The 115343-nt window shown below is 27.3% G+C and carries 109 protein-coding genes and 1 other annotated feature (1 of these 110 running past the window's edge); of the genes, 71 read left to right on the top strand and 38 right to left on the bottom strand.

All coding sequences use genetic code 11. The annotated features are described in order from the left end of the window. The 8 genes from IC214_RS14450 to IC214_RS14415 form a co-directional block, all read left to right on the top strand. A protein-coding gene (locus IC214_RS14450; RefSeq protein ID WP_227434277.1) for a putative phage tail protein crosses the window boundary here: on the top strand, positions 1-480 show its 3' portion. Its footprint begins 138 nt before the window's first position; the window shows 480 of its 618 coding nt (coding positions 139-618); its start codon lies beyond the left edge, outside the window; its stop codon occupies positions 478-480. A gap of 1 nt (position 481) precedes the next feature. Next, entirely contained in the window at positions 482-1261 is a 780-nt protein-coding gene (locus tag IC214_RS14445; protein WP_227866767.1) for a phage tail protein, read from the top strand. Positions 1262-1283: 22 nt separating this feature from the next. Continuing rightward, entirely contained in the window at positions 1284-3113 is a 1830-nt protein-coding gene (locus tag IC214_RS14440; RefSeq protein WP_227823682.1) for a hypothetical protein, read from the top strand. Between the two features lie 14 nt (positions 3114-3127). Beyond that, the gene (locus tag IC214_RS14435) at positions 3128-3421 is read left to right on the top strand and encodes a hypothetical protein (protein ID WP_227866766.1); all 294 of its coding nucleotides are present in this window, start codon (positions 3128-3130) and stop codon (positions 3419-3421) included. Beyond that, positions 3421-3603, top strand: a complete 183-nt coding sequence (locus IC214_RS14430; protein ID WP_227823684.1) for a hypothetical protein — start codon at positions 3421-3423, stop codon at positions 3601-3603. Before IC214_RS14435 ends, IC214_RS14430 begins: the two co-directional genes overlap by 1 nt. Positions 3604-4353: 750 nt before the next feature. Further along, positions 4354-4584, top strand: coding sequence for a hemolysin XhlA family protein (locus IC214_RS14425; protein WP_227823685.1), 231 nt, complete (start codon positions 4354-4356; stop codon positions 4582-4584). A gap of 14 nt (positions 4585-4598) precedes the next feature. Further along, on the top strand, positions 4599-4856 hold the full coding sequence (locus IC214_RS14420) for a phage holin family protein (protein WP_227823686.1): 258 nt from the start codon (positions 4599-4601) through the stop codon (positions 4854-4856). 255 nt (positions 4857-5111) lie between these two features. Further along, positions 5112-5486, top strand: coding sequence for an N-acetylmuramoyl-L-alanine amidase (locus IC214_RS14415; RefSeq protein WP_227866765.1), 375 nt, complete (start codon positions 5112-5114; stop codon positions 5484-5486). Between the two features lie 318 nt (positions 5487-5804). Here IC214_RS14415 and IC214_RS14410 read toward each other — a convergent pair whose 3' ends face one another. Continuing rightward, a complete protein-coding gene (locus IC214_RS14410; protein WP_227434279.1) occupies positions 5805-6260 on the bottom strand; it encodes a hypothetical protein in 456 nt (151 codons plus the stop codon). Positions 6261-6495: 235 nt separating this feature from the next. After that, positions 6496-6906 (bottom strand): helix-turn-helix domain-containing protein, encoded by a 411-nt coding sequence (locus tag IC214_RS14405; protein ID WP_227836130.1) that lies wholly within the window; start codon positions 6904-6906, stop codon positions 6496-6498. A gap of 298 nt (positions 6907-7204) precedes the next feature. On the opposite strand from IC214_RS14405, the gene IC214_RS14400 reads away from it, so the two are divergent. Continuing rightward, on the top strand, positions 7205-7414 hold the full coding sequence (locus tag IC214_RS14400; RefSeq protein ID WP_227434281.1) for a helix-turn-helix transcriptional regulator: 210 nt from the start codon (positions 7205-7207) through the stop codon (positions 7412-7414). Between the two features lie 37 nt (positions 7415-7451). Next, positions 7452-7661 (top strand): hypothetical protein, encoded by a 210-nt coding sequence (locus IC214_RS14395; RefSeq protein ID WP_227434282.1) that lies wholly within the window; start codon positions 7452-7454, stop codon positions 7659-7661. Between the two features lie 231 nt (positions 7662-7892). Here the strand turns inward: IC214_RS14395 and IC214_RS14390 are convergent, their stop codons facing one another. The 3 genes from IC214_RS14390 to IC214_RS14380 all read right to left on the bottom strand — a co-directional run bounded on the left by IC214_RS14390 (position 7893) and on the right by IC214_RS14380 (position 11787). Then, positions 7893-8300 carry a helix-turn-helix domain-containing protein gene (locus IC214_RS14390; RefSeq protein WP_227866764.1) on the bottom strand — a complete coding sequence of 136 codons (408 nt, stop codon included), beginning with the start codon at positions 8298-8300 and terminating at the stop codon, positions 7893-7895. Positions 8301-8732: 432 nt separating this feature from the next. Next, complete coding sequence (locus IC214_RS14385) at positions 8733-11240, bottom strand: MFS transporter (protein ID WP_227866806.1); 2508 nt, start codon at positions 11238-11240, stop codon at positions 8733-8735. A gap of 4 nt (positions 11241-11244) precedes the next feature. After that, positions 11245-11787 carry a TetR/AcrR family transcriptional regulator gene (locus tag IC214_RS14380; RefSeq protein WP_227434285.1) on the bottom strand — a complete coding sequence of 181 codons (543 nt, stop codon included), beginning with the start codon at positions 11785-11787 and terminating at the stop codon, positions 11245-11247. 260 nt (positions 11788-12047) lie between these two features. On the opposite strand from IC214_RS14380, the gene glpK reads away from it, so the two are divergent. Continuing rightward, positions 12048-13562, top strand: coding sequence for a glycerol kinase GlpK (gene glpK, locus IC214_RS14375; RefSeq protein WP_227866763.1), 1515 nt, complete (start codon positions 12048-12050; stop codon positions 13560-13562). 113 nt (positions 13563-13675) lie between these two features. On the opposite strand, the gene IC214_RS14370 is transcribed toward glpK, so the two are convergent. Further along, entirely contained in the window at positions 13676-14305 is a 630-nt protein-coding gene (locus IC214_RS14370; protein WP_227434287.1) for a TrkA C-terminal domain-containing protein, read from the bottom strand. A gap of 585 nt (positions 14306-14890) precedes the next feature. Between IC214_RS14370 and IC214_RS14365 the strand changes: the two genes are divergently transcribed. The 4 genes from IC214_RS14365 to IC214_RS14350 are packed head-to-tail and all read left to right on the top strand — an operon-like array spanning position 14891 to position 18662. Further along, positions 14891-15682 carry a LamB/YcsF family protein gene (locus IC214_RS14365; RefSeq protein WP_227434288.1) on the top strand — a complete coding sequence of 264 codons (792 nt, stop codon included), beginning with the start codon at positions 14891-14893 and terminating at the stop codon, positions 15680-15682. 28 nt (positions 15683-15710) lie between these two features. Then, complete coding sequence (locus IC214_RS14360) at positions 15711-16931, top strand: NRAMP family divalent metal transporter (protein WP_227434289.1); 1221 nt, start codon at positions 15711-15713, stop codon at positions 16929-16931. Positions 16932-16950: 19 nt separating this feature from the next. Then, entirely contained in the window at positions 16951-17646 is a 696-nt protein-coding gene (pxpB, locus tag IC214_RS14355; RefSeq protein WP_227831190.1) for a 5-oxoprolinase subunit PxpB, read from the top strand. Positions 17647-17675: 29 nt separating this feature from the next. Continuing rightward, positions 17676-18662 (top strand): biotin-dependent carboxyltransferase family protein, encoded by a 987-nt coding sequence (locus tag IC214_RS14350; protein WP_227831189.1) that lies wholly within the window; start codon positions 17676-17678, stop codon positions 18660-18662. A 202-nt stretch (positions 18663-18864) separates the two neighbouring features. Here IC214_RS14350 and IC214_RS14345 read toward each other — a convergent pair whose 3' ends face one another. Further along, entirely contained in the window at positions 18865-19431 is a 567-nt protein-coding gene (locus tag IC214_RS14345; protein WP_227866762.1) for an XRE family transcriptional regulator, read from the bottom strand. Positions 19432-19772: 341 nt separating this feature from the next. Here IC214_RS14345 and IC214_RS14340 point away from each other — a divergent pair, with 341 nt between their 5' ends. The 3 genes from IC214_RS14340 to IC214_RS14330 are packed head-to-tail and all read left to right on the top strand — an operon-like array spanning position 19773 to position 24130. Then, the gene (locus IC214_RS14340) at positions 19773-20840 is read left to right on the top strand and encodes a mandelate racemase/muconate lactonizing enzyme family protein (RefSeq protein ID WP_227434293.1); all 1068 of its coding nucleotides are present in this window, start codon (positions 19773-19775) and stop codon (positions 20838-20840) included. A gap of 19 nt (positions 20841-20859) precedes the next feature. Beyond that, the gene (locus IC214_RS14335) at positions 20860-22020 is read left to right on the top strand and encodes a DUF819 domain-containing protein (RefSeq protein ID WP_227434294.1); all 1161 of its coding nucleotides are present in this window, start codon (positions 20860-20862) and stop codon (positions 22018-22020) included. 13 nt (positions 22021-22033) lie between these two features. After that, the gene (locus tag IC214_RS14330) at positions 22034-24130 is read left to right on the top strand and encodes a CocE/NonD family hydrolase (protein ID WP_227823691.1); all 2097 of its coding nucleotides are present in this window, start codon (positions 22034-22036) and stop codon (positions 24128-24130) included. A 96-nt stretch (positions 24131-24226) separates the two neighbouring features. Here the strand turns inward: IC214_RS14330 and IC214_RS14325 are convergent, their stop codons facing one another. After that, on the bottom strand, positions 24227-24571 hold the full coding sequence (locus IC214_RS14325; protein WP_227434296.1) for a RidA family protein: 345 nt from the start codon (positions 24569-24571) through the stop codon (positions 24227-24229). Positions 24572-24872: 301 nt separating this feature from the next. Between IC214_RS14325 and IC214_RS14320 the strand changes: the two genes are divergently transcribed. Next, the gene (locus tag IC214_RS14320; protein WP_227482274.1) at positions 24873-25772 is read left to right on the top strand and encodes a DMT family transporter; all 900 of its coding nucleotides are present in this window, start codon (positions 24873-24875) and stop codon (positions 25770-25772) included. A gap of 186 nt (positions 25773-25958) precedes the next feature. Continuing rightward, positions 25959-27245 (top strand): Gfo/Idh/MocA family protein, encoded by a 1287-nt coding sequence (locus IC214_RS14315; RefSeq protein WP_227866761.1) that lies wholly within the window; start codon positions 25959-25961, stop codon positions 27243-27245. A 78-nt stretch (positions 27246-27323) separates the two neighbouring features. On the opposite strand, the gene IC214_RS14310 is transcribed toward IC214_RS14315, so the two are convergent. The 4 genes from IC214_RS14310 to IC214_RS14295 form a co-directional block, all read right to left on the bottom strand. Then, positions 27324-27767, bottom strand: a complete 444-nt coding sequence (locus IC214_RS14310; protein WP_227434299.1) for a regulatory YrvL family protein — start codon at positions 27765-27767, stop codon at positions 27324-27326. A 22-nt stretch (positions 27768-27789) separates the two neighbouring features. Beyond that, a complete protein-coding gene (locus tag IC214_RS14305; protein WP_227434300.1) occupies positions 27790-28584 on the bottom strand; it encodes a M55 family metallopeptidase in 795 nt (264 codons plus the stop codon). A 617-nt stretch (positions 28585-29201) separates the two neighbouring features. Then, a complete protein-coding gene (locus IC214_RS14300) occupies positions 29202-29678 on the bottom strand; it encodes an SAM-dependent methyltransferase (protein ID WP_227482276.1) in 477 nt (158 codons plus the stop codon). Positions 29679-29775: 97 nt separating this feature from the next. Then, complete coding sequence (locus IC214_RS14295) at positions 29776-30945, bottom strand: M20 family metallopeptidase (RefSeq protein WP_227866760.1); 1170 nt, start codon at positions 30943-30945, stop codon at positions 29776-29778. A 173-nt stretch (positions 30946-31118) separates the two neighbouring features. Between IC214_RS14295 and IC214_RS14290 the strand changes: the two genes are divergently transcribed. Then, the gene (locus IC214_RS14290; protein ID WP_227434303.1) at positions 31119-31982 is read left to right on the top strand and encodes a S66 peptidase family protein; all 864 of its coding nucleotides are present in this window, start codon (positions 31119-31121) and stop codon (positions 31980-31982) included. A 70-nt stretch (positions 31983-32052) separates the two neighbouring features. Then, positions 32053-32646, top strand: coding sequence for a DUF3867 domain-containing protein (locus IC214_RS14285; protein ID WP_227434304.1), 594 nt, complete (start codon positions 32053-32055; stop codon positions 32644-32646). A gap of 222 nt (positions 32647-32868) precedes the next feature. Here the strand turns inward: IC214_RS14285 and IC214_RS14280 are convergent, their stop codons facing one another. Both IC214_RS14280 and IC214_RS14275 read right to left on the bottom strand, forming a co-directional pair. Then, positions 32869-33507 carry an isochorismatase family cysteine hydrolase gene (locus IC214_RS14280; RefSeq protein ID WP_227866759.1) on the bottom strand — a complete coding sequence of 213 codons (639 nt, stop codon included), beginning with the start codon at positions 33505-33507 and terminating at the stop codon, positions 32869-32871. A 79-nt stretch (positions 33508-33586) separates the two neighbouring features. After that, positions 33587-34318, bottom strand: coding sequence for a glycerophosphodiester phosphodiesterase (locus IC214_RS14275; protein ID WP_227434306.1), 732 nt, complete (start codon positions 34316-34318; stop codon positions 33587-33589). Positions 34319-34654: 336 nt separating this feature from the next. Between IC214_RS14275 and IC214_RS14270 the strand changes: the two genes are divergently transcribed. The 3 genes from IC214_RS14270 (at position 34655) to IC214_RS14260 (ending at position 39523) form a co-directional block, all read left to right on the top strand. Next, entirely contained in the window at positions 34655-36844 is a 2190-nt protein-coding gene (locus tag IC214_RS14270; RefSeq protein ID WP_227866758.1) for an amino acid adenylation domain-containing protein, read from the top strand. Between the two features lie 410 nt (positions 36845-37254). Beyond that, complete coding sequence (locus IC214_RS14265; protein WP_227434308.1) at positions 37255-39183, top strand: OPT family oligopeptide transporter; 1929 nt, start codon at positions 37255-37257, stop codon at positions 39181-39183. Beyond that, positions 39170-39523 (top strand): PqqD family protein, encoded by a 354-nt coding sequence (locus tag IC214_RS14260; RefSeq protein WP_227823697.1) that lies wholly within the window; start codon positions 39170-39172, stop codon positions 39521-39523. Before IC214_RS14265 ends, IC214_RS14260 begins: the two co-directional genes overlap by 14 nt. Positions 39524-39669: 146 nt before the next feature. On the opposite strand, the gene IC214_RS14255 is transcribed toward IC214_RS14260, so the two are convergent. The 4 genes from IC214_RS14255 to IC214_RS14240 all read right to left on the bottom strand — a co-directional run bounded on the left by IC214_RS14255 (position 39670) and on the right by IC214_RS14240 (position 44850). Continuing rightward, positions 39670-41589, bottom strand: a complete 1920-nt coding sequence (locus IC214_RS14255) for an ABC-F family ATP-binding cassette domain-containing protein (protein WP_227482282.1) — start codon at positions 41587-41589, stop codon at positions 39670-39672. A gap of 25 nt (positions 41590-41614) precedes the next feature. Next, positions 41615-42397, bottom strand: a complete 783-nt coding sequence (locus IC214_RS14250) for a M15 family metallopeptidase (protein WP_227866757.1) — start codon at positions 42395-42397, stop codon at positions 41615-41617. A gap of 81 nt (positions 42398-42478) precedes the next feature. Then, a complete protein-coding gene (locus IC214_RS14245) occupies positions 42479-43927 on the bottom strand; it encodes a PLP-dependent aminotransferase family protein (protein ID WP_227866756.1) in 1449 nt (482 codons plus the stop codon). A gap of 23 nt (positions 43928-43950) precedes the next feature. After that, positions 43951-44850 carry a D-alanine--D-alanine ligase gene (locus IC214_RS14240; protein WP_227866755.1) on the bottom strand — a complete coding sequence of 300 codons (900 nt, stop codon included), beginning with the start codon at positions 44848-44850 and terminating at the stop codon, positions 43951-43953. 259 nt (positions 44851-45109) lie between these two features. Here IC214_RS14240 and IC214_RS14235 point away from each other — a divergent pair, with 259 nt between their 5' ends. Both IC214_RS14235 and IC214_RS14230 read left to right on the top strand, forming a co-directional pair. Beyond that, on the top strand, positions 45110-46366 hold the full coding sequence (locus tag IC214_RS14235; protein WP_227831182.1) for a competence/damage-inducible protein A: 1257 nt from the start codon (positions 45110-45112) through the stop codon (positions 46364-46366). Between the two features lie 69 nt (positions 46367-46435). After that, positions 46436-47215, top strand: a complete 780-nt coding sequence (locus tag IC214_RS14230) for an HAD family hydrolase (protein ID WP_227434315.1) — start codon at positions 46436-46438, stop codon at positions 47213-47215. Between the two features lie 193 nt (positions 47216-47408). Here the strand turns inward: IC214_RS14230 and IC214_RS14225 are convergent, their stop codons facing one another. After that, complete coding sequence (locus IC214_RS14225) at positions 47409-47993, bottom strand: zinc dependent phospholipase C family protein (RefSeq protein ID WP_227482286.1); 585 nt, start codon at positions 47991-47993, stop codon at positions 47409-47411. A 199-nt stretch (positions 47994-48192) separates the two neighbouring features. Further along, positions 48193-49614: a sigma-54 interaction domain-containing protein gene (locus IC214_RS14220; RefSeq protein ID WP_227482287.1), complete on the bottom strand. Its 1422-nt coding sequence runs from the start codon at positions 49612-49614 to the stop codon at positions 48193-48195. A gap of 325 nt (positions 49615-49939) precedes the next feature. Between IC214_RS14220 and IC214_RS14215 the strand changes: the two genes are divergently transcribed. Further along, positions 49940-50884, top strand: coding sequence for a DMT family transporter (locus IC214_RS14215; RefSeq protein WP_227434318.1), 945 nt, complete (start codon positions 49940-49942; stop codon positions 50882-50884). Between the two features lie 153 nt (positions 50885-51037). Here IC214_RS14215 and IC214_RS14210 read toward each other — a convergent pair whose 3' ends face one another. Continuing rightward, positions 51038-51979 (bottom strand): TIGR01212 family radical SAM protein, encoded by a 942-nt coding sequence (locus IC214_RS14210; protein WP_227836117.1) that lies wholly within the window; start codon positions 51977-51979, stop codon positions 51038-51040. 118 nt (positions 51980-52097) lie between these two features. After that, entirely contained in the window at positions 52098-52646 is a 549-nt protein-coding gene (locus tag IC214_RS14205) for a DUF308 domain-containing protein (RefSeq protein ID WP_227434320.1), read from the bottom strand. Positions 52647-52798: 152 nt separating this feature from the next. Here IC214_RS14205 and IC214_RS14200 point away from each other — a divergent pair, with 152 nt between their 5' ends. Both IC214_RS14200 and IC214_RS14195 read left to right on the top strand, forming a co-directional pair. Next, on the top strand, positions 52799-53227 hold the full coding sequence (locus IC214_RS14200; protein ID WP_227434321.1) for a DMT family transporter: 429 nt from the start codon (positions 52799-52801) through the stop codon (positions 53225-53227). A gap of 90 nt (positions 53228-53317) precedes the next feature. Further along, the gene (locus IC214_RS14195; RefSeq protein ID WP_227434322.1) at positions 53318-53968 is read left to right on the top strand and encodes a diphthine--ammonia ligase; all 651 of its coding nucleotides are present in this window, start codon (positions 53318-53320) and stop codon (positions 53966-53968) included. 111 nt (positions 53969-54079) lie between these two features. Here IC214_RS14195 and IC214_RS14190 read toward each other — a convergent pair whose 3' ends face one another. Next, complete coding sequence (locus tag IC214_RS14190; RefSeq protein WP_227434323.1) at positions 54080-55435, bottom strand: MATE family efflux transporter; 1356 nt, start codon at positions 55433-55435, stop codon at positions 54080-54082. A gap of 948 nt (positions 55436-56383) precedes the next feature. On the opposite strand from IC214_RS14190, the gene IC214_RS14185 reads away from it, so the two are divergent. Next, positions 56384-56671, top strand: coding sequence for a hypothetical protein (locus tag IC214_RS14185; protein WP_227482289.1), 288 nt, complete (start codon positions 56384-56386; stop codon positions 56669-56671). Between the two features lie 701 nt (positions 56672-57372). On the opposite strand, the gene IC214_RS14180 is transcribed toward IC214_RS14185, so the two are convergent. Continuing rightward, complete coding sequence (locus IC214_RS14180) at positions 57373-57690, bottom strand: hypothetical protein (RefSeq protein WP_227482290.1); 318 nt, start codon at positions 57688-57690, stop codon at positions 57373-57375. Between the two features lie 28 nt (positions 57691-57718). Then, on the bottom strand, positions 57719-58705 hold the full coding sequence (locus IC214_RS14175) for a CPBP family intramembrane glutamic endopeptidase (RefSeq protein WP_227482291.1): 987 nt from the start codon (positions 58703-58705) through the stop codon (positions 57719-57721). A 196-nt stretch (positions 58706-58901) separates the two neighbouring features. Here IC214_RS14175 and IC214_RS14170 point away from each other — a divergent pair, with 196 nt between their 5' ends. After that, complete coding sequence (locus tag IC214_RS14170) at positions 58902-59072, top strand: hypothetical protein (RefSeq protein ID WP_227482292.1); 171 nt, start codon at positions 58902-58904, stop codon at positions 59070-59072. A 670-nt stretch (positions 59073-59742) separates the two neighbouring features. On the opposite strand, the gene IC214_RS14165 is transcribed toward IC214_RS14170, so the two are convergent. Together IC214_RS14165 and IC214_RS14160 are read right to left on the bottom strand one after the other, a co-directional pair. Beyond that, positions 59743-61476, bottom strand: coding sequence for a sensor domain-containing diguanylate cyclase (locus IC214_RS14165; protein WP_227823702.1), 1734 nt, complete (start codon positions 61474-61476; stop codon positions 59743-59745). A gap of 414 nt (positions 61477-61890) precedes the next feature. After that, positions 61891-64125 (bottom strand): EAL domain-containing protein, encoded by a 2235-nt coding sequence (locus tag IC214_RS14160; protein ID WP_227866754.1) that lies wholly within the window; start codon positions 64123-64125, stop codon positions 61891-61893. A gap of 414 nt (positions 64126-64539) precedes the next feature. Between IC214_RS14160 and IC214_RS14155 the strand changes: the two genes are divergently transcribed. Both IC214_RS14155 and IC214_RS14150 read left to right on the top strand, forming a co-directional pair. Continuing rightward, on the top strand, positions 64540-65349 hold the full coding sequence (locus IC214_RS14155; protein ID WP_227432767.1) for a MerR family transcriptional regulator: 810 nt from the start codon (positions 64540-64542) through the stop codon (positions 65347-65349). Positions 65350-65789: 440 nt separating this feature from the next. Further along, positions 65790-66473, top strand: a complete 684-nt coding sequence (locus IC214_RS14150) for a hypothetical protein (protein WP_227482295.1) — start codon at positions 65790-65792, stop codon at positions 66471-66473. A gap of 43 nt (positions 66474-66516) precedes the next feature. On the opposite strand, the gene IC214_RS14145 is transcribed toward IC214_RS14150, so the two are convergent. From IC214_RS14145 to IC214_RS14135, 3 genes are all read right to left on the bottom strand, one after another. Beyond that, the gene (locus IC214_RS14145; protein WP_227432770.1) at positions 66517-67191 is read right to left on the bottom strand and encodes an MgtC/SapB family protein; all 675 of its coding nucleotides are present in this window, start codon (positions 67189-67191) and stop codon (positions 66517-66519) included. A 220-nt stretch (positions 67192-67411) separates the two neighbouring features. Continuing rightward, positions 67412-67966 carry a cysteine hydrolase family protein gene (locus tag IC214_RS14140; RefSeq protein ID WP_227836038.1) on the bottom strand — a complete coding sequence of 185 codons (555 nt, stop codon included), beginning with the start codon at positions 67964-67966 and terminating at the stop codon, positions 67412-67414. A gap of 78 nt (positions 67967-68044) precedes the next feature. Continuing rightward, a complete protein-coding gene (locus tag IC214_RS14135) occupies positions 68045-68323 on the bottom strand; it encodes a winged helix-turn-helix transcriptional regulator (RefSeq protein WP_413926667.1) in 279 nt (92 codons plus the stop codon). A 312-nt stretch (positions 68324-68635) separates the two neighbouring features. On the opposite strand from IC214_RS14135, the gene IC214_RS20900 reads away from it, so the two are divergent. Both IC214_RS20900 and IC214_RS14130 read left to right on the top strand, forming a co-directional pair. After that, complete coding sequence (locus IC214_RS20900) at positions 68636-68770, top strand: hypothetical protein (RefSeq protein WP_255287760.1); 135 nt, start codon at positions 68636-68638, stop codon at positions 68768-68770. 195 nt (positions 68771-68965) lie between these two features. Beyond that, positions 68966-69751, top strand: coding sequence for a GNAT family N-acetyltransferase (locus IC214_RS14130; protein ID WP_227836039.1), 786 nt, complete (start codon positions 68966-68968; stop codon positions 69749-69751). A 93-nt stretch (positions 69752-69844) separates the two neighbouring features. Here the strand turns inward: IC214_RS14130 and pdaA are convergent, their stop codons facing one another. Next, on the bottom strand, positions 69845-70669 hold the full coding sequence (pdaA, locus tag IC214_RS14125) for a delta-lactam-biosynthetic de-N-acetylase (RefSeq protein WP_227866753.1): 825 nt from the start codon (positions 70667-70669) through the stop codon (positions 69845-69847). Positions 70670-70893: 224 nt separating this feature from the next. On the opposite strand from pdaA, the gene IC214_RS14120 reads away from it, so the two are divergent. Together IC214_RS14120 and IC214_RS14115 are read left to right on the top strand one after the other, a co-directional pair. Beyond that, on the top strand, positions 70894-74004 hold the full coding sequence (locus IC214_RS14120) for a helicase C-terminal domain-containing protein (protein ID WP_227831173.1): 3111 nt from the start codon (positions 70894-70896) through the stop codon (positions 74002-74004). 24 nt (positions 74005-74028) lie between these two features. Beyond that, positions 74029-74628 (top strand): viroplasmin family protein, encoded by a 600-nt coding sequence (locus tag IC214_RS14115; RefSeq protein WP_227432776.1) that lies wholly within the window; start codon positions 74029-74031, stop codon positions 74626-74628. Between the two features lie 184 nt (positions 74629-74812). Here IC214_RS14115 and IC214_RS14110 read toward each other — a convergent pair whose 3' ends face one another. Then, positions 74813-76936 carry a peroxiredoxin gene (locus IC214_RS14110; protein ID WP_227432778.1) on the bottom strand — a complete coding sequence of 708 codons (2124 nt, stop codon included), beginning with the start codon at positions 76934-76936 and terminating at the stop codon, positions 74813-74815. A 264-nt stretch (positions 76937-77200) separates the two neighbouring features. Here IC214_RS14110 and IC214_RS14105 point away from each other — a divergent pair, with 264 nt between their 5' ends. The 26 genes from IC214_RS14105 (at position 77201) to IC214_RS13980 (ending at position 101445) form a co-directional block, all read left to right on the top strand. Beyond that, positions 77201-77449, top strand: coding sequence for a hypothetical protein (locus IC214_RS14105; protein ID WP_255612780.1), 249 nt, complete (start codon positions 77201-77203; stop codon positions 77447-77449). 164 nt (positions 77450-77613) lie between these two features. Then, entirely contained in the window at positions 77614-79005 is a 1392-nt protein-coding gene (locus tag IC214_RS14100) for a UbiD family decarboxylase (protein WP_227831171.1), read from the top strand. A 123-nt stretch (positions 79006-79128) separates the two neighbouring features. Continuing rightward, positions 79129-80598: a VanW family protein gene (locus tag IC214_RS14095; protein WP_227432783.1), complete on the top strand. Its 1470-nt coding sequence runs from the start codon at positions 79129-79131 to the stop codon at positions 80596-80598. A 64-nt stretch (positions 80599-80662) separates the two neighbouring features. Beyond that, complete coding sequence (locus IC214_RS14090; protein WP_227432784.1) at positions 80663-81256, top strand: GAF domain-containing protein; 594 nt, start codon at positions 80663-80665, stop codon at positions 81254-81256. 181 nt (positions 81257-81437) lie between these two features. Continuing rightward, complete coding sequence (locus IC214_RS14085) at positions 81438-82787, top strand: tetratricopeptide repeat protein (protein WP_255613196.1); 1350 nt, start codon at positions 81438-81440, stop codon at positions 82785-82787. A gap of 180 nt (positions 82788-82967) precedes the next feature. Next, entirely contained in the window at positions 82968-83339 is a 372-nt protein-coding gene (locus tag IC214_RS14080) for a CidA/LrgA family protein (RefSeq protein WP_227831170.1), read from the top strand. After that, positions 83332-84021 (top strand): LrgB family protein, encoded by a 690-nt coding sequence (locus tag IC214_RS14075; RefSeq protein ID WP_227432787.1) that lies wholly within the window; start codon positions 83332-83334, stop codon positions 84019-84021. Before IC214_RS14080 ends, IC214_RS14075 begins: the two co-directional genes overlap by 8 nt. A 511-nt stretch (positions 84022-84532) precedes the next feature. Next, positions 84533-85399 (top strand): YitT family protein, encoded by an 867-nt coding sequence (locus tag IC214_RS14070; RefSeq protein ID WP_227432788.1) that lies wholly within the window; start codon positions 84533-84535, stop codon positions 85397-85399. 245 nt (positions 85400-85644) lie between these two features. After that, complete coding sequence (locus IC214_RS14065) at positions 85645-86454, top strand: MORN repeat-containing protein (protein ID WP_227432790.1); 810 nt, start codon at positions 85645-85647, stop codon at positions 86452-86454. 159 nt (positions 86455-86613) lie between these two features. Beyond that, entirely contained in the window at positions 86614-87678 is a 1065-nt protein-coding gene (locus IC214_RS14060) for a CAP domain-containing protein (RefSeq protein WP_227432791.1), read from the top strand. A 27-nt stretch (positions 87679-87705) separates the two neighbouring features. After that, on the top strand, positions 87706-88425 hold the full coding sequence (locus IC214_RS14055; protein ID WP_227851656.1) for a polysaccharide deacetylase family protein: 720 nt from the start codon (positions 87706-87708) through the stop codon (positions 88423-88425). 24 nt (positions 88426-88449) lie between these two features. Further along, complete coding sequence (locus IC214_RS14050; RefSeq protein WP_227432795.1) at positions 88450-89034, top strand: anthranilate synthase component II; 585 nt, start codon at positions 88450-88452, stop codon at positions 89032-89034. A 1-nt stretch (position 89035) separates the two neighbouring features. Then, a complete protein-coding gene (pabB, locus tag IC214_RS14045; RefSeq protein ID WP_227432797.1) occupies positions 89036-90385 on the top strand; it encodes an aminodeoxychorismate synthase component I in 1350 nt (449 codons plus the stop codon). After that, positions 90375-91115: an aminotransferase class IV gene (locus tag IC214_RS14040; protein WP_227432799.1), complete on the top strand. Its 741-nt coding sequence runs from the start codon at positions 90375-90377 to the stop codon at positions 91113-91115. Before pabB ends, IC214_RS14040 begins: the two co-directional genes overlap by 11 nt. A 36-nt stretch (positions 91116-91151) precedes the next feature. Further along, positions 91152-91853, top strand: coding sequence for a hypothetical protein (locus tag IC214_RS14035; protein ID WP_227432800.1), 702 nt, complete (start codon positions 91152-91154; stop codon positions 91851-91853). 25 nt (positions 91854-91878) lie between these two features. Next, positions 91879-92451, top strand: coding sequence for a GTP cyclohydrolase I FolE (folE, locus tag IC214_RS14030; protein ID WP_003429416.1), 573 nt, complete (start codon positions 91879-91881; stop codon positions 92449-92451). A 66-nt stretch (positions 92452-92517) separates the two neighbouring features. Next, positions 92518-93309, top strand: coding sequence for a dihydropteroate synthase (folP, locus tag IC214_RS14025; protein WP_227831166.1), 792 nt, complete (start codon positions 92518-92520; stop codon positions 93307-93309). Between the two features lie 10 nt (positions 93310-93319). Next, positions 93320-93685, top strand: a complete 366-nt coding sequence (folB, locus tag IC214_RS14020) for a dihydroneopterin aldolase (protein ID WP_227432804.1) — start codon at positions 93320-93322, stop codon at positions 93683-93685. Next, the gene (gene folK / locus IC214_RS14015; protein ID WP_227432806.1) at positions 93678-94184 is read left to right on the top strand and encodes a 2-amino-4-hydroxy-6-hydroxymethyldihydropteridine diphosphokinase; all 507 of its coding nucleotides are present in this window, start codon (positions 93678-93680) and stop codon (positions 94182-94184) included. The genes folB and folK overlap by 8 nt, the downstream gene beginning before the upstream one ends. Then, positions 94165-94950: a 3-deoxy-7-phosphoheptulonate synthase gene (aroF, locus tag IC214_RS14010; RefSeq protein WP_227432807.1), complete on the top strand. Its 786-nt coding sequence runs from the start codon at positions 94165-94167 to the stop codon at positions 94948-94950. Before folK ends, aroF begins: the two co-directional genes overlap by 20 nt. Positions 94951-95177: 227 nt before the next feature. Further along, positions 95178-97004, top strand: coding sequence for a DNA primase (gene dnaG / locus IC214_RS14005; protein ID WP_413926666.1), 1827 nt, complete (start codon positions 95178-95180; stop codon positions 97002-97004). Between the two features lie 17 nt (positions 97005-97021). Continuing rightward, positions 97022-98188: an RNA polymerase sigma factor RpoD gene (gene rpoD / locus IC214_RS14000; protein ID WP_227432810.1), complete on the top strand. Its 1167-nt coding sequence runs from the start codon at positions 97022-97024 to the stop codon at positions 98186-98188. A gap of 148 nt (positions 98189-98336) precedes the next feature. After that, positions 98337-99026 carry a class I SAM-dependent methyltransferase gene (locus IC214_RS13995; RefSeq protein ID WP_227866752.1) on the top strand — a complete coding sequence of 230 codons (690 nt, stop codon included), beginning with the start codon at positions 98337-98339 and terminating at the stop codon, positions 99024-99026. Positions 99027-99039: 13 nt separating this feature from the next. Beyond that, positions 99040-100137, top strand: coding sequence for a Nif3-like dinuclear metal center hexameric protein (locus tag IC214_RS13990; RefSeq protein ID WP_227831164.1), 1098 nt, complete (start codon positions 99040-99042; stop codon positions 100135-100137). A gap of 62 nt (positions 100138-100199) precedes the next feature. After that, complete coding sequence (locus tag IC214_RS13985) at positions 100200-100781, top strand: flavodoxin family protein (protein ID WP_227432814.1); 582 nt, start codon at positions 100200-100202, stop codon at positions 100779-100781. A 142-nt stretch (positions 100782-100923) separates the two neighbouring features. Then, the gene (locus tag IC214_RS13980; protein ID WP_227432815.1) at positions 100924-101445 is read left to right on the top strand and encodes a GNAT family N-acetyltransferase; all 522 of its coding nucleotides are present in this window, start codon (positions 100924-100926) and stop codon (positions 101443-101445) included. A 342-nt stretch (positions 101446-101787) separates the two neighbouring features. On the opposite strand, the gene IC214_RS13975 is transcribed toward IC214_RS13980, so the two are convergent. From IC214_RS13975 to IC214_RS13965, 3 genes are all read right to left on the bottom strand, one after another. Beyond that, on the bottom strand, positions 101788-102390 hold the full coding sequence (locus tag IC214_RS13975) for a TetR/AcrR family transcriptional regulator (protein WP_227866751.1): 603 nt from the start codon (positions 102388-102390) through the stop codon (positions 101788-101790). A gap of 244 nt (positions 102391-102634) precedes the next feature. Then, positions 102635-103354: a hypothetical protein gene (locus IC214_RS13970; protein WP_227432818.1), complete on the bottom strand. Its 720-nt coding sequence runs from the start codon at positions 103352-103354 to the stop codon at positions 102635-102637. Positions 103355-103652: 298 nt separating this feature from the next. Continuing rightward, positions 103653-104120, bottom strand: coding sequence for a pyridoxamine 5'-phosphate oxidase family protein (locus IC214_RS13965; protein WP_227482310.1), 468 nt, complete (start codon positions 104118-104120; stop codon positions 103653-103655). A gap of 146 nt (positions 104121-104266) precedes the next feature. Next, positions 104267-104533 (top strand) — a binding site (T-box leader). A 170-nt stretch (positions 104534-104703) separates the two neighbouring features. On the opposite strand from IC214_RS13965, the gene IC214_RS13960 reads away from it, so the two are divergent. Then, on the top strand, positions 104704-105255 hold the full coding sequence (locus IC214_RS13960; RefSeq protein WP_227866750.1) for a tryptophan transporter: 552 nt from the start codon (positions 104704-104706) through the stop codon (positions 105253-105255). Between the two features lie 118 nt (positions 105256-105373). On the opposite strand, the gene IC214_RS13955 is transcribed toward IC214_RS13960, so the two are convergent. The 3 genes from IC214_RS13955 to IC214_RS13945 form a co-directional block, all read right to left on the bottom strand. Further along, positions 105374-105850: an HD domain-containing protein gene (locus IC214_RS13955; protein WP_227432822.1), complete on the bottom strand. Its 477-nt coding sequence runs from the start codon at positions 105848-105850 to the stop codon at positions 105374-105376. Between the two features lie 118 nt (positions 105851-105968). Further along, the gene (locus tag IC214_RS13950; RefSeq protein WP_227482312.1) at positions 105969-107066 is read right to left on the bottom strand and encodes a DUF5808 domain-containing protein; all 1098 of its coding nucleotides are present in this window, start codon (positions 107064-107066) and stop codon (positions 105969-105971) included. Further along, on the bottom strand, positions 107059-107448 hold the full coding sequence (locus IC214_RS13945; protein WP_227432825.1) for a GntR family transcriptional regulator: 390 nt from the start codon (positions 107446-107448) through the stop codon (positions 107059-107061). Before IC214_RS13945 ends, IC214_RS13950 begins: the two co-directional genes overlap by 8 nt. A 206-nt stretch (positions 107449-107654) precedes the next feature. Here IC214_RS13945 and IC214_RS13940 point away from each other — a divergent pair, with 206 nt between their 5' ends. The 6 genes from IC214_RS13940 to IC214_RS13915 all read left to right on the top strand — a co-directional run bounded on the left by IC214_RS13940 (position 107655) and on the right by IC214_RS13915 (position 115141). After that, positions 107655-108110: a hypothetical protein gene (locus IC214_RS13940; protein ID WP_227432827.1), complete on the top strand. Its 456-nt coding sequence runs from the start codon at positions 107655-107657 to the stop codon at positions 108108-108110. Between the two features lie 268 nt (positions 108111-108378). Next, positions 108379-109083, top strand: a complete 705-nt coding sequence (locus tag IC214_RS13935; RefSeq protein ID WP_227432828.1) for a response regulator transcription factor — start codon at positions 108379-108381, stop codon at positions 109081-109083. Next, positions 109070-110320: a sensor histidine kinase gene (locus tag IC214_RS13930; RefSeq protein WP_227432829.1), complete on the top strand. Its 1251-nt coding sequence runs from the start codon at positions 109070-109072 to the stop codon at positions 110318-110320. Before IC214_RS13935 ends, IC214_RS13930 begins: the two co-directional genes overlap by 14 nt. Positions 110321-110399: 79 nt before the next feature. Continuing rightward, on the top strand, positions 110400-111077 hold the full coding sequence (locus IC214_RS13925; protein WP_227432830.1) for an ABC transporter ATP-binding protein: 678 nt from the start codon (positions 110400-110402) through the stop codon (positions 111075-111077). Next, a complete protein-coding gene (locus IC214_RS13920; protein ID WP_227432832.1) occupies positions 111078-113642 on the top strand; it encodes an ABC transporter permease in 2565 nt (854 codons plus the stop codon). A 224-nt stretch (positions 113643-113866) separates the two neighbouring features. Continuing rightward, the gene (locus tag IC214_RS13915; RefSeq protein WP_227482316.1) at positions 113867-115141 is read left to right on the top strand and encodes a 4Fe-4S dicluster-binding protein; all 1275 of its coding nucleotides are present in this window, start codon (positions 113867-113869) and stop codon (positions 115139-115141) included. Positions 115142-115343 lie beyond the last annotated feature (202 nt).

Below are 115343 nucleotides of genomic sequence, written 5' to 3'. Positions count from 1 at the left end.
ACATGGGGTCTTGATATGTGGGAACAAATACTTTGCATTCAAAATAATGAAGATTTAAATTATGAAACTAGAAGAAGTAACATAAAAGCCAAAATACGAAGTTTAGGAACAACTAAAATAAAGGTTATAAAAAACATATGTGAGGCCTATACAAAGACTAATGTTGAAGTAGAAGTTCTTAGCAATGAATTTATATTTATACTAGAATTTGTAGTTAATAATTGTAGTTATAATTCAATTGTAGAGTTAGATAAAGTATTAGAAAGTGTAAAGCCATGTCATTTAGAACATAGGTTTAAAATGATTTTGTTGAATAAAAATGAATTGTTTTGTGGAACTGCTGTAAATACAGGAGAAACAGTTACTGTATATCCATGGACACCATCAAATATAGATATATTTGGAGAAATAAGTATTACTACAGGAAATGATAGAAGTATGGAAAAAGTGATATTATATCCTAAACAGGAGGCGATATAAATTGGCAGAACAAAAATATTATACAATTTTGACTAAAGCAGGTAAAGCATCTATTGCAAATGCTACTGCTCTTGGTAAGAAAGTAGACTTAGTGAAGTTACAACTTGGAGATGGTGGAGGAAATGAATACAATCCAACAGAGGAACAAACATCTCTTAAAAAGGTTGTTTGGGAAGGTGATATAAGTAATGTAAAAATAGACGATGAAAATTCTAATTGGATAGTTATAGAAACTGTAATACCAGGTAGTATTGGTGGATTTATGATAAGGGAAGTTGGTATATTTAATTCAGATAATAAGCTTATAGCTGTATCTAAATATCCAGAGACTTATAAACCAACTGTTGATTCTGGAAGTGTAAAAGATTTAATTATAAGAATTATTTTGGTAGTTTCTAATACTTCAAGTGTAAATTTGAAAGTAGACCCTACTGTTATACTTGCCACACTTAAAGATATACAAGACTTAGACACTAAAATAGATACAACTAAAACAGAGTTAACAAGCAACATAGAAACTGCTAAGACAGATTTAAATGGAAAAATAGGAGATACAACACTACTTGAAACAACAGATAAAACAAATATAGTTAGTGCAATAAATGAGGTAAAGACTAGTGTAGATAGTATAGAAACAACAGCAGATAAAACAAGTTATAATAATACCACAAGTAAACTTAATGCTACAAATGTGCAAGAGGCAATAGATGAGTTAAGTACTAGTGTGAATACAACTAGAGTAAGTTTAATAAACAGTTTAAAAGAAATGCTACCTATATAAAAAAAGAAAGGAAGTGATATGTATGGGAGTTCATTTTCCAAGATTATATGTGCCTTCACTTATAACAGTACAAAAACCTGCTACTAAAATTGCTATAAAACCATGGGACTATTGCGATAAAAATAAGGTCGCCGATTCCAATGGTGCATATGATATGATGAATTGTACATTGCCTGATGGTAATACTGTTGGTTGGGATAGAAGTGGAAGTTTTGACGCATATCCAGGCAATCGTTACAAATTAACCTATAGTTATTTTTTTTCACCACAAAATTCGAGTGAATGGACTAGATATTATGAAGATTGTTACTTTGATTGTCAATACAAATCTACAACACCAAGCATAAGTGGAACAGATGGTTCGCTGGGCTCTAAGAGTAGAGGATTTGGTATAAACTATACAATAACAAATGAAGATAGTTACACATACACAGTAAAAGTATATCTAAATGATGTTTTATTTGATACAAAGCAAGCAGTAAAAGACACTCAATACACTATAAATGTGCCTGACTCACTTGTCTTGTCACTTCAATTAAACTCTACCAATAAGATTAAAATAGAAGTTACAGGTGGCTATGGAGTATCTGCTATTTATAGAAACTATACATTTATAAAGTCTAATAGCACACCAACAATAAGTGGTACAAATGAAAATATAGGGAATAAAAGTAAAGGATTTACTTTAAAGTACACAGTAAATGACTTAGATTACAGAGATACTGTAAATGTTGTTACTAAACTTAATTCTACTATTTTAGAAAATATCACAAATATAGAAAAAAATAGAGAAAAAGAAATTGTGCTAACAGATGCAAAAATATTAGCACTTGGAATAGGTTCTAGTAATATAATAAGCATTGTTGCCACAGATAATAATGGAGCAAGTGCAACGAGAACATATACATTTACTAGGAGTAATAATTTACCTCAAATAGTAATAAATGAATTTAATAGTACACAAGTAAAATTCATAGTATCAGACTTAGACAATAACTTAAATAAGATAGAGCTATTTTTAGATGATACCTTAAAAGAAACTATAACATCAGACTTATATCTAGAAAAAACATTTAACTATACATTAGAAGCTAATTCAATACACACAATTAAGATAAAAGCAACAGATGCAAATGGAGCAAATGAAAGGTTAGTAAGTGTGTCAAATGGAGTACAACCGCCACAAACTGACGATTCACTTGAGGATATAGCAAATACTGTATCAATAATAAAAGATAGTTTTATAAATGGAAAAACACATATTATTAATAAATTAGCATTAAAAAATGTAAATGCTACATTAAATAATACACTAGTAGAAATAGGAGAAATGATTGGAACAGCATTTAGTTCGTCAGACGCTAGCGTACAAGATTTGATGAACCAATTAACACAAGCTAATAACACTATAACACAGTTAAATTCTCAATTTAAAGTAGCAGGTGGTACTTCTGTTGCACAAAGAAACGACGGAACTAAAATTGCTTATAACTATAAAAGGTCTACAACTTCTAAGTTTGGTGGATGGCTCAAAATTAATAATTTAGCTTTTAAACCTAATATTTTTGTATCTGACTGCGAATACTATGACAGTAATTATAGAGTTGACTATAAATATCTTACATTTGCTTGTTGTGGTTTTACTACAAGTGGTAAACAAGATTTTGTTGCTGTATTAATTTATAGTCACTCAAGTGGTAGCGATAAATATACTGGTGATGGTTTTATTTATAACAATAATGAAGGAGATGTATGGTTTAATGCTAATGGCGTTCAGGTTCCTGCTTATTTACCAGGTGATAGTGGAAGTTTTACTTATACTTGGCGTGCTGTTAAATTTATGAATACTTAATAGAGGTGATAATAATGAATAGAGCAAATAGAATAATTTATGACCAAACTGGAAAAATACTTCTACAGATAGGAGAAGCAACAGGAGATGTATTAGAACATGATACAATAACTGAATTACATTGGATTGATGTTCCATATGGAAGTATAGATTATACTAAAAATAGAGTTACAGGTATAAATATAGAAACTAAACAACCTATCTTAGAAGAAATACCAGTATTCATGAGTGATGAAGAAAAGAGAATACAAGAGTTAGAAAATCAAATTTTATTAAATGAAAATGAAAAAGTAGGAGGAATTTTATAATGAATATAAATAATGTTGTTGTAAAAATATTGGCAGAGAGAATACTAAATGAAGGACTGAATCCTTTAAAAAATAGACCTTTTGAACTGGATGATGTAACTAACACAGAGTACAGAAAAGCAGTAGAGGATTATATAATTAGAGAAAGTGGAGTAGTAGAAGGAGCAGAACCTACAGTATAGGGAATGTTCCTTTTTTAATACAAAAAACAGTATCAAATGAGCGATTATAATATATAAAAAATGACAGATAAGAAAAACAATAGATTTATTCTATATAGTGCAGAAATTTTATTGATTTTAAAACTTTTATATTGTAGTATTTTCTTAAGATTCATAAAAATGTTAAGAAGAAATTATACTATGAATATAATTCAGAATATGGCCAATAGTATTAGGAATATAGTTAAGTATATTTTGAAGATGATTAAGAATTTATATCCTAATGAGTTGTAAAATTAGAAGATAATAGGGTAGAAAAGATAAAGGAAGAGTTTAAACTTATAGAGGACGGATTAAGTAGTATAAATACAAACGAAGAAAAGATACTTCATTTGAAAATTATAAGACTTAAATATGAACTAAAAATTATGTCAAGAGAAAACATATTATCAGCAAATATATTTGATAGTATTATCTCAAAATTTTGCCAATTGAAGTTGTTGTTTTTGGGATTATGCTAATCAATAAAAGATTAGAAACTTTATTTGAAAATAAAAGTATAGAAATAGTTTTCTATATGGCTTTATGTACAATTGTAGTTTTATTTCTTATTTATTTTGTAATAAAAACTATTTCTCTATCTATTTGTACTTATTATACTAACAGTATAGAATAATATAAAATTATATTAAAGTTAATTGATTTAAAAATTGAAGAATTAGGTTTATTTTAATTTAATTCTTTTTTATTTCAATTAATTAGGAGGTTTTCATGAATGAAGAACTTTTCAAAGAGAATTTGAAACGACATGAAGTAACAATAAATAAACATAATGATGAAATAGACGAGTTAAAAGTAGCAAATATAGAATCTAAAGCAGAGTTAAAAGCATTGTGTGAAAATCTCAACTCACTTACAAGTATGTTAAAATGGCTAATTGGAACAATGATTACAACTCTAGTAGGGTTCTTTATATTTGCAATTCAAGTAAAATTATTTTAATGTGAGGAAAATACATGAATAATTTAATGAATTTTATACCAGAGCAGTTACTAATTTTAGTAGCTGCTCTTTATATTATAGGAGAATGTTGTAAAAAATATAAACAATTAAATAACAAATATATTCCAGTTGTGTTATTGCTACTTGGAATATTTTTTTCAATATGGATATTAGGATTAAGTCCCAATGCAATATTGCAAGGAGTTATTTGCTGGGGAATTTCAATAGGCTTAAACCAAACATACAAACAATTTAAGGATGGTGATAAGTAACATGAAAGTAATAGTAGTACCAGGACATACATTGTTGGGAAAGGCATAGGAGCAGTTGGATATATATGAAGGAAAAGAAAATAGAATCCAGACCTGATAATAAAATGGCTAAAACTAGGAGGAGTAACAACATATACTGATAAAACTAATAAATCAGATAATTATTTATCAGAACAATGTCAGATAGGCAACAAACAAGATATAGATCTAGCAGTTTAAATCTACTTTAATGCAAACAAAACAACTCTAAATCCTATGAGAACAGAAATAATATATAAGACAAATGATGGGAACATATGTGAAGAAAAAGTCAACTCAAAACTTTCAACAGTTTTTAAAAATAGAGACCCCAAAAATAACACAAGAGATCTATACTGGCTTAATCATACTAGAGCACCAGTAATACTAATTGAAGCTTGCTTTGTAGATAGTAAGGTAGATACTGATTATTATATTAGAAGCAAATATATAGTTGTAAAATTAATAGCAGAAGGAAATTTAAATAAAAGCATAAAAGAAGATTTTTCACAAGATATATTTGAATACACACTATTATGTTATGGCGAAGTGTATAAAGCAATTGCAATCATAATGTACTTTTATATTAATAAGATTATAGAAATGAAATAGCAAATAATATATTTTCAATAGGAGGGAAAGCCTTTAAAGTAATAAATAAAGATGCTAATAAGTATATTGAATTCATTGGGAAAGATAGAAAAGATATTTTTGAAATTGTACTAAAATATATTTAAATTATATTCAAAATAAATAAAAAATGAACATATTATATATGAAAATTATTAATTTCTAATTAATCGGATTAATGAAAAACTAAATAAAACTGAACAAATTAGAATTTAAAAATAAAAATAAATCAAATATTAAAAATAATATAATTAACAAAATATAAAGAGGTAGCATAATGCTACCTCTTTTTTTATTAAATTATTGTCTGTTAACTAAAATAGCTATCTTAGCATCTGGATTATAACTTATTTGAACCATTTGATTTTTCTTAATATGTTCAAGGTCTTCACCACCATAAGCAATTTGTAATTTAACTGGTAGTTTACCTTGTTTTATAATAGCAACATACTCTTTTTTACCTTTTTTCTCTAAACTAATCAAATTGCCAACATAAGGTTTAAAGTTTTGATACTTTTTACTAGAATTTCTTATGTAGAAGAAAGCACCAACAGCAATAACTAAATTTATGCCAAGTGTAACCCAAGAATTGATTTTCAGCATAGCTCCAGCGATTATTATCACGAACATTAAAACGATAGGTAATATAGCCTTCTTAAGAAGTAATTTACCCATTATTTCATTAGCCTTTTTCTCAGGGCCACTCATAGTTTTTGATCTAGCAAATGATTGCGCGAATTTGTCTTTTAAGCCCATTTTATCCTCCTAATTTTAATAAATATTTAGTTATAATAATGAGAGATTACTTGAAACTAAAAATTTACTACATTTATATTATGTTTGACTTTTGTATAAATAATTACATTCAAGTAAAGCAAAATATACTAATTATTTTATCATAAAACTATAAAAAAGAAAATAAATGAAATAAAAATATTAGAGCAAAGAAATGATGTAAAATCGTATCAAAAGCAACATAAAAATTATTTATCTATTTTTTATCTCTATTTTTATCATACTCAGTTTTTTCAAAATCTTTCTCTTTTTCATATTCATGAAGTTTTAATTCAATCATACCTTCTATTTTTGCTCTATCATAATCACTTAGTTTTCTAAAATTTTTTAAAAGTTTTATTTCATTAGAACTGATGCTATTAAATGGATAGTTTGGTGAGGAATCGCAAATTAAATTTGATTCTTGTGATATATTATCTCCATTTAATAGCCAGTCTACAGAAACATTAAATATATCAGCTATGGATTTTAATATCTCATAATTTGGTTTTCTAATATTTCTTTCAAATTTACTCAAATTATCACAGTTTAACATTTCTTCTAATTCATATTGCTTAAGGTTCTTTGTTTTTCTTAAATAAACAATTCTTTCTCCTAAAGTATCCATAAACACTCTCCATTCAATTAATGTCAGAAAGACTTTTTAAAATATAGATAGTTGCAAATTTAAGGTCAAAATGACATAAAAAATATTGACTTAAGGTCAAAATGACTTTATAATTAATTTAATGATACGAAATTACATCCTAATTTTAGCACAAAGTAATCAAAAAATCTTATTTAGTATTAAATAAATTCATGTACTTAATATTTGTACATATTTAAAAAATATACTAAACAGAGGGAGGTGTATAAGTTTAATAATAAAAATAAATATAAATTATTTAGAAAGGGAACTTGATTAAATGGATACTCGAAAAAAATGGATACCTTTTTTGGGAATACAGGTCAAGCAAAGGCTTATTGAATTAAACATGACTCAAAGGGAATTAGCAAAAAAAGTCGGTGTTAATGAAAACTATTTGTCAGCTATTTTAAATGGCAGAAGGACAGGAAAAAAATATAAATCATCAATTTATCAATTGCTTAATATAGAATACTCAGAAGAAGATTAATATTAATAACTAATATATGAAGAAGGGACATATTCTTATGTGTAAATTAGATTCAGATGGAGTAATAGAGTGCTGTAGAGCAATTGATGATTTTATTACAGCTCTCAATGGTGTACGAAGTTTAAACATGGAAAAATTGGATATTTTAACTAAATATTCTACTTCATGCTCAATCCTTCTTAAAGAGGAAAATTACGAAGGATGTACAATTGTATATAAAAAGATGTTGGAAGAATTAAAGACGTAAGTAATATATTAATTAGAGATAGAAAGAATTACATAGTGATATAGAATATTTTTAAAAACATATAAAAAACATATAAACTAAAATATGGATATGTTAATTCAACTACAATAAATGTATTTGTAATTAAATCATAGTTTATTTGAGCAATTTAATATCCATATTTTAGTTGCCAATTTATCACAAAAAAAGAATCTCTACAAATGATGTAAATTCGTATCAAATTATGTATGTTTAAACTGGTTTATCGTTATCCTCAGTAGGAGAATGTTTTTCTAATTCTTTATATTCAGATATCTTAAACTCTAGCATTCCTTCTATTTTTATTTTATCACGTTCATTCAATTGCCTATAGAGGTTTAATACCATCATTTCATCATCAGTTACATGTAGATTATACAAATAATCTTCCCTATTTTCTTTAACACTATTATTGGAGTTTACTTTTTCTTTTCCATATAGAAGCCAGTCAGTGCTAACATCAAAATAATCAGCTATTGACATTAATATATCGCAATTAGGCTTTCTACCTCCAGTTTCAAACTTACCTAAGTTTTCAAATTTTAAAATATCCATAAGTTTACGCTGGGTAAGTTTTCTGGAGTTTCTCAAATAAGCAATTCTTTTTCCTAAAGTATCCATGAAACACACTCCTTTCTTTTTATAAATGAAGTCCAAATGACATTAAAAATCGAGGTATATTCCTTTTCTTCTATAAAATTACTAAAATAAAGTCTGGATGACATTTTGCTTAAATTAATATACTCATACTATGATTTTAACATATTATAATTGAAAATATATGGTTTATTTTGATTTATAGATATCTTTTAATAGACAAAAGTAGATATTGAAAATAAAATAGTTTCAATAATATATTTTATAGATTACTTTTAAAGTATACTTGGGTATGAAAATATAATTTTCTAATAATGAAGAATATATATAAATTATATTAAGGATAGATATTAGAAAGAGAATAGTATTATACTGTAGTTTATATTAGTTAAAGATAAAGAATTTCAAATGTTTAAAATATAATATAGGCTTACAATATAATACTATTGGATTTGTTTATCTAGTTTTGTTTTCTTTATAGAATAACAATACTATGAATGCAAGTAAATTTACACAAAAAACTGTTATATACATCTGTCTAAATCCTAAATTTAGAGTAGATTGTAGTGTATTTTCTATTTTTGTTTTATTGTTTTCTATAGAATTTATATAATCTAGTTTTGACTTATTAAAAGCTTTTGGTATTTCATCTTTTAATTCCTGTGTTTTTGCTAGAACTAATTGAAGCGATTTTTTCTGTTGTTCCATTGTGTCAAAACCTTTTTCCATGTCTTGTTTTTTATTTATGGAATCATTTAATTTTCTCTGAAGTTCTTTCTTTTGAGATTCCATGTTTTTAAGTTTTTTACTTAATTCTTTTCTTTGAGATTTAGTTTTTTGCAATTTGGTGTTTAACTCAGCTCTTGCTTTTTTTAGTTGTTGTATTTGAGAATTTAGAGCTTCTTTTTTTTCATTTAAATTTGGTTTATTCTCACTAGAATTGTTATTTTTATTTTCTGTAGAATCATTTTTATTACTGTTTGAGTCAGAATTACTAGTGTTATTTTGCTCTTGATTATTTGATGAATTTTCGTTATCAGAAGGAGTAGTACCTTGTGGTATTGTAGGTATTTTATTATAAGCAAGTGTCATTTCATTTATAGCTTTATCTTGTTTTTTTATACCTTGTTCCATACCTTTTATGCCTTTATCAGTGCCAGCGATACCTTTTTTTATTCCAGCTATTCCTTGATTAATACCAGTTCTAGCTTTTATCATATTGTCAATACCAGTTTGAATTCCTTTTATGCCACTGTTTAGTTTGTTTTCACCTTCTTCAATACCATTTATTCCACTTTGAGTACCATCTATTCCTTTTTGGACATTTAATTCTATTTTCGTAATTACAGAAGGAACTTTTTCATCAAACATTGTTGTTGATATTTCTTTTGTGATGCTGGTAATATTGGTTGTATCTGCTGATTGAACTTTGTCTAGTAAGTATTTTGGGAGTTTGCCATCTGTCATATCCATATTAATACTTGATGAATCGTTCATGTTTGGTATAGAAATATTTTTCAAATTCTTAGCCATTTCTGGGTCTGACTTTAAATCATCTATCATAGTTTCAAGTTCTTTAAGTTGAACTATTTTAGGTGTTGATGGTTTACCAACTATATCCATAATATTATCCTGTACAGATAATCCTGCATGTGCTATAAATCCAATCATTATTGCAGGTGAAATTGAAGTTCCAATTGAACGTATCAGAGACAGTGTTGCAAGTGCAGAATTAGATTCTTCTATTTTTGTATTTGAAAGCATCATGTAATTTAAAGGTGTTCCCATAGTAAATCCCATTCCTAATCCCATAAATATAAGACTTACACATACACTAAATACTGTATTGGTTTTTAGTGCAATTAAAATCAGATAAAGAGAGCCTATCATAGATACTGAAAATCCAAGTAACAGTATCTTTTTTGCGCCAAACTTATCAATAAGTTTTCCGCTCAAAGGAGCGGCAATACCTGCAAATAATCCTAATATAGCAACAAAATATCCACCAGAACCAGCATTTATTTTTAATGCATTTTCAGCATATTGTGGAACAAATACCATACCCATCATTCCAATACCAACAATTAAAGACAAAATGAGTACTATTAGTATTCTTGGATTCAAAAAATATTCGAAATTCAAAATAGGGTCTTTAGCTTTATTTTCAACAAATATAAAAATAGGTATAAGTATTATAAATGTCAATAAATAAGGATAAACTGATGTATCTTGTAGAGAATTTTTAAAATTAAAAAAGTCTATATTCATAAGACCATATAACAAAGATACTATTATACATATCAACATTAATGTTCCTAATTTATCAATTTTCTCTGTAGATGTAGACTTATTATTTTTAATACATAGTATTCCTCCAATAATTATAACCAAGCATATTGGAAGGTTAACAAAAAACAACCACTTCCAATTTTGAGTTCCAAATATACTTAGTATTGTACTACCTATACTTGAACCTAAAATATTTGCTATACCATAAGTTGCTCCAACTAAACCTAAAGCCATACCTCTTTTGTTTTCTGGGAAAGTGGTTCCAAATTCTGCTGTAGCAATTGGCATAATTCCGCCTCCACCAATAGCTTGTATAACACGGCCAATTAGTAAAATGTAAAAGTTGGAAAATAATGATGATAATCCACAGATTAATGAGCCACTACCAAATAGAAATATACTAACTAAATATACATATTTTCTTCCTATTTTGTCTGCTAATTTACCAGAAATAGGGATTACAGATGCATATGTTAGTGTATATATAGTAATCATCCAAATTCCTGTTTTTTCATTTACACCTAGGCTATTTTGTATAATTGTTCTTGCTGGTGATACTATTCCAGTATCAATAGCTCCCATAAATATACCTAAAAGATAAAGAGTGAGTACTAAAAATAACTTTGGATTATTATCTTTGCTTTGAACACTAGTATTAGAATTCAAGGTAAACACCACCTTAATGTATTAATTTTTCAATATACGGATTTAAATCTTCAAATTCTATATGAAGATAGGTTGAGTATGAAAAAAACATTTTGATTATGATATTACATACTAATTTATCATTATTAAAGAAATCTTCTTGTTGTAAAGCTTCATATACTTTATTTGAAAGTTGCTCATGAAAATCATTTTTTTGTTTTTTCATTTCGATAAATCTTTTCATTTCAAAAGTATCTAAAAAATCGTCATATTGAATATTATGAACTTTGTTTATAAAATTTCTTATTTCTGTAAAGATAATATTTAGTTTTTCAATGTAATTATTACTATTTTTATTAGAGTATTCAATTCGCCTTATCAATAAATCCCATTCTGATTTTATAATATATTCTATTATTTCTTGTTTTGATTTGAAGTAATTATACACTGTACCTGCACTTATACCACACCTTTGGGCTATTTTTCTTATGCTAATATTTGAGTAATCTTCTTCCAAAATCATATCTCGAGACACTTTTAGTATATCTTCCTTTACATTTTCTAAAATCTTAGGCATATGACCACCTCTTTCATTAAAATTATTATGAACACTGTTTATTATAAACCTTTAAAATTTATTAATCAATATGCAAGCTATAATGTATAATATTAATATATAGATATGGCGTAAAATAGATGCCTTATTATATAAGTATTTAATCTAATTAGATTTATATTTTTTATATTTAAGCAGTAATATGTACTAAAATTATGTAATATTAGATTTTTCTTTTTAATAAGTTAATAATATTATTATATGATAAGGAGAATAAAATAATGGAAAAGAAATATGTAATGGCACTAGACCAAGGGACAACTAGTTCAAGAGCTATATTATTTAATAAAAAAGGCGAAATAGTAAAAATTGCGCAAAAGGAATTTAAACAGATTTATCCAAAAGCTGGCTGGGTAGAACATGACCCTATGGAAATATGGGGTTCACAAAGTGGGGTAATGAGAGAGGTAATAGAAACAGCAGGTATAAGACCAGAAGAAATTGCTTCAATAGGTATAACTAATCAAAGAGAGACGACCATTGTTTGGAGTAGGTATACTGGGAAACCGATTTATAACGCGATAGTATGGCAATGTAGAAGAACATCAGAAATCTGTGATGTACTCAAAAGTAAAGGATTAGAGGAATCAATAAAGGAAAAAACTGGTCTTTTGATAGATGCATATTTTTCAGCAACAAAGATAAAGTGGATACTAGATAATGTAGAAGGTGCTAGAGAAAAAGCAGAACAAGGCGAATTGTTATTTGGTACTATCGATACATGGTTAATATGGAACTTAACACGTGGGAAAGTACATATAACAGATTATTCAAATGCATCTAGAACAATGATGTACAATATAAATAACTTAGAATGGGATAAAGATATATTACGAGAATTAGATATACCAATAAGTATGTTGCCAGTAGTAAAACCTTCTAGCTATGTCTATGGGCATACAGATGAGCGTATGTTATCAGGGGCTAAAATACCTATTGCTGGATGTGCAGGAGACCAGCAAGCAGCCTTATTTGGTCAACATTGTATTGAAGAAGGTACTGCAAAGAATACTTATGGAACAGGTTGCTTCTTACTTATGAACACGGGTAGCAATATAGTTAAATCTAAACATGGTTTGCTTACAACGATTGCTTGGGGTGTTGATGGAAAAGTAACTTATGCATTAGAAGGAAGTATATTTATTGGTGGAGCATCTATCCAATGGCTTAGAGATGAACTTAAAATGATTGAATCTGCAAGCGACAGTGAATTTTATGCAAATAGAGTAGAAGATACTAATGGTGTGTATGTAGTACCTGCATTTACAGGTCTTGGTGCTCCATATTGGGATATGTATGCTAGAGGTTCAATATTGGGTCTTACAAGAGGTGCAAAAAAAGAGCATATAATTAGAGCGACATTGGAATCAATTGCATACCAAACAAAAGATGTATTAGAAGCAATGCAACATGATTCAAAATTAAAATTAAAGTCATTAAAGGTTGATGGAGGAGCCAGTAATAATAATTTCTTAATGCAATTCCAGTCAGATATACTAAATGTAGATATAGATAGGCCTAAAATAGTAGAAACTACAGCTTTGGGAGCTGCTTATTTAGCAGGATTGTGTGTAGGATTCTATATTGGAAGAAATGAAATTACATCAAAATGGTCAGTCGAAAAAGAGTTTAATCCAAATATGAGTGAAGAGAAGAGATGTCGATTATATAAAGGTTGGAAGAAAGCTGTATCAAGAGCTTTAAGTTGGGAAAAAGAAGATGAGTCAGAAATTTAAAGGTTAGATGTGTTTAAACTTAAAAGTAGGGCTTTGTAAAGCTCTACTTTTTTATTTTTACTTTTTTATTCTCAAATTTATATTTCTGCATAGTTGTAACCAAATAGTATAATCTATTTTTCATTTTCGTATAAAAACATTGGTATAGAATTATAAATATGCTGGTCTCCAACAACCAAAAGAATATCTCCCTCTAAAAATTCAATATATGGACCAGGAGAGATTATAAGTTCCTCACCTCTTTTGATTGCAACAATTGTAGCGCCTGTATTTTGCCAAAACTTAGTTTGTGCAGCTGTTTGGCCAATGTACTTACAATTAGAATTTATTGTGAACTGAACGGGCACTAAGGGGTTTATTATTTCTAGTCTATTAGAATAATCTATAATTTTATTTATAGTATCTAAGATTTCATTTTCTAGATTTGATTTAGTATCTATTAAATTGTAAAGTGTTGATTTATATGATGATATATTTGTAATGTCTCTATATTTTTTTATAAAAGAAGAAGCTTTGTCTGGTGATAGTACAATAACACCTTTACCTTTTATGCTTTTAACAACGCCAATATCTTCTAAAATTTTAACAGCTCTTCTTATAGTTTCTGGTGATACATTGTATTTACCAGCCAAAACAGAGCGTCCAAACAATACTGAATCTTCCTGTATTTCACCTGTATATATTTTATTTGCAATATCCAAAGCTATCTTTTGGTATATCGGCATAGTATAGTTTTTTTCCATTGTTTTTCCTCCAATATAAAATTTATGTTAAAAAATATATAATCTTAATAATACTATTGTATAATTTATAAATTTATATGTCTACATTATGTACAAATATTGTCGTCTTTTTAAAATAATATTTTAACATGCATTTAGTATACATATTTAAATTTTTCCATTCAAAGTATGAAATGAAGTATTTAAGGGAATGTAAAGACATTCTATGGACAAAAATAGATAATTATATAGATGAAATAAACAAATGAATGAAAAAAAACACTTCTGTCTTGCATACAAAGTTATTAAAATTGAAAAATGCTTTAAAAATGAAAGTTAAAAGCTATAATTCATCTATAAATAATTAATTATTAACTAAAAAATGGGAAAAATGTTTTTGAAAAAGAAGTACAAATGAATGTCGATTTAAATTAATTGCAAAAAAATTCCTTAAATGGTAAAATTATATTAATTAAATGTATTAAAATAGTTGAAAAAATAGATTGCATACAAGTAATAAAATATTTCATGCAATATATATAATAAACAAAATTTAAAAATTAAAACTACTTATTCTATCAAAATGTTAGCAAGGGGGGTCATAAATTGTATAAAGTAGATTTAAATAGCGATTTAGGAGAAAGTTTTGGAACATATAAGATTGGTTTAGATGAAGAAGTCTTAAAATATATTTCATCAGCTAATATAGCCTGTGGATTTCATGCAGGAGATCCTAGCCATATGGATAAAACAGTAAAACTCGCTAAAGAAAATGGAGTTAAAATAGGAGCACATCCAGGGTTTTTAGATTTAATAGGATTTGGAAGACGTGAGATGAAAATAACAAAACAAGAAGCTAAAGATTATACAAAGTATCAATTAGGAGCATTAATGGCATTTGCAACTTCAAATGAATGTAATATACAGCATGTAAAGCCACATGGAGCTTTATATAATATGGCTGCAAAAGATAAAAATTTAGCTATGGCGATTTGTGAAGCTATATATGAAGTTAATAAAGATATTACATTGTTAGGGTTATATAATAGTGAAATGATAAATTCAGCTAAAGAGGTTGGACTTAAGTTTGCAAATGAAGTATTTGCAGATAGAGCCTATGATAGCAACGGATTTTTGGTTCCAAGAAATGTAGAGGGAGCCGTTATACATGATACAAAAACTGCAATAGATAGAGTTGTTAAGATGGTAAAAGAAGGAACAGTGGAAACTATAACTGGCGAAATTATACATATTAAAGCGGACTCTATATGTGTGCATGGAGACAATCCAAAAGCAATAGAGTTTGTTAAAGAAATAAGAAAACGTTTTGAATTAGAAAGTATAGAAGTTTGTCCATTAGAAAATATGGAAGTTTGTTCATCAGAGGACACATTGTAAGACTGATAATATGAGGGGGAAATAAAATATGAGTACAAAAAATATTACAGATAACGAAAAAGGTAAAAAAGACGTTGGGGCACTTATAGGGGCCGCATTTATAATGGCAACATCAGCAATTGGGCCAGGATTTTTAACTCAGACAGCACAGTTTACTCAAGATTTTGGGCCAAGTTTTTCATTTGTAGTACTAATTACAACTATCCTTTTTATAGGAGCTCAAGTGAATGTATGGAGAGTAATTGGTGTATCAGGTCTTAGAGGTCAAGATATAGCAAATAAAATAGTACCTGGCTTAGGTTACCTAGTAGCCTTTTTAGTAGGCCTTGGTGGATTAGCTTTTAATATAGGAAATGTTGGTGGAGCTGCACTTGGTATGAATGTAATGTTTAATATGAATATGACATTAGGAACTGTATTAAGTGGATTAATAGCAATATTTGTATTTATGTCAAAAAATTCAAATTCTTTAGTAGATAAGATAACTAAGTTTTTAGCATTAGGTATGATAATTATAGTTGGATATGTAGCAATATCAAATCATCCTCCTGTTGGAGAAGCAGTTTATAGAATGGTAAAACCAGAAAATCCAAAGACACTGATATTTCCAATAATAACTCTACTTGGAGGAAGTGTTGGAGGATATATAACATTCGCTGGAGGACATAGATTAATAGATGGTGGAATAACAGGTGAAGAAAATATAAAAGAAATAACTAAATCATCTCTTTTAGGGATATTAGTTGCAACTATGATGAGGGTACTTTTATTTTTAGCAATATTAGCAGTGGTTTCAAAAGGGATTCAACTTGACCCAGAAAATCCAGCAGCTTCAGCTTTTAAATTTAGTGCAGGAGCGATAGGATATAAATTCTTTGGGCTTGTATTATGGTCTGCTGCAATTACATCAGTTATAGGAGCTGCTTATACATCAGTTTCTTTCTTAAAGACGCTAAATCCTTTCATAGCAAAAAATGAAAAGTATTTTATAATAGCATTTATAGCTATATCAACACTTATAATGGCATTTATAGGAAAGCCAGCAACTTTATTAATTTTAGCAGGAGCTTTAAATGGTTTAATACTTCCAATAACTTTAGGAATAATGCTTATAGCATCTAAGAGAAAAGATATTGTTGGTGATTATAAACATCCTACATGGCTTTTGATATTTGGATTAATAGTAGTTTTAATATCTGCTTATGCAGGGATAACTTCTCTTAGTAGCCTGAGTACTTTATTTGCTTAATTTAAAAGAGGTGACATTTATGGAAACTAGATACTTGCTATCAGGAGACAAAGCAGTAGTTGCTGAATTTGGAAATGAAATATCGGAAGATATAAATAAAAAAGTAATTTCGTTTATGAGAGCGATAGAAATATCAAATCTCAAAGGTATTGTTACAGAAATGGTGCCAACATATAGGTCACTTATGATAAGCTACAATCCCTTGAAAATAGATTTTGATAGTTTAATTGAGAGCTTAAAAAAAATAGAAAATAATTTAGAAAGTATAGAGTTGCCAAAACCTAAAATACATGAAATTCCAGTATGTTATGATAAGGTATTTGGTATAGATATTGAAACTGTCGCAAGTTACAATAATCTGACTGTAGATGAAGTCATAAATATACACACAGGCAGAGAGTATTTAATATATATGTTGGGATTTACTCCTGGATTTCCATATTTAGGTGGAATGGATGAAAGAATAGCTACACCTAGATTAGAAGTACCAAGAACTAAAATTTATGGTGGAAGTGTGGGAATAGCTGGTTCTCAGACAGGTGTATATCCTATAGATAGCCCTGGTGGATGGCAAATAATTGGTAGAACACCTTTAAAACTATATGACGAAAATAGAGAAGAACAAATTTTACTTCGAGCTGGAGATTTTATAAAGTTTGTTCCAATAACTTTAGATGAATTTATAGAAATTGAAAAAAATAATTTAAGTGTTTAAAAATAGTGATAATACAGGGAGTGGTATATATGGGATTTAAAGTAGAATTAGGAGGTTTCCAAACATTAATACAAGACAGAGGTAGAGTTGGATATGGACAATATGGTGTATCTGGGTGTGGAGCAATGGACGAATATGCACATAGAGTGGGAAATATATTAGTTGGAAACTCTGAAGATGAAGCTTCTTTGGAGGTTCTAATGTTAGGTCCTACAATTACCTTTGATGAATATACACAAATAGCAGTAACTGGTGGAGATTTAGGAGCTAGAATAAATGGAAAAGAGATTCAAAATTGGAGGTCATATCAAATAAATCCTGGTGACATATTATCATTTAGAGGTGTAAACTCAGGGGCTAGGGCATATGTATCAATAGCTGGTGGAATAGATGTTCCACTTGCAATGGGAAGTAAATCAACTTATACAAGAGCTAAGATTGGTGGATTTGAAGGTAGAGCACTTAAAAAAGGTGATTATATAAATACTTTTGCTCAAGAAAAAGATTTTACAATAAACAAAAAATTAAATTCAAAATACATTCCAAATTATAGTTCAGAAATAGTACTAAGAATTGTAAAAGGACCTCAATTTGATGCTTTTTCTAAAGAGGAAGTAGAAAAATTTCTATTAAATGAATATAAAGTTACAAATGAAATAGATAGAATGGGTTGTAGATTAGAAGGAGATAGTATAAAGCATATTAATGGAGCAGATATTATATCTGATGGTATTTCTTATGGAGCTATACAAGTACCTGGACACGGGAAACCTATCATAATGTTATCAGATAGACAAACTAGTGGTGGTTATACTAAAATAGGAAATGTTATAAGTGTAGATTTGTGTAAGTTAGCACAAGCAAAGCCAAATGATGTAGTAAAGTTTGAGTTTGTAGATATATATGAAGCTCATAGATTATTGAAAGAACAAGAAGATAAGATTCAAGATATATATAAAAGTATGAAAAATATAAGAGTTGTTAAAGCCAAAGTATTAAACGATATAGCGGTTTAATTTAAATTTAATTAATATTAATTTTTGTTACAATTTAAAGTACAATTTAGAAATAGCTATTTACTATTTGCCATTATTAAAATGGTTTGAATTAGTCAAATAGCTATTTTTATTTGAGTAAATACATTAATTTTAAAAGAGCTTACGTTTTGGTTTTATGTATTAAAACATTTTACATATTAAACAATTGTATTGTAGATATTTACTTGGACTTTATTGGCCAAATGGGAGGTGATATAACACCATATCCACGAGCTGGTTTATCTTTACTTGGATTGATAATTTTATGAGGAGTATTAGCTTTTATAAATGTTGAATCTCCAGGATTTAATCTTACTATATTTTCACCTATACAAATATCAACTATACCACTTGTCAATACAACCACTTCTTCTGATGCATGAGAGATATAGTCTTTAGTATCTTCACTTTCTGGTTTAAGTTCAAATTCTAAAAATAAGATTGAAGGTGCAAAATCAGCTGTTGGCATTGGAGATACTATCTCATAAAACATTTCACTTTTTGGAAACTTCATCATAACTCTATCTTCTTTTCTGGTGACTAAATCATCCGTGTTATTATCATCCATAAACATATATAAAGGAGTATCTAAAACTTCAGCGATTTTTCTTAATGAAGACAGGGATGGTTCAATAGCATCTCTTTCGATTTGAGATATATAACTTATAGATAAGTCTGTCAATTTGGAAACATCACTTAGTGTTTTTTTCTTGTTTTTTCTTATATTTCTCATCTTTTCCCCTAGCATAAGAACCTCCAAATAATAAAATTTATACAAAATATTCGATTAAAACAAAGTAATTATAGCATAACATAGAAGTAGTAGCAAGAAAGATGAATGGAAGATTTTAAGAATTAGCAATTAGTGGGGTGCAAATAAAATCTTATAAAAATAAATTGTTGATGAATTAATATAATGCAGAAAAATTTAATATAGGATTATTAATTTTAAAGGTATTATTGTAGGATATTTTAGAAAAAATTAAATTTTCAGTAAATTATATTGACAGATACATTGAAGTAATAATATAATTTGAAGTATAAAAATAAAAAAATTAAATTATTACTTCAAAAAATGAGGAGGTTAACATGAAAATAACAGATATTAAATTTGAAAAATTAAGAATCAAATTAAGAAAGCCTGTTGTAGTTTCGTTTGGAACAATTGAATATGGAGAGAGCATAATCTTAAAAATTGAGACTGATGAAGGTTACTGTGGATTTGGAGAAGCTGCTCCTCTTGCAGCAGTTACAGGTGAAGTTTTAGATACTGTAATTTCTATATTAATCATGTTTAAAAAGGAACTTATAGGTAAAGACCCATTAGATATTGAAACTATACATACAATTATGGATGGAATCATAATAGGTAATACTTCTGCCAAAGCAGCAATTGATATAGCTTTGTATGACCTTAAAGGTAAAATTATGAATGTACCTCTTTATAAAGTTCTTGGAGGATATGATAACAAAATTCAAACAGATGTAACTATAGGTATAGATAAACCAGAGAAAATGGCAGAAGAAGCACTGGGAAGAGTTAGAGAAGGTTTTAGAATATTGAAACTTAAAGCTGGAATAAGACCTGAAGAAGATATTGAAGCTGTAAAATTAATTAGAGAAGCTGTTGGAGATAATATAAGAATTAGAATAGATGCAAATCAAGGCTGGAATGTAAATAGTAGCATAAATACTATCAAAAAACTAGAAGAATTTGGAGTTGATGCAATTGAACAAGCACTTCCACATTGGGATTTAGATGGAACTGCTTACATAAGAAATAAGAGTAATACTAAGATTATGATAGATGAGTCATTACATTCACCAATAGATGCAATTAAAGCTATAAAGAAAAATGCAGTTGATACATTTAATATCAAGTTAATGAAATCTGGTGGAATTTACCCTGCAATAAAAATCAATAATATAGCTGAAGCAAGTGGGGTTAATTGTATGTTAGGATGTATGCTTGAGACAAGGATTGGTATAACAGCAGCCGCAAATTTAATAGCATCTAAGAAGAATATAACAGAAGCTGACCTTGATAGTTTTATGTTTTGTGAAGAGTTAGAAAGTATATCTGGAGGATTTGAAATGGATGGAGATATTATGAATCTTATCGACAAACCAGGTTTAGGAATAGAAGTAAACTTATGATGAAATTAGGGGGTTAAATATGAATACACTTTTTTCAAGTACAGGTAGTATACTTGCAATAATGACAGCTATGGTTGCATTTGGATTTTACTTACAAAAATATAAAGTAACTAAGAGTCTAGGACCAGCACTTACAATAATCATAATGGGAATAATACTTTCAAATTTAAAGGTAGTTCCAGTAAGTACAGAATTGTATGGAACTATTTCTACATATGCTATACCAGTTTCTATGACTATAATGTTGATGAGTGTTGATTTAAAAGAAATGACAAAGCTATCAAGAGAGCCTTTAATAGCAATTTTTGTGGCAGTATTGACAGTAAGTATAATGGCGTTTTTATTTGGATTGGTATTTGCAGGTGAAATATCAGAAGGATGGAAAGTTGCAGGGATGTTTGTAGGTACATATACTGGAGGAAGTGCTAATCTTACAGCTATTGGAACAGGTCTTAATGTAAGTAGACAAACTCTAGCAGCAGCGAATGCAGCTGATTATGTAATTGGAGTTCCAACATTAATATTTATGTTTGCACTTCCAGCAATATTAAAAAATTCTAAGAAGTTTCAAAAGTTTTGGCCATATCATTTAGAAGAATCAGAGTTAGAAGATTGCCAGAATGAAGAATTTATGGAATCAAAAGAGTGGAGCATAAAAGATATCGCTTGGATGCTGGCTATAGGCTTTGTTGTTACAGAGGTTGCAACAATTCTTTCAGGATATTTTAGTTCAAGCTTTAGCAGTGCAGCAAGAATTCTTTTAGTTACAACAATTTCAATTATAATTGCTCAATTAAAACCAGTAAAAAAATTAAAGGGGAATTTAGATTTAGGATTGTTTGTTGCATTATTCTTTTTATGTACAATAGGATTTTCAGTAGATATAAAAGAATTTTTAGGTTCAACTTTTACTATAACATTTTATTGCTTTAGCATAATCTTTGCTTCATTTGTCTTCCATCTATTTGTAACTAGAATGTTAAAGATAAAGTATCAATATGTAATACTTTCTATAGTTGGAGCAATTGCTGATGGTCCAACGTCAGCTTTAGTAGCCGCTTCAGCAAAATGGAATTCGCTTGTAAGTGTAGCTGTAGTGATGGGGGTAATTGGTGGAGTATTAGGAAATTATGCAGGTATATCGGTGGCATATGCAATAAAAATGGTTCTTGGTCTCTAGGAGGTGAATTTTATTGAAAAAGTTTAAGTTATATATATCTGGTTTGTATAGTGGTAATGTAGTATTTGATGAAACATTACTTATTGAAAAATTAAATCCTTTTACAAATGAAATAGAAGAAATAAAACCTATGAATAAAGATGAAGGAATATATTATTTAAATCTTACAAAAATAGATTTAAACTTCTTATTTGAAAACTTTAATGTTTATAGTAATAGCTTAATAAACACAGATAAAAGTATGGTTGTAAATGAGTTAGGAGAAACATATTCTAAGTTTAATGACTATATCTGGGTTCAAAGAAATAAAAAATTTCCTTTAGATGTAATTGTTTTGGATAATAAAATAGTTGGTTTTATATGCTTGTCCAGGGAAACTTGTACTATACTAATTATGGATGAATATGAGGATTATACGATATTAAAAGAGTGGAATAAAACACATAAAAATGAAGCGATATATCCTATAAAATTTGATGGAAATTATATGATTGATATGAAAGATGGAATAAAACTTTCTACAGATGTATATCTTCCTAAGTTTGAAGACTCTACTAAAAAAGTACCTACAATTCTTATGAGAACTCCATATGGAAAAGAAAATGACAAAGAAATATATTATAAGTATGTACAAAGGGGATATGCTGTTGTAATACAAGATGTCAGGGGAAGAAATGAATCAGAAGGTAAGTGGGAGCCTATGATTTATGAAAGAGAAGATGGAGATAGTACTATAAATTGGATAGTAGCACAAGACTGGTCAAATGAAGTTGTTGGAATGATGGGAGCCTCATATCTTGGTTATGTTCAATGGGCAGCTGCATCTTCAGGAAACAAACATCTAAAAGCTTTAATTAGTATAGTTACAGCAGGTAGTCCTTTTATTGACATACCAAGAAAAGGTGGAGCTTTTGTATCTGGAATGCTTGCATGGGCATTTATGGTATCAAGAAATAAAGTTGATAGAAGTAAAATGCTAAGAGATGACTGGGATGATGTTTTAAATATAAGACCGATACAAAATATACCTATTGAAGCACTTGGATATAGAATAGAATTTTTAGAAGAGTGGATAAAAAGAGTAGAAAAGGATGAATATTGGGATAGGATGGATTGGCATCTAAAAAAAGATAAAATAAATGTGCCTGCATTAGTCATATCTGGATGGTATGATGATAATGGTATGGGTACTACAGAAGCTTTGGATGTAATAAAAAATTATGAAAGAGGAAAGAGAAAGGCTATATTAGGTCCATGGATGCATAATTCAAACACGATAAGGGATATAAATGATATTCCTTTTGGAGATAATTCATTGAGGTATGATGTAGACTATAACTATCTATTATGGTTTGATAAATACTTAAAAGGAGTAGAAAATGATATAGATAAGACTGCTCCAATAGAGTATTATTCAGTAGGTTCGAATGAATGGAAGATGGCAGATAATTGGCCAATAGCAAATAAAATAGATAAAAGTATCTATTTAATAAGTGGTGGAAATGCTAATACATCTTTAGGAGATGGAAAACTATCTTTTGAAGAATGTTCAAAAGAAAATTATGATAGTTACATATATAATCCAAAAGACCCTTCAATACAGTTGATTGATATGTCAGAAAATGAAGTGGGAGTTCCAAATAATTATAAAGATTTGGAGAAAAGAAGTGATATGTTGTGCTACACATCAGATGCTTTTAGTGAAGAATTTACTATAACAGGTGATATAAAGTTGGAATTTTTTGCATCAAGTTCGGCAAAAGATACTGATTGGGTTATAAAAATTATGGATGTGGATTTAGATGGAAACTCAATTAAATTAGCTGATGGTATACTAAGTGCTAGATTCAGAAATAGTTTTTACAAGTCAGAATTTATGGAAGAAGGAGAAATTTATAAGTTTACAATAACAACTTCAAAAATATCAAATACATTTAAAACTGGGCATAGAATTAGGTTAGATATAACATCTAGTGCGAAAAACTTTATATTCCAAAATAGTAACACTGAAGATAGTTATAATAGTATTGAGTATATAAAAGCAAAAAATACAATTTATCATGGAGGAAAATATCCATCTAGGTTGATATTGCCAATAGAAAACAATTAAATTGATGAATTAAATAATAAGGAGATGTAGTATTAATCAATACTATATCTCCTTATAGGTTAAAGTAATTATATTTGCTTATTAAATTTAAAACAATTATTTTGTAGCAGCAACAACGCTCATTTCAACTAATAAGTGTTCTCTAGCAAGTCTAGCTTCAACACAAGCTCTAGCAGGTTCAAATCCTTTTTCAACCCAAGCATCCCATACAGAGTTCATAGCTTCAAAGTCCTTCATATCTCTTAAATAAATGGTAACAGATAGTAAATGTTGTTTGTCTGAACCATATTTGTTTAATAAATCTTCTATTTTATTTAAAACTTCAGTAGTTTGCTCAACTACTCCTCCTTCAGCATGAGTTTGTCCACATAAATAAACTGTATTGTTGTGAACTACAGCTCTACTCATTCTTCCAGTTCCTTCATATCTTTTTATTTCCATATTTTAAATACCTCCATAATTAAAAAATCCACTAAAAATCTAAATAATAAATTAAAAAAAGTCTATACTATATAAAATTATAGTATATATTTGGCGAATAATCTATAAAAAGATATAACTTTTTACTTATAATTATTATTGTTATTAATTGAAAAGATTTATTAGTTACTTGACATAATTTATACTTTTAATTATAGTATAAATTGGAATATTTAGATAATTATTATTTAATTTAGAAATTTTAGTTTTTTAAGTGGTTTTTAAATATAGGTTTATGTATTTGTATAGAAAAGAGGTAAATATGAGTAGTACAATCAAATCAAATCGAATAAAAGGTATAATGTTTATAATAGCATCAGCTCTTGGTTTTGCAATGATGTCTGCATTTGTAAAACTGGCAGGCGATTTACCAAGTTTTCAAAAAGTATTTTTTAGAAACTTGGTATCGGCTATAATAGCGTTTTGGCTAATCATAAAACATAAAGGAAGTTTAACAGGTAAAAAAGAAAATATGAAGGTTCTTTTATATAGGTCAATTTTTGGAACTTTAGGGGTTATATTTAACTATTATGCAATTGATAAGTTGATGCTTTCAGATGCTAATATGCTAAATAAAATGAGTCCTTTTCTTGTAGTTATATTTTGTGCAATTATTCTAAAAGAAAAAATAAACATAAAACAGATAGGGGCAATTATAATTGCATTTATAGGAGCTTTATTTATAATAAAACCAACATTTAGTGTTGAAGTAATTCCATATCTAGGAGGAGTTGCAGGAGCTGTATTTGCAGCAATGGCATATACTTGTTTAAGAATTCTTGGAGATAGAGAAGATTATTATACAATTGTGTTTTTCTTTTCAGTTTTTTCATTAGTTACTGTAGGACCAATAGCTTTTGCAGTGTATGAACCAATGACTCTTATGCAACTTGTATATTTATTACTAGGTGGAGTATTTGCAAGTTTAGGTCAATTTGGTATAACTTTAGCATATAAGTATGCGCCAGCCAAAGAAATTTCTATATTTGACTATAGTAATATAATATTTTCAGCAATCTTGAGTATATTCTTGTTTAATGTTTATCCAGATATGCTAAGTGTTGTAGGATATGTAATAGTCTTTTCAGCAGCATTTTATATGTTTTTATACAATAAAAAATTAGACAAGCTAGAAAAAGAAATTGACAAGCAAAATAAATAAAAATGGTATTAAAATTTACATTAAAAATAAATAATATGATTCTAAAAAAGAATAGCATATTAAGTTAAAACAGCAGTTAAAAGTAAAAAACTATAACTGCTGTTTCTTTTATCAAAAATATCCAAATATATTTAAAAATAGAATATAATAAAGTAGTAGAATAATATAAAGGGGATAATTTAAAGTATGGAAAAAGTAAAAGTTGCTGTGGTTGGAGCAGGCAATAGAGGTACATATGCATATGCTCCATATATTTATGAAAATTCTGATACATGTGAGATAGTTGCTGTAGCAGAGCCAAAAAAAGGAAGACGTGAATTATTTGCACAGAAGTATAACTTAAATAGCAAAAATGTATTTGAAAGTCTAGAAGAATTCTTTAAACAGGATAAAATGGCAGATGCAGTCATAATAGCTACAAATGATGATAGACATTATGATGTAGCAAGTTTAGCTCTTCAAAAAGGTTATCATATATTATTGGAAAAACCAATGTCTAATAGTTTAGATGGATTAGTACATATAAATGACCTATGTGATAAGTATAAAGATAAGATTTTTATGATTTGTCATGTACTTAGATATTCTCCATTTTACAATAAATTAAGAGAAATTGTAGAAAGTAAAAAATTAGGAGAATTAGTTAGTATACAATATAATGAGAATATAGGCTATTGGCATTTTGCTCATAGTTTTACTAGAGGGAATTGGAGAAATAGTAATGAGACAAGCCCTTTGATTTTGGCGAAGAGTTGTCATGATATGGATATTCTATTATATTTGGTAGGTAGTAGATGTAAAAAAATCTCTGCATTTGGAAGTTTAAAGCATCTTAATAATGAAAATGCTGGGGGAGAAATGGCACAGAATTGCCTTCAATGTTTGGTAGAAAAGAAATGTCCATATTCTGCAAAACAAATTTACCTAGAAAATGACAGAAATATAAATAGAGCTGTGCATATAAATCCTACAAAAGAGAATCTTTTAAAGATACTTGAGACAAGTCCATATGGAAGATGTGTTTACAGATGTGATAATAATGTAGTAGATAACATGGTAAATATATTACAATTTGAAAATGGAGTAACTGCTACTTTTAATTTATGTGCATTTACTAAAGAAAATGGAAGAACTATAAAGATGATGTTTAGTCATGGAGAAGTTGGTGGAGATTTAAATAAAAATGAGATAAGAATTAAAGAATTTGGAAAAAATGAAGAAGTAGTTATAAATCCATCAAATAAGAAAGATATGGTAGAAGAATATGATAGAAATCTCATAACTGAATTTATTAAATTAGTTTTAAATAAAGACTTAGAAAAAGGAAGAGCAGCAGCAAAAGATGCTATAGAAAGTCATGTAATGGCATTTGCAGCAGAGTATTCAAGATTGAGTGATGAAGTGGTGCATATAGATAAATTTTTTGATGATGCTATAAAGATGACTAAAGAAATAGAAGAAACTATATTTTAAATATAAAAGATTACACAAATAAAGATAGATTAGATAATAGGGATATATAAATCGTCTATTAAGTAATCTATCTTTTTATTAAGATTTTTTCTTATCTTTATCAAAAAAATCCATGCATTCAGATAAGAGATAAGAAAGTAAGGCAAATAAAATTTCTGTACTTAAAGGAATCATTATTGAATCCATAAATGTATCAATTATGTTCATAGCTAAAAAAGTCAGTATAAAATCAATTATAAATTCGCAAAATTTATAAATTGAATACGGCAATTTGTTTACATATCTAAATATATCTAAAATGGTAGTGCATAGAAAATCAATTGGGGTAGTTATACAAAAATATATTAAAAAGAAAATTAGTACAGACCCAAGAGATTTATATTCAAAACCTAAGAATGATAAGAAGCCAATTCCTATAACAGTGAAAATACAAAAAGTTATACCAAAAAAAACAGCAAAAAATAAAAATACAGAAATAAATTCGCCTAAAGGAATCCTTCTTTTATTACTTATCTTAATCAACTCCTTATGTATAACATGAAATTTATATAAATAACAACATTCTTAAAAATTCATAATAATCTTCTGTTTCAAATAGTATTGTTTGAGAATCTATTTTTTTCATACTTGGGTAAAAAGAAGCTTTAAAAGCCTTGTAATGTTCTCTAAACTTTATTTCAATTTTAAATTTGTTTGGTAATTTTATTAAGTGTCTAGATAAATTTCCAGATAAAGATTCTTGAACACCTTCTTCTATTTTTTTTAGTGCAAGATTTGGGTGGATTGAAATTGAGCCATTTCCAATTCCCTTTGAAACAGGAACAGTGATTATATTTGGGTTTAGTTTTTTTGCACTTTCACAAAGCATTTCATCTCCACTTAAAAATGCTACAGGAACATTATAGTATGCAGCAGCATAAGCATTTATAGTAAATTCAGATGCTATTTCATCATTTATTTTAAAATAGTCATAGTCAATATCCATAGTATGAGAAAGTGGATTCCCATTACAAGTAGCTCCAGAATGATAGCCAGTAAATACACATGCATCAAAACTTTTATCAATACCAGCCATCATAACTAGTGGGTCTTTAGTCCATCCTCTAAGGATTTTGACATTTTCAGGTAAAATATCTGGATTAATATTTCTACCACTATCATGTGCATCTTTAACAAGTATTTCATGCATACCAGACTGAGTAGCTCCATTACATGCAGCTGCTATTTCTTTGCTCATTTGTGTTCTATAGTGTTGTGAAAATTCACATTCAAGCTTTGTTTCATCCCAATTTACAATGCCACAAGTACCTTCTATATCGGCACTTAAATATAACTTCATAATATAAGCCCCCTTAAATTTATTATTAATGATAATAACAGATAACAGTAAACATACAATTAATAAGAGGTAGAAAAATATTATTTCTCATTATTAATTATTATTAAATCTGTAACTGAAAAATAACTGATATTAGAAATATAACACTAACTAGTATCTATTATCCTATTATTGCTATATACAATATTTATATAAAATTGTAACACAGAAGTAGCTACATTTACTAGTTTAACATACTTAAAACATTGATAGATATTATTTTTAAGTTTGTTTAATGGTTGTAGTGTTTTAAGATTAGGTGAAAGAGTGGAATTATAGAATTATTTTATAGAATTAGTAAAAAAGAAGATGTTTAAGGGGCTATAAATAGCTATCCATCCAAATAAATTTGCTGCTTGTAGACTAAATATTGTCATGAGTATTCTCCTTTATAATTATTTATATTAAGTATACAAGATAATTTGCCAATATGAAAGTGGATAAAATCAATTATATAATTCAAGAAAATGAAATACAACGAATACTTTATAGAATTAAAATATAATAAGGTAGAGTATTAAATTAGAATTTTTTAATTTAATACTCTACCTTTAATTTAATACTCTATCTAAAATAAATTAAAATTCAAATTCATTTTCCCAATCAAATTCCCCTGATTTTTCTACACATTTAGGCCAATGACTACACCATTCAGGGACTGAGGGATTTTCAACTCTATCAATACTTGGAGTATATGGTTTTAAGTCGATAACAGGGCTATTATCATTAGCATCGATATATGGAATTCTTATTATACCATGCTCATGGTCGATGCTAATAATTTGTACAGTAGTTAATGCTATTGGGTTAGGTCTAATAGGTGACCTTGTCGCAAATATTCCCATAACATCAGGTGCTTTTTTATAAGGTTTTGGAGTTTCTAAGATACTTCTTGCTTCAACATCATCAAATCCATCAAACCACCAGATTACATTTAAATGACTAAATTCATCAAGTGCTTTTAATGCAGGTATATACTTTTTATCCAATTTAATAGAAATTTCTTCACCTTGAACACGTATTTTTCCTATAGGGTTTACTAAAATTTGTTTCATAATATTACCTCCAATTATTTGGTTTGTTATTTGTAATTTTAGAGTAAACCCTAACACCATGTGAGAGTCAATATAAAAAGGAGATAGAAACATATAATTAAAAGGATAATACATTTTTTGAATGAAGCATAACACCAGTAATAAGACAATCTTCATCAATATCAAAAGTAGCTGTATGAAGAGGAGAATTAATATTTTTTCCCTGATTTGCACAACCAAGGTGATAAAAAACACCTTCACAATATTCCAAAAAATATGAAAAATCTTCAGCACCAAGAGTAGGTGTATCTTTAATCAAAATATTTTCTTTTCCAAATAATTCTACTGCATTTTGTTTAACATAATCTACAAGAGAATTTGAATTTATAAGGGAAGGATAACCTTCTTCAATTTCAACATCAATATTTCCACCAAATGTTTTGCAAGTAAAATCACAAACTTCTCTAATTCGTTTTTTTGAAAAATCTCTGGTTTCCTGCGTTAAAGTCCTTAAGGTTCCTTTTATAACAACTTTATCGCAAACTATATTTTCTTTAATTCCGCCTTCAATTTTTCCTAAAGAAATAACTACAGAATCAGTGGGGTTTGTATTTCGACTGACAATTGTCTGCAAAGCAGTTATGATATGAGCAGAGATAACTATAGCATCAACACCTTGATGAGGATAAGCTCCATGGCATTTTGAGCCATATACAGTTATACAAAGTGTATCTGTTGATGCATTTAAAGTATTGTATTTTAGTTCAATTAAACTTTTATCAATATTGGGATTTACATGAAGACCAAATATATAATTTACATCTGGATTTTTCATGCATCCATCTTCTATCATAAGTTTAGCGCCACCAATGGTTTCTTCAGCAGGTTGGAAAAAAAACTTTACATTTACATTTAAATAATCCTTTAATTTAAATAGTATATTACAAGTGCCAAGTAAAATAGCAGTATGTGCATCATGGCCACATGCATGCATTTTACCTAAATTAATGGATTTATAAGGAAGATTGAGTTTTTCTGTTATAGGTAAAGCATCTATATCAGCTCTTATAGCAATTGTCTCAAAGTTTGGATTTACATTTATATATGCAGTTACTCCTGTGTGATTTTCATATTCAATGTAACTTATACCTATTTCATCTAAATATTTAATAATTTTTTTCTTAGTTTGAAATTCTTCTAAGCCAAGTTCTGGAGTTTTGTGTAAATCTCTTCTAATATCTATAACCCAATCATTTATATCATGGCAAAGAGCTTTAATATTAATCATAAAACACATCCTAACTATATTAAAATTAAAAATTTATTTTTCTTCATTATTATAATTATATTATTCTATATAAAACATTATTCTGTATCAAGTATAAATAAAATGTCTTATAATTATAGTAGAGATGTTTAGCATAAATTAGAATATATCATTTTAGAAGAAGAGGTGTTTAGATGTTAGGAGTAATTGCGCCTTCTGGACCATTGAGAAATATAAGTCTAGGAGAAATAAAATTTAATTTGGAGAAGTATGGTTATAAAGTTAAATTTTCTGAAAGTTGTGGACTAAATTATAAAGGTTATTTAGCTGGGAATGATGATATTAGAGTAAGAGATATAGAAGAGATGTTCTTAGATGAAGAAGTAGATATAATTATGTGTTTAAGAGGAGGTTATGGAACAACAAGAATACTAGATAAAATAAATTACGAAATAATAAAACAAAATCCTAAACCATTTATAGGTTTTTCTGATATAACAGGTTTAAATCTAGCTTTTTATAAAAATTGTGGTCTTTTACCATATCATGGAATAATGGCAGCGAATGTAGCTAAATGGGATGAATTTACTTATAAATCTCTAGTAGATGCTTTAGAATTTAAAGATGAGTTATACTTAGAAAATCCAAAAGAAGAAAAGATTTATACTGTATGTGAAGGCAAAGCAGAGGGAATAATAATGGGAGGAAACTTATCTCTAATAATTTCTACAATAGGAACTAAATATGAAATAGATGCAAAGGATAAAATTTTATTCATTGAAGAAATTGGAGAATGTCAATATAAATTAGACAGGATGTTAACTCAATTGTATTCTTCAGGAAAACTGGATGAATGTAATGGTATAATTTTTGGAGATTTTAAAGACTGTATCAAAGAAGAAGATTTAATAGAACTATTGGAGGAATTTGCGCAGAAGGTTAATAAGCCAGCTATATATAATCTACAATCTGGGCACTGTATACCAATGATAACTATTCCTTTAGGAAGAATGTGTGAATTAGATGCAACAGAAAAAATGGTTAAATTAAAAAAATAGTGTATATATAAATATATTAGAAGTATGGTATAATCTTATACAAGTAAAAATTTAGCTAGGAGGATAAAAAATGTCTGATGATAGAATAATTGACTTTAACGAATTAAAAAACAAAGTTAAAGATTCTGATGTAGATAAATTTGAGCAATACATATATAACTTATATTTTTCTGTTATGGATGGAAAGATGTCGATGGCTGAATTTTCAAGAAAAATATTTGATTATATGAAAGATAATGACATATCTCAAGAAAAGTTTATGAAAATACAAAAACAGTTCATGGAAAGATATGGTATGGACACTGAAGAAGTAGAAAAACAACTTAGAAACTTTGGAATCGACCCTTCTACAGCAGGTTTTATGAGTAATAATACTTCCAGCAAAGTATCTACAGAAGATTTAGAATCGTTTAAAAAGAGTGCAGGATTTTATGAGAAATATGGTGAAAAAATTCAACCTAAGAGTTGTATAACAACATTCATAAAAAATGATTTAAATGATATTAATGTAATAATAGATCAAGAAAAAATAATGCTTTGTAGTGACAAAAAAATAAATCTTATGGACTCAGAATTAAATGAGTTTTTATTAGAATATAAGAATATGTTTAATAAAAAGATAAAAGTAGTTATGTGTGAAACTACAAATAAATACGATTATTAAAAAGTAAATTTAACTATTGAAGCGGTATAGTTGATTAGTATTATGTAAAAAATAGAAATCGCAATTTAATTTCTCCTACAGAAGATGTATAGAAGAATATTTAAATTGCGATTTCTATATTTATATACTTTAGTTATGTTAAATTAATTGTATTAAGTAATATTTGTATAGAACAATCTTATTATCAAAGTTGTATCCCTATATAAATCTATAAAGTATTTATTATAAGCTAATTTCCTTTAATACCTTAATTCCATTTTGAAGCATACTATTAAAAAATACTAGGTTTAAAATCTCTGCAGGATGAACATTAGGAATGTCATAAGTGTCTACTAAATTCATAGGAACAACTATATTTTTTTCGATATTATATTGATTAAAATAAGATTTTAGAGTTATTGCAAATTGATATATACATATATCTGTGCAATCACCAACTATAATTATATTGTCTATCCCATCAAAGTCTAAATTTTCTAGTGCGAAAAATCCATTAGTAGAGTTTTTAGGGAAAACTTGTAGATTTTTTATAGACTTAAGTTCGTCAACTAGTTCACTTTCCACATCACTTTCTAAACAGTGAACAGGATAACTTAAAAGTTCTATAGATTTAGGTGTATGACAATCAGTAAATGCAATTACTTTATTTAGTTTATTTGATATTTTTTTTGCTAAAATTTCAATTGGTTTTATCAAAGATTCTACTCTGGGAGAGTATAAGGCACCTTGTTTTGCAAAACCATTATTGACATCAATTATAAATAAAACTGTTTTACTCAAATCGTAATTTTCTATTTTTTCTATTGGTAGATTATCCAAATTACTTTTTAAAGCTTCAAGTTCATTTAATAAGTTATCCATAAGTATACCTCCAAGCTAAATTTAATAAAATTGTACATATTAATCATATAAAAGTCAAGGAGTATAAACTACTATATAACTAGCTATATTGCTTTGATTGTAAAAGGTTTAAAGCTATATCTGGATAGTTAGTAAAAATACCATCTACATTAAGAGATAGGCAATGTAGCATATCTTCTTCTTCATTTACAGTATACACATTGACACCTAGTAAATTTTTGTGACAAAGTTCAACTAGAGATTCATTTACTAAAATTAAAGGAGGGTGAAGATAGCTATTTCCTAGAAATTTAGCAAATTCAACTACATTATTTATAGGTAAGTAGCATAATAAAGCTGTTTTTATACTGGGTTCTAACTTATGAAAATTTTTTAAGCTATTACTATTAAAACTAGATATAAGAACTCTGTTTTTCATATTATACTTTAAAATAAGTTTCAAAACATCTTTTTCTATATTAGTGTAATTTACTTTGTCAGTTTTTAGTTCTATATTTAAGATAAGGTCTGTAGGCGAAATTAAGATTAAGACTTCTTCTAAAGTTGGAATTTTACATTCTTTATTGTTTTGGTAACCCTCAAAGGATGAGTTCAATGTTTTTAGTTTTCTTAAAGTAAGGTCTTTTACAAAACCATGTCCATTAAAAGTTCTATCAACCGTTTCATCATGAATAACTACAATTTTTCCATCTTTAGTCTTGTGAACATCAAGTTCTATTCCGTATATATCCATATCTAAGCATTTTTTAAAAGCGAGAATAGTGTTTTCTGGATATTTTCCACTAAAACCTCTGTGAGCATAAATGTTCATTTGTAAAGCTCCTTTCAATAAATATAACTTATTCTTATAAAATTTTAATTAATATAATATATCATATTCTAAACAATATAATTATACATTAATTAAATAACAATTTATAATTTATATATTATATAAATGTAAGAAAATAAAATCATATCTGTGTTATAATATATTTTAAACATTATAAATATTACGAATTTAATAGTCATAATATATAAGTATAAGTTTATGCAAGCTCATGTGTTTAGAGCTTGCATATATATTATTAATATATTTCTGTATTTAAAAAAATGAAATTCCAAAAGAATTTTTTCTATAGATTTAGTAGTAAGGGGGAATTTTGATATGTATGAAGTTAATTTAGAACGAGCTATGAATTATTGGATGGATTTGTTAGATGATTATACCAATCTAGCAAAAATTCCAAATGATTTTTTTTATAAAGATTGTTCTGATGAAGTTGTAGATGAAATTTTTAAGATTGATATTGAAAAACATGAGAAACTAATTCAATATTCTAAAATGAATAATATAAGCATAAGTTCTATTATAGAAACTATCTATGGACTTATATTACAAAAGTATACATATGAAGATGATGTAGTTTTTGGAAAAACAATAAATATAATTCCTATAAGAGTTAAGGTTAGACAAAGCGAAAAGTTTATAGATGTTGTAAAAAATTTAAAAAGGCAATGGAGTAGGTCTTTAGAATATGGATACTATTTATTATCAGATATAGAGAATAAAAATCATCTGAATACTAAACTTATAAATACAATATTTGTAGCTAAAAGTTTTGATTTATCATATGACTATGACATAGAAAAAAAAGGATATGATTTATCTGTAATAGTTTATACTAAAAGGGCATTAAAAATAAAAATAAAATATAAGCCATCTATATACAAAAGAGAAACTATTAGAAGGATATTAAATCAATTTGATTATATAATAGAGCAGATAATAAGGAATAATAACATTTTAATAGAAGATTTAGAATTTGTATGTAAGAAAGAAGAAAGAATATTATTGAAAGATTTTAATGATAATCAATGTGAGATACCATATGACAGAAGTTATATTGATTTATTTAGGGAACAAGTTGAGAGAACACCTAATAATGTAGCTGCCAGAGATGAAAATAGAAATTTGACATATAGAGAACTTGATGAGTTAACTGATAGACTTGCAGGTTATTTAAATTATATAGGGGTAAAAAGTGAAGATATAGTAGCTGTAATGTTGCCAAGAGACATTAATATAATTGTTACAGCCATAGGAATTATGAAATCAGGAGGAGCATTCTTCCCGATAGACACAAGTAATCCAGAAGAAAGATTAAATTACCTTCTTGAAGATAGTAATGCAAAAGTAGTAATAACTACAGACGAACTTAGATGTAAGGTTATAAATGAAAACACAATAGTAATTGATATAAATGATGAAGATATATTTAAAATTAGATATGACTTAACTGAAAAAATAACACCATCAAACTGTGCATATACAATATCTACATCAGGGTCAACTGGTAGACCAAAGACTATAGCTATAGAGCATAAGAGTTTAGTAAATATGTGTTATTATAGTATAGAAGCTATAAGTGCTACAGAAAATGATATATGTGGGATATATTTAAGTTTTAGTTTTGATGCTGTAATGAAACAACTATTTCCATATCTATTGATGGGTGCTTCAATAAACATTATGCCAGAAGAAGCAAAATTTGATGAATATACAGTAAATGAGTATTGTGAGGAAAATGATATAACCATATTAGCATTACCAACAGCGTTTGCAAGATTATTTATACAAAACTGTAACAACAGTTCACTTAGGGTTGTGCAGACAGGAGGAGAAAGATTAAAAGGATATAGAAAACGTAACTATGAGTTATATAATGAGTATGGACCAACAGAATTTACTGTTGTATCAACTTCTTTTCATGTGGATAAAGAGTATGGGAAAATACCAATAGGTAAGCCAATCTTTAATACTTATGCATATGTATTAGATAAAAAAAATAAACTATGCCCAATTGGAGTTCCAGGAGAACTCTGTCTATCGGGAATCCAAATATCAAGAGGCTATTTAAATAAAAAAGGTTTAACAGAGCAAGTATTTGTAGAAAATCCTTACAAAACTTGTGAACACAATAAATTAATGTATAGAACTGGTGATTTGGTAAGATGGCTAGATGATGGAAATTTAGATTATATTGGTAGGATGGATAATCAAGTAAAAATTGATGAATTTAGAATAGAGCTGTATGAGATTGAAAACATAATAAACAATATTACAGAAATTAAAAGTGTTGTTTGTATTTCAAGAACAAATGAGGATGGAGATATGTATATATGTGCATATTATGTGATTGATGATGAGGATAGTGAAAAAATAAATGACATAACAGTTAGAGAATATTTAAATGAGCATTTACCTCCATACATGATTCCAACAATAATAATGAGGATAGATAAAATACCAGTTACACCAATTGGAAAAGTAAATAAAAGGGCATTGCCAGAGTGATTTTGTATTATGACAGGTGTTATAAAGGAACTATAGAAGTTTCTTTATGACACCTATTTTCAAGAATGAATCAATTAACATAAAAGAAAGAATTTTCTGTACATTTTTACTGTGGTGAAAATCTGTTTATAAGGATGATTATTGTATTTTTTATACTTTTCCGCGTTTTAAAGTGTTTTTATAACAAATTTAATTTTAATATAAAAAAAATTTTTATTTTTTATCTTAATCCTTTTTAGTATAATCGAAAAATAAAAAGAAAATTAGCATAAAAATATCTAAAAATAGAAATTAATAATATGGGATTAAATTTTAGTAGTTTTTACTCGCTATTTGTAAAATAATAAAAAGTTAAGTTTTATATGTATATATGTTATAATATATACAAACTGAAAAGGGGTGAAAATTTTATGAACAAAAAATTACCTAAGGGAGCTTATGGTGAGGTTAGTGGAAAAGATTACGTTCCATACATCACAGATAAGTCCAGAACCGGTGGAAATGTAGCTGTACTGATTATCGGTATCATTTTAGCTGCCATTTTTGCCGCATCTACAACTTATTCTGGAATGAAAGCTGGTCTTACAGTTGCAGCAGGTATTCCAGGAGCTATAATAGGTTCTGCTTTTGTTGGAGCATTTGCTCGCCAAAAGGGTATTCTTGGTAAGAACTTAATCCAAGGTATGTCAAGTGGTGGGGAATCTGTTGCAAGTGGATTCATTTTCGTATTACCAGCAGTTATCTTAATTGGAAGCCAAATCACATTTTTAGAAGGCTTAGCTGTTGGAGTTGGTGGTGTTTTATTTGGTATAGGAGTTGCAGCAATAGTTCACAATTATTTAATAATTGAAGAACATGGTAAACTTATGTACCCAGAATCAATGGCTATATCTGAAACACTTGTTGCTTCAGAGGCTGGTGGAGACTCAATTAAATACATGGGAATTGGATTTGTAATAAGTGGATTTATCACTGTATTAACTGGTTCATTCTTAAATGTAGCGAACAATGTAATGAGTCTTGTAGGAAGTAAATTCTACAAATGGAAATTTGATATTGAAGTAAACCCTCTACTTTTAGGAATTGGGTTTATAGTAGGGCTTGAAGTTTCTTTAACAATGTTTGCAGGAAGTATCTTATCAAACTTTGGTATTGCACCTTTAATAGGTTACTTTACTGATATGGCTAAAGATGGAGCTATGGTATGGAATAATCCTGCAATGCCTCTTAACCAAATGGATGTTGGAGCTATATCTAGTAGTTATGTAAAATATATAGGTGCTGGTATGATGCTTTGTGGAGGTATTATTGGTGCAATAAAACTTATCCCAACTATAATCGCTTCTATAAAAGAAACACTTAAAGCTAAATCAAGTACTGGAGATGCAGAAGAAGGTTCATCTATACAAATGATACTTTTATTAGGTGGAGTAGTAGTTGGATTCTTAGCAGCGTTCTTGATTTCTGGTAATATTGCTATGGCAATTATTGGAGCTATCATATCTCTTTTATTATCTTTATTATTCGTCATAGTAGCTGGACGTTTAACAGGAACAATAGGAACATCAAATCTTCCAGTTTCTGGTATGACTATAGCTTCTTTAGTTATTGTAACATTAGTATTTGTTATAATGGGATGGACTGATTTAGAAGCTAATAAATCATTACTTTTATTTGGGTCATTTATAGTTGTTGCTATTGCTATAGCTGGAGGATATACTCAATCTCAAAAAGTAACTTACATCATTGGTGGTAGCAAAAATGAAATGCAACGTTACTTCACAGTTGCAAGTATAGTTGGTGTTATAGTTGTTGTAGGAGTAATCTTATTACTTTCTGACCAACTTAAAGCTACTGGTGATAATGTACAATTTGCATTACCACAAGCAAACTTAATGTCAACATTAACTTCTGGTATTATGTCAGGTAGTTTACCTTGGGTTATGATTATTGTTGGAGTATTTATGGCAATTGTGTTATATGCATTAAACTTACCAATAATGACTATAGCTATAGGATTCTATTTACCAATAGCAACAACTTCTATAATATTAGTTGGAGCATTAATTCGTTTATTTGTTGAACTAGTATCTAAATCTGAAAAAGAAAAAGAAGCTAAAGTTTCTAATGGTATAAGTTTATCTTCTGGTCTTGTTGCAGGTGGATCTATCATTGGTTTAATAGGTATAATATTACAAGTAACTGGAGTTATAACTCCAAAAGTACCAAGTGGTTTTGCTGCTACAAATTCAATGGCAATTGCTTTATTAATAGTTTTAGTTGTACTTACAACATTACCGATCATTTTATCTAAAGTAAAAAATAATGAGCAAGAGTAATGATGTTTTAGATATTGTATTTAAAATTACTGATGGACTTGAATATGAAGTAGATGAAAATGGTATTGTAACTATACTTGAAAAACAGGACCATAAGATTCAAAGGTTTTTTAGAAAGTTAAAAGCTAGAATACCTAAATATAAAAAAATAGAGCTAGATGAATATTCTAGTTTTGTATTTTTACAAATTGATGGTCAAAAGACTGTTAGGGAAATAGGTGAAAACTTAGAATCCAAATATGGAGAAGAATCTCATCCACTTTATGAAAGGTTATTGGTTTTTTTAAATCATATTGATGTCAATTGTCACTATGTTGAAAGAATGGATATAGACTTATAATAAAGAATTATTATAGGATATATCAGAATATAAAAATTAGAAGATAGTTAAAAAAGAGCTATATGTTTTTAAAGACATATAGCTCTTTTAAATATTTATAACTTATAAACTTAAAGTAAAGGTTATTAAACTTAGATGTTTTAATATTATTTATTATTAGCTATTTCGTCAGCTAAATTATTTAGATATTCCCATCTTTCATATTTGTACTCAAGTTCTTTTTCCAATTTTGATTTTTCATCTAAAATTTCTTGAAGTTTAGTAAAATCAGTTGCAAATTTTGAAGTACTTTCATCAAGTTTTGCAATTTTAGATTCAAGTTTTTCTATGTCAGAATCAATATTTTCAAACTCTCTTTGCTCATTGTATGAGAATTTAAGTTTTTTATCATTTTTAGGTTTTTCTTTTTTTGGAGCAGTTGAATCATCATTTTTAAGTGATTCTTTTTTAGATTCTTCAAATTCAATTCCTTGAATCTCTCTATAAATAAGATAGTCACTATAATTACCTGTATAAATATGAATTTTTCCATTTCCTTCATATGCAAATATTTTATTACAGATTCTATCTAGGAAATATCTATCATGTGATACTGTAATTACTACACCTTTAAATTCATCAAGATATTCTTCTAATATTTTTAGTGTTTCTATATCTAAGTCGTTTGTAGGCTCATCCAAAAGAAGTACATTAGGAGCTGTCATAAGAATTCTAAGAAGGTGTAGTCTTCTTCTCTCACCACCAGACAGTTTGCCTATCAAAGTATACTGCATGGTACCATTAAAAAGGAATCTTTCACACATTTGAGAAGCTGTAATCCTAGTACCATCAGAAGTTTCTATATAATCACTAGCTTCTTTTACATAGTCTATAGCCCTTATGCCAATGTTCATATGAGAATCATCTTGAGAAAAGCAACCTATTTTTACAGTTTCTCCAATTGAGATATATCCACTATCAGGGGCTAATTTCCCATTTATTATGTTTATTAGAGTTGATTTACCCATACCATTTTTACCTATTATGCCAATTCTATCTGTACGTGCTAAAGTATATTCTAAATTATCTATAACTGTAACTTCTTCAAAAGATTTAGATATATTGTGTATTTCTATTATTTTATTTCCAAGCCTACTTGAGGCAACCGATATATCAATATTTTCATCAGGTTTGAAAGAGTCTCTATTTACAAGTTCATCAAATCTTTGTAGACGAGCTTTTTGTTTTGTGCTACGAGCTTGAGCTCCACGTCTAACCCATGCAAGTTCTGTTCTAATTAAATTTTGTCGTTTATCCTCAATACTTGATTCTAATGCAAGTCTTTCCATTTTCTTTTCTAAAAATATTGAATAATTACCATCATAGCTAAATAATCTACCTTTGTCTAATTCAATTATTCTATTTGTAACACGGTCTAAAAAATATCTATCATGAGTTATCATAAGCAATGAACCTTTTCTTGAATTTAGGTATTCTTCAAGCCAATCGATGGTATCATTATCTAGATGGTTTGTTGGTTCATCTAATATTAAAAGCTCACAAGGAGTAATAAGAGCTGAGGCTAGAGAAACTCTTTTTCTTTGACCACCAGAAAGTTCTATTATTTTTTGATTGAAATCATTTATACCAAGCTTTGTAAGTACAGATTTGGCTTCGCTTTCTAAATCCCAAAGGTTTAAAGCATCTATCTTCTCATGCATGGATAATAATTTTTTATTTAGTTCATCTGTAAAGTTAGAATTAAGTTTTTCTAAAGTTTCTTGGTATTTACCAAGGAGTTTTAATTCTTCTGAAGTTCCATTAAATACTTGTTCTAGGACCGTTGAATTTTCATCATAAGTTGGGTTTTGAGGAAGATATTCTACTCTAATACCATTAGCCTTTGTTATATTGCCAGTTTCACTTTCTTCAGTTCCTGCAATAATTTTAAGTAAAGTAGATTTACCAGTACCATTTACACCAATAAGTCCTATTTTTTCTCCATCATTGATACCAAGAGATATATTTTCAAGTAATTTTTTTTCAGAATAGCTTTTACTTATATTTTCCAATGTCATTAAATTCATATAATTCACCTTTATTTCTAATCTATTATTTTTCAAAATGTTGGTAGTCTGGGTTTTTCCAATATCCACCCCAACTCCAACCTCTGCTTACAAAAGCATTATAACAATCATCACCCTTTTTTATCATTCCAAATTTTAAAGCCGACCTATCTGCATAAACAGTGCTTACCTTAGGGCTAACATTGTCTCCAGAAACATGTGGGTTTTGTAATGGATTTATATCTATAGCACGTCCTTTACCATGATTTGAGACAGTATTTGTACCAGCTACAGTTCTATAACAAAATGCAGATGTATTATTATCAGACATAGATTTTTCATCTACAGCATCATAATCATCTATTAATTTAATTTTTTCAATTGGATATTTTTTTTCATATAACTCTTTAAAAATATCGACAACTTCTGAAGCTAGTTCACTATTTACTATCATCTCACCTTGATGAGTTTTTTTATCAAATCCGTAGTAGGTAAGTTGCAAGTAAGATAAACTATGAAATCCTATAGGTTCATCAGAAGGCATAGATTTACCAATCATTTTGTTTTTTATGTTATCTGGTATTGAAGAATATGAAAAAGTGGGCTTAATGTTGTTATCTTCCTGTTTTTTAGTAGAGTTTTGATTATTTTTAGAATCCTCTGTTGTATTGTTTTTATCTTGCATAGTTTCTTGACTTTTTATATTATCTTCTTTGTTGGATTTAGAGAAAAATATCTCATATATAGATAGTAAGGCAAGAAATAATACAGTTATTACAATTGTTAGCTTTAATTTATTAATCTTCTTTCGTTTTGACTTTTTACTCATATTATCCCCCATGTTAGATTCATATAAACTATATATATTATACCTCATAAAAATAAACTAGGCTAACAATATTTAGTTAACCTAGGACATTTCATCTATAGTTTCTCCTATTATTTTTATACCAGTTTCAATATCTTCAAAAGAGAGTCTCGAAAATCCAAGTCTTAAAGTGTCAGAACCAAAGCCATCTGTAAAAAATAAATCTCCAGGCATGAAGATAACATTTTTTTTATAACATTTTTCTAATAGCTTTCTAGTATCTATATTCTTAAGTTTGATAAATATATGCAAGCCACCATCACCTAAGATATATTCCGTTTGCATATATTTTTTTACACATTCATAGGCGAAGTTAAATTTATCCCCATAGAATTTACGTATTTTTTTTACGTATTTTTCAAATCCTCCATTACTTAAATAATCAAATAAAATACCTTGGTCTAAAAAAGATACATGTATATTTCTGCACCTTTTTACACTTTCTAACTTATCTATAACTTTTTTATCTGCAAAAATCCATCCAATTCTTATTCCAGGAAATAAAATTTTTGAAAAGCTACCAATATATACAACACCATTATTCATATTATCAAGAGAGCAGAGGGGAAATATATGAGAACTATTGTAGAGTAATTCTTCATTAAATCCATCTTCTATAATTGCTATATTGTATTTTTTCATAAGATTATAGAATCTATATCTATTTTCAGGGGTCATTACAATTCCTGTTGGGTTGTGATAAGAAGGTGTAATATATGCAAATTTTATTTTATTTTTGTACTCAATTAAACGATTTTCGAGCATATTGAAATCTAAACCATTTTCAGATATATCCACACCTAAAATATTGAGATTGTGTGACTTCATAATTTTTATAGCTGTGTTGTGAGTAGGATTTTCACAAATTATATAGTCTCCTTCTTGAGTGAAAGAGGACATAATAATATCAAAGCCTTCTGTAAATCCATTTGTAATTAATATATCTTTGTTATTAATATCAACGCCCTTATTTGTCATATATTCAAGCAAATAGTCAATAAGAGGTTTATAACCTTGTGCATATCCATAGTTAAGTAGTTTGTGACCTTCTAATGAGATTCTATTTAAAAAAGATTTTTTTAATTCCTCCATATCAAATAAATCTCCATCAGGAGATATACTTTTAAATGATATTAGGTTAGAGCTCCAAGGTATTTCGCTTTTTATAATATCTAATTCATTAGCTTTTTTAGAGTATGTATTCTCTAAACAATCCCAATTTAAAGACCATGTAGTGTTTGAAGATTTATTTTTTGAATTAACAAATGTACCTTTTCCTGAAACAGAGTAGATTAAGCCCTCTGATTTTAGTTCTTCATAAGTTAAGACTATGGAATTTCTACTAACTTGTAAAAGCTGACTAAGCTCCCTTGTAGAAGGGAGCTTACTATTGTCTGGAATTAATCCTTTTGATATCATATCACTTATATAATTTTTAATTTGTATATAAATTGGTTCACTATCATTTAATCTTAGATTTGAAAATATCAAATTACCACCTCAAATTGTATTATCTAATTTAAAGAGTATTCTATAAGTTTATCTAATAATTGGCTATACTCAAGACCTTTAGCAGCGGCACTTCTAGGTATTAAACTAGTTTTAGTCATGCCAGGAAGAGTATTTAGCTCAAGAACATAAGGAATACCTTCACTTATAATCATATCAACTCTTACATATGCTTTGCAATTAAAAATTTTCCAACAAGTCTCAGAAATCTCATTTACTCTTTTTTGAAGTTCATCATCTAAATAAATAACTTCTTCTTTTGCTCCTTTTTCAAGTGAGTATTTAGCTTCATAATCAAAGAATCCTGAGTCTGATTTTATAGATATAGTAGGAAATACTTCGCCATTTAATATGAATGAAGTATATTCTCCACCTGGTATATATTTTTCAATCATTACAAACTCATCAACTTCTAAACCTTTACGAACTGCTTCTTCAGCTTCATCTTTGGAATGGATGAAGAATGTAGCAACACTTGAACCTCCTGAATTTGGTTTTATAAATACTGGATAGCCTATTTTGTCTATCTCATCATAATTTATTTCATCAATTGATTTTACTAAAGCCCATGGAGCAGTAGGAAGGTCTGAATCTCTAAGCATTTTTTTAGTGATGTTTTTGTCCATACACATTCCACTACAAAGAGGTCCACATCCAGAATATGGTATATCCATAGTCTCAAGTACTGACTGAATGCATCCATCTTCACCAAATTTCCCATGTAGTGCTAGTACTGCAAAATCTGTATCTTCTGGTATTTTTGTAAATATATCTTTTTTATCATCTATTATCACCTTTACAACATCGTATTTACTTTTATCAAGATTATTATATATTTCTTTTCCTGAATTTAAAGAAACTTCTCTCTCTGATGATATTCCACCCATTATAACTGCTATTTTCATATTATACACTCCTATTTTAAATTTTATTATTTTTAAATTAAATTTTTTAATTTACTTACTTAATTATATGAATTAATGGTTGATGATGAAAGTACCACTACATGTGAAGTTTATATTATGTGTGGTTTTAGAGTGATAATCTAACTTACAGATAGATTTGAATGATTTTTTAACTTTATTTATATCATTATTTTTGCTAAAATTAGTGGTATGAACTTAAGACTAGTCTTAGTGGCTATAAATCAAGGAGTGATAAAATTTGAAAGCAGAAATAATAAGTGTAGGAACAGAGATACTGTTGGGAGATATAGTAAATACAAACTCTCAATTTTTAGCTAAAGAACTTGCAGCATTGGGAATAGAAGTATACCATCAAAGTACAGTTGGAGATAATAAGCAAAGACTCTTAGAATGTTTTGATGAAAGCTTAAAAAGAAGTGATTTAGTAATTACTACAGGAGGTCTTGGACCAACTGGTGATGATATGACAAAAGAAACTGCAGCAGAGTATTTTGGACAGGAATTAGAATTACATAAACCATCATTAGAAGTCTTAGAATCATTCTTTGTTAAAACAGGAAAAAAAATGGCCGAAAATAATATGAAACAAGTATATTTTCCAAAGGATGCTATAGTATTAAAAAATAATAATGGAACAGCACCAGGAGCTATTTTAAAGAAAGATGATAAAAGTATAATAGTACTACCTGGACCTCCAAGAGAAATGAAGGCAATGTTTAATGAAAGTGTCAAACCTTACCTACAACAATTTACAAAGGAAATGCTAGTATCAAAAACTTTAAGATTGTATGGAATAGGGGAGTCAAACCTAGAATTGGAAATTTTAGATATAATTGATGAACAAACTAATCCAACAGTTGCTTTGTATGCAAAGGAATTAGAAGTTACAATAAGAATAACTGCAAAAGCTGAAAATGAAGAACAAGCTTTTGAATTTATAAGACCAGTAGAAGAAAAGATAAAGGACAGAGTAGGTAAATATGTATATACTGAAGGAGATATTTCAGTATCTGAAGGAGAGTCTGCATTAGAAGATGCTGTTTCTAAGCTTCTTGTAGAAAAAAACTTAACAATAGCAGTGGCTGAATCTTGTACTGGAGGTTTGGTATCTTCATCTCTTATAAACTACCCAGGAATATCTTCTGTATTTCTTGAAGGATGTGTAACATATTCTAATGAAGCCAAAATGAAAAGATTGGGAGTAAAAAAAGAAACTTTAGAAGACTTTGGAGCAGTAAGTGAACAAACAGCAATAGAAATGGCTGAGGGCGTTGCTAAAGGGCTTGGAGCTAATATAGGTATATCTACAACTGGAGTAGCTGGACCTGGTGGAGGAACTGAGGAAAAGCCTGTAGGGTTGGTTTATACTGCAATATATATAAATGGAAAAATAATAGTGAAAAAAAATATATTTAATGGAGATAGAAGAAAAATAAGATTGAGAGCTACTAGAGATTTACTTAATGAGTTGAGAATACAATTAGAAAAACTTTAAACTATTGTGATATTGATTATATTTAAAGTATTGGTATAATATAAAATCATTTTTGGAGGCTTTTAATTTATGATAAAACATATATTTTGTGATTTAGATGGAACTTTATATGAAAATGGAGCTATAACAAAAGAAGATATAGTAGCAATTGAGGAAATAGAAAAAAGAGGAGTACAGTTTAATGTTGCTACAGGTAGAGTTTTCAAACAGGCTCGTGATATTATCGAAGGGAGCTTAGATATGAATGGCTATTATATATGTGAAAATGGTGCATTTATACATGATAAAGACTATAATGTGATTTTTAAGCAAACTATAGATGATAAATTAGTAAAAAAAGTTATTGATAGATTTGAATCAACTGATGCACAATTGTATTTTAAATATAAAGGAGATGTAATTGTAGATAGTGACACAACAGCTTTTAGACATTATTCTAGCGATTTTATAGTGGACCCCGATTTTGAGAAAAGAGATAGTTTTGATAATCTTATAGGCAATATTGGTATATGCTCTGAAAATTTAGAAGAGTTGTCTAGAATAGAATTATATTTAAAAAGTGAGTTTAGTGAAGTGTTAGAAATATATTTTTCTAGTACTTATACTTTAAACATAGTTCCTAAAAGTGTATCAAAAAGAGGTAGCATAGAACATGTAATAAAAACTCTAAATGTAAGTCCAGATGAAGTTGCTACTATTGGAGATTCTCCAAATGATATTTGTATGTTAGAGGGATTTAAATATAGTTTTGTAATGTCAAAGGCAAGAGAAGAAGTAAAACAAAGTGCAAATTATGTAGTAGATAGTGTAAAAAGTGCTATAGATGCTATCATAAAAATAAACAGTTAGATATAAGATTGATGAGAAGTAATAAAAAATTAGTAAATTATTTTTGTTTGTTGATTTACTAATTAATCAATTTTATAAGGTATTACCTATTCAGTATAAAAAAATGACTGTTCAGTAGAATTATAAAACTAGATTTTATATTCTGTAGAGCAGTCATTTTGATTATATTAATTGTCAGTTTAAAATTCTTAAGTTAACCACAATTTGCTATATGGTATGATTTTATTGTATTAGCTAAAATAGAATCTAATATATAATTTATAACACTATTGCAAGTATACGCTGAAAATTTTAAATCATTCATATAGTCGCTTTTCTTTTTGTATTCATTGTAAAGTTTAACAAAAAATTTTTCAAATCCACTATTTATAGTATTACCTTTAATTTTAGATAAATCAACATCCTTTGCAAATGCTCCAAGTTCTCTTTCATAAGTAACATGTTTATTCAAACTATGCTTAAATTCCCAGCGTTCACTATGAGCTAAGCAGAAAAAATCGCATAAAAAGTGGCAGATAACACCAAGCTCTTGACTAAGTCTACTTACTGAAAAATATTTAGAAACACTGTCTATAGTAAGACTGCACAGATATTTTATTTTAGAAGCAATCATATTAAATGATTCATCCATATAATGTTTTTTTAATTTATATTTAGAAAAAGCATCTGGCTTTATATTACCATATATAAAATTTTTTTCGCTTATAAAGAATGTTTTATTTTCATCTATATTATTAAGTATCGATTTTGCCATAATAAAATGGGTATTCATTAACATATTTACACCTCGTATAGTTTATTAGACTTATTAAATATATTATTATGATATGATATTTATGATAAAAGTTTAATGGTAAATATATGAAATTAAGTCAATCACATTTATTTAAATAATTTCAACCATATTCATAATACCAGTAATTGGCGAAATTTACAATATGTAAATAATGTTAAGTTTTTATTTATCAAATTTAAAATTAAGTATTAGTATACTTTCTAATTAGCCTATTAGCCTTGGATTGAGAAATTTCAAGTTGTCTAGCTACTTTATAAGAACTACCAAATTTCTCATAAGCATCCAAAATTACATTTTTTTCATACTCCATAATCAAGGTGTCAAAGTTTTTGTTTTTATAATCAATATGTAGAGAATTATCTACATTGGTTGTGTATGTTGGAGGGTTATTTCCATAACTTACAATATTTACATTTTTAGTGAGTATACTTGGTAAATCGTCTGTTGTTATATGATTATCTCTACAAGTAAGTAAGATTTTTTGAATTATATTCTGTAACTCTCTTATATTACCTGGAAATCTGTAGTTTGCAATAATACTTATAGCTTCTTTTGAAATTGTCTTGTTTAGATTAAAGTCACTTGAATATCTATTAAAATAATATTTTATAATCTCTACTAAATTATCCTTTCTTTCTCTAAGTGGAGGGAGTTTTATTTCTATAACATTTAATCTATAATATAAATCTTCTCTAAATTTTTTTTCTTTTACTTTAGAAATTAAGTCAGCATTTGTAGCGGATATAATTCTTATGTCAACTTTTTTATTTTTTAAACTTCCGACTGGAGTAAAAGTCCTATCTTGTATCAATTGTAAAAATTTTGCTTGTAGATTTTGTGGTATATCACCTATTTCATCTAAAAAAAGAGTTCCTCCGTTAGCCAATTCTACAAGACCAACTTTACCTTTGGTACTTGCACCTGTAAAAGCACCTGAAGTATATCCAAAAAGTTCAGATTCAAGTAGTTGTGGAGATATGGTTGCACAGTTTATAGTTATAAATGGACCACTTGACCTGTTGCTATTGTGATGTATATATCTAGCAAGTGAACTCTTTCCTGTTCCAGATTCTCCTAATAATAGTACGCTTACATCAGTTTTAGAAACATGGTTGACTGTATTCATAATAGGTCTCATAACTATGCCATCCATAATTACTGTATCTTCAATCCTAAGAGCAGTTCTATATAGTGTTTCCACTTCAGATTTGTATTTTTTTACTTGTTTTTTTGTATCTTCAAGTTTATTTTTTATATTATTAAGTTCGGTTATATCTCTACAATTTTCAACAGTGAATTCTAGCTCACCATTTTCATCAAATACAGGACTTGCAGTTATAATAAGTTTTTTTCCTGTTTGAGTATCTTGTTCAAGTGAAAATTTAGACTTTGTTCTCAATACTACTGGTATGGGGCTTTTTGTTGAATATCCAGATTCTTCTAAGAAAGAAACATTTTTTCCTAAAATATCTTCTTTTTTTAGACCATAATTTTCTTCAAATGCCTTATTACAATATATTATTATACCTTTATCATCAGATGCACATATTTCGTCATGAGAAGCCTCTAATATTTTTTTATAAAACTCTAAATCTAAATCCATTTTCCCTATTGTCCCCCTAAATTTTTAATGATATATTAAAATATATTTAATTTATTAAATATAATTAAAAGTATAATCTTTATATAATACATAAACTTCAGTCTATTTTAACTTTGAATAAGTTATATATAACTTATTTTACAATTAAAGCGAGTCTAAATCAACTTAAAATATACTTGAAATAACTATAGAAAAGTTGAAAAACTAGTAATATTGTTGCAAATTCTAAGTTTTTAGTGTAGATATAAATAAAATAAAAGTGGCATGGTTTTTGCTTGATAAAAATGATGTGTATTGACTAAATAATAGTAGAGGGGTATTTAAGATGGGAGAAAAAAGTAAAGGGTATGTATTTATAGCAACAGCAGGAATCTTATGGGCTACACTTGGGTTGTTTGGAAAGTTTCTGATGGGAAGTGGATTGACATCAGAACAAGTAGCATTTACAAGATTATTTTTTGGATTTATAGTTTTAGGTGTTTATTCAGCTATAAGAACACCACATATTTTGAAAATAAACAAAAGAGGAATTATTTATTCAGTAATAATAGGAATTATATGTCAAGCTATGTTTAATTTATGTTACTTTAAAGCTATTGATACTGTAGGTGTATCTGTAGCAGCAGTTTTATTGTATACATCGCCATTGTTTTTAGCTGTATTTTCAAAATTTTTTTATAAAGAGAGTATTACTAGAAGTAAAATATTTTCGCTGATTTTTTGCTTTATTGGAGCTATTATGGCAGTAACTGGTGGAAGTTTAAATTTTCAAAACTTAAGTACTATGGGATTATTGCTTGGAATATTATCTGCAATAGCGTATGCACTTATGCCAACTATTAGTAAGAATGCCTTAAAAGAATTTTCAAGTTCAACAATATTAGTTTACAGCTTTTTATTTGGAGCGATATTTATGATTCCTTCTGCTAGACCATGGGAAATATTAACCTATGCTAAAGATTTAAATATTTTATCTTGTATGTTGATGTTGGGGGTTGTTCCAGCGGCACTTGCATATATTTTTTATGCAGCAGGTATATCTAAAGGTGTAGAGTTATCTGTTGCAGGTGTTGTAGCATCAGTAGAATTAGTTGGCTCTGTTATAATTGGATGCACTATGCTAGGAGAAAGTTTTTCTATAGGAAAGCTGTTTGGAGTGATGTTAATGTTGATATCAGCTGTAATAGCACTTAATCTTTCTTATGATGGAATAAAAATGTTCTATAAGTCTAATAAATTAAAACAAACTGAGAAAACAGAAAGTATTTAAGAATATGTATTTTGTCCTTATATATTTATATAGGGGTATTTTTCATTGTAATTTTTAATATGAAATTTGCTTTGGAAACAATAAAATAACTATAGATAGATTTATGTTTATATAAAGCTATCTATAGCTATTATGTTATCTTTAATCATTTATTTAATCTTGAATAAATTTACAACCTTGATAGGAGTTGCGAGATTTTAATGTATCATCAATTTGATTTAAAATCTCCCATTTTTTTAAACTCCATAAAGGTCCAACCAGTTCATCTCTTTTACCATCGCCAGTAAGTCTATGAATTATCATAGTTTCAGGTAATATTTCTAGTTGGTCACAAACAAGATTAATGTATTCATCTTGGTTCATAAGAGTTAACATCCCATTTTGAAGCATTTTCTCCATAGGAGTATCTTTTATAACATGTAATAGATGTATTTTTATACCATCTACATTCATTTTGCCAACTGCCTTAGCAGTTTCCATCATCATATTATAATCTTCACCAGGTAGACCATTTATAATGTGTACAACTACTTTTATATTTTTAGCCTTTAATTTTTCAACACCTTCAACAAATGTTTTATAATCATGTCCTCTATTTATAATTTTAGATGTAGAATCATGAATTGTCTGAAGTCCAAGTTCAACCCATAGATTAGTTCTTTTATTAAGTTCAGATAGATAATCAACTACATCATCTGGTAAACAGTCAGGTCTTGTTGAGATTGAAAGGCCTATAACATCATCAAGAGATAGTATAGTTTCATATTTATCTTTTAAAACCTCAAGAGGTGCATAAGTATTTGTATAAGCTTGAAAGTAGCCAATATATTTAGCATGAGGCCATTTTTTTAACATCATTTCTCTTATATTATAAAATTGATTAATAAGATTATCCTTAGGATTTCCAGCAAAGTCGCCTGAACCTTCTTTACTGCAATAAGTACAACCACCATAGCCAATACTTCCGTCAATATTTGGGCAAGTAAATCCTGCATTTATTGATACTTTAAAGACTTTTTCTCCAAATGTATTTCTAAGGTAGTAATTCCAAGTATGATATCTTTTATTATCAAAAGCATATTTAAATTTATCCAAAGTAATCACCTATTTCTAATAAAATTGTACATTAAATTTGTACAAAAAACATATTACCACAAATAGGTGACTTAAACAAATTCTATTTTAAGTAATGAAGAATAAAGCAACAAAATAATTAATACTTTCTAGATTTGTTTCCAGAAAAAAATAGAGCAAGTCCAAATAATATTATAAAAAATGACATTATTGAGACTATAAATCTAGATAAAAATAGTGGTGACAATATAAGGCATATACCAAATAAAGTTTTAACTATATTCCAAGTTGTAAACTTAGAATATGGATTATTTTTACTATTTACAAACACTACGAGTTGATTAAAAATTAAATAAAAGCCCAAAAGTAATGAGAAAATACTCTGTATTTTTTGAGGAAATATAAAAAGTAATATACATGTAATTATTAGAATCCATTGAACATTGGTAGATGGTTTAATTTCTTCTTTAGTAGCATATCTTTTTAACTCATTGATGTTTTTAAGATTTAAATATGCAAAGAATAAAAGTGCAACTCCAAAAGTCCAAGAAATTAATTTTATACCTAGAGTCTTAAACGTAAGGCACAAGAATCCCAATATAACAAGTAACACTCCCATTATCATAAATTTAGTAGCATTTTCCTTTTTATTAAAGTTATCAAAATTGATATTAAAATTTGTATACATAAAATCACCTCCAAAATCAATAGAACAATTATAACAGAAATTTATACTCAAATAAAGCCACATAGTATAAAAATAAAACTCTAGTTAGTAATTAATTAATAGGTTGTATCATAAACTCTTATTAATAGAATTATATAGGAGGAGGTTTGTCCATGACAAAATTATGGGCAATAATATTTGCATTATTGGCGGGTGGGTCTACTGCTCTTGAAGCTTTTATAAATGGAGAATTAGGTAAGAGTACAACAGCATTGGTTGCCACCTTTATAAGTTTGACTGTAGGAGCAATATTTTTTCTTGCAAGTATAATAGTTGCTGGAGATTTAAAATGTTTAGTATCTTTAAATGGTTTTAATTATAAGTTATTGCTAGGAGGAGTATTTGGAGGGCTAATAATATATTTTACAGTAAAAGCAATTCCAAACTTAGGGGTATCAAATACACTTATATTAACACTTGTATCTCAAGTTCTAATCGGTTTTTTTATTGATAGTGTGATTTTGGGACAAGAAACAATGCATTTATACAAATACATAGGGGTTATACTTTTAATTTTAGGTACATTCTTTATAGTAAACTAATGATTTAAAATACTATATAATTTGCTATATAACTTAAAAATTTGGTATAATTAGGATAGTAAGTAAAGTTAAAAGAAAGAGGTGTTAGGAATGGCTGATGAAAAATTTGTAATGTCATTTAGTGGTGGTAAAGATAGTATATTAGCATTAAATAGAATGTTGGAAAAAGGATATAAGCCTGTGGCACTCTTGACAACTATAAGTGAAGAACATGGAAAATCATGGACTCATAACTTAGAGCATAAGATGCTTAAACAAGTAAGTGATAGTATTGGGCTACCTCTGTTAGTTGCTGAATGTGGAGTAGAAGGGTATGAAGAGAGTTTTGAGAGAGCTTTAATAAAAGCTAAAAACATGGGAGCAACAATATGTGCATATGGAGATATAGATATAGAAAGTCACAAAAAGTGGGACTCTGACAGATGTGATGCAGTTGGTATGAAGGTAGAACTACCATTGTGGCAAGAAAGTAGAGAGGAGTTGGTATATGAATTTATAGATAGTGGATTTTGTAGTGTCATAACAAAAGTAAACTTAAAGCATTTAGGAGAGGAATTTCTAGGAAAAAAATTAACCAGAGAACTTGTGAAAAAGATAAAAGAAACAGGCTCAGACCCATGTGGAGAGCATGGAGAATATCATACATTTGTAGTAGATGGGCCAGTATTTAGAACTCCTGTAGAATATGAAGTAAAAGGAAATGTAATAAAAGATGGTTATGGTTATTTAGAAATAAAATAAGTACATAAATAAAATACCTATTATACAATCTTAATGTATGCAAAGTATTGATGTTTGCAAGATTGTATAATAGGTATTCTGTATTTTATATATTATTATTGCTACTTTTGTTTAAGCTATTTTTTTTAGACTAGAATCTAATGTAGAAAAATTCTTCTTTAAGAAAATTATTGATGCAATAAGGCATATAAATTCAGAAACAATAGTAGTCATCCATATTCCTTGACCACCAAACATTAGTATCATTACAATTAAACTTAGAGAGACGATTATAAGACCTCTACCAAGAGATATAACTGTAGAAATTGATGGTTTTTCTACTGAAACAAAGAATCCTGAAATTATTACATTAAATCCAACTAACAAGAATGATATAGAGAATATTTTAAATACACGAACCCCTTCATTGAATAATATAGTTTCTTCTGGGTGAATAAACAGAGAAACTATTGGTTCTGAAAAAGTCATACAGATTGCAAATACAGCTATTGAAGCTATTATTGTAGCTTTTACACCCATCTTCAATAATTTCTTTACATTATCTATGTTTCCTGCACCATAATAAAAACTAGTAAGTGGTTGCATACCCTGAGTGATACCCATCATAGTCATAAGAACCAATGTGTTTATATAGTTTATAACACTATAATAAATAAGCGCATTTTCTCCTATATATTTAGTAAGACTCAAGTTAAAAAGTAAAACAACTATACCGCAGCTTAATTCAGTAGTTGAATCAGGGAAACCTATAAAGAGAATTTTTCTAAGTGTCTTAAAATTAACCTTAAATTTAGAAAAATTCAAAGTTGAGTTTTTTCTAAAAAAGTGTATTAAGAAAAAAACAGTAGAAAAAACTTGAGATAAACCAGTCGCAATACCAGCACCCTTTACACCCCATCCAAACTCTATTACAAATAAATAATCTAGTATGATGTTTGTAAGGGCTGATATTATAACACCAACAGTAGCCAATATTGGGAATCCATCAGTTTTTATTATAACTTCTAAAGAATAGGAGACTATAAAGAAACCATTAAAAAATATTATTATTCCTAGGTAGTCTTTAACCATACCAATTGTAGATTCTGTGGCACCTAAAAATAATGCCAATCTATCTAAGTTAAAAAAGGTTACTGCCAATATAATTAATGATAGTATAATTATTGATACTAAATTAAATGAAAAAACTTCATTTGCAGATTTGATATCTTTTTTTCCTAGATAAATTGCGATTATAGTAGATGCACCAGTTGAAAATAACAAAGAAACCGCAAATATAAAATTAATAAAAGGCATAGATATATTAACAGCAGCTAAGGCTAATTCTCCAACTCCTTTACTTACAAATATTCCATCAACCATTGTATATAATGAGAAAACCCACATTGCAACTACAGATGGAGCTAAGTATTTAAAAAACCTTTTGCCCAAACTTATGTTTTCGTCTATAGATATTTTTGTATCCATTTATTATCACTCCTTGTAAAGCTATTATAAAAATTATGAAACTATTAATTAATAATTTTATTTATTACTAATATAGATGATAAACTATAGTATAGTACCAATGTCAACAGCAAATAGCAAATAATTATAAATTTTATTAAACAATAGTGATTTTAAATGTTTTATAAGTAAATTGTATTATCTATATTACTGACATTTAACTGACAAATAGAAAAAAAGTATTTTAACTGACCATCTAAGTGATACAGCTTTACCAAAATGCAATCCAAGAGTTAGCATCAGAAAAATTGGTATACCTATAAGGATATTTTTCTATTTTTCTAATAACAATTGTGATTCTTGTTTTGTATAAAACTTAGAATTTGAATTATTTATTTTGCTTGGAGTTGCACCAATATTAGTGGATATATTTTAAATGATTCAAAGCCTACAGTAATATTAATTGAAAGTTTTTTCTGTGACAATAAAGAAGATTATTAGAGAGCTAGAAAACTTGGATATGAAAGTATGGCCAAGTTAATTGTAGAAGGTATATTAAATAAGAGTATTGTAAATAATGATGTGAAGCAAATGTATAAACAATCGTTTATAGTGGTAATGATAAAGTATCAGCAGACATTTTAGGACTATATTACAAGAGAGTAAAAGAAAATTATCTAGTTACAGATATAGAAGCCTATAAGCCACATTAAACACAAAATCTGTATGTAATTGGTGGAGTAACTTGCAATAAAATAAAAGAAATGAGTAAGATTATAGGAAAAAAATTCACTCAGATATATGACAATGATGTGTGGTCTACAATGGATAAGGCTAGAGAGTTTGTAAAAGCCAAATTATAGATTTAATATTTTATTATAAATAATTATGAAAAATATGGAAAATATGTTTAATATGATTTTGATTAAGGTATAAATTTAATAAATAGAATGATAAGGGGTGGATAAGATGTTAATAAATGATAAGAGTTTTTATCCAAATAATATTTATCCAGCGATAGACTTTCTCAAGATAAAAAGACAATTAAAATCAATATACAAGAATGATTTATCAGATTGTGGAAGCATATGTATAATAGAAAGAAAAGAATATTCTATAAGTATAAATAGCATCGGTGAGATAAATATATATTATGATTTAGAACATGAAAATAAGATACAAAGTATAATTGACGAGATTGAGCAGTTATTTAAGTCTCAAGTTGAAAATTTTAGTATATCAAAACTTAAGAATTGATGGTTAGAAGGTAGCAACTAGAGTTATTTGTTACCTTCTTTTTATATATTTTCTTTCTATAAATTTTTTATTTTCCATGTCATCCAACATTTGTAATGAAGTCATGCAATATATCTGGTATTCTTTAAACTCTATTGATTTTTTATTTGCTTTACCTAGAATAAGAATAAAGAAAATCAAGATAAAACTTTCAATGATAATAAAGTATATTTTTAATTTACTAATTATAATTACAAAGAAGGTTGTTAAAAATGCTACATACAAAGTAATATAAAATGAGGTTACAGGGTTATTTTTAGATTTCAAGGATGACTTAATTCTAGCCTTTTCTTATATTTTCAATAGAGTTCATTTCTTTCATATTATTATAAAATTTAAAACTATAATCATAATATTTTCTATATCAATTATTTCCTCTTTATGAATTTTTTCAATTCATCCATATTATATATCTCATTATTAGATTTAGGCATATTAAAAATCCTTCCTTAGTCCATCTACATTCTGTAAATAATATACTTTAATTTATAGCATATTTAAGAGTTTATATCAGCAATTTGTTGAACGATTTTATATAAAAATAGAGTTAGTTAACAAAAACAGGATGAAATCATACAATATTAGACTAAGCAAAAGGTGATAGAGTAATCATATCACCTTCTTTTGATTATCACTTATATTAGCATTTTATTATAAATAATTTATACAGTTATATATTTCTTTCTGACTAGATAATAGGATACTATTGTTATAATAGATACTAATATTAATGCTATTATTGCAACATCTAATTTTCTTATGAATAAACCTATAACTATGTACTCAAGTCCTATTACATAACGATAAAGTACTTCCAACTTAACAATTCTTTTTTTATCTATATTTCCATACATTGATTCTAATTTATTAAAATATTTTTCACTACAAAAAATAATTTTATATTTAATTAAGTATATTATTGTAGTTAATATTATAATTCCTATTCCAATAAATATAAGATAGGTATTCCAAAAGTTCATATAGTATATCTCCTTTACATAATAATTTTTATATGTTTTGCTTATATTCTTTTGTAAATAGAAATGGAACATAAAAAATTAAAATAAGTATGGATATTTCTAATATATCAGAATAAGTAATAGTTGAACAATAGGTAATACTAGAACCTGATATAAGAAAAGATGTATTATTTAAAGCGTGGATTATAGCACAAAACCATACATTTTTAGTCTTCATGTATACATATCCTAAAAATATTGAAATTCCAAATATATATATTGAGCGAGTTATTAAGCCTAATACTGGTGTTTCGGGTGTATATAATGTAAATATTAGAGGTAAATGCCACAAACTCCAACACATACTTAGTGCTAGAATACCAATTTTTTTACCAAATCTATCAAAAAATATATCTTGCAAAAATCCTCTCCAACCATATTCTTCACCAAAAAAAGGGTATATATATAAGAATAACATCATAGAAGAGAATATATAATTAAAAATACCTTCATAGTTAGGTTGATTTCCTTGTATTATTAGGCTAAGTGATTCTGGAATAATTTTGGAAAACATGAAATAAAAAATTAATAAACAACCTACTTTAATATTTTTTATAGGAGACAAATCTTTTATACTGTCAGAATAAAGAATAATAGATAAACTACTTATAATAACCAATATAGTATTTAATGATTGAAATTGCTGATTATTTATTAAGTTTAATAATTCAATAATAAGTAAAAATAAGTAAATTAGAAAAAATAATATTATTAATGAATAAAATTTATATTTATCATTAGTCATTCCTTCTGTATAAAATTTTGCGATTGCAACTGAGGATAAGGGCAATATCATCATAAATAATCCAAAATTTTCTGGGTCAATAAACTTATTGAAATATAATAGAAAACCTAATAAATAAGTTAAACCAAAAGTTATAGAAAAAAATATTATAATCTGTATTTTATTTCTTTTTTCCTCGTTTTCAATATATTTTGGGTTTAATAAATCAATCCATTTTTCTTTTAACTTCAATAGAAAAACCTCCTTTAAGATATGACTTTTTTTAAATAATCACAAAATTATATTAGATTTAATTTTCCTAATCAAAGTATAGCAGTAGTATAAGTATAAAGAGTGTCTAAAAAATTACAAATACAAATTGATTTAATTTCAAATATAATATAATAAAAATAAATTAATAAAATTTTATTTAGAAGGGCTAATTTTTATGGAAATAAAAAAGATAGATAGTAATTATATAGAACATTTACTTAATAAATTAATCAATGAAGATAGCATAAATGAAAATATTTTATCCAATTTACTTGAAGTGGAAGTAGAAAAATTAAAAAATTATAAAAAGTATGAAAAAGAGTTAACAATAGATTTAGATACTTGAGTAAATGGGTAAACTTAGCACTACAACTTGAATATACTATAAATGTTGATTAAGATTCTAGATTTAGAGGTATTTTAAGTTTATTAATTGATTTAAAGTAGCGACTTCCTGAAATATCAAGTTTTTTGACATTTGGAAAAATCGCATTTCCATCTTTTGATGCCAAGAAAAAACTGTCAGTAAAAGGGGGATATTCTTTAAATTTTTTGTTTTCATAGTACTTTTATTCTTTAAGCATATGAAAGATGTTTTAAATAATTTCAGTATATCATCGAGATGACTTATAAACAATAACACAAATTAAAAATACATCTTATTAAATTGACAAATATTTTAACTTATATTATTGATTATAAAATTAGAAACTTATATATAACGAAATGTTTTTATACAAAAATATTTCGTTATATATAAAATATGTATAAGATTAAAAGATAGTATAAAAACCAGTAAAGAGGTCTATATGTTAACCTCAGAAAGTTTAATATATAAGTAGTAGTTAGAGGATTGGAGCATATAGTAAAGAAGTTGAATTATTAAAAATTATATTGATTGTAATAACTTAACTTGGGAAGAATTTACTGTTTACAGTGCTTCATTATAGCATTTATAAAAGTATATATCTTATAAATTAAATTTATATTAATATGGAATATGTTAAATAAATATATTATTCACATATTCTGTAACAATTTTTACCACTTGCTTTTGCTAAATACAAAGCTTCATCTGCTTTAGAAAATAAGTTTTTATATGATTTACTTGAATCTGTAGCAAAAGCGATACCAATACTTAATGTTATTTGATGATTGTTTTTTACTTTTATTTTGCTTACATCAGTTAAAATATCATTAATACTTTTTATTACAAAATCCTTTGTCAACGATTTCATAAATATCATAAACTCATCTCCGCCAATACGAGCAACTATATCCTTATCATCTGCATTTTGCATTAATATTTTTGAAACAGCAACTAAAACTTCATTTCCTTCTAAATGTCCAAAAGAATCATTTACAGTTTTAAAGTCATCAATGTCAATGACCATTAAAGCTTCATTATTTTTTTGTTTAGTACTGTTAAGATACTCATCTATAAAATTTTCTGATGCTTTTTGATTATAAAGCTGTGTTAATGGATCTCGTTGAGTTTGAGCAATTAATTTTTCTAATTTAGATTTGTCTTCAGTTATATCTTTCAAAACGCCAATTGTTTTGATTGGATTATGATCACCATCATAAATAACTGAACATTGAACACGAATCCATCTCCATTCATCTTTAGTTAATGATTCTAACTGTCGTATTTCAATTGTTTCACGAAGATTTCCGCGAAGTACTTCTAATAATTTACCAATATCATCAAGATGAATGCTTTTTCCATCTTTCAATATGTTAGAATAATTTTTCGTTTCAAAATTTTCTAGTTCAATTTTTCGGTCTATTTCAACTCGTTGATATATCATAAAGTTATCGTTTTCAATGTCATATTCAAACATAATATCTGTAATGTTTTGTAAAGCAATGCGATAGCGTTCTCTCTCTAACTTTAATTCAGACTCTATATTTTTTAGTTGAGTGATATCTGTAATAATGCTATTAATTTTTACGATACCATCACTATTTAAGGATTTCATTCCAGAGTCTAATACCCACATTAATGTTCCATCTTTTTTACGTATTCTATATTCAGATGAATAGGTAGTGCCTTTTGCAAAACAACGTTGGCAATCTTCTAGTGCTTTAGGTAAATCTGGTGGGTATACAGCACCTACTGCAGAGCCACCACTCATTTCAATAAACTCATCGTATGTATATCCTAATATTTTGGGTAATCCTTCATTGACATAGAAGAATGAATATGTATCATCATCATTACTTCCTTTTAATCCACCATTGATATTATTGGTAATCATTTCAATTACTTCTGTTTTTTCCTTTAGTAATCTTTGCAAATAATCATAACTTTGAGTTCCTATTTTATTAGGGAAGAATTCATCAACTTGCATTTCACTATATGGATTTGATATGTGCATATGTCTCACCAATAACTGTCCATTATTTTCAATTATTTCAAATGTACAACGCTGACACACCTCTAAAATCATTTGGTCATTTTCTTTAGTACGAATAGTATATTTTCCTACTACAATACATCTATATTTATCTTCACTTACAACTTCAAATGTTTCATTATTCATATCACAAGAAGGGACTTCATTTTGACCAGCATAAAAATAGTCTTTTATTTCATTAAAAGAAGTGAGAAACTCTTGTTCTCCTGGACCAATCCAAGTAATATCTTTTGACAGATATCTTAATACCTCATTAATATCTCGATTTACATAAAAACTCATTAAAATATGTCTTACCAATTCAGGTGCTTTTTTTGAGAGTGTGCTCATGATATTCCCCCTTTCTTAATATTATATAAATTAATTATATTATACATTAATGCTTTTAAATTAGAAAACTTTGTTGAACTATGACATTTCTATGAAATAAGAAAAATTTATGCAATATTTTAAGTAAAAGTAGGTTTTTTATATAAAAACTTATTTTATCTATGTTAACTCTGATTTATAGCATCAAATGATTTTATTATAAAAACACAAATAAATCAAAAATAGTTACTCTAAATAGCCTAGTGCCTTAAATTTAAATTAATTTTATTGCATTATATATTAACTTATAGCACATAGTGGGAATTTTATCATCAATTTGTCGAACGATTGTTATTAATTATACATAAATTGGAATTTTAATTTAATAAATCTATAACAGTATTTGTAATTTATTTATAGTTGAGACAGTTAAAATTAAATATCTATTAAATTTTTTATTTTATCAACATCGATATACATACCTTGTGCAATAGATCTTCCATCAATTGCAGAAAGATTACATTGTTTATACATAACTGTAACAATCTGACCATTACGTTTTATAAATCTGTATAAAAAAGGATTAATATTATTTGTGTCAATCATTTCTAAACTTTTTTTATAAACAAAATCTAAATCATCTGGATGAACAATTGCTCTTAAGTTGCCACTCATTTCACCAAAAAATTGTTCTTTTGTATAACCTATAATATCAAACATTTCCTCATTCATATATGTAATAATCATATCACCAAGTAAATCATAGCGAATGATACCTACAGGTAGCATTGAATAAAATTGTGATAAAGTACTACTTTCATCGAGATGAGTGTTTGTCATTTTAGGTATTGAATATGATTCAAATTCATTTATATAACCAGCAGTTTTAATTAAATCTAAATGTATTTTTGTTAAGATTAATTTATTTTCTGAAATAATACAATTTGCACTAAAATAGAAATTACTATATTTTTGATAATCAGTAGTTTCATCAGATAAAACAGCTTCTCCACTAATTAGTAATGAATCTGAACCAACATCATGTGGAGTTATACTTTTATAAAGAATAGAAAATTTTTTACCTTTGATATGTTTTTTAAAGTGTTCTATCACCTCAGAAAAAGATATAAGTTCTTTTTTGTTATAAAAATCAAACCATTTAATATTTTCAATAACATTTGCTCTTAGTTTTTGCATATCTTGCATAATAAAAAATGCATCAAAGATTTTTTCTATTAAAGATTTTCCTATATCAGAATATTTGATAAACATTTTATCTGAAGTATTTTTTTTAGATAGTAACTTTTCAAATTGCTTACATTCCATAGGTTTTGCATAATAAAAACCTTGAGCAATGTCACAGTTTATGCTTTTGATAAACTCTACTTGTTGTTTTGTTTCAACACCTTCACATACTGTAAGCATACCAAGAGCTCTTGCAATATTTATTATAGAATACAAAATTGTTGTATTTTTAAAATCATTTAAGTCATGGGATAAAAATATTTTATCAATTTTTATTATATCCAAAGGGAGATTTTGCAACATACCAAAGGATGAATATCCAGAGCCAAAATCATCTATTGATACAGAAAAACCAAAAGAACGTAATTCGTTTAGTTGTTGAATAATTGTATTTGTATCTTCTATTAATATATTTTCTGTAATTTCAATGCTAAAATTTGATGTAGATATACTGTATTTCTCAGTAATATTTTTTAAAGTACTTGGAAAATTAGGGTTAAAAAAGTGAAGACGAGAAAAATTACAACAAATTGATACAAACACATCATTGTTATCAATCCATCTTCTTATATTTCTACAGTTTTCTTCAAATAAATATAAATCTAATTCTATTATAAGTCCAGAGTGTTCAAATAAAGATATAAATTTATCTGGAGTGAGAAGCCCTTTAAGAGGATGTCTCCAGCGTGCAAGTGCTTCACATCCAACTATAGTATTACTTTTTATGTTATAAAGTGGTTGGTAAAATACCTCAATTTGTTTATCCAATAAAGCATATGATATTTCTGATAAAAATTCTTTATCACTTTCTAATTTATTATAAAAATTATTATCATTAAAATCAAATGAAATGTATCTATTTTTACCTTCACTTTTAGCTTTTTTTAAAGCACTATATACTTGATTTAAAAGTATTAAAGTAGTTACATCTGATTTACCATTCCAAACTGTACTACCAATACTAAATGTAACATTAGAATAGACTTCTTTTTCATTAGGAAGTTGTATTTTTAATTCCCTAGCAGATTTTATAATAGATGTTCCCATATCATCTAATTTTTCCTTTGATATATTTGGGATAGCAATCAAAAATCCTTCTCCTTTTAAATGGCCAACTATTCCTTTAGATTCTGGAACATAATACAATAGTTTTTGAATGAGATTAATTAATAAATTTTCTCCAACTAGGTATCCGTATATATCATTGAATAATTTAAAATTATCAATATTTAATAACATAATTCCAATAGAAGTATTTTTTGAAATACAATTATCAATATATTGATATATACATTTTCTATTTGGCATTTTAGTAAAAAAATCTATTTCGTTTGAGACTTTTAATTTACAATTTCTTTTCTCTAAATCTTTAGACAATAGTTCTACTTTTTTATTTAACATTTTTATATAATCATAATTTGGCATAGCATTCCTCCATAAGATACTTTGATTTTTTGATACTAACTGTGTTTATATTAAAAATATTTAAATGTTAATTAATATTTGAACAATATACTGAAATAATATATCAATATTATTAAATTTATAAAGGTATATTTTGGAAATAAAAAATATCATATAAAAACATAATGGCATAGATGTAAATACAAAGTCAAATATATCTTTTGAAAAGCGTAGAGTCAGAAACATCATAATCAATCAATATTATAATAGAATAATGAACAAAATATAGATATATTTAGATAGTTAACAAAATACAATTTATTTTTGAAAACTTGTTTTAGACGATTTTTTAGTATATTCTAAAATAGAATTAGGGAAATAGACGAGTTATTTATTTTTAAGAAAAAATATAATTATGGAGGTCTTTATATATAAATGAAAGATTATTATAAGATAGGAGAAATATCTAAAATATATGGTATAGGAAGAGATTCTTTAATGTACTATGAAGAAATAGGAATTCTAAAACCATTTAGAGATACCAATGGATATAGAATGTATAATATATCTGATATATGGAAATTGAATTTGATAAAAGAATTTAGAAGTTTGAATTTTCCAATGAAAAAGATAAAAGAATATTTAGACGATAGAAGTATAGAATCTACAAAAACTATATTAAATGAAGAACTTGATTTAATTGACAAAAAGATGCTTGAACTTGTAAGTCACAAGGAAAATATCATAACAAGATTAAGTTCAATTGAAAGTGTGATTCAAAATACTAAAATAGATGAGATAGAAGTTGTATATATAGAAAAAAGAAAAGCCTTAGAATTAAATGCTGATATAGAAAGAGATGAGGATTTTGATTTCTTAATTCAAAAGCTTCAAAAAGAATATGAAGACAGATTTAATATACTTGGAAATAATAATATTGGTTCTGCTTTTTCTATTGAAGCAATCAATAATGGTATCTTTAATGAGTTTAAGTCTGTATTTTGTTTTTTGGAAGATAATGAGGAGATATATAATATAGTTTTTGATGAGGGGTACTATGTAACATTAAATTATACTGGAAGTAACTCTAATAATAAAATATATATGGAAAAAGTATTTAGATTTATAGAAGAAAATAATTATAAAATAAATGCTGCGCCAATAGAGATATATAAAATAGATATACATGAAACTGGAATTGTAGATGAATTTGTAACTGAAATTCAAGTTCCTGTAAATAAATAGCTAAATTTTAATAAACTAGACAATAAATAACATAAAAAAATGTAAATTTGCCACCAATTTGCCACTTTATTATAAAATCGGTGGCAAATTGCATTTTAAGAACTTCTAAAATATTTACTGTTTCATTTCCATTCTATGTGTGACATAAGAATAAGTCTTAATTATGTTTTATATTGGTTAAAGTATAAGTAGATAGTGTTTAGATTGAAAATTAGTAATAATTATCTTTATACCCAATTAACAATATATAATTTTGATTTTCGACAACATTTATTATTTGTTTACTATATAATTTAATTAATAATGTATAAACAGGGGGATATAGGATGAAAATTAAGGGATTATTAAAAATTAACATCAATATTTATCAGACTTAAATCTTATTAGATTGATAGTCATGGATGATAAAGTAGTTAACTTAATGTTTTGGAGGGGAATTTATGTTTGAGAAGTTTAAAGTATTAAAAAGTTGGCAAAAGATATTAATTGTTATTATAGGAATTTTATTATTACCATTAACATTATTATTATTGTCTATTCTATTTTTAGTAAAAAGTGTAAATAAAAATAGTAATAAAATAGTAAAAACATTAAAAGTTGTTATAAGCCTATTTGTAGTGTTTATACTCTTAATGTTCAATTGGGTATGGTGGGGAGCAACGTTCAAAGTAGCAACAGAACCTAACTTAAATGAGCAACAAGAAATAAAAAGAAAAGAAGAACAGGATACAAAAGACAAGGAAGTAAAAGAAAAACAAGAATTAAAAGCAAAAGAAGAAAAAGATAACTTAGAGAAACAAAAGAAAAAAGAGTTAGAAGAAAAGAAAAAACAAGAGGAGTTAGAGTTAGCTCAGAAAGAAAAAGAAGAAAAGGAAAAAGCAGAAAAACTTGATAAAGAAAGTGTCGATAAGTCAACTGAAAACGTTCAAGTTCAAAATCCTAAAACTGAAGAATCAAATCCAAACAACCAAAAAACATCTGAAACTGTATATGCAAATGGAGGAAAATCTAAATCAAATAAATATCATTCTTCTCCTACTGCACATAATATGGAAGGTGCAATTTCAATGAGTAGAGAAGAAGCAGAAGCAAATGGATATGTAGCTTGTAAAATATGTTATTAGTAACAAAGAAATAGACTAGTGTTTAGCTAGTCTATTTTTTATATTATATCTCTAAAGATTCTATAAGAGGATTATCACTAAACAACTTTAACAGATTTGTCTTTTTATATCCTTTGGGTAATTTAGTATAGATAATTACTTCTAGCCAATCTCCATCAATGCGTTTAATATTCATATTTATAATTTCAATTTTAGACTGCTTAAATTTTTCTTCAATATATGAGATTGAATCAGTGCTGTTAGAAATTTTGAGAGAGACCTGCTCTGCTGTAGGGAGTTTCATCCATTTCCTATCTCTATGAAGTAGTATTTGCGTGATAACGATAATAATGCTTGAAACAATACCAAGTAAGTATAATCCACAACCAATTGCAAGCCCTGTACCTGCTGTCGCCCATATACCAGCAGCTGTAGTAAGTCCACTCACTGATTGATTTCTGATAAATATCAATCCAGCCCCTAAAAAACCTATCCCACTGACAACCTGTGCTGCAACACGGGCAGGGTCTAAACCAATACCTGGAGTACCTACTACATCATCAAACCCATATTTAGAAACAATGATTATAAGTGCTGATCCTAGTGCTACTATAAAATGAGTTCGGATTCCAGCTTCTTTTAGCCTATTCTTTCTTTCATATCCAATCAAAGCTCCACATAAACCAGCAATAATGATTCTTGCTATATATTCAAATTGAATAAGTATATGATTATTCATCTATTTAGCACCCCCTTTTATGTAATATTATATATACTATAACACTACATTTTTTATGTGGATATAGTAACATTTGAAAATTATATGATTGTTGCACCTAAATCTAAAATCAGAAAAAGTATTTTATATATATAAAAATACTAGAAGGGATATATAAGATTATATGATTGAAGAGCAAACTTAAATTAATTAAGTTTGCTCTTTATAATGGTAAATATTTTTATTTACAATAATTAGACAAAAAAATGTCTGTATTTTTTATATCTGCAAAACTAGATTGTAAGGATGCCATAAATACTTGATGTACAATTTCAGCATTAATCTCTTTGTCATCCCAAAATAAATTTTTTGTTGTGCAAGCATCGCTTATAAGCGTAATATCGTATCCAAGTTTCTTTGCTGTTCTTACACTTGTATCAATACACATATGACTCATCATTCCACAAATCACTAATTTATCTATGTTTTTTTCTTCAAGACAACTTTGTAAACGTGTTTTAAAAAAACTATCTGGTGTATGCTTAATGATAATTTCTTCATTCTCAAGTGGAAAAACATTTTTATTTATTTTTGCACCATAAGTGTCAGGGAGAAAGAATGATGAAGTTGAAGTCATTGATATATGCTGTATATGAATAATTGGTAAGTTATTTTTTCTAAAGAGTGTCAGTATTTTTTTAGCATTTTCAGCAGTTTTTTCTGTATTAAATAATTCACATTTCCCATTTTTAAAATAATCATTTTGAATATCAATTAAAATTAAAGCTATAGACATATTTATACCTCCTTATATATTTTAATTATAATACTGCTAAATGAAATGTAAATTACTTACTTTTTGGTATGTATAGAATTATTTATTATAACAGATTCCTTTATTGTCTAAAAATTCTTGTTGTCCATGTTCAAGCATATATTCTATACCTATTTCTTGCATTATCTCTACAGCTTGTAGCATTTTTTTGCCACGATTGGTAAGAAAATATTCAGTATGTAATGGATATCCAGTTGAACTGATTTTATCAACAATACCAAATTCTCTAAGTTCCTTTAATTGTTGGATTAACATTTTTTGACTTATTCCATCTATACTATGCTCTAAGTTAGAGAATGTTTTATTACATTGTCTCAACTTGAATACAATTATAGTCTTCCATTTCCCTTTAATGATATCATGTACAATTTCAAGAGGGCATGTATATTCATCTCTTATTTTTATAATATATCACCTCCATAAAATGATAATAAATTATATCACTGTTTTTATAATATGACAAATCTATATGAAGTATATATAAAATTTGTGTTTTATTAAGTTCTAAATTTCTTCTAATATAGTTCACACTTAGTACACAAATAGTTAGTAATATATAAGTAAGTAATATATTTGATACAAATTAAATAATTTTAAAATAATTTATGATAATTTAGAGGAGGAAAATATATGAATATATCAAGAAAAGCTATGAGAATAATAGAATTAGCACAAAGGATTGCAACCAAGAGAGGTATCTCAGTAGAAGAAGCCTGGGATGAGGCATTAAAAGAATATAAACAGAAATACCAACATATTGCATAGAAATTTAAAAATATAGTTCAATTTTGTAAAGTAGAAAATATAATATAATCACTGATTGATTTTTCTGAAAAAATTATAAATTTACAAATTTAAATTATTTACAAAAATTTAGAATATTTAGTAGAAGTTAATAACTTTAAATGATACTATAAATTATAAGGTATATCATTATTAACACAAAAGGAGGATGTACACTTGATTGTAAAAATAGATAATACTTTAGAAAAAAAATTCTGGCAATATGTATCACATGAAGAAAGTTTAAACTTATTTATAATTGGATATGTTGAAAACTATGGATTTAGTTCTGATTCTCAAGAAGTATGGTCTCAGACAAAAGAAGGAAGTATAACTTCTATAATATTAAAAAATAAGTCAACACTTATAATCTATAGTTTAGAAAATAATTTTGATGTAGAAGAAATGAAAAGCCATATAAAAGGATTAGATATAGAAAGTATAAGTGGAAAAAAGTGTGTAATAGATAGACTAGTGAGTATATACAAAGATTTTTATGAAAAATTGGATAATAAATTTTGTATATTAAAGAAAATAAAAGAGCTGGATTTTTCTACTATGAATGAATATAGGATAGAAAAGGCATATGAAAGAGACATTGATGAAATAGGAAAACTTTTAAATGAATCAGGATATAAGGTAAGTCCAAATTACATAGAAGCAAGAAAAGAGTACTTAAAAGAAGGTAACGTAAGAGCATATTTCATAAAAGATAATAATACTATGATTAGTACTGTATCAACTGGTATGGAAACTAGTTTTTTAGCAATGATAGTTTCTGTAAGTACAGACAAACAGCATAGAAAAAAAGGGCTTGCTAGTTATATGGTGTACAATTTAAGTAAAGAACTATTGTCAGAAGGGAAAATACCATGTCTTTTTTATAATAATGAAATAGCAGGAAAAATATATCACGATATAGGATATGAAGAGATAAATGAATGGACAATGCTTTTTAAATAATTCTAAAACACAAAACTCCATCAAGAATTAAAGTATTTATAAATAGATTTATTTTTACTATAATTCATGAGGAGTTTTATTTTAATTAAAATGTTATTTTTTACTGCTTAAATAGTCAAGTGTTTTAAGTTTGTAACCTTCTTTTTCCCAATGTGTAAGTACTTCATCCAATATCTCAGTATTAGTTGAAGAATTTGGATGTAATAAAACTATTGCACCAGGATGTGTTCTAGAGTAAATTTTGTTTTTAGCAAACTCATGAGTAGGTTGTTTCTTTTCATACCAATCTACATAAGCAAAACTCCAAAATATAGATTTATAACCCAAGTCTTGTGTATATTTTAAAGATTGTTCACTAAATTTACCCATTGGTGGTCTAAAATATTTAGGCATTTCTTTTCCAGTAACATCTTTATATGCTTTTTCTACACTTATAATTTCTTCTTTGAATTTTTCAAAATCTGTAATTCCAGCCATTGATGGATGACTTTTTGAGTGATTACAAACCAAATGACCTTCTTTTTCCATACGTTTTATTAAATCTGGATTACTTTTTATATAACTCTCAACTACGAAAAATTGTGCCTTTGCATTGTGTTTTTTTAGTGTATCTAGCAACTTTGGAGTGTTCCCACTTTCATATCCAGCATCAAATGATAAGTATATAACTTTTTCATTAGGGTTTCCTACATAATATGAATCATATTTCTTAAAAAAATTGGCTTCTTTTATAGGTGATGGTTGTTTACCATCCTCTCTAGGATTAAAATACCAATCATATTCATGTGTATCAAGTGTTGGACTAGAAATTTGAGTTTTTGTTTTATCTAGGGATTTAAAGTTCATACTAGCAATTCCAAAAAGTATTAAAGCGAATGCTCCTATCATAATGTATTTTTTCAGGCTATCTTTTTTCACAATGTCACCTCTTATTTAAAATTTCAAGTAAATCTTTCTTATAATATAGTTTGAATATTTATAGTTAAAAATATTCATATATACAAATAATAAATTAAAGAAGTTTCTTTTAAGATATATAAAATAACATTAATTATCTTAAACAAAATACATTATAAATGATAAAATATAAGGAGCAATTATTGTGTAGAAGTGAAATTGGTTTAACTTGAAGGGATAAAAAAATGAATAATATAATAAGTATATTGAATGATGTTGTTTTTTTAGATATAGAAGTTAGTGGAATAGACTATTTAAATTCAGAAATTTTAGAAGTTGGAGCTGTTAAAATTAAAGATTGGAAAGCTGAGACATATCAATCGTTAATAAAAAATAAAGCTGAAGTACCTATAGAAGTATTCTCTCTATGTGATAATCTTAAAAAAATTGATTTAGAAGATGCTTTTAATCTAAAAATGGTAGAAGAGGAGTTAAGAAATTTTGTAGGAGATAGTCTGATTATATGTCATGATTTAAGTTTTAAAATAAAGTTTTTTGAGTACTATATGCCAAAGCTAAAAAATAAATTTATTGATTCAATTGAGTTGGCAATTATTTTAGAGCCATATCATAAGGATTATAGTTTGGTGTATTTAAAAAGTATTTTAACTAGCGATAAATCTGAGACCAAGAATAGAGCTTTATCAGATGCTATTGATACTATAAATATTGTAAATTCTCTTTTAATAAGATTTAATAACCATGAGAAAACTAATTTAGAGCCATTAAGTTTTAAAATAAATTCATATCTAAATAAGTTTAATCTTGGAAAATGGGAATGGAGTAAATTTTTAGAAGAAGCAAACTATGATTTATCTCATGATGTAAGTATTATAAAAGAAGATGAGGAGTTTAATCCAAAAGAAGAAAATATAAAAGAAAAAGAAACTTTAAAAATTTTACGTGAGCAAGAAAAGAAATATGAAGAATTATTAAAATATAAGCATATATGGGAGAGTAAAGAGGGATTTACATATGAATATAGACCAGGTCAGTATGAGCTTACTAAGGCAATACGAGAATTGTTTAGAAATAATGAAGATGACGAAAAAATTGCGTGCATAGAGGCGCCAACAGGGATAGGAAAAAGTGTTGGATACTTATTGCCAGCTATATTAGAAGCTAGAATTAATAAAAAAAGATTGCTAATTTCTACTGATACAAAAGAATTGCAGATACAATTGATAAATAAAGATATTCCAAATGTGTTAAATTCTTTAGGGTTAAATGGTAAAGTAAGTTATGGATATATAAAGGGAAAAAACAACTATATATGTATAGATAGATTAGAAGCATATATAGCAGATTATGAGTCTCAAGAACCTACTAAAGAAGAAATATTATCTTTAATATTTTTAGAAAGATTAGTTGAAGGTGGTAAATATGGAGATATAGAAGAAATAAATTATTGGGTGTTGGATAACTTCAAGGAAATAAATACTCACTTAAGAAATATAAGTTGTGACCCAAACATGTGTAAACCTAAAAAATGTAAAAAAGATTGTCTATATAAAAATAGGACAGAAGAGTTAAAAGATGAACATATAACAGTAATAAACCACTCTTTACTGGCTAAATGGCCATATAAAGATGAAAAGCCTTTAGAAAATATAATAGTAGATGAGGCTCACAATTTAACTGAAAAAGGATATGATTTCTTTTCAAGTATCATAAATTCAAAGTCTTTAAGATACTTATTGCAAGAAATTTATCCTTATGAATTTATACAAGATAGTAGTTTTATGTATAAAAAAACTAATACAAACATGAAGAAAATAAAGGCTTTTGATAAATTCTATCATATATTAAAAATTGAAAGAAAAGATAAACAAAAGATTGCTAGGAGTATAAATCTTATTATTGAAGAAATAGATTCAATATTAGCATTTGGCAATTGTAGTGAATATGGTAATGTAAGCAATTATAACCTAAGATGGGAATTAAATTTACAAATAGATGAAATTGCAGGAAAAATAAAAAAAGATGATATAGATACTGAAGTTAGCTATAGATTGTATAGTGAAAAGATAAAACTAAGTTGTGAAAAAATAATAAAAAATTTAGTTTCAATAATAATTGTAATTTATAGGAATATTGATGATGATAGTATAGATAAAGAAACAGATATATATAAGTTTGGAAAAGCAAAGACAAGAGATTTAGAGGATATAAAAATTGTTTTTGAAATTTTCTTGGAGTATGATGAGAATGATGATTATGCAAGAATAGTTGAAATTGAAAAGAATTATAATGATTTTGAATTTAGAGTAGTTCCATTAAAAATAGCAGATTTATTTGAAGAAAATATTTTATCTCAGCTAGAGAAAGGAATATTTTTATCAGCAACCTTAAGTTTATCTCAAAATATGTCTTATTTTAAAACTACATTGGGAATAGATAGGGTTAAGAATATAGAAAAAATTATAGAACCAATTTTTGATTATAAGAATATGGTTTCTGTAGTAGCGTTTTCTGATATTTGTGAGTATAAAAATGCTGAATTTCCAAATGAAATAAGTAAAATTATATCGAATATATCATGCATTACAGAAGGGCATATGTTAGCTCTTTTTAATAGTAAAAATAGACAAGAAAAAACTTATGATATATTAAAAAAATATTTGCATGGTTTAAATTTAGAAATTTATGCTAATAAAAAAGGTGTTAGACATCTTAATGATTTAAATAGAAAGTGTGTAGTACTTGGCTCAAAAGGATGTTTTGAAGGTGTAGACATTCCAGGCGATGGTTTGGTATGTGTAACTTTGGACAAGCTTCCTAATTTAAACCCTAAAGACCCTTTGTATTATACTATAATGAAGAAGTATAATATAGATTATTACAGTATAAATTATCCCCAGATGACTATAAAAGTAAAGCAAGCTATGGGAAGACTTTTAAGAAGTAAATATGATTATGGATGCTTTGTGATTTTTGATGTTGGCACTAATATAAGCACATTAAAAAGACTAGAGCAAGATTTGCATGGTTGTAAAATTTTAAAGATGAATAGTAACGATTTTTATACTTATGCAAAAAAACACTTAAATAAATCTAGAAGCCTAATACTAAAATCTGTTATATTTGATACTATAAAAGCATTACAGGTCAATACTAAAATAGAAAATGATGAAGTTGATAAAAATACTATAAAAAAAGATATCAATGAAAATATAAGGCAAAGAGCTGTAAAAGGAGAAGTATATCATATAGATATTGAAAACAAAGATATGAGAGTAAAGTATTTCGATAAAAATTATCTAATAAATCTAGATATATTTATGAGAGAAACATAAAAACTAATGGTGGGAGTGATATATTTGGCAAAACAAAAGTTTTATGCTGTAAAAAAGGGCAAAAAAATTGGAATATATGAGACATGGGATGAGTGTAAAAAACAAGTAAATGGATTTTCAGGAGCTGAATACAAGAGTTTTACTACATCACAGGAAGCAAAAGAGTATGTTTATGGAGCAACAAAACCAACATTTAAAGAAGATGAAGAATTTATAGAAGCATATGTTGATGGTAGTTATGAGCATTCAATAAAGATGTATGGTTCAGGTGTTGTAATTCTAAAGAAGAATGAAGTTATAAAAACTTATAGTAAAAATGGAAAAGAGCAAACTTTAGTAGGTATGAGAAATGTGGCGGGTGAGATAGAAGCTTCTAAAATTGCAATGCAGTACTGTATTGATAATAATATTCAAAACCTGATTTTATATTTTGACTATGAAGGTATTGAAAAGTGGTGCACTGGAGTTTGGAAAACAAATAAAGAAGGAACTATAGCATATAAAAACTTTTATGATAGTATCAAAACTGAGTTAAATGTCAGATTTATGAAAGTTAAAGCGCATTCTGGAAATAAATATAATGAAGAAGCTGATAAGTTAGCCAAAAAAGCTATTGGTATATAATTAGGAATTAGCATGCTATTAAAAAAACATTGACTTATAACCAAAAAAGCAGGATTGTATTATAATAAGATAAGTTTCTGATTTCAAAATAATTGATATTATTATCAATTAAGTAAAACTCATTTAATATAATGCAATCTGCTTTTTTATATGTCAAAAGTATAAAATTTTATATTATGTCTAATTAGAATTGACCATAAAGACCTTCAAGTTCTTCTTTTAACAATTCAGGGTCATTTATACCAATAGACATAGTTCTAGCTAATATATTTGCCTGGTCATAAGTTGATGTCCAAGAGAATACACCACCTAAACAGTTTCTAAGCACATATTGAGTTTTTAAGAATATAGATAATGAATCATCATATGACATTGCAAATTCTCCATCTTTAACTAAATATGGAACCTGAGCAACTCTATCAAATCTATATTCATATCCATTTTTATTTATATAATCTTTTCTAAGTTCATCATAAGTTCTTGTTATAGTGGCACCTAATCTTCCATAAAATGGAAGGCCAAGAAGGATTTTTTCAGAAGGCATTCCAGCATTTTCAAGGTTTCTAACCATTGCATCAACACTATATCCTGGTAAGGATAAGTCTGAGTCAAAAAGGTTTGCCTGATGTTTTCTGCCATTTGGCCCTGTTTCACCTGCTGTGAAATCATAACTCATAAGATTAAAATAATCTATTATTGGAGCTATTTTATCTATTTCAGCACTTGAGTTTATATATCCCATATCCCCTGTTCCAGCTACACTAAGCCATTTCTCATCTCCTATAACGTCTCTTATAGCTGTTAGTAAAAGTGTGAAATTTTCTCTATCTTGAGGTCTCGATTTTATACCAGCTGCACTACTTCCAGGATATTCCCAGTCGATATCAACTCCATCTAAAGCATATTCATTTATCATTTGATTGACTTGTCTTGCAAAGTTATATCTGGATGTAGGCGTTAAAGCTGCATCGGAGAATCCTTCAGCTCCCCAACCACCAATGGCTACAATTACTTTTAAGCTAGGCTTTTCAGCTTTAAGCGCAAGCAATTGGTTTAGGAATCTAGGATAAGGAATAAATAAATTACCATATTGGTCTATTTCAGCAAATGCAAAAATAACTGCATCTAATAACTGAGCATCTACATTAGTTGGATTACCAAGAACATATTCCATTACAATAGGATTTATATCTGGACAATTTATATTTTCAACTATTGGATTATATGGGTCATTTATTTGTGGTCTAACTAACTTCTTTGAGTCTTTTAATGTTTTCATAGCTATTTTTTTAGAATTTTTTTCACTTGTATAATCATAGTTTTTATAATTTTGTTTATAGAAATCCTCATAGCTATTATCTTCTTTATCGCATTTATCATAGCTATTATCCTCTTTACTACATTTATCGTATTTGTATTTTATTTCATCACAGGATTTATCTTTAAGTTTATCCTGTTTGGAGTTATGAATTTTGTTAGTATTTTTAGTATGTTTTTGTTCACAATCACAACTATCTTTAACATCCTTATTGTATTCTTGTTTATGGTCATGAGATTTGTTTATACACTTAATATTTTCTTGTTCGTAATCATTTTCAATATTTTTAGTATGTTCTTTTTTACAACTGTAAGTATCATCAATATTTTTAGTATATTCTTCATCTGTGTAATTATCTGGCACAAAACATAAGTACCAATCCATACATGAATACTTTTTATTACAACTATTTACTCTATTTTTTAACTCTTTATAGTTTTTAGGATATGGCAAGATAACAGGCATTCCAGGGAACCAGTTTGCAGGAGTAACTACATTATCTCTATCACTAGTTTGAAGAGCATCTACTATTCTAAGTATTTCTGGTATATTTCTTCCTGTAGTCAATGGATAATAAAGAATAGTTCTTAATATTTGATTATTATCTATAATAAATACAGAACGGATAGTAGATGTATCACTCATTGGTTTTGATATCATGCCATATAATTTGGCAATTCTCATATCTCTATCTTCTATGATAGGGAATGGGATTTCTACACCTGTAAGTAAAAACATATTGTACATCCAAGCTAAATGAGAGCTATTGCTATCAACACTTAGGCCGATTAATTCTGTATTTCTTTTCTTAAATTCATCATAATATTTAGCAAAGCATAAAAATTCAGTAGTACAAACTGGTGTAAAATCACCAGGATGTGAAAATAAAACAACCCAATTACCTTTGTAATCAGACAGTCTAATAGGGCCATCTGTTGTATTGGCTTTAAAATCAGGAGCCTTGGATCCTAAACTTGGCAAATTTGGCATGTAAATCACCCCTCAATAAATTATCATTTATTTCATTCTATTAATTAGCACAGATTAGTGTTACTATTTTATTAAAATGAAGGAATACTAATGTCAAAAAAAGATATTTATTAAAAATATTTAATATTTTCGTAATATAAATGACAATAATAATTGCTATTTTTTTACTAATTTGGTATAGTAATGGATAAGGGGTAGTGTCAATATTAGTGATTATACGAGGTGATTGGATTGAAAAAAATTCTAAGAATTTTAGTTATCTCCATGATGATATGTTTTGCAATGACTTTTGCATTAGTATTAATAAATTCAGTTATGGGAGTACATGTAGGATTGGATTATTACTTTTTAATGGCGAGTGTGCTTACAGTATGCTTGACTACAGGAGTTGTTTTATGCAATGCTAGAAAAATATTTGCTAACAAAACTATACATACAACAAGAATGAAAAATGTCAGTGCTAATAAAAAACAAAAAAGTCATTCTAGGGATATAAAGAGAAAGATATCATAATTTATGTAAAGGAAATATTTATGTATAAAATAATGATTGGTAGGTAAAATAAAAACACGATTTAACTTGTGTTTTTATTTTTTTTCAGGAATTATGATATAATAACCAATAAGAAATTTAGTTTATCATAAATATAAATATTGCTAAATAGAGAGGGAACTATAATGAATTTTAGAGATTTATTTGAAAAAACTGTAGATTTTATTGATGAAAAAAGAAAATCTATAGTAGCAGTTTCATTATCAGCATTAGGCATACTTGTTTTAATCATAGTATTTTTCTTAAGTAGTAATGAATTTAGTGTAGGAAATGAAGCAAATGAGTTGTTAAAAATTGTAGAGAAAAGACAATACTCTATTGCTGTGGATTACTATGCAAGTGTAGATAAAAAGTTTTCTGATTCAAAAATGGAAAGGTTTAATAAATCCATTTCTAAAAAAATAAATAAATTATTATTAAATAGTGGTGACAAATATTTAGATGGAGATATAAGTCAAGAAAGTTTTATTGGATTAATAAATACAGTAAAATCATTAGATAAAATAAATATAAATGTAGATGATTTAATAACTCAAGCTAATAGAGTTGGAGAAATGTATAAAGAAGAAAATATTACTTACAATGTGGCAATTTCTTACATAAATACTATTTCAATTTTAAATGGTATAGGTGGCAACTTAGATGTATACAAGCAAAATGTAGAAACAATTAAAGAATCCAGAGATGTTTATGACTCTGCAGTAAAAGACCAAAAAGTATATAAATATTATGATGCTATTGAAAAATATAATAAAGTATTAAAAGAAGACGAAAAATATTACAACCTAGCTCAAAACGCTAAAAAACAATGTGTTGAAGAAATGTATGATTACTATATAAGTAAAGCAGAAGAAGCAAACACTTCTGGTGATTATGAGAAAGCATTACAGTATATAGACTATCTAAAAGAAGACTATTCAGACGATGAAAAGGTACAAAGTTTAGAGAAGAAATATAAAAAGAATTTATCATTGTATACTTTAACATCTGATGACATTATAAATATAATCTCTAAAAAAAGTGGGAAAGAAAAGGCAAATCTATCTATAAACTCACTTCCACAAATGGTAAAAAACGATAAATACTATTATGCTGAGGTATATGAGTATGATAAATTAATAAATGAAGTTTTAATAAGTGCAAAAACTAAAGATTTATATTCATATAAAGATGGTAAAAAAGATTATAAGGTGGACTATGGAGAAGGATATTTTAGAATATTAGAAGATGGAAGCTATCAATTTGGTATTACTAAAGATAAAGCTAAATTTGTGTTGACTAATACTCTTGATGAAAAAGAAAATAAATACAAAAAGGTTGATATATTGGATATAGAAAAAGCTGATAAATATGTAAAAAGTAAAAAAAGTTTAGAAGAATTATTTGGAAAACAAAAAAATATTTATTATTATGCTGTAGTAAACAAAGGTTTATTTAGAGGAAAAGAAGTTTATGCTATCAACATATACAATGAAAAAATATATTCTATATCAGAAAAAGGATTGAGTGAATATTAGTTATTTATATTGATAATGTTAAATTATTATATAATTAAAAAGTTTTTGGGTTTTTAAGGCACATTATGTAGTAATATAATAGTAGGTGTATATAAATAATTTTATTGTAAGGAGAAGTAAGGGATGATTAATGTGAACAAAAAGCTAGTTATAGCTATTGGAGCTGTAGCATTATTATTAGTAATATTTGTAGGTATAATGTGTATGCAGTTTAAAGGGGAGAAAATAGCAAAAAACACATATGTTAATAGCATAAGTGTTGGAGGATTAACTAAATCTCAGGCTAAGCAGGAATTAGCTAAAAAATACAATTTAGATAATGTTGAATTTAATTACAACGATAGAAGTTGGAAAGTTAAAAGTCAAGACCTAAATTTATCTGCTGATTTGGATAAAACTGTAGAAAATGCATATAATTTAAATAGAAAGAATGGTTTCTTTAGCAACCTATCAAAAACTATTTCAGCAAATTTTGGTAAAAAGAGTAATTTAGTAGTAGTAACAAATTATGATAAAAATAAGTTAAAAACAGAAATGGAAAAAATAGCTAAAGAAATAGATGTAGAGGTAAAAGATGCAACAATTGATATAAGTAGTGATAAGGTAAAGGTTGTACCAGATTCTGATGGCCTTAAAATGGATATTTCTAAGAGTATGAATAGTTTTGACAGTCAGATTAAAAAAGGAAAGTATACAAATAAGTTAGTGGTAAAAGCTACTTCAGCAAAAATAAAAAAAGAGCAACTTGCTAATATAGACACAAATTTAGGTAAATATGCAACAACATTTAAAACTTCTCAGGTAAATAGAAGTATAAATATAAAATTAGCAACAGATAGTATAAGTAATATTTTACTTATGCCAGGAGAAACTTTTTCGTTTAATGAACATACAGGAAAAAGAAGCAAAGCGAATGGCTACAAAAGTGCTCCTGTTATAGTAGAGGGAGAAATGGAAGAGGATTATGGTGGAGGAGTTTGTCAAGTTTCATCAACTCTATATAATTCTGTTTTATATGCAGGCTTAGAAATTACTAATGTAAAAAATCATACTATACCATCAAGTTATGTTCCAAAAGGAAGGGATGCCACTGTTGCAGACAGCGGAATAGATTTCTTATTTAAAAACAATCTTAAGCATCCAATTTACATAAAAAATTATGTTTCAGGAAATCAAATTGTTTGCAATATATATGGAAGTGCAGAGGATAAACAAAATATAACAATATCAACAAAATTAGATGGAGTTTCACAAACTACAATGAAGAGGGTCAATGATTCTTCAATGCCTAAAGGAAAAGAAAAAGTAGATAAGAGTGGAAGAAATGCATACTCTGTATCAACATATAGAACATTTAATGATGCAAATGGCAAGAAAATTAAAACTGAAAAAATAGCTAATTCATATTATCCTAAGAAGGAAGGTATTATATTAGTTGGAACTATGGAACCAAAACCAGAAGAAAAGCCAAAGACAGATGAAAATAAAGATAATCAAAATACAAATAATCAAAATACAGATAATAAACCAAAACCAGAAACACCACCAACTGATAATAAACCTAGTGAGACACAACCACAACCACAAGCTTAAAGTTCTCAAGAATAGGATTTATGTAGAGTATTAAAAAATATAAATCTAAATAGGAGGGATTACTTTGAATTTAAATAATATAACTAATTACGTTCAAAGTATTTGCGAGAATATTTCTAATGTGTTAGATGTAGATGTTACTTTAGTTACAAAAGATTTGACTAGGATAGCAGGAACAGGAATATTCAGAGGTAAAATAGGAGAAACAATATCAGAGAAATCTGTGTATTCTCTTGTTTTAAAAGATGGAAAATCCTATGTTATAAATAAGGAAATAGAAGAGAACTGTAATAAGTGTGCAAATAGAGAAAACTGTAAAGAGTTAGCAGATATCTGTACTCCTGTTAAAATGGGAGAACATATACTTGGAATATTGGGTATAGCTGCATTTAATGAAGAGCAAAAAGAAAAGATACTTTCAAAAGATAAGGAATTAACTGCTTTTGTAAGGAGTATGTCTGATTTAATATCTTTTAAATTGGATGAACTATACAAACAAGAGGTTAAGACTATGGATGACCTTGAAAGAGAAGCTATAGAAAATGCTATCAAAAAATATGGCAGTAATACAGAAGGAATGAAAAAAGTAGCAGAAGCATTGAATATAGGTATAGCTACTCTTTATAGAAAAGTAAAAAAATTCAACATTAAAAGTTAGTAATATTGTAAAAAAGGTAACCTTTTCATAAAAAGAATTGGATTACCTTTTTTATTGTGAGAATAATGGCAAAAAATGTATAGTTTTGACTTGACATATTAAATATGTTATCTTAAATATATATTTTGAAGTGGAGGTGATTATTATTTTAGTGAAAGATATAAAACAAGATATAGAAAACATGCCTAGAAAAATTTTAGATATATCTTTGATAGAAGAAAATAAAAGCGATTTAACTTTTTTTAACATAGAAGAAGAAGATGGTGATGAGACACTAAAAGCATTAAAACAAAGCTATGTGACTACTAATTATAAAGAAGAGACTCTTTTAAATTTACAAGGAGCTTTGAAGTCAAAGTCAGACACAACATCAAAGGAGTTGAAATTAGAATCATATAAGAGGTACAATAATGCATTGGACTTAGCGTATAAAGACTATATAACTAGTGCTGTTAATATGGTAAATAAAGCTTTAGAAATAAATCCTAAAGATATTGATATATTAAATCTTAGAGGGCTTCTAAAGTTATTAAAATGCGATTTTGCTAAATCATTTGAAAGTTTTTATACTGCTCTATGTTATGAAAATAATCATATATCAAGAAAATATGTTAATTTAATTTCATCTGAAGATTTCAAAACATTTTTAGGCAGATACAATCATTCTATAAGGTTTATAAATGAAGAAATGAATTATGAGTCAATACATATTTTGGAGAATATAGTAGAGGAAGAACCACAACTAATAGAACCATATGTAATCTTATCTTTATTGTATGATAAACTAGGTAATGTAAAAAAGAGAGAAGGATATTTGGATAGACTCAAAGAGATAGATAAAGATAATCCAGTATTTGAAAAAGAAGAAGAGAAACCAGAAGATACAAGTAAAAAAGAAGAGGAAAAACGAGTTAAAAAGAAGAAGAAAAATAGCTTACCATATATTATATTTGCTTGTATTGTAATTGCAATGGGTGTATATTTTATTCAAAGTAAAAAGAGAATAGAAACCTTGAATAATCAGATAAGTAAGAAAGATGAGAAGTTAACTGAAACTGATAAAAAACTGGGTGAAACAAATAAAGAATTAGAAAAAACAAATAAAGAGTTAGATGAAGCTAAAAATAAAGAACCAGAAAAAGAAATCACTGTAGCTAATGAGGAAGACTTATACTATAAGGCTTTAGATTTAAAGAAAAATAAAGAGTATGAAAAAGCGATAGATAGTTTCAAAAGTATAGTTTCCTCAGGAAAAACTAAAAAATACATTTCTGAATCAATATATCAATTAGCAATAACAAATAAAGCATTGAAAAATAAGGATGAAGCTATAAAGTATTATAAGAAGTATATAAATACGTATACTAAAAATGACCAGTACTATGATGATTCCTACTATGAGTTAGGCATGCTATATTATGATAATGGAGATTTAGAAAATGCAAAAAAAACTTTTTATAGTTTAAGAAGTGAAGTTCCAGATAGTATGTATAACAATTCAAAAATAAAAGAAATTTTAAGCAAAAAATAGATTTATATAATTAAGTTTTTTGAAACAACCAAGTATGTATTTTATTAAATTAAAATAAAAATAAATTTAAAGAGAGATTGTATTAAATCATAACTTTCTATTTGAAGAAAGATATTTGCTTGTTTATAAGACTACAAATATATGGTTTGAAACAATCTCTTTAGTTTTTGGAGGTGGAAAATGAAAGTTTTCAATCAATTAGTAATAATTTTATGTATATGGGTAATAGGAGAGTATATAAGCTCATTTATACAAAGTGTTATACTTATTCCTGGGAGTATAGTTGGCATGCTATTATTATTCATATTGCTACAATTTAAAGTGTTGGATTTAAGCAGTATAGAAAATATAAGTGGATTTTTCCTTGATAATATGGCTGTATTTTTTATACCAGCGGGAGTGTCTCTTATAAAATCACTAGACCTAATAAAAGAAAATGTATTAGTACTTTTACTAGTTATATGTCTAAGTACATTAGTAGTAATGTACACCACTGGAATTATAGTGGAAAAAATGATAAAAAAGAAGGAAGAAGGACAAAAGAATGTATAATGTATTACAAACACCAGTATTTGGTATAATAGTAACAATCGTGTTTTTTAATTTAGGGAGATACATTCAGCGAAAAACAAATAATCCTATATGTAACCCTATGTTAATTGCTATTGTAGGAATCATATTATTTCTAAGCATAACAAAAATTCCTTATGAAAATTACAAGATAGGAGCAGATAGCATAAATTTCTTTTTAGGACCTGTTACAGTAGTGCTTGCAGTTCCACTTTATAAACAGTTTGAATTATTTAAAAAGCATATGCTTGAGATTGTTATAGGAATAGGTTGTGGTATAATAATTTCTTTTGCATCTGTATTAATAATTGGTAAAATAGCTAATTCAGATGTAAGTATAATAAACTCTCTTATTCCAAAATCTATAACAACACCAATGGGAATATCTTTAGCAAATTCTTTAAATGGTGTAGAGTCAATAACAGTAGTAGCTATAATTTTTACAGGTATTTTTGGTGGGATGGTTGCTTCTACTGTATTTAAACTTGGAAATATAAATCATCCAGTTGCTAAAGGAATTGCACTTGGGACATCAGCACATGCTCTGGGAACAACTAAAGCTTTTGAACTTGGAGAAGTAGAAGGAGCAATGAGTGGAGTTTCTATTGGGGTTTCTGGTACGATTACAGTAATATTAATCCCAATTATAATGAATTTTATGTAAAAATATAAAGTAACAATAGGCGTCTTTGAATACTTAAAACAAAATAAAATAAAAAAATTTTAAAGTAAAAACTGAATGGAAAAATTGCAAATAATGAAATAAAAAAATCATGTACTGAAATTATAAAAATAAAAATTTCATTTAAAACTTAATTATGAATAAAGAATTATATGGTTAAGTTTACTAAAATACTATAAAAATAAATATTTAAGAAAAAATACTATAAATTTACTATATTGCAAGTTGCATAATATATAGTATCATATTGTGCTAGAAGAATTTTAATTTGGAGCATAAATGAGAGAATTTAAGTACTTTGAAATTTTGGAATATAAAAAAATGCACTAGACATATATATAAAAGATACTATAATAGATGATGTAATAGATGACAGTTCAAGAAACTCTATGAAAAAATTTGCTTGAAATATTATCTATTACATCAGTAATAATATATATAAAAGTAAGTTTTTAAAATTCTAAAGATTTATAAGAATTGAAGGGAGAAAGAAATGAGTGAAGTTAAGAATACCCTACAAAAACATCCAGCTTTAAGATATTCAACAATGCTACTGGGGATGTTGATGACATCTATAGGAATAAATGGGTTCTTAAGACCAGCACATCTATTAAGTGGAGGTGCTACAGGTATAGCAACATCTATAAACTATTTGACAAATATCAATGTGGGTCTATTAACATTTTTAATCAATATTCCAATATTTATTTTAGGTTTTATATACCTAGAAAAAGAATTTTGTATTTCAAGTTTATTAAATATGATTGTATTTTCATTATTATTAGGTGCAACTCAGGAAGTAAGTAATATCATACCTATCAATGATATATTGCTTCAAAGTGTGTATGGAGGTATATTATCTGGTTTAGGAGTTGGTATTGTATTTAGAACTAGGTCTTCTCAAGGTGGTACAGACATTATAGCTGCAATACTAAAAATCAAGAAAAATATAGAAATGAAAGATACTGCTTTAGCAATAAATGGTTTGATAGTACTTACAGGAAGCTTTTTATTTGGTTTAGATTTAGCATTATATACTCTCATAGGATTATTTCTAAATGCATATTCAATGACTTTTATTAAAGATGCAATGAATTATCAAAAATCTGTTATGGTAATGTCAACTGAAGTCGATTTGATAGCAGAAGACATAATGAGAAGTTTAGTTAGAGGTGTAACTTTCTTGGATGCAGAGGGTGCATACACTCATCAAAAAAAGAAGATTATATATACAATAGTTGCATCAAGTGAGATACCAAAGATAAAGGATATAGCTTTAAAATATGATAAAAAAGCATTTATATCTGTAAATGATGTTACAGAGGTAAAAGGAAGAGGATTTAAAGCAAAAGACTTATAAACTATAAAAATATAAGCTGAGGGTTTGTAATATGTAAATTTATATATTATAGTCCTCAGCTTCTTTTATTTAAAAATATAATAAATATGGTTTATTTACTATTTGTGTATCACTTTAAAAGAGATTATTTTAAAATTAAAATTGAAAAAATTACTCAATGTGTAGAAAACATGACCAGTATTAGGATATAATAAATTTAATAGATTTAATAAAATATCTATGAATAACGTTGGAGGAATGGCATTATGAATTTATCTAAAGAATATGTTGATTTGTATGATAATTATTTAAAATATATAAATGAAGTAAATAAAGAGATTAAGAGCATAAAAAATATGAAAAAACGTGTTTTAAAAAAGGGTGATTTTGCATCAGAAAGTGAAGTCTTGGAATTAGAAGGAAAAACAATTCGTGATATAGATGATGTCGATACAAAAAAGCCAAAAAACAAAATATATAAATTTTCTAATGGAGATGTATATGTAGGAAAGTTTTTAGAAGGAAAGATGGAAGGTCAAGGTTCATATACTTTTTTTGTTGATGAAGGAACTGATATGGAGTACATAGGAGAATTTAAACAAGATAAAAAAAATGGAAAAGGAAATTTTGTATTTTCAAACGGTAATGAGTATATAGGTTATTTTGAGGAAGACATGATGAATGGCATTGGGAATATGCTCTATAACAGTAAAGATGAATATATTGGAACTTGGAAGAATGGCAAAAAAGATGGAAAAGGTATTTATAAATGGAATGATGGATGTATATATGCAGGAGAATTTAAAGGTGGAAAGATGGAGGGATATGGTATTTGTTATAATAGTGAAGGAGAAATACTTTATGAAGGAGAATGGAAAAATAATTTGATTCATGGAAAAGGAACTTACATATGGTCAAAAGGAAAGAAGTATGTAGGAGAGTTTATGCATGGTAAAAAACATGGTCAAGGTACTTTTTATCTAAATAATGAATTAGTTTATGAAGGAACTTGGAAATTTGATAAGCCATCTATCTTTGATAGAACTTTAGATGAAATATTTTCATTAAGATTGTAGCTTTATCTATTAATAGGTAAAGCTTTTTTATAATACTTATTAAATAAAAAACATATAAAGAGATGTTAATAGGATTTAATTAGTATATATTATCAGTATTAATACATGATAATGTATATATTAGAAATTTTTAGTGAAGCTTTTTAAAGGAGGAATATATTGAAAAAATTAATTGCTTTAGTATTAGTAATACTTATTGTTTTATTTTATAGTCCTGAATTATTGAGAGAAGTAGATGATTTGAAGGAAAAATTTTTTCAAAGCGAAATATGGAATGAGTTTTTAGATAAAATAAACTTAAGTGATAATTCAAAGAAAAAGGAAGATGAGAAAAATCAAAGCTCACAACTAAATAATAATGGAGAGAATAATTTAAACGAGACTAATATAAAAAATTTTGAAAAACTAAATTTAGGAGAAAACTTAAATCAAGTTTTAGCTAATATTGGAAAGCCTGGTAGAATTGATACTAGTGAATATGGATTTGACTGGTATGTATATAATCAATATGGAAAAGATTTTGCAATGGTTGGTGTTGAAAATGATGAGGTAGTTGCACTTTACAGTAACTCTATGAACTCATGTGAAAATCAAGATATAAAAATAAATCAAGATAGACAAACAGTAAGAAACAAGATTACTCCATTAAAATATAAGAAAAAAGGAAATACTAGATATATAATAAATTCAGAAAATCAATATGATATAATAAATAAGGAAGGTAAATATATTACAATTTTCTACGATATTCATGAAAAAAATAGAGTTTGTTCATATTTAATAATTGATAAAAGTACAGAAGATGAGTTCAAAGAATTATATCCAACTGATAAAGAAGAACTTAAAAAATGCTTTGAATTTGAAATTATAGACCTTGTAAATAGTGTTAGAAATCAAAGAGGATTGAATTCACTAAGATACAGTGAGCAAGCCACTTTAAGTTCAAGAAAACACAGTGAAGATATGAGAGATAATAATTTTTTTGACCATATAAACAAAAAAGATGAAACTCCTTTTGATAGAATGAAAAGAGAAGGAATAATATATACTTCAGCAGGAGAAAACATAGCAGCAGGACAGATTAATGCAATATATGCACATGAAGCTTGGATGAATTCAGAAGGACATAGAAAAAATATTTTGGGGAATTATAATAATATTGGAGTTGGAGTAATATTTGGAGGAAGTTATAAAACGTACTACACTCAAAATTTTTATAAATAACTAAAATATTTGAAAGGAAGTTTAAAAATGACACCAGGGAAAAAAAAGACAATATTTAAGAGTTTAATAGCAGTAGTCTTGTTTTGTGGAATAATACTAATAGCCAATTTTAGTAAAGTTTCTGCTTTAATGATGGAAACGAATGAAAATATTTTAATTAAACATGGTTCAAGGGAAAAGAAACTAATAGCAATTACCTTTGATGATGGACCTCATCCTAAAGAAACTGATCAAGTTTTAGATGTGTTAAAGAAGTATAATGTAAAGGCTACATTTTTTATAGCTGGAAAACATGCACAGTGGTATAAAGAACCACTGGTAAGAGCAAGTAAAGAAGAGCATGAAATAGGAAATCATACTTTTAATCATCCTGATATAAGCAATTTAACTTCTAGTCAAATTGAAGAGGAGATTGTTAAGTGTGAAGAAATTTTAAAGAAAGTTACTGGAAAGAAACCTACATTATTTAGACCACCATTTGGGAGTTACAGAGAAAAGGATTTAGTAGAAATTGCAAAAAAGCATAATTACAAAGTAGTTTTATGGACAGGTGTAGATGTGAGGGATTGGAAAAATCCTGGAGCTAATAGTATCGCAGATAAAATAATTAATAAAGTACAAAATGGAGATATAATACTTTTACATGACTATGCAACTGATGATACAGTCAAAGCTTTGGATATATTTATTCCAAAGATGATAGAAAAAGGTTTTAAGTTTGTTACAGTTTCTGAATTAATTAAATAATTTTTTTGGGGGGAGATTTATAGTATGATTCTCATGATAGACAATTATGATTCTTTTGTGTATAACTTAGTACAATACATAGAAGAATTGGGGGAAACAGTTATAGTAAAAAGAAATAATGAAATAACATTAAGAGATATTGAAGAACTAAATCCAGAGATAATTGTGTTATCTCCAGGTCCATGTTCTCCAAAAGAAGCTGGGGTTTGTATAGATATTGTTGAATATTTCAAAGATAAGAAGCCTATACTAGGAATTTGTTTAGGTCACCAAACTATTGGACATGTTTTTGGTGGTAACATAATAAAAGCACAACAACCTGTTCATGGAAAAGTATACAGTATAAACCATAGTAATAAGGGAGTTTTTAGTAGTCTTAAAAATCCTTTAAATGTTACTAGGTATCATTCGCTTATAATTGATTCTGATACAGTTCCAGATGAACTTGAAGTTACAGCAACAACAAGTAAAGGTGAAATAATGGGAATTAGACATAAGAAGTATTTAATAGAAGGAGTACAATTTCATCCAGAAGCTATTTTATCAGAGTATGGTCATGAAATGCTGAAAAACTTTATAAAAGAAGCTAGGGAAAGGATACATAGATAAAATGATAAGAGAAATAAAAACTAAATTAAATTCTTTTGAGATATTTACTATTTTTAGAAATGAAAATGATAGTTTTATATTAGATAGTGCTATGGACAAAGAAAAGTTAGGAAGATATTCTTTTATAAGTAGCCAGCCATTTAAAGTGTTAAGATATAAAAATACTGATGAAAATCCATTAGAAAATTTGAAAAAAGAATTAGATAAATATAAAGTTGTAAATAAAACTGACTTACCGTTTATAGGTGGAGCTGTAGGATATTTGTCTTATGATTTGGGAAATTATATAGAAAAATTACCTAGAACTGCTATAGATGATATTGAGATGCCTGATATGTATTTTGGATTTTATAACCATGTTATAGTAATAGACCATTTGAAGGGAAAAACTTACATAGCCACTCCAGATATAGATATAAAAGTAGAAGAAAAAATAATAGCTGATATAGAAGAAAAAATATTAACAGGAGAGAAAAAAGGAATAGATAGTATATGCTATCAGGAAAAAGATGTAAAACCTATTCAACTTAAATCTAACTTTACAAAGGAAGAATTTAAAAATGCAGTTGGAAATGTTAGAGAGTACATAAGACAAGGTGACATATATCAAGCTAATTTGACACAAAGGTTTAGTGGGGAAACAGAATTGACAAGTTTTGAGTTATATAGAGATTTAAGAAGATTTAGTCCAGCACCATTTGGAGCATTTTTAAATTTTGAAGAAGCACATATCTTATCAAATTCTCCAGAGAGATTTATAAGATGTATTGATAAAAAAATAGAGGCAAGACCAATAAAAGGCACTCGACCAAGAGGTAAAAATAAGGAAGAAGATTTAAAGCTTCAAGAGGAACTTAAAAATAGCGAAAAAGATAGAGCAGAGTTACTTATGATAGTGGATTTAGAAAGAAATGATATTGGTAGAATATCCAAAACTGGAAGTGTCAAAGTTCCAGAGTTGTTTGTAATTGAACCTTATGCAAATGTAAATCATCTGGTTTCAACAGTTGTAGGTGAACTAAAAGATGATAAGGATGCTACTGATATAATAAAAGCAACTTTTCCAGGTGGTTCTATAACAGGAGCACCTAAAATTAGAGCAATGGAAATCATAGACGAACTGGAACCAACACAGAGAAATGTATATACTGGTTCAATTGGATATATAGGTTTTAATGGTGATATGGATTTTAATATAGCAATTAGAACTATAATAAAAAAAGACAAAAAAGTATACTTCCAAGTTGGAGGAGGCATGACTTGGGATTCTGACCCAGATGAAGAATACCAAGAAACACTAGATAAAGCAAAATCTATAATGAAAGCCTTGAGGGGATATTATGAAGAATAATTTAAGCTTTAATAGTAGCTTGAGTAAATTTGGAATTGGGTTATTTGAGACTATTAAAGTTAAAGATGGTATAGCTATAGATTTAAATACACATATAGATAGGATGCTCAACTCGATAACATGTTTGGATTTGAATATAAATTATGAAAAGCGATTTCTAATAGATGAAATTATTAAATACATAAAAAAAGAAAATATTATTAATAAAGCACTTAGGATTACCGTTTTTGATGAAGGTTACAATATATCTATTAGAGAAATTCCATATAATAAAGAAGCATATAATAAAGGTTTTAAATTGACTATATCTCCTATAGTTAGGGGAGATAGCCTAATTTATAGACATAAGACTACTAATTATTTTGAAAATATATATACTAAAAATATTGCAAATAAGAATGGATACAATGATGGTATATTTATAAATTCAGATGGTGTGATTTTAGAATGTTCTATGAGTAATATATTCTTTATAAGAGGAAGTAAAGTATATACACCCAGTAGTAAATTACCAATTTTAAATGGAACAATAAAAAAAAGGATTATAAAGATTTGTGACGAATTACATATAGAGTTGATGGAAAATGAAATTAACATATCAGAAATTAGTAGTTTTGATTTTGTTTTTGTCACAAATAGTCTTATGGGAGCAATGAAAGTTACAGAAATTGACAAGACAGAATTTGGCAAAGAAAATATTATTTTTAATAAAATAATAGAGTGTTTGTAATAAATTAAAATATTAACAACTTATTGGAGATAAGAGATGGCAAGTCATACTTATAAAGTATATAGTGAAAATATTAAAAAAATAATAGACAATCCAAATACATTAGCAGTATTTCTAGTGGGTTCTAGTAAAGATGTAGATTTTAGTTTTTATAATGTAGAAGTTAATGATATTGATGTATTCGTTTTTGTAAAAGAAGGGGAAAAACAAGAGCGAGTACTGTTTGAACAAAAGGGAATAGAATTTGATATAAATTATTTTTCAAAAGATGGTGTAAAAAAATTATTGTCAGATAGAGAGTACTTCTTTGTGAAAGAGATGAAGGATGCTAAAGTACTATTTGATATGGAGAATATATCCAATACTATAAAAGATATGAGCAGAGATATTTACTTAAAAGGTCCTAGCAAATTGTCTTTAGAAGAAAAGTCTTTTTTAAAACAAGATATTGAAACAAAAATATCAAAGTTGAAAAATAAAGAAAAATTTGATGTTTTTGAATATCATTTTTTGACGAATTTATATTTAAAAGATATAATAATTGGGTACTTTAATATAAATGATAAATGGGTACCAAAAGATAAAAAATTGCTAAAAGTTTTGAAAAAAGAAAATAAGGAACTTTTTAACCTAGTATCAAAGGTAAGTGAAAGTTATGACTATCAAAAACTTTTAGATGTTTATAATTATATTTTTAAAGAAATTGAGACAAAAAAGATTATAAAATTAATCTTCTAGTCACGAGTCAATGGGGGGAGTTTAAATGAATAAAGTAGATAAAGAAAAAATACAACATGCAGTAAGAGAAATATTAGAAGCAATTGGTGAAGACCCAGATAGAGAAGGTCTAATAGAGACTCCAAATAGAGTTGCTAGAATGTATGAAGAGATATTCTCTGGTCTTAGTGAAGAACCAAGAGACCACTTAAAAGTTCTTTTTGCAGATGAAAAGCATGAAGAACTAGTACTAGTAAAAGATATTCCATTTTATTCATGCTGTGAGCATCATTTGGTTCCTTTTTTTGGAAAGGCACATATCGCTTATTTACCAAAAGGTGGAAGACTTACAGGGCTTTCTAAGCTTGCTAGAGTAATAGACACATTAGCAAAAAGACCTCAATTACAAGAAAGAATTACTAAAAATGCAGCAGACATAATAATGGAAGAGTTACAGCCATATGGTGTTTTAGTAGTAGTGGAAGCTGAACATATGTGTATGACAATGAGAGGTGTAAAAAAGCCTGGTTCAAAAACTGTTACATCAGCAGTTAGAGGTATATTTGAAAAAGATATTGCATCAAGAGCTGAGGCTATGAGTTTAATTACTATGAAGTAGTAAATTATTGTAGATAAAAATCGTTTGATAAGATATAAATTTTAATTTAAGGGAGTGTCATTAACTGTGTTTGATTATGGTAAAAGAACTTATATAATGGGTATATTAAATGTAACTCCAGATAGTTTTTCTGATGGAGGAGACTTTAGTAATTTAGACATAGCAATAAAACATGCAAAAGAAATGGTTGAACAAGGTGCTGATATAATTGACTTAGGTGGTGAATCTACACGTCCAGGTCATAGCTATGTGGATTCAGAGGAAGAACTAAGAAGAGTAATCCCTGTGATAAAAAAACTTAAAAAAGAATTAGATATACCAATATCAATAGATACTTACAAGGCAGATGTTGCAGAAGAAGCTCTAAAATTAGGTGTCACTATGGTAAATGATGTTTGGGGGCTTAGAAGAGATAAGAATATGGCTTCTGTGGTAGGAAAATATGATGCAGAAGTATGTATAATGCATAATCAAGATGGGACAAACTATGACAAAGATATAATGGAGTCAATAAAGGACTTCTTTAAAGAGAGCATAAAAATGGCAATAGACTGTGGTGTAAAAAAAGAAAAAATAGTTCTTGATCCAGGGATAGGGTTTGGGAAGACATTTGAGCAAAATATAGAAGTATTAAGAAGATTAAATGAATTGAAAGAATTAGACTATCCTATTTTACTTGGAACATCTCGAAAATCAGTAATAGGGAAAGTACTTCCAGTTGAACCTAAAAAGAGATTGGAAGGAACAATAGCTACTACTGTACTTGGAATAAGAGATGGTGTAGATATAGTTAGGGTGCATGATGTTTATGAAAATTTAATGGCAGCTAAAATGACTGATGCAATATATAGAAAGTAGGTGTAGTATAATGGATAAAATATTACTTAGTAATCTAGGATTCTATGGATATCATGGTGTGCTTAAAGAAGAAAATTTTCTAGGTCAGAAATTTTTTGTCGACATGGAACTTTATGTTGATTCAAGAGAAGCAGGACTTAGTGATGATATAAATAAATCTGTAAACTATGCTGAAGTTTATAGTGTTGTTAAGGATATTACAGAAAATAAACAATTTAATCTTTTGGAGGCTTTGGCAGAGAACATTGCTGAAGAAGTCTTAAATAAATTTAACCTTGTAAATGGAGTTATGGTTAGAGTTAGAAAGCCAGAAGCTCCTGTAAATGGAATTTATGACTACTTTGGTGTTGAGATAAGGAGAACAAGAGATGAATAAGGCTTATTTGGGAATAGGGACGAATATGGGCAATAGATTTGATAATCTATCAAAAGCATGTGAACTTTTGAGAGATAGTGATTCTATATATGAAGTAAAAGAATCAAAATTATATGAAACAAAGCCATGGGGATATACAGAACAAGCAGATTTTCTAAATATGTGTGTAGAGATAGAAACAGAGTTTGAACCTTATGAGTTGTTAGAATATTGTCAAAAAATAGAAGAAGAATTGCATAGAGAGAGAATAGTACATTGGGGTCCAAGAACTATTGATGTAGATATACTATTTTTTAATGATGTAGTTTCAACTGATGAAAGATTACTAATACCACATCCAAGGATTCAAGATAGAGCTTTTGTTTTGATACCACTTATGGATTTGAATGAGGAACTTTTAATAAATAAAAAATCAATAAAAGAATATTTAAATCTCCTATCTGCTAAAGAAATAGAAGAAGTAAAGGAGCTTGTAGGTTATGAGAAAAAACCTATTTAATGATAATTCAAAGATAGTGATAAATACAAATAATAAAGAAATAACTGTAAAAGAAGATAAACTTGTAATAGCTGGGCCATGTGCAATAGAAAGTTATGAGCAACTTTTAAAGACTGCTAAATTTGTAAAAAGTCATGGTGCAAATATTTTAAGAGGAGGAGCATATAAGCCAAGAACATCACCAAACTCATTTCAGGGATTAAAAAAAGAAGGTCTTGAAATATTAAAAGCAGTTAAAGAAGAGGTTGGGATAGCTGTTATTACAGAACTTATGGATATAAGAGATATGGATGAATTATATAGTATCAGTGATATAATTCAAATTGGCTCAAGAAATATGCAAAACTTTACTCTTTTAAGTGAAATCGGAAAACAAAATAAGCCTGTTATGTTAAAAAGAGGAATCGCATCAACAATTACTGAATGGATAGGTGCAGCAGAATATATAGCAATAGAAGGAAATAGTAACATTATAATGTGTGAGAGAGGTATAAGAACATACAATGATTATACTAGAAATACATTAGACTTAGCAGCTGTACCGATTATTCAAAAAGAAACGGGACTTCCTGTTGTAGTAGACCCAAGTCATGCTACTGGAGTTAGATATTTAGTAAAACCTATGTCAATGGCATCACTTGCATGTGGAGCAGATGGAATAATGGTAGAAGTTCATCCAGACCCAGAAAATGCTCTATCAGATGGGATTCAATCTCTCTGCTTTGATGAATTTGAAGATTTGATGAAATCAATTAGTGTTTATTAAAAAGAGGCAAGAGCCTCTTTTTTATTCGTGATAGTTTTGATGTAAATTTATAAGATAATAGATATATAATTTAATAGTTAGATTATTTGACATAAATAAAAATCTAATATTGATGTAATTAACATAAAAAATAAAAATTTTTTGATTAATAAGAAGGATATCAATAAAAAAAGTCGAATTCTGTATATTGAGTGATTGACAAATTTAGAATATAGTGTAGAATAGAAATGTTAACACAAAAAATTACACCAGAAGGTGATAATATGAATGATATAAAAGACGTTATCGAAGAAATAAAAGCTAGATGTGATATAGCAAGTATAATATCTGAATATATGAATATAAAACAATCTGGAGCTAATTATAAAGGATTATGTCCATTTCATGGAGAAAAAACTCCATCTTTTTATATAAATACATCAAAACAAATTTATAAGTGTTTTGGCTGTGGTGAAGGTGGAGATGTGATAAATTTTGTCATGAAAATGGAAAATTTAGATTTTATGGATGCTGTAAAAATTTTAGCAAATAAATGTGGTATAGAAATTAATACCAACATGAATGAAGAAACTAGAATGAAAATAGAGAAATCTAAAAAGTTTCAAGATATTCATACAGAAGCTGCTAGATTTTATCTTTCAAACTTATTGGGAAGTAAAAATCTTGGGTATGAATATTTAAGGATTAGAGGATTAGATGATAAAATAATTAAAAAATTTGGTCTAGGATTTTCTTTGGATTCATGGAATTCTCTTATGAATGCTCTTATTAATAAAGGGTATACAAAACAAGATTTATTGGAGTGCGGTCTAATTGCAAGAAATAGAGATGGAACTAATTGCTATGATAAATTTAGAAATAGAGTTATGTTTCCTATATTTGATTATAGAGGAAATATAATTGGATTTGGAGGAAGAGTACTAGATGATTCTTTACCAAAATACTTAAATTCTCCAGACACATTAATTTTTAATAAAAAACAAAACTTATATGGACTAAATTTTGCTAGAAAAAATTTAGATAATAAAACTATAGTCTTAGTTGAAGGATATATGGATTTAATTTCACTTTATCAGTATGGTATAAGAAATGTAGTAGCAACCCTTGGAACAGCCTTGACTGAACAACAAGGTATTTTAATAAAAAGATATGCGGATACTGCTATTATATCTTATGACTCTGATGAAGCTGGAATAAAAGCGACTTTAAGAGCTATAGATATACTTATTAAATTAGGTATTACTGTAAAAGTTTTGGATTTGAAAGACTCTAAAGACCCAGATGAATTTGTAAGAAAGTACGGACTTAGTGATTATAAAAAGGCAATGGATGTTTCTACTCACTACATAAAATATAAAATAGATCATCTTAAAAAAGAATTCAATATTCAAAAAGATGAAGAACGAGTGAAGTTTGCAAAAGAAGCTTCTAAGATTATAAAACAATTGACAAGTCCTGTAGAAATTGATTTTTATACAAAATATTTAAGTAATCAAATAGATATTAATGTCGAGTCTATAAAAAGGGAAGTGTATGGTAAAAACTACAATAAGCCATATAATAATAAAAACCAGAAAAAGATAGAAGAAAAAGTAATTGAAAAAGTCGAAGTTAGACAAGATGGAAAACAATTAGTTGAAGAAACTCTAATAAAAATAATGTTAGAAGACAAAAAAATTAGAGAAATAGCTCTACTTAAAGTAGAAGAAAGTGATTTTTTATTGAATGAAAGTAAAGAAATTTTAAATTACATGATTAAAAATCAAGAATTGGACAAAATAACTATTGACAAATTGAAAAGTTTAAACATATCCGAAGAATACTTAAAAGAATTAAATTCAATTTCTTTGAATAGTATAAACTTAGAGAACACAAAAGAAATAGAAGGAATAATAACAAATATAAGAAAGAACTCATTAGAAGAACAAATTAATAACTTGTTGAAAGAACAACAGGAATTAGAAAATAATAATGATATGAAAGAGGTAGATGGTAAAGTTATGGAAATTGCTTTAAAAATAGTTGAGATAAATAAAATTTTAAAAAGCTTGTAGAGAAAGGAGGTTTGAGTGTGGAAAATAAGTCGAATAAAAAAGAGTTAAAAAAAGTTACCGCTAAGACACTAATAGAAAAAGGAAAAAAGCAAGGTTCATTGACGCTTGCAGAAATAATGGAAGCTTTTTCTGAAACTGAACTTGATAAGGATCAGGTAGAAAATCTTTATGAAACTTTAGGTAATTTGGGAATAGAAATAACAGAAACAAAGAACTATAAAGCTGATATAGACTTTTCGGCTACTGATGACGATTTAAATATGAGCCACATAGATGAAGATGCAGAAGTAATTTCACATGAGGACTCTTCTGCAATAGAAATAGAAACTGTGGATTTATCTTTACCAAAAGGGATAAGTATAGACGACCCTGTTAGAATGTACTTAAAAGAAATAGGAAAAATTCCTCTACTTAAGCCACATGAAGAGGTAGAATTTGCTAGAAGAATGCATGAAGGTGATGAGATAGCAAAGCAAAGATTAGTTGAAGCGAACTTAAGACTAGTTGTAAGTATAGCAAAAAGATATGTAGGTAGAGGTATGCTTTTCTTAGACTTAATACAAGAAGGAAATTTAGGTCTTATAAAAGCTGTTGAAAAATTTGACTATACAAAGGGCTATAAGTTTAGTACTTATGCAACATGGTGGATAAGACAAGCTATAACACGTGCTATAGCAGACCAAGCGAGAACTATAAGAATACCAGTGCATATGGTAGAGACTATAAATAAATTAATAAGAGTATCAAGACAACTACTTCAAGAACTTGGAAGAGACCCAAAACCAGAAGAAATTGCAAAAGAAATGGAAATGACAGAAGATAAAGTAAGAGAGATAATGAAAATAGCTCAAGACCCAGTGTCTTTAGAAACTCCAATAGGCGAAGAAGAGGACAGTCATTTAGGAGATTTTATTCCAGATGATGATGCACCAGCTCCAGCTGAGGCAGCAGCATATTCTTTACTTAAAGAACAAATAGAAGATGTACTTGGCTCATTAAATGATAGAGAGCAAAAAGTATTAAAGCTTAGATTTGGTCTTGAGGATGGAAGAGCTAGAACTCTTGAAGAAGTTGGAAAAGAGTTTGATGTAACTAGAGAAAGAATAAGACAAATAGAAGCAAAAGCACTAAGAAAATTAAGACATCCAAGTAGATCAAAAAAACTTAGAGATTATTTAGATTAAAAAGATACATCATTAATGTTTTTGCAATAAAGGCCATGGGATAAGTGATATCTCATGGCTATTTTGTGGTAGAGATTTTATATTATTTTTTATCTTGGTTTTAGTTTAAAATCAAGAACAAATAAAAAGATTGAAAGGAGATATATCTTTGAAACTAACAGATAGATTATTAAAAATAGCATCATTGGTGTCAGATGGTAAAAAGATAGCTGATATAGGAACGGACCATGGATACATACCAGTTTATTTGCTAAAGGAGGAAAGAATTCCATTTGCAGTGTTGGCAGATGTTAATAAAGGACCTCTTGACAATGCACGAAAAGAGGTCATACAGAACAATCTTTTAGAGAAAGTCGATTTACGATTGGGTTCTGGTATAGAGGTACTAGAAATAGGTGAAGTTGAAGAAGTAATAATTGCTGGTATGGGAGGTATATTGATAAGTGAGCTTCTAGAAGCTAAAAAAGAAGTAGCACATAGTATAGAAAAATTGATATTACAGCCTATGCAGGCACAAGAAGAGCTTAGACGCTATCTTCTGAATAATGGATATGAAATTTTAACAGAGGCTTTAGTGAGAGAAGATTTTAGGATATATGAAATAATAGTTGCCAAATATACAGGTAAAAATACTATAATAGAAGATGAGATACAGTTTGAAGTTGGAATAAAACTTTTAGAAAATAAAGATTCTCTTTTTTATGACTTTGTAGAAAAAAAAATAAAAACATATAGTGCTATAGTTAATCAACTAGAAGGTAAACATGGAGAAGAAATAGATAGGAAGAGAGAAGAAAGTAAAATAGCAATAAGAAAACTTGAAAATTTAATAAAATAAATAGGAGGTAAATATGTTACTGAAGAGTCTTACTAGAAAAATTGAAAAAAAGTATCCTCTAAGCTTAGCTGAAGATTGGGATAATGTAGGTCTTATAGTTGGAGATTTTGATATGGATGTAAAGAAGATTCTGGTATCCTTAGAAGCCAATGAAAATGTAATCAATGAAGCTATATCTCAAAATGTTGATTTAATTGTTACACATCATCCTTTTATATTTGGAAAAATTAATAAGATTAATAGCGCGGACTTAAAAGGTAGACTTATACAAAAACTCATTAAAAATGATATAGCCCTTTATTCTATGCATACCAATTTTGACATAGCATTTGATGGTCTAAATGATTATTTCATGGAAATTATGGAATTTAATAACTCAAAAGTTTTAGATGTCACTGAAAATGAGACTTTATACAAACTTGCAGTATATGTTCCATGTAATTATTCAGAAGTGTTGAGAAAGGCACTAAGTAATTCAGGAGCAGGCCATATAGGAAATTATAGTAACTGTACATTTTCGATAGAAGGAGAAGGTCAATTTAAGCCATTAGAAGGCTCAAATCCGTTTCTTGGAAGTATAAATGATATAGAAAGTGTAAATGAGGTTAAAATTGAAACTGTAGTACCACAGAAGCGTTTAGGTGGAGTGATAAGTTCTATGATAGATGCACATCCTTATGAAGAAGTTGCTTATGATTTGTACAAGCTAGAAAACAAAGGAAAAACATTTGGATTAGGTAGAATAAGTAAACTTGATGAAAGTACAACATTAGAAAATCTTTCTAATAAAATAAAAGAAAAATTAAATATGAAGCATATAAGGGTAGTTGGAAGTCTTAATACCGAGATAACAAAAATTGCTGTTGTAACAGGAGCTGGTTCTGAGTTTGTGAAAAAGGCTAAGAGACAAGGCGCAGATGTTCTAATAACTGGTGATGTAAAATATCATGAGGCACAAGATGCACTTGATATGGGAATATGTATAGTAGATTGTGGACATTTTGATACAGAAGATATATTTAAACATGTTATGAAGAGATTTTTGGATGAATTTGAAGAGATTGAAACAATAAAAAGTAATGTATATTTAAATCCATTTAGTATCATTTAATGGTACTTGATAATAAAAGCACTATATAAAAAATAAATTTGATTTTGATTAGGGGGATAAAAATGAAAGTAGCAGTGATTTTTCATAGCGTTTGTGGAAGTACATATTTATTAGCAAGGGAGTATAAAAAGGTACTTGAAGAAATGAATATAGAGGTAGATATATTTAAAGTAAGTGATGAGGTTGCAAAAACACTTCCTCAGTACTATTTGATAAATTCAAAGGAACATAAAGATGAATTTGAAAGTATAAATGTAATTAAATCTGGAAAAGAATTACTAGATTATGATGCAATATTTATGGGTTCACCAACATATTATGGAAATGTATCTGGTCAAATGAAGATGTTTATGGACAGTTTTTCTGATGTATGGGTAGGAGCACCTTTAAGTGGAAAAATATTTGGTTGTTTTGCTACTGCAGGTTCACAACATGGAGGAGGAGAACTAGCTTTACAATCAATGAATATATTTGCTCAACATATGGGGATGACGCTTTTATCAGTTCCATGTACAGTAAGAGGAGGCCATCCAGCATATGGAATACTTCATATAGCAGGAGATAACTCTGATATAAGACCAAGTGATGATGTTAAGTTTGGTATAAGAGATTATCTAAACAGTCTTAGTATATATAAAAAATAGATATATTTTCAGCAATGGTTTAACCTTACAATTCATTTTATACTTGGACAGATATTATAATCTAAATAAGAGCTAATTAGAGTTTCATTAGACTAAAAAGATGTGGTGCGAAGGTTGTTTTATATAATAGGAGGATAGCAAAATGCGCTTTGAGAGGCTAAGAACATATGAAGATAAATTGTATTTAGAGGCAATAAAGTTATACAATGTAAGTTTTCCTTTTCATGAACAGAGAAACCCATCTTTACAAGCAGAAATTATGGGTCATGAAGAATATCAATTTAACTTAATTTATGATGAAAACGACATGGTTGGTATCATTTTATGCTGGGAAACAGAGAATTTTATTTACGTGGAACATTTCTGTATCAATCCTGAAATGCGCAATAAAAAGTATGGAAAAAGAGCTTTGGAGCTGTTAAACCAGCGAGGCAAAACTGTTATTCTAGAAATCGACCCTCCCATTAATAAAATTTCCATCAAGCGACAAGGTTTTTATGAGAGGGTTGGATATAAGGTAAATGATTTTGAACATATTCACCCACCATACCATGAAGAATGCAATGGACATCAGTTAATTTTGATGTCTTATCCAGAAACATTGACAAAAGTTGAGTATGGTAATTTCAATCAGTATTTAAGAAGAACAGTAATGGGGTTATGATTCAGAGTAGGTATAATTTATATGTGCCTTATTGAGATATTTTACGAAACATCATTTTTGCTGTTTTTAAAAATGGCAAGCATGAAAGAGTGGTATATACCAGCCCATTCTTGCCAATCATATTTTCATGCAAGTCAAGAATAAGGAAAACACCAAAACTCGTATAAACACTACATTTTTATGAGTTGTTGGTGTTTTCTATATTTTTAACTCAGTTTTCTTTGCTTACTCATAATAACGAGTGCCAAATCTTATATCAGTTTTTAATGCCATTTTCTCTCAGATATACTTTTGATGTCATTGTTCAATTTTAATACATAGATGTTCATTGTCGATATTCTCTTATTCTTCAAACAAGCTATATGGAACTTGTAAAGTTCTGCATAGTAAATTTATAATTAAAAGCATCTGTTTTTCTTTGCTTAATTCAGCAAATGATTTATCATGTAATAATCCACTGATACCTTTTAGTACAAATAGCGCAAGCCATTTAGACTCACTTAAGTCTTTTTTATCTGCTAATCTGAGTATTTCAATAATCATTGTCCTAAAACAGGGCAGAATTGCTTCTAAGGTTAAGCTGTGAATAGATGATAAAACTGACCAATGAATAGCTCCATCAGATAATTTCGAAAATTCATCCATTCCGCTGTCATAGCATTCTATAAGTTGTTCCAATCTCATTCGTGGGGAAATCTTATCGGATTTCTGACTCATCAGTTTAGAAGTTCGCTCTCCTTGCATTTTCATGAAGAGTCTTAAGGCTTCATCAAATAATTCTTGTTTGGAAGAAAAGTAATGGTAGAACATTCCAACTTCTCCACCAACCTCATTTAATATCATGCGAATAGAGGTGCTTTCATAACCGTTTTTTAGAAACAACTGTAAAGCGCATTTAAGTATTTCTTCTCTTTTACCACCTTCTAAAATAGGTTTTCGTGCCATTTATTTAATCCTCCCTTAAACAGAATGGTGTTTTGCTTAAAGAATATCACAATGTATAAATAACGTCAATAATAAAAAGAATAATGTTCTTATAATTATTATTTGTGGATGAGTAATATGTTCAATTTTACCTAGTGCTATGATATATGTACTCATATCCAAAAGGAAAAATAAACAATAAAATATAAATATGAATACAGAAAGTCAAAGAAAAAGAAGGCTAAAGCCTTCAATTTTTTATGTTTTAATCTCTAAAATCAACATTAGTAAATCCTGTTAGCGAAATGTCAATTTGATTTTTTCTCGTACCATTCTTATATTCAAATCCTTTATTCATCTTAGTAAAATAGTCTGGATAATTAATTAGACCATATTTAAGAAATTCTTTATCTGTTGCGGATAGAGAAATAGTGCTATTTTTGTATTGATTTTTTGAAGTAAATTCTATACTTGAATCTTTTGAAGTAACATTTATTGCATCAATACAATTTTCGGGTAAATCATAACTAAAGCTACCATCAAGCACATTTACATCCATATTGCATTTTATATTTGGAATATGGAGTTGAACATAGCTAGAATTGCCCATTTTAGCTGTTTTTCCTGATATAGATACAACCCATTTTCCGTTTTGTTCTATCATTTTAATATTGTAGTATTGGTTGTTGTAATTTGCTATTATTTTGTTGGATGAGGTTGGTAGTATTTCTACTCCTCCATTGCAGATGTCTAAAGAAACATTAAGGTTTTGTGCATTGTGAGGTAAGCTATCACTGCTTTTTTGTGAGTCTGCACCTACCTTGGAATTAGCAGAGGTATTGAAATTTCCTCTATTGCTGATATCACTATCACCATGTACTTGTGATGATGTATGGATTTCTAGAGCTGTTGCTCCTGTTGATAATATAGTTATTATTAAAAATGTAATGAGGAGTAAAAACTTTGGTTTTTTCTTGAATTTCATAATTATTTTCAACCTCTCTTTCAATAATTACTTACTTTTTTTGATAGTTTTAATGGCAAAAAAATTCTGTAATTTATGTTGATATTTGACATATATGACTGTATTATTTTCAAGTTTTTATATGGGTATGGAAAAATTTATGTCAGCTTGGATACAAGTAACTTTGTGTTGTATCTACATAGGTATTGAGGAAGTTTCTTAAAGTGTTTTGAGCATTTTCAATTAATAAAAATAATGATAAATAAATATATTTAAAGTGACCATACATATAGCCACTTTATTATATCGTATTAGATTATTATAAACGAGAAGCTTTACCAGAAATATGGTCTATTTCTATTTTAACTACAGTTGTCAAATTTATATCTTTTTCTATGTACTTCATACCTTCTTCAATAAAGCCCTTAGAATATTTTTTTATTATTTCTACAAGAGCATTTTTCTTTTCCTCATTGTCTACTGTTGAAGCTTTTCCAAATACTACAGCGCTGGCATATGTAGTACTAAATTTATCTGGAAGAACACTTTCATTAGCTACTACTAAGAAAGAAACCTTGTTATTTGCTGAGATATTATCTAATTTATGTCCACTTCTTGCACAATGAAAATATACAGAATCATTAAAGTATACATAATTTACAGCAACTCCATAAGGATAGCCATTTTCACTTATAGTAGAAAAAGTACCAAATTCACCATTTTTTAATACTTCTATAGTATCTTCTTTTGTCATTTCTCTCTTTTTTAATCTCATTTCTCTAAACATAATATCATCCTTCCTAATTCAATATTTAAATAAAAGTTTAAAGCATTTATAAAAATTATTCTACACTTTTTGTAAATTTTAAATAAAATAAAAAATACAGTTGACAATTATAAAAATTTAGAATATTATAATAGCAACAGCAAATTAAAAATCCTATGACAAGGAAGAGTAATTATGTTTAGCTTCAACATAGAGAGCTGAGGATGGTGGAATCTTAGCAAGAAGGAATATAGTGAATGGACCTTAGAGGAATAAATTGAAATCATATTTTTATGAGAGTAGACTTTATCGTCAGTCGCACGTTACAGCGAATAGGGTATGTAAGTACTTGATAATGAGATATATAAGAATTAAGTTTTAAGCTTATTTTTTATATAATTTAGGTGGCAACGCGGATAATCTCCGTCCTATTGATTTAGGACGGAGTTTTTTATTTTGCAAAAACTATTAATAAAGAAATTATATAATTTAAAATAAAAGGTGGTGAGAGAGATGTTATGAACTTCTAAAGCTAAAGAGAATGATATGGAAAATTGGAACGAAAATGAAATAAATATTAAACAAATTAGGGGGAAATATTACAATGAAAACAAATACAAAAAAAATAACTTTAAATGCAATACTTTTAGCTATGGGATTATTGATACATCAACTTACACCTGCTATAGGACTTCCAATGCAACCAGATATATCACTAGCAATGATGTTTATAATAATGATACTAAATAAGGATGATTATAAGATTTGTTTGGTAGCAGGAATTGTAACAGGAATATTTGCAGCATTAACAACTAAATTCCCAGGTGGTCAGATTCCAAATATACTTGATAAAACTATTACAATAAATATAATGTTCATGATAATGTATATAATTTATAAATTACCATTTATGAAAAAATTGAACAGTAAAAAACAAGATTTAATAGCTGCAACAATAATATTCCCAGTAGGTACAGTTATAAGTGGAACTCTATTTTTACTAGTTGCTCAAGCTATAGTAGGTCTTCCTGGAGGTTCATTCACAGCGTTATTTATGGTAGCAGTGGTACCAGCAATATTGATAAACTTAATAGCTGGTATGTTATTATTTAAAGTAGTAAGTATCTCTATAAGAAGAATAAGTTATCAAGGATAAGATTATATTTTATAAGCATATGACAAAAATAAATAATAAATTAATAAAGAGGTATTAAGTTAAATGTAATCTTAATACCTCTTTTTAAATTAAATTATAACAATATCAAAGACCTATTTTATATGTGGTAAGGAGAGAGTAGTGAGTGTATCCTTAGAGTCTCAACTAGACAACAAAATTTATCTAATAAGCAAACAATTAATGCTTCTTTGTATCTAGGAGGTCTAACAGTAAGTGGCCACATATGTTTTAAAATAATGTCTGTTTCTTTTTCATTTATTTGAAAGAATAAATTTGCGTTTTTTAGTGCTTCTTTAGGATGAGTAAAACCATGTAATCCCTTTCTATCACCTTTATAATGCCAGTCATAAAGAAAAAAATCATGCAGTAGAGCCCCTCTAATAACGCTTTGAATTTCAACATTTAAATGCAATTTTTTACATAATAGATAACTATAATATGCTACTGATAAACTATGTTCAAGACATGAAACATTGCCATGATGAGGAAATGTTCTCATAAGTTGTACTTTTTCAGATGAAAGTATCTCAGAAGCGCAATCATTAAAGTATTTAATTTCAGTTTTTGACAACATTATGCAAATCTCCATTCCTAGTAATATATAAATACTATATTTCAATGATAATATGAAATATTTCTTATCTTACAAAATATAATACCCAATAATACAAGTAAGATACCTTTTATGGTATTTAAAGTAAAAGAGATTTTATAACACTAAAAAGTGAAAAAATTAAAAATATAGCTATAAGAATATATAATATCTTTCCAATCGGATTTCCCAAATTTATAGTCCATCCTATGCCAAATCTTTTATCAACCATAAATGATGGGTCGTTTGGATTATTATATATAATACCTCCTATCCAGTACTTTTCATCATTATCTGGAGTATAAGAAGAATTGGATTTTAAATTTGGAGAATTAATATATGTTACCATTAAATAAATTATAACTAAAAGCATTATTATATTTATAACAGTTAATAAATTTGGATTTGTTTTTAATGATAAAAAAACGATAAAGAATTGTACTATCATCATAATCATCAATATAAAAAACAAATAACCAATTTTATTTAGATATTTAATGTTTTTAGTTTTACTTTCTTCAATTTTATTTGTATCTACTTTAATTCTCGCTTTTATAGCTCCAATAGAAGTTATATATAATAAAATCATTATACAAAACTCAAGACCTATTAATTTAAACACACCAAGATAGGATTTTTTCATAAATCCATCAGGTTTTCCTGTTATAGTAGAGTGCGTAGTAATTAAATCTGGTAATTGATTATAGTTAAGCAATATAAAAATACTTATTCCAAAAGTAAGTAATACTGGTATTAAATACAATATCTTAAATTTTTTTATTATTTTATTTTTTTCATTTATAAAATCCATATCTATTACCAATTTTGAGTCTGCACTTATCTGACTTAATTCAGTGAAAAACTTGGATTTAGTCATTTTAACTTCTTTATGAATATAGATATATAATATACTTTCATATAGTAAAAACCCTATAATACTAATAGAATAAGAAAATTCTATTTTATCAAACATAAAAACTAGAGCTAAAACTAAAATAAAAATCACAATGAATCCTATAGATAAAAGTTTTTTAAATTTTTTATCAAGTATTATAAAATCAGGATAGTTTCTATGTTCTTGGTTTATAGAAACACCATAAATGTGATTTTTGCCAATAAGATGTGGCATAAAATAAAAAGTAGCATACATCAAAATTAAGGTTGAAAATATTGTAAATAAACATTCAATCTTATTCATAGTATTTCACCTCATACTTATCAAATAGATTTTTACTTAACGTCAAGAACTCTTCTTTATTGATACCTGATAAATAAGATTTTGCTACTAAAAGTTCTAAATCAATTCTATTTTTTTGGCGAGTTGAATTTTCTGTTTCCATTGGAAGTTGAGCTACAATTGCACCTTTTCGCCTATCAATATTTAAAAATCCTTCTTCTTTTAGTTCATTATAAGACTTATTTACAGTATGTAGATTTACACCAATATTTTCAGCCATACTTCTTACAGATGGAAGTGATTCATTTATTTTTAATTCTCCTGAAGCTATAGCTTTAGTTATCTCTTCTTTAATTTGTACATAAATAGACTTATCACTATTAAAATCTAAATTTAAAATCATAAAAAACCTCCATAATATCGTTATAAATAAAAATACTTGTTATATATATAGTATAACACAAAAAACATTATCAAGTACAAAATATAAATTTATATTCTACAAGATGATTTATATTATTTGTAAAAATTGTAATTTAAAAATAACATAATTTTTATCAAAATAATACAGATACTATCTATAAATAGAAATCAGAAAGGAGAAAAAATATGTTAACATATTTAATTAAAAGACAAATGAATAAAAAAGATGATGGAATGAGTAAGCCAATGATGTTTGCAGGAGCCGTGATTACAGGAGTGGGTGCATATGCAACTTATAGGATGATAAAAAACATTAAATCTAAATCTCAAATGTCTCAAATGATTGATACAGAGTATTATGGAAATAATCAATACAATGACTATAAATATGATGAGTTTGGTTATGAATGTGATTGTAGTGATAAAAAACAAGATTATGAATATGAAGAATTAAAAAAAAAAGTAAGAGAATTTAATTCAAGAAGAATAAATTGTGAAAATTGTCCACATGTTTCTCAAGAAGAAATGATGCATTATGTAAATAGTGTTAAAAATGATAAAAAAGACATTGATTTACATGAAGATGACAAAAAAAATAATATTTATAAAGAAGAAGAATATAAAAAATATGAGGAAGAATAAAGTAAGCTTTAAATAGTTAAACAGATGAGAATACCAGTTTATATAAAATTAAATATCTAAAATGTGAGTTGTAGCTTAACTTGAGAAAAATCTATACTATTTTCAAAATAGTTAAGTGTCAACTTGCATTTTTATTTTTATGTTTTTTAGTAATTGTTTGTGACTATTTTGTAATTCTAAATATATTTTAGTATCTAAAACAATTGTGTATAATAAAAGTTGTATATGTAAATAGTTTAAAATTAAAATGTTAAGAAGGGAAATAGTTATGTTAAAGTTATTGATAGTTGAGGATGACAGTACTATCTCTTTTGGAATAAAGTATGCATTGGAGCAAGAGGGATTTAGTGTAGATATATCAAAGGATTTATCAAGTGGAAAAGAAATGATATCTTCTAATGAATATAGTATGGTACTACTGGATGTAATGTTACCAGATGGAACAGGATATGAATTTTGTGAGTATGTAAGAAAGTTTTCTCAGATTCCCATAATATTTTTAACTGCTTGTGATGAAGAAGTAAACATTGTACTGGGTCTTGATATAGGTGGAGATGACTATATAACAAAACCTTTTAGAATTAGAGAATTAATATCGAGAATAAAAGCTGTTTTAAGAAGAAAAGGTGACGCTACAGAAGAAAATAAGAAGATATTTAAATATAGAGATTTAAATATATATACATTAGAAGCTAGAGTATATAAAAATGACAAGGAAATATTTCTGACATCTGTTGAATATAAGCTTCTTTTAATTCTTATACAGAATAAAAATACAGTTTTGAGTAGAAGTCAAATACTAGAAAAGCTTTGGGATGTAACTTATGATTTTGTTAGTGATAATACTTTAACTGTTTATATAAAAAGACTTAGAGAAAAAATAGGAGATGACTTATGTAAACCAATTTACATAGAAACTGTAAGAGGACTAGGTTATAAATGGATAGGAAGTGAAAATAATGTTTCTATATAATCCTGAAGTAAAGAACTTTTTTAGTAAATATATTATTTTAATGTTGATGGTAATTCTTATATCAATTGGATTTGGTATAATCAATATAAATACAACTAAAAATACGATTGTAAAAAATAATCAAGCTATAATAGGAACCTTAGTTAACAAGTATCCAAAACTAGAAAGTGATATCGTAGATATAATAACACAAGGAAAGTCCATGCAAAATGTAGAATTTGGTGAGAAAATATTAAGTAAGTATAACTATGACAAAACTATTAGAATAAATTCTGAGCCTCTTACTTCCAAATTACTTTCAAACACTATAAAAATAAATATAATCTTAGTTTGTATAATTTTTATGATGATATTTATGTTGATACTTAAATATTTTAGAACTATATATAATGATTTATCAGATATGACTAAGTATGTTTACTATAGTTCAGAAGGAAAAGAATTTGATATGAAAAATAGAAATCAAGAAGGGCAGATAGGTCTTTTAAAAACAGAGCTATTGAAGATGACAACAATTCTTAATGAAAAAGTTGAACTTTTAAATTCAGAAAAAATATTTTTAAATAATACAATTTCAGATATATCACATCAGTTAAAAACTCCCATGACTTCCTTAATCATACTAAGTGATTTATTATATAATGATGTACCATATGAAGTGAAAATAGATTTTTTAGACAAGATAAAAAATCAACTAAATCGTATGGATTGGTTGATTAAAAGTATGCTTAAATTATCAAAAGTAGAAGCTAAAGTTATAAAGTTTAAGAGAGAAAAAATAAAGTTTAGTGAACTTATACATAGAGCAATCCAACCAATGAAAATACCTATGGAGATTAAAAACCAAAAGTTAAGTATAGAAGGCAATGGTAATGTATCTTATGTTGGTGATATTGATTGGTCAGTTGAGGCTTTAGTAAATATAATAAAAAATTGTATAGAACATACTCCTGAGTTTGGAAATATAAGTATAATTTACAAAGAAAATCCATTATTTTCAGAGTTAATAATAAAAGATGATGGTGAAGGTATAGATAAAAAAGATATACCACATATTTTTAAACGTTTCTATAGAGGGAAAAGTAGTTCAAAAGAGGATAGTGTAGGTATAGGGCTTGCAATGGCAAAATCCATAATAGAAAGCCAAAATGGAGATATTTATGTAAATAGTGAAAAAGGTAAAGGAACTGAATTTCATATAGCATTTCATAAGATATATGATGATAATAGTGACTAATCTGTAATATTTAATTCACTTTATAGTAATAGCTTGAGTCTAATATATGAAGTATAGAATATAAATATTGGAGGTAGTTATGGAAATTTTAAGAGTAGAAAATCTGACTAAAAGTTATGGTAAAAATGAAACAAAAGTCGATGCAATAAAAAATGTAAGCTTGTCTATAGAAAAAGGTGAGTTTATAGCAATAACAGGTCCAAGCGGAAGTGGAAAGAGTACATTATTACATTTATTAGGAGGTGTTGATAGACCTACTAGTGGTAAGGTTTATATAAATGATGTAGATATATATAATCTAAAAACTAAGGATTTGGCAATCTTTAGAAGAAGAAATATAGGTCTTATATATCAATTCTATAATCTGATTCCAGTTTTAAATGTCAAAGAAAATATATTACTTCCAGCAGAGCTTGATAATAGAAAGATTGATAAAGAATACTTGAATGATTTGATGAAAACATTGGGTCTAAGCAACAGAGAAAATCATCTTCCTAATCAATTATCAGGAGGTCAACAACAAAGAACATCTATAGGACGTGCCTTAATTAATAGACCATCTATAGTATTAGCAGATGAACCAACAGGTAATCTAGATAGCAAAAACTCAAAAGAAATACTAGAGTTATTAAAATTATCAGTGAAAAAATATAATCAAACATTAATAATGATAACTCATGACAAAAATATAGCACTTCAGGCGGATAGAATTATAGGCATAGAAGATGGAATTATAAAAAGTGATGAGGTGATATAAATGAATCTATATACATCTCTAACTGTTAGATATTTAAAACAAAATAAAAGACGAACTATTGTAACTATAATTGGAATAATACTTTCCACTGCTCTAATTTGTGGTATAGGTAACATATTTGAAAGTTTTATGGATTATCAAATAAGAGAAACCATAAAAAATGATGGGAGTTTTCATGCTAAATTCTACAATGTAAACAAAAAAAATATAGACTATGCAACAAAATCGGCTGAAATAAAAAGTTATGCACTTACTAATCAACTTGGATACTCTAGAATAGAAGATACTGTAAATGGTATATTAAGCGTTAAGCAATATGATAAAAATGCTATGGAAGGATATAGAGTTTCTATAAAAGAAGGTAGATTTCCAGATAAAGATGGAGAAATTATTTTAAGTGAAAACATAGTTAATCTTATGGAGAAAAAGCTAAAAATAGGAGATAAGATAACCTTAAAAGTAGGTGATATGTTTGATAGTAATAACAAAAAAATTGATGATATGAGTGTATTTCATGAAGGTGATTATATTGCCAATGAAAAAGAAAAGACATTTAAAATTGTAGGTATAATCAAAAGGCCAGGGTTTGAACTCACTGACCAAGTTGCTACTGGTTTAACTTACTTTAATCCTATAGATAATAATAAAGAGACAGTGAATATATCAATAACAGCAAAAAATCCTAAAGATATATATGAAATAACAAGAAAAATAAGTAATAATATATATACAAATAAAGATAAAGCATCAAACTCTGAAATGATAAAATACAATGAACATTTATTGAGATTACAAGGAGCTAGTAAGTATGCAAATATAAATAGTTCTATAAAAGCTATAATTACTATGGTAACTATTTTAGTAATTATATGTACAATTGCTACAGTATATAATTCTTTTAGTATTTCTATAACTGAACGAAAAAAGCAGTTTGGAATATTAAATTCTATAGGAGCTACTACTAATCAAATTAAAAGATTAGTTTTTATTGAAGGTATTATAATTAGCTGTATTGGAATACCAATAGGACTATTGTCTGGAACAGTAGCTATAGATTTAGTATTTAAAGCTATAAATAAATATCTTACAGAATCAGTTGTATCACAGATGGGTTTACAAATAGTATATAATCCATTAATAATAATTATCAGTATAATAATTGTTTTACTTACAATTTTTATATCAATTCTCCTACCTGCAATAACAGCCTCTAATATTTCTCCTCTTAGTGTAATAAGGAGTAGTGGAGATTACAAAGTAGGTAAGGTTAAAAATTCGAAACTTATTAAATTAGTTTTTGGAACAGAAGGTGTACTTGCATATAAAAGTGTAAGAAGAAATAGAAAGAAATTTATTGTGACACTTTTTTCTTTAATAGTAAGTATAGTAATATTTATATCTTTTAGCGGATTTATGGCGAATTTCTTAAAAGGTGAAGAAATCAGAAATTCTCAAAGAAACTACGATTTATATTTAAGTTCAAGACAAATATCTAAGTCTATGGATGATACTATAAATAAACTAAAAAATATATCTGGAATAAAAAACTTTGAAGTAGCTGTAGGAGAGTATATTTCTATAGGAGTAGATAAGGATAAAATAAATAAATCTAAAGAAAATCTAATTAAGGATTATTATCAACAACGTAAGGTTGGAGATAGTTATGTATATGAGTTTAACAACAACGAACTAATTTTTCCTGGAGAAACTGCAATACAAAATAAAACAAAAAACTTAATAAAAGGCTCTTTTGATAAAGAAAGAGCGATTAAAGAAAATGGAGTGATATTTGTTAGAAAAAGTTACTTTGAATCAAAGGGTAAGAAAGGCGTAATAGAGTTAACTAATTACAAAGTTGGAGATACTGTAACTTGTGAATATACTGGCGAAAATGATTCAAAGAAAAAAGTAAACATAAAAATTCTTGGTATAACAGATGAAAAACGTCTAGGAATGGGTTATCAAAATATGGGATTGCAATTTTTAACTTATGATGAGGTTGCTGAAAATATGGATTTAAAGTTAGAGAAAGGTATTGTCTTTATTGACTCAGGGGGAAGTGCTCAGACTAGGAAGAGTATAGAGTCTTTGGCTAAGAAAAATAATGTCAATTTTCATGATGAAAATACAAGTGACAAAAGTGAAAAGCAAAATTTAAAAGCTATTAAAGTTTTTGTATATGGGTTTATAGTAGTGATATCTCTAGTAAGTGTTACAAATATACTAAATACAATAAGTACAAGTATAAATCTAAGAAAAAGAGAACTAGCAATAATACAATCAATAGGTGTTACTCCTGTAGGTTTTAGAAAAATGATATACTTAGAAAGTTTTATCTATGGTATTTTATCTTTATTGTTTGGCGTACCAATTGGTATTGGGTTGATATTAATTATGAATAAATTAGTTTCAGGTGTAATTGAGTTTTCTACAGTTATACCATGGACAGCAATTGGCATATGCATAGTTAGTGTTTTTATAATAACCTTTATAGCAGCATATATACCTATGAATAAATTAAATAAGGAGAATATAATAGATAATATAAGAAAGGAAAGTATATAAAATACTATAAAAATAATTTATAGATATGTAAAATATTATTAAAATCGTTTAATTGGTATAAACTATAATTATGCTGATTAAACGGTTTTTATTTATATAAGAAATCTAATAAATAAATTGCTAGAGGTATTTAATTATTTAGAAAGAATTGGTATTATATAAAGTAGGAGTTTAGATAATAAAGAAAGATATTTGATTATATTGGAAAACAAAAGAAAAAGAAGGTGATTACTATTTCTCATATAACTGCTAAAAACATGTATAAAAGCTTAGAGGAAAGAATAAATAAATTTCCACAGGGTGCTCCACCCTCCGATACATTATATAAAATACTAAATGTACTTTTTACAGAACAAGAGGCAAAATTAGTGGCACAACTTCCAATAAAGCCTTTTAGAGTAAAAACAGCAGCTAAAATTTGGAGTATAAGTGAAAGTGAAGCATATAGGGTGCTAGATAAGCTAGCTAGCAGGGCACTAATACTAGATATAGAAGATAAAAAAGGTAAAAAATATATAATGCCTCCTCCAATGGCTGGTTTTTTTGAGTTTGCCATGATGAGAACAAGACACGATATAGACCAAAAACTTTTATCAGAACTTTACTATCAGTATATGAATGTAGAAGAAGATTTTATTAAAGATTTATTTTATTCAACAGAAACAAAACTTGGAAGAGTTTACGTTCAAGAAGAAGTATTGACTAATGATAATGAAGTAAGTATTTTAGATTATGAAAGAGCTACTCATATAATTGATGAATCGACTCATATAGGTATAAGCATGTGTTATTGTAGACATAGAATGCAACACGTTGGAAAAGCCTGTGATGCTCCTATGGATATATGTATGACATTTGACAATGTAGCTAATTCTTTAATAAACAATAAATTTGCAAGACGTGTAGATAAAGTAGAATGTAAGGAATTACTTCATCAAGCATATGAACATAATTTAGTTCAATGTGGAGAAAATGTTCGAAAAGGAGTTACATTTATATGTAATTGTTGTGGTTGCTGTTGTGAGGCGCTAGTAGCAGCAAAAAGATTTGGAAATCTTCACCCAGTACAAACAACTAGTTTTATACCAAATATAAACCATGAAAGTTGTGTAAAGTGTGGTAAATGTATATCTGCATGTCCAATAGATGCAATAAGTAAAGTAAAAGAAAATGATAAAGAATATATAAAAGTTGATGAGGATAGATGTCTAGGTTGTGGCGTTTGTGTTAGAAATTGTCACAAAAATAGTATTATGCTATTAAAGAGAGATGAAAAAATAATAACTCCTGCAAATTCAGTACATAGAGCAGTTCTCATGGCAATCGAGAAAGGGCAATTACAAAATCTAATTTTTGATAATAATGCCTTAGCTAGTCATAGAGCTATGGGAGCGATACTATCAGCTATATTAAAACTTGAACCAGCTAAAAAAGCTTTGGCTAGTAAGCAGCTAAAGTCAGTATACTTAGATAAATTACTAAGTATGAATGATAAATAAAGATTAATTTTATAATTGTAATAAAAACGGGCTATATTCAAATAAAATTATTTGAATATAGCCCGTTTTAAAATATTAAGCTATTTCTTTAATTTGTTTAAATGAATTTTCATTTCCATTTCCACCAATTTGTGTTACTGATTTAAATCTCATAGTTTTAAATAGTTCTTTTTGACTATAGTCTAGTAAATTTCCTACTAGT

Origin of the sequence: Clostridioides sp. ES-S-0190-01, from assembly GCF_020658275.1 — a bacterium.
Taxonomy (GTDB): domain Bacteria; phylum Bacillota; class Clostridia; order Peptostreptococcales; family Peptostreptococcaceae; genus Clostridioides.
The sequence above is the reverse complement of the archived record's forward strand: the minus strand, read 5'-3'. Positions and strand labels throughout refer to the sequence as shown.

Excerpts from the sequence above, each read along its gene's own strand:
- IC214_RS14040 (WP_227432799.1), top strand. The coding sequence starts at position 90,375 with ATGAAGAATAATTTAAGCTTTAATAGTAGCTTGAGTAAATTTGGAATT.
- IC214_RS14315 (WP_227866761.1), top strand. The coding sequence starts at position 25,959 with ATGGAAAAAGTAAAAGTTGCTGTGGTTGGAGCAGGCAATAGAGGTACA.
- IC214_RS14325 (WP_227434296.1), bottom strand. The coding sequence starts at position 24,571 with ATGGAAATAAAAAGATATGAAGGAACTGGAAGAATGAGTAGAGCTGTA.
- folK (WP_227432806.1), top strand. The coding sequence starts at position 93,678 with ATGAATAAGGCTTATTTGGGAATAGGGACGAATATGGGCAATAGATTT.
- pabB (WP_227432797.1), top strand. The coding sequence starts at position 89,036 with ATGATAAGAGAAATAAAAACTAAATTAAATTCTTTTGAGATATTTACT.
- IC214_RS14240 (WP_227866755.1), bottom strand. The coding sequence starts at position 44,850 with ATGAAAATAGCAGTTATAATGGGTGGAATATCATCAGAGAGAGAAGTT.
- IC214_RS20900 (WP_255287760.1), top strand. The coding sequence starts at position 68,636 with ATGAATATATCAAGAAAAGCTATGAGAATAATAGAATTAGCACAAAGG.
- IC214_RS14110 (WP_227432778.1), bottom strand. The coding sequence starts at position 76,936 with ATGCCAAATTTGCCAAGTTTAGGATCCAAGGCTCCTGATTTTAAAGCC.
- IC214_RS14255 (WP_227482282.1), bottom strand. The coding sequence starts at position 41,589 with ATGAATTTAATGACATTGGAAAATATAAGTAAAAGCTATTCTGAAAAA.
- IC214_RS14160 (WP_227866754.1), bottom strand. The coding sequence starts at position 64,125 with ATGCCAAATTATGATTATATAAAAATGTTAAATAAAAAAGTAGAACTA.
- IC214_RS14440 (WP_227823682.1), top strand. The coding sequence starts at position 1,284 with ATGGGAGTTCATTTTCCAAGATTATATGTGCCTTCACTTATAACAGTA.
- IC214_RS14205 (WP_227434320.1), bottom strand. The coding sequence starts at position 52,646 with ATGTATACAAATTTTAATATCAATTTTGATAACTTTAATAAAAAGGAA.
- IC214_RS14215 (WP_227434318.1), top strand. The coding sequence starts at position 49,940 with ATGGGAGAAAAAAGTAAAGGGTATGTATTTATAGCAACAGCAGGAATC.
- IC214_RS14350 (WP_227831189.1), top strand. The coding sequence starts at position 17,676 with ATGGGATTTAAAGTAGAATTAGGAGGTTTCCAAACATTAATACAAGAC.
- IC214_RS14270 (WP_227866758.1), top strand. The coding sequence starts at position 34,655 with ATGTATGAAGTTAATTTAGAACGAGCTATGAATTATTGGATGGATTTG.
- IC214_RS14345 (WP_227866762.1), bottom strand. The coding sequence starts at position 19,431 with ATGCTAGGGGAAAAGATGAGAAATATAAGAAAAAACAAGAAAAAAACA.
- IC214_RS14035 (WP_227432800.1), top strand. The coding sequence starts at position 91,152 with ATGGCAAGTCATACTTATAAAGTATATAGTGAAAATATTAAAAAAATA.
- IC214_RS14170 (WP_227482292.1), top strand. The coding sequence starts at position 58,902 with ATGGAAATAAAAAAGATAGATAGTAATTATATAGAACATTTACTTAAT.
- IC214_RS14165 (WP_227823702.1), bottom strand. The coding sequence starts at position 61,476 with ATGAGCACACTCTCAAAAAAAGCACCTGAATTGGTAAGACATATTTTA.
- IC214_RS14055 (WP_227851656.1), top strand. The coding sequence starts at position 87,706 with ATGACACCAGGGAAAAAAAAGACAATATTTAAGAGTTTAATAGCAGTA.
- IC214_RS14250 (WP_227866757.1), bottom strand. The coding sequence starts at position 42,397 with ATGAGTAAAAAGTCAAAACGAAAGAAGATTAATAAATTAAAGCTAACA.
- IC214_RS13990 (WP_227831164.1), top strand. The coding sequence starts at position 99,040 with ATGTTACTGAAGAGTCTTACTAGAAAAATTGAAAAAAAGTATCCTCTA.
- IC214_RS14405 (WP_227836130.1), bottom strand. The coding sequence starts at position 6,906 with ATGGATACTTTAGGAGAAAGAATTGTTTATTTAAGAAAAACAAAGAAC.
- folB (WP_227432804.1), top strand. The coding sequence starts at position 93,320 with ATGGATAAAATATTACTTAGTAATCTAGGATTCTATGGATATCATGGT.
- IC214_RS13930 (WP_227432829.1), top strand. The coding sequence starts at position 109,070 with ATGTTTCTATATAATCCTGAAGTAAAGAACTTTTTTAGTAAATATATT.
- IC214_RS14155 (WP_227432767.1), top strand. The coding sequence starts at position 64,540 with ATGAAAGATTATTATAAGATAGGAGAAATATCTAAAATATATGGTATA.
- IC214_RS13945 (WP_227432825.1), bottom strand. The coding sequence starts at position 107,448 with ATGATTTTAAATTTAGATTTTAATAGTGATAAGTCTATTTATGTACAA.
- IC214_RS14070 (WP_227432788.1), top strand. The coding sequence starts at position 84,533 with ATGAGTGAAGTTAAGAATACCCTACAAAAACATCCAGCTTTAAGATAT.
- IC214_RS14185 (WP_227482289.1), top strand. The coding sequence starts at position 56,384 with ATGTTAATAAATGATAAGAGTTTTTATCCAAATAATATTTATCCAGCG.
- IC214_RS14265 (WP_227434308.1), top strand. The coding sequence starts at position 37,255 with ATGAACAAAAAATTACCTAAGGGAGCTTATGGTGAGGTTAGTGGAAAA.
- IC214_RS14225 (WP_227482286.1), bottom strand. The coding sequence starts at position 47,993 with ATGTTAATGAATACCCATTTTATTATGGCAAAATCGATACTTAATAAT.
- IC214_RS14120 (WP_227831173.1), top strand. The coding sequence starts at position 70,894 with ATGAATAATATAATAAGTATATTGAATGATGTTGTTTTTTTAGATATA.
- IC214_RS13920 (WP_227432832.1), top strand. The coding sequence starts at position 111,078 with ATGAATCTATATACATCTCTAACTGTTAGATATTTAAAACAAAATAAA.
- IC214_RS14320 (WP_227482274.1), top strand. The coding sequence starts at position 24,873 with ATGAGTAGTACAATCAAATCAAATCGAATAAAAGGTATAATGTTTATA.
- dnaG (WP_413926666.1), top strand. The coding sequence starts at position 95,178 with ATGTTAACACAAAAAATTACACCAGAAGGTGATAATATGAATGATATA.
- IC214_RS13980 (WP_227432815.1), top strand. The coding sequence starts at position 100,924 with ATGCGCTTTGAGAGGCTAAGAACATATGAAGATAAATTGTATTTAGAG.
- IC214_RS14150 (WP_227482295.1), top strand. The coding sequence starts at position 65,790 with ATGTTTGAGAAGTTTAAAGTATTAAAAAGTTGGCAAAAGATATTAATT.
- IC214_RS13950 (WP_227482312.1), bottom strand. The coding sequence starts at position 107,066 with ATGAATAAGATTGAATGTTTATTTACAATATTTTCAACCTTAATTTTG.
- IC214_RS14195 (WP_227434322.1), top strand. The coding sequence starts at position 53,318 with ATGGCTGATGAAAAATTTGTAATGTCATTTAGTGGTGGTAAAGATAGT.
- IC214_RS13965 (WP_227482310.1), bottom strand. The coding sequence starts at position 104,120 with ATGTTTAGAGAAATGAGATTAAAAAAGAGAGAAATGACAAAAGAAGAT.
- IC214_RS14230 (WP_227434315.1), top strand. The coding sequence starts at position 46,436 with ATGATAAAACATATATTTTGTGATTTAGATGGAACTTTATATGAAAAT.
- IC214_RS13975 (WP_227866751.1), bottom strand. The coding sequence starts at position 102,390 with ATGGCACGAAAACCTATTTTAGAAGGTGGTAAAAGAGAAGAAATACTT.
- IC214_RS14290 (WP_227434303.1), top strand. The coding sequence starts at position 31,119 with ATGTTAGGAGTAATTGCGCCTTCTGGACCATTGAGAAATATAAGTCTA.
- IC214_RS14050 (WP_227432795.1), top strand. The coding sequence starts at position 88,450 with ATGATTCTCATGATAGACAATTATGATTCTTTTGTGTATAACTTAGTA.
- IC214_RS14080 (WP_227831170.1), top strand. The coding sequence starts at position 82,968 with ATGAAAGTTTTCAATCAATTAGTAATAATTTTATGTATATGGGTAATA.
- IC214_RS14105 (WP_255612780.1), top strand. The coding sequence starts at position 77,201 with ATGATGATATGTTTTGCAATGACTTTTGCATTAGTATTAATAAATTCA.
- pxpB (WP_227831190.1), top strand. The coding sequence starts at position 16,951 with ATGGAAACTAGATACTTGCTATCAGGAGACAAAGCAGTAGTTGCTGAA.
- IC214_RS14295 (WP_227866760.1), bottom strand. The coding sequence starts at position 30,945 with ATGATTAATATTAAAGCTCTTTGCCATGATATAAATGATTGGGTTATA.
- glpK (WP_227866763.1), top strand. The coding sequence starts at position 12,048 with ATGGAAAAGAAATATGTAATGGCACTAGACCAAGGGACAACTAGTTCA.
- IC214_RS14390 (WP_227866764.1), bottom strand. The coding sequence starts at position 8,300 with ATGGATACTTTAGGAAAAAGAATTGCTTATTTGAGAAACTCCAGAAAA.
- IC214_RS13940 (WP_227432827.1), top strand. The coding sequence starts at position 107,655 with ATGTTAACATATTTAATTAAAAGACAAATGAATAAAAAAGATGATGGA.
- IC214_RS13970 (WP_227432818.1), bottom strand. The coding sequence starts at position 103,354 with ATGAAATTCAAGAAAAAACCAAAGTTTTTACTCCTCATTACATTTTTA.
- IC214_RS14100 (WP_227831171.1), top strand. The coding sequence starts at position 77,614 with ATGAATTTTAGAGATTTATTTGAAAAAACTGTAGATTTTATTGATGAA.
- IC214_RS13960 (WP_227866750.1), top strand. The coding sequence starts at position 104,704 with ATGAAAACAAATACAAAAAAAATAACTTTAAATGCAATACTTTTAGCT.
- folE (WP_003429416.1), top strand. The coding sequence starts at position 91,879 with ATGAATAAAGTAGATAAAGAAAAAATACAACATGCAGTAAGAGAAATA.
- IC214_RS14140 (WP_227836038.1), bottom strand. The coding sequence starts at position 67,966 with ATGTCTATAGCTTTAATTTTAATTGATATTCAAAATGATTATTTTAAA.
- IC214_RS14095 (WP_227432783.1), top strand. The coding sequence starts at position 79,129 with ATGATTAATGTGAACAAAAAGCTAGTTATAGCTATTGGAGCTGTAGCA.
- IC214_RS14400 (WP_227434281.1), top strand. The coding sequence starts at position 7,205 with ATGGATACTCGAAAAAAATGGATACCTTTTTTGGGAATACAGGTCAAG.
- IC214_RS14430 (WP_227823684.1), top strand. The coding sequence starts at position 3,421 with ATGAATATAAATAATGTTGTTGTAAAAATATTGGCAGAGAGAATACTA.
- IC214_RS14145 (WP_227432770.1), bottom strand. The coding sequence starts at position 67,191 with ATGAATAATCATATACTTATTCAATTTGAATATATAGCAAGAATCATT.
- IC214_RS14190 (WP_227434323.1), bottom strand. The coding sequence starts at position 55,435 with ATGGATACAAAAATATCTATAGACGAAAACATAAGTTTGGGCAAAAGG.
- IC214_RS13935 (WP_227432828.1), top strand. The coding sequence starts at position 108,379 with ATGTTAAAGTTATTGATAGTTGAGGATGACAGTACTATCTCTTTTGGA.
- IC214_RS14200 (WP_227434321.1), top strand. The coding sequence starts at position 52,799 with ATGACAAAATTATGGGCAATAATATTTGCATTATTGGCGGGTGGGTCT.
- IC214_RS14075 (WP_227432787.1), top strand. The coding sequence starts at position 83,332 with ATGTATAATGTATTACAAACACCAGTATTTGGTATAATAGTAACAATC.
- IC214_RS13985 (WP_227432814.1), top strand. The coding sequence starts at position 100,200 with ATGAAAGTAGCAGTGATTTTTCATAGCGTTTGTGGAAGTACATATTTA.
- IC214_RS14420 (WP_227823686.1), top strand. The coding sequence starts at position 4,599 with ATGAATAATTTAATGAATTTTATACCAGAGCAGTTACTAATTTTAGTA.
- IC214_RS14340 (WP_227434293.1), top strand. The coding sequence starts at position 19,773 with ATGAAAATAACAGATATTAAATTTGAAAAATTAAGAATCAAATTAAGA.
- IC214_RS14435 (WP_227866766.1), top strand. The coding sequence starts at position 3,128 with ATGAATAGAGCAAATAGAATAATTTATGACCAAACTGGAAAAATACTT.
- IC214_RS14360 (WP_227434289.1), top strand. The coding sequence starts at position 15,711 with ATGAGTACAAAAAATATTACAGATAACGAAAAAGGTAAAAAAGACGTT.
- IC214_RS14085 (WP_255613196.1), top strand. The coding sequence starts at position 81,438 with ATGCCTAGAAAAATTTTAGATATATCTTTGATAGAAGAAAATAAAAGC.
- IC214_RS13925 (WP_227432830.1), top strand. The coding sequence starts at position 110,400 with ATGGAAATTTTAAGAGTAGAAAATCTGACTAAAAGTTATGGTAAAAAT.
- IC214_RS13955 (WP_227432822.1), bottom strand. The coding sequence starts at position 105,850 with ATGTTGTCAAAAACTGAAATTAAATACTTTAATGATTGCGCTTCTGAG.
- IC214_RS14220 (WP_227482287.1), bottom strand. The coding sequence starts at position 49,614 with ATGGATTTAGATTTAGAGTTTTATAAAAAAATATTAGAGGCTTCTCAT.
- IC214_RS14410 (WP_227434279.1), bottom strand. The coding sequence starts at position 6,260 with ATGGGCTTAAAAGACAAATTCGCGCAATCATTTGCTAGATCAAAAACT.
- IC214_RS14285 (WP_227434304.1), top strand. The coding sequence starts at position 32,053 with ATGTCTGATGATAGAATAATTGACTTTAACGAATTAAAAAACAAAGTT.
- IC214_RS14275 (WP_227434306.1), bottom strand. The coding sequence starts at position 34,318 with ATGAACATTTATGCTCACAGAGGTTTTAGTGGAAAATATCCAGAAAAC.
- IC214_RS14425 (WP_227823685.1), top strand. The coding sequence starts at position 4,354 with ATGAATGAAGAACTTTTCAAAGAGAATTTGAAACGACATGAAGTAACA.
- IC214_RS14300 (WP_227482276.1), bottom strand. The coding sequence starts at position 29,678 with ATGAAACAAATTTTAGTAAACCCTATAGGAAAAATACGTGTTCAAGGT.
- IC214_RS14395 (WP_227434282.1), top strand. The coding sequence starts at position 7,452 with ATGTGTAAATTAGATTCAGATGGAGTAATAGAGTGCTGTAGAGCAATT.
- IC214_RS14335 (WP_227434294.1), top strand. The coding sequence starts at position 20,860 with ATGAATACACTTTTTTCAAGTACAGGTAGTATACTTGCAATAATGACA.
- IC214_RS14260 (WP_227823697.1), top strand. The coding sequence starts at position 39,170 with ATGAGCAAGAGTAATGATGTTTTAGATATTGTATTTAAAATTACTGAT.
- IC214_RS14180 (WP_227482290.1), bottom strand. The coding sequence starts at position 57,690 with ATGAACTTTTGGAATACCTATCTTATATTTATTGGAATAGGAATTATA.
- IC214_RS14280 (WP_227866759.1), bottom strand. The coding sequence starts at position 33,507 with ATGGATAACTTATTAAATGAACTTGAAGCTTTAAAAAGTAATTTGGAT.
- aroF (WP_227432807.1), top strand. The coding sequence starts at position 94,165 with ATGAGAAAAAACCTATTTAATGATAATTCAAAGATAGTGATAAATACA.
- IC214_RS14305 (WP_227434300.1), bottom strand. The coding sequence starts at position 28,584 with ATGAAGTTATATTTAAGTGCCGATATAGAAGGTACTTGTGGCATTGTA.
- IC214_RS14065 (WP_227432790.1), top strand. The coding sequence starts at position 85,645 with ATGAATTTATCTAAAGAATATGTTGATTTGTATGATAATTATTTAAAA.
- IC214_RS14380 (WP_227434285.1), bottom strand. The coding sequence starts at position 11,787 with ATGCCTAAGATTTTAGAAAATGTAAAGGAAGATATACTAAAAGTGTCT.
- IC214_RS14415 (WP_227866765.1), top strand. The coding sequence starts at position 5,112 with ATGAGAACAGAAATAATATATAAGACAAATGATGGGAACATATGTGAA.
- IC214_RS14370 (WP_227434287.1), bottom strand. The coding sequence starts at position 14,305 with ATGGAAAAAAACTATACTATGCCGATATACCAAAAGATAGCTTTGGAT.